Source organism: Arthrobacter sp. 01N444 (assembly GCF_056399305.1).
Window position 1 is genome coordinate 1 of the sequence record NZ_JBFTRB010000008.1, and the last position, 115,343, is coordinate 115,343.

The window sequence follows — 115,343 nt, forward strand, 5'->3', positions numbered from 1 at the left end:
TGGCGCGCCACCCTGCTCGTGCGCGAAACCGCGTGCCTGAGCGCCGCGGACCGGGCCGCCGTCGACGCCGACCTCGCCGCCGACGCCGGGACGTTCGCCGGGGCCGGTGACCGGTCCCTGGTCGCCGCGGCCCGGGCCGCCGCGTACCGGCGTGATCCCCGCTCCGTGACCGAACGCGCCGCGCACGCCGCCAGTGAGCGGCGTGTCAGCCTCCGCCCGGCCCCCGATGCGATGACCTGCCTGACCGCCCTGCTGCCCGTGACCGCCGGCGTCGCCGTCTACAAGGCGTTGAGCGGGCACGCCGACACCCTCCGTGCCGCCGGGGGTCCGAGGGGCCGCGGGCAGCTGATGGCCGATGCGCTGGTCGAACGCATCACCGGCACCCCCGGCGGGATCACCGGSGTCGARATCCAGCTCGTCATCACCGACCGCACCCTCTTCCAGGGCAACGCCGAACCCGCCGTCCTGCCCGGCTACGGCACCGTCCCCGCCGGCTGGGCCCGGGAACGCATCGGCGCCGGGACGAACGCCGAGGACCGGAACTTCAACCTCTGGCTCCGCCGGGTCTACACCCACCCCGGCGCCGGCGAGCTCRTCGCCATGGACTCCCGCGCCCGGCTCTTCCCGCCCGGGCACCGCCGCTTCATCCAGGCCCGCGACGACACCTGCCGCACCCCGTACTGCGACGCGCCCATCCGCCACCTGGACCACATCATTCCCTGGCACACCGGCGGCCCGACCACCACGGACAACGCCGCCGGCCTCTGCGAAGCCTGCAACCACACCAAAGAAAACCCCGGCTGGAAAGCACGCCCCAGCCCCGAAGCCGCACCCGGATCCGCCTTGAGCATCGGCGCGAGGCACACCCTCGAACTCACCACCCCCACCGGCCACACGTACCGTTCCACCGCGCCGCCCCTGCCCGGAACACCGCTTCGGCCATCAGCCACAGACCAGCCAGGCTCCCGCCGCCGGCGCCAGCTCCGGCACCAAGCCAAAACGCTCAGGCGTGGAAAGCCCAAAGTGGCAGCCGCAGCATAGGAATCATTGTCTGCCTGGGGATGAACTGGAGGCGCTCTGAGCAGCCTGCGCGGGCCGTCCGGCGCTCGGGCTGGCCCTTAGTGTGAAGCTGCGTCCTCGCCGTACGGTTCCGGCCCGGTGACAACATCGTTCGCGGGACCGTGGCACCACTCCGAAAAGGACCCCGGATAGAGGGCAGCGGAAAAGCCGGCAATCTCGAGGGCGGCGATTTCATGGGCCGCTGTCACTCCGGACCCGCAGTACACGGCAGTGGGAACGCCGTCCCGGTAACCGAGCTGTTCGAAGCGCTCCCGCAGCTCCGCCGGGGCAAGGAAGCGCCCGTCAGCGCGCAGGTTCCCGGTGGTAGGGGCACTGACGGCCCCCGGAATATGGCCGGCGCGGGGATCCACGGGCTCGATTTCGCCGCGGTACCGCTCCCCCGCCCGGGCGTCCAACAGCAGCCCCCGCCGGCCCCAACTGGCGGCTTGTCCGGCGTCGATCGCGGGCATGGCGCCGTCGGACAGGGTGACGTTTCCGGGTGCGGGCTGTTCGGGTCCGGCCGCCAGCTCGAACCCGGCAGCCCGCCACGCGGCCAGGCCGCCGTCGAGCAGGTACACAGAACTGAAGCCGGCGTTGCGCAGCATCCACCACAGCCGGGCCGCAGCCATGTTGCCGCTGTCGTCGTACGCTACGACCACATCGCCGTCGTTGATGCCCCAGCGGCGCGCTGACTCCTGGAACTGCTCCGACGGCGGCAACGGATGCCTGCCGCGTTCCGGTTCCGCCGGTCCGGCAAGTTCAGTGGCGAGATCCACGAAGACGGCCCCGGGGATGTGTCCGCGCAGGTAGTGATCGTGACCGTGGGGATCCCCCAGCGCCCAGCGAACGTCGAGGAGTACTGTGCGCTGGCCGGCTGCGCCGGCGTCGTCCATCCGGTCCTTGAGGGCGGCAGCATCGAGAAGGGTGTCCATTTCCCCACTCTATCTTTGGCGTCCCGCCGCCCCCGGTAGGCTGTAGCGGTGAACACAGCGCACCTGCAGGACCGGGCCTGGGCCGACGAGGCCGTCCGCCGGATCAACGCCGAAAACAACCGCTCAGCCGACACCCACCTGTACTCGGTGCCGCTCCCGGAGCACTGGGGCGTGCAGCTGTACCTGAAGGACGAATCCACCCACCGCACCGGCAGCCTCAAGCACCGGCTGGCGCGGTCCCTGTTCCTCTTCGGCCTCGTCAACGGCTGGATCCGGGAAGGCACCACGATCGTGGAGGCATCCAGCGGCAGCACCGCCGTCTCCGAAGCCTATTTTGCGCAGCTGCTGGGACTGCCCTTCATCGCCGTGATGACCCGGACCACCAGCCGCGAGAAAATCGCCCTGATCGAACAGTTCGGCGGCTCCTGCCATCTGGTGGACCACGCCTCCGAGGTCTACGAGGCCGCCGCGGATCTGGCCAGCAGCACGGGCGGGCACTACATGGACCAATTCACGTACGCCGAACGGGCCACGGACTGGCGCGGGAATAACAACATCGCCGAATCGATCTTCGGCCAGCTGGCGCTGGAGGAGCACCCGGTCCCCCGCTGGGTGGTGGTCGGGGCCGGCACCGGCGGGACCAGCGCCACGATTGGCCGGTACCTGCGCTACCACCGCTACGAGACGGGCCTCGCCGTCGTCGACCCGGAAAATTCCGCGTTCTATCCGGGCTGGCGGAACAGCCGGCCCGACGGCGGGACAGCTGGCGGCGGGACTGCAGCCGACGCACCCGCGGCGGGATTGCCCTCCCGCATCGAGGGCATCGGCCGGCCGCGGATGGAGCCGAGTTTTGTGCCCGCCGTAATCGACCACATGATCCAGGTTCCCGACGCCGCGTCGGTGGCGGCCATGCGGCATCTGAGGGACCACGCCGGTCTGCACGCGGGTCCGTCCACCGGGACCAACCTCTGGGGCGCGTGGCAGCTCATCGCCGGGATGATTGCGGAGGGCCGCCGGGGCAGTGTTGTGACCCTGATGTGCGACGCCGGGGACCGCTACGCCGGAAATTACTACAACCCGGAGTGGCTGGCGGCCCACGGCCTGGATCCCGAACCCCACGAGGCCGTGCTGGGCGAGTTCTTCCGGGCCGGCGTCTGGCCGGCCTAAACCAGCCGGCCAGCCCGTCCGTCAGCACGCCGGCCTAAGCCCGCCAAGGCGCCCGCGGAGGCTAAACCTCCGCTGTATCGCCGCTGGAGAGGTGCCGGTACTCGGTGCCGTACTTGGCGCCGATCCGGGTCACGTGCCCCTCCACCAGCCCGCGGCCCAGCTCGTTCAGCAGCGCGTCGTGGATCGGGAAGGCCTGTGGTGCGCGGACACCGATGACAAAATCCACCACTTCGCCCACCTTGTTCCACGGGGCGTGGATGGGTACAAGCAGCGTCTTGACGTCGACGCCGTCGGGGATCGCGAAGGAATCCCCCGGGTGGTAGACATTGCCATCGACGAGGTAGCCGACGTTGGCCACCACGGGGATCTGCGGATGGATGAGGGCGTGCTGGCCGCCAAAGGTCCTGATGGCGAAGCCCGACGTTTCAAATTCCTCGCCCGCGCCCGCCACATGGATGCGGCTTCCGGCGTCGGGCGCCTTGCCGCGGAGCGTCGCGGCCACGGCCTCCGGGGCGAAAAGCTCAAGGGTGGTGTTCGACTGCAACGCCGCGGCGACGGCGTCGACGTCCACATGGTCCGCGTGCTCGTGGGTAATGAGCACAGCATGTGCTCCGGCCAGGGCCTGGTCCGTCTCCGAAAAGGTGCCCGGGTCGAACACCAGCACCCGGCCGTCCTGTTCGAGGCGGACACAGGCGTGAGTAAATTTGGTCAGCTTCATCCGGCCAGCCTAGGCACCAGCCGTCACAGTGTCCACGAAGCGCCGCTGGCAATCTTGGGCGCTGGTAATCTTGGACATTGCCACACTCAGCGAGTCCCACCCGCGAATTCTTTTGACGAAGCGAGTTCCACGATGTCCCAAGGCGCTACCACCGGCAGCAGCCGGACTCCGGCCTCGGCACCCGTGCAGGGCAAGGAACAGCGCGTCACCAAGCAGCGCCTCGCCGTCAGTGCCGCCCTGGACGACCTGGCGGACTTCGTCAGCACCCAGGAACTGCACCGTATCCTCCAGGAGCGCGGCACCGCGGTGTCCCTCGCGACCTCCTACCGGATCCTGCAGTCCCTCGCCGACGACGGGCTGGTGGATGTCCTGCGCAACGCCGACGGCGAAGCGGTGTACCGGCGCTGCGCCGTCACCGGGCACCACCATCACCTGCTGTGCCGGAACTGCGGCAAGGCCGTGGAAGTGGAAGCACCGGCGGTCGAGGCCTGGGCCGCGCGGATCGCGAATGAGCACGGCTTCACCGCGGTGGAGCACACCGTGGAAATCTTCGGCCTGTGCCCAGAATGCACAGCCAGTCAGCCAGGCGAATAGCCGGAGCTGCTGAAATTCCCCACCTTTGACCTCGTGACCCCGGAAATCACCGGCGGGGCGCAGGGACCCGCCGGCGGCCGACGGCAAACCTGGGGAAATTCCGCCACTGTGGCGTGAGAGCGTTAAGCCGACGCAGCGGCGCTCCGCACCACCCGGCCGTTGAGTCCCCGTCTGGTCCGTGCGCCACCGATCATCCGGCAGGCCACGTAGATCAGGAAGGACAACGTGGTCACATAGGGGCTGATCGGCAGCCGGCCGCCGAGGGCCAGCAGGATGCCTCCGACGGTCGCCGTCATCGCAAAGACGATGCTCAGCGTGACAACCAGCCGGGGCGAGGACGTGACGCGCATGGCGGCGGCCGCGGGCGTGATCAGCAGGGCCAGCACCAGCAGCGCGCCCACAATCTGGATGGACAGCGCCACGCTGATCCCCAGCAGCACCATGAAACCAAGGGCGAGGGCCCGCACCGGCACGCCGCGGGCGGTGGCGACGTCGGGGTCGACACTGGCAAAGGTCAACGGCCGCCAGATGGCGGCCAGCGCCAGCATCACCACGACGGCGGCGACCGCCAGGACCTGCAGCTGGACGGTCCCGACCGATACGATCTGCCCGGTGAGCAGGCCGAACTTGTTGGCCGCCCGGCCCTCGTACAGGGACAGGAAGAGGATGCCCAGGCCAAGCCCGAAGGGCATGATGACGCCGATGATCGAGTTCTTGTCCCGTGCGCGGACCCCCATCACGCCCAGCACCAGGGCTGCCAGCACGGATCCTGCCAGCGAGCCGAGGATGATGTCGGCACCGATCAGCAGCGCGAACGCCGCGCCGGCAAAGGAGAGCTCCGAGATCCCGTGGACGGCGAAGGCGAGGTCGCGTTTCATCACGAAGGTGCCCATGATTCCGCCGAGCAGCCCGAGGACAGCGCCGGCCCAGATGGAGTTCTGCACCAGGACCAGCAGCTCGCCGTAGTTTTCGAAGTTGAAGATTGAGTGCAGCAGGTCGCCCAGATCCACTTAGCCCGCCTCGCCCGCGACTGAGTGCGCGTCCAGATGGTGGTGCGTCGCGGCGTCCGGCAGCCCGACGACGATCAGCCGGCCGTTGGCCTGGATGACCTCAACACGGCTGTCATACAAATCGGAGAGCACCTCGGTGGTCATGACCTCCGCGGGTGTGCCCACCCGGAACTTTCCGCCGGCCAGGTACAGGACCCGGTCCACGTAGTCCATGATCGGGTTGATCTCGTGGGTCACGAACACCACGGCACTGTCCGCGTCGCGGCATTGCCTGTTGATCAGCGCGCTGACGCCCTGCTGGTGCTGAAGGTCTAGGGAGAGCAGCGGCTCGTCGCACAGCAGCACCTTGGGATCGGTCGCGAGGGCCTGCGCCACGCGCAGGCGCTGCTGCTCACCGCCGGAAAGCTGCCCCACCGGCACCTTGGCGTAGTCGGTGGCGCCCACAAGCTCCAGGAGTTCATCGACTTTACGGTTCACCTTGGCGCCGCCGAGGCGGATGCCCCAGCGGTGGCCGTCGACGCCGAGGGCCACGAGGTCGCGGGCGCGCAGGGGCGTATCGGGGTCGAATGATTTCTGCTGGGGCACGTAGCCGATCCGGCGGCTTCCCCGTTCAACGGGGTGGCCGTCGAGCACGGCCGTTCCCGTGCTCAGTTCCTGCAATCCCAGCAGGACCTTCAGGAAGGTGGTCTTGCCGCTGCCGTTGGGCCCGAGCACGGCAAAGAATTCACCCGGGTTGATGTCCAGGTCCAGGCCCTCCCAGAGAGTCCGTTGGCCGAACGCCAGGGAGGCGCCGCGCAGGCTCACTACCGGTGTCAAAAGGGGTTTCCTCGATTTTCCGCGGAGATGGCTGCTCCCGCTGTTGCGATCATCCTAGGGCCTTGCCGATGCTCTCCACGTTTCCGGTCATCCACTGCAGGTAGGACTGGCCGTCCGGGAGGGTCTCGCTGAAGTTCACGACCGGGACGCCGGCGTTCTCGGCGGCTTTTTTCACCGCCGCCGTCTGCGGTCCCTCGGTCTGGGTATTGTAGGCCAGCAGCCTTACGCCTCGGGATGCCACGAGATCGACGGTGGTCTTGAGCACGGCGGGCGGGACGTCGGCGTCCTCCTCGATCGCCGCCGTGTACTCGGCCGGGGTCTCGTTCTCCAGTCCGGCGTCCTCGAGCAGGTACAGCGGTACAGGCTCGGTGACGGCCACGGGCGCGTGGCCCGCCGAGGACTTGATGGCGGCGAGCTTCGTTTCCAGGCCGCCGAGCGAGTCCTTGAAGGCCGCCGCGTTGCTCCGGAACGTCGGCGCCGAGGCCGGTTCCAGCGAGCCCAGCTTCTCGGCGACGGCGTCCGCGAGGCGGGACATGGCAGGCAGGCTGTACCAGACGTGTTCGTTCAGCCCCGTGGATCCGTGGGTGTGGCCGGCGGAGTCGGGGCTCGCCGCTGCCGGGCTTTCGCTGGCAGCGCTTTCGGAGACAAGGCCTGAAACATCCACGGCGCTGATGACGCTGCCGCGGTCCAGGCCGGTGTCGGTCGCCAGCGTGTCCATGAAGGCGTCGTATCCCCCGCCGTTCTCCACCACCAGCTCGGCCTTGGAGACGGCCAGCTTGTCCTGCGTGGTGGCCTCGTAGGAGTGCGGGTCCTGGCTGGTGCGGTTGATGATCGAGCTGACCCGGACCTTGTCGCCGCCGATGCTGGAGACGATGTCGCCGTACACGCTGGTGGATGCGACGACGTTGACCAGGCCGTCCCCCGCGGTCCCCCGCGGGCTGCCGGACGTCGGACTGCACGCGGTGAGCAGGAGGCCCAGGCCGGCAAGACCAGCCAGCAGGACTCGGGCAGCGGGACGACGCACGGAAAACCTCGGATCTGTTATTGAGAATCAGGAGCAATAGCAACAGCCCGAGTGTATCCCTAAATAGGAATCATTCCTATTTAGGGATACACGGCGTGCCCCCGCCGGTGCCCGGCCGCAGCGGGGCTGCCCGTTACTGGACCGGCCGTTACGGGGCCGCCCGTTATTGGGCCGCCCCCTACTGGTCCTGGCCCAGCCTGCGGTAGCCGGTGGCCTGCGTCGCGTCCCGGATTTCGCCGACGAGCTGCTCGATCACGTCTTCGAGGAACAGCACGCCCTGGGTCAGCCCGTCGGGTCCGATCACGCGCGCCAGGTGCGAGCCCGTGCGCTGCATGACGGACATGGCCTGCTCGATTTCGTCGTCCATGGCGAGGTTCGCCAGCGACCGGATGCGGCTTTCCGCAATCGGCTGGTGGTACCCGGCGTCCGGGATGGACAGCACGTCCTTGATATGGAGGTAGCCGGCCAGCATGCCGTCGTCGTCGAGCATCGGGAAGCGCGAGAACCCGGTCCGGCTCACTGCCTTTTCGAATTCGACCGGCGTGGTGGCCGCCTTGAGCATGACGAGTTTGCCCAGCGGAACCATCACACGGGACGCGGTGTGTTCGGAGAACTCGAGCGCTCCGGTGATGAGTCCGGCGTCGTCGTCCACGAGTCCGTGGCGGGTGGATTCCTGCACGATCGACTGCACTTCTTCAAGGGTGAAGGTGGAGGTCACCTCGTCCTTCGGCTCAATCCGCATCAGCTTCAGGATGTGGTTCGCGGACCAGTTAAGCGCCGCAATGACGGGCTTGACGAGCCGCCCGATGAACATCAGCGGCGGCGCCAGCAGCAGCGCCGCCTTGTCCGCGACGGATACGGAGATGTTCTTGGGCACCATTTCGCCGAATGTGACGTGCAGGAACGTCACCAACAGCAGGGCGACGGCGAAGGCCACAATGTTTGCGACCTCCTCGGGGACGCCCGCCGCTTCCAGCGGCACGGCCAGGAGGTGGTGGATCGCGGGCTCGGCCACCTGCAGGATCAGCAGCGAGCAGACGGTGATGCCGAGCTGGGCGCAGGCGAGCATGAGGGAAACGTTTTCCATCGCCCGCAGGGTGGTCTGGGCGCGCTTGGAACCTGCCTCGGCCAGCGGCTCGATCTGGCTCCGGCGGGCCGACATGACGGCGAATTCGGCGGCCACGAAGAAGGCGTTGCCCACCAGGAGGAACGCAAGCCAGAGGATTCCGGCCCAGTCGCTCATGCGGCACCTGCCTGGCTGGCGGGCTGGCCGTCGCCGGACACCCGGACGGGCCGGAAACAGATCCGGTCGATCCGGCGGCCGTCCATGCGGGTCACGCTGAGTGTCCCGCCGACGACGTCGACCGTGTCGCCGACTGCCGCGATGCGGCCGAGCTGGCTCATGACGTAGCCTCCCACCGTTTCGTAGGCAGCCTCGTCGGGCACGGTCAGGCCCGGGATCTGTTCGGAGAGTTCATCGGGCCGGAGCAGGCCCGGGAAGTACCAGTCGCCCGAGGCGCTTTGGAGCAGGCCGGGCCGGACCTTGTCATGCTCATCGGCCACTTCCCCGACGATTTCCTCCACGAGGTCCTCCAGCGTGGTGATGCCGGCGGTTCCACCGTATTCATCCAGGACCACGGCCAGTTGCAGGTTGCCCTCGCGAAGTTCGGCGAGGAGGGCGTCCAGGTGGATGGTTTCGGGGACCCGGAGCACGTCGGTCATGATGGCCCCCGCCTGCAGCTTGGCGCGGCGGTCCGCGGGCACGGCAATGGCCTTCTTGATGTGGACCACGCCGCGGATGTCATCGGAGGACTCGCCGATCACGGGGAACCGGGAGTATCCGGTGCGCTTGGCGGCCTCGACGATATCCGAGACCGGCTGGTCGGCGTCGATGGTCTCCACGCGGATGCGGGGGGTCATGACGTCCGCGGCGGTCCGCCCGGAGAACTTCAGGGTTCGGGCGATGAAGTTGGCCGTTCCGGCGTCGAGGGTGCCCATGGCCGCGGAGCGGCGCACAAGCGAGGCCAGCTCGGCCGGGGTGCGGGCGCCGGAGATTTCTTCCTTGGCCTCCAGGCCGAAAACGTTGAGGACCTTGTTGGAGAAGCCGTTGAGCACCACGATGGCGGGCTTGAAGATGGCGGTGAACACCAGCTGGGGCCGGGCCACGGCCTTGCCGATCGGGAAGGACAGCGCGATGGCCATGTTCTTGGGCACCAGTTCGCCGATCACCATGGAGAGCAGGGTGGCCACCGCCATTGCCAGGACCAGGGACAGCGAGGCAGCCGCCGCGGGCGGGACGCCGAGCGCGGTGAGCGGGCCTTCGAGCAGCTTGCCCACGGACGGTTCCATGACATAGCCGGTCAGCAGCGTGGTCATGGTGATGCCCAGCTGGCAGCTGGAAAGCTGAGTGGAGAGTGACTTGAGACATCTGAGCAACGGCTCGGCGGCGGTGTCGCCGGTGTCAACGGCGCGCTGCACGGTGGCCTGGTCCAGGGCGACCAGGGAAAATTCCACGGCGACAAAGAAGCCGGTGCCGAGGATGAGCAGGAGGCCTGCTGCGAGGAGTAGCCATTCCATGTCAGCGGCCTGCTTCCGCAGCAGCGCATGGCACGTGCCGAGTCAGGGGACGCAAATGCGGGAAGGCCCGGCCTGGCGGAGGATGGTCGGCGGCGGCCGACCCTGTTTCCTGGATAGCTCCGGAATGGCGTGCGGCCGGAGAGTGATGGGCGCGTGAACGGGGTTTGCCGGCTCTGCGGGTGGACTGGGCGGGAACGGTTTCCGTACTCCGCTGACAGCCCCCAGGCCGGCACCTAGATTTACTGTCCATAAGAATTTCAGTCTACAGGAGCAACCGCCGCCAGCCCCCGACCGCCCGCGTCACCGGCCGGGTTCACCAGCTCTGCGGGACGGGCCGGCCCTCCTCGTACCCGGCCGCGGACTGGATGCCTGCCACGGCGCGTTCCCGGAAAGCGGCGAGATCGGCAGCACCGGCGTAGCTCATGGAACTGCGCAGGCCGGCGGTGATCATGTCCAGCAGGTCCTCGACGCCGGGCCGGGCCGCGTCGACGTACATGCGGGAGGTGGAGATGCCCTCCTCGAAGAGGGCCTTGCGGTCCTTTTCGAAGGCGCCCTCGCGTTGGTTGCGGTTCTGCACCGCCCGGGCGGACGCCATGCCGAAGCTCTCCTTGTACTGCCGGCCCGAGGCGTCGAGCTGCAGGTCCCCGGGGCTCTCGTGCGTACCGGCAAACCAGGAGCCGATCATGACCTGGCTGGCCCCGGCGGCCAGGGCCAGGGCGACGTCGCGCGGGTAGCGGACCCCGCCGTCGGCCCATACCCGGCCGCCGGCTTCCCGGGCCGCGGCGGAGCATTCGAGGACGGCACTGAACTGGGGGCGGCCCACGGCCGTCATCATGCGCGTCGTGCACATGGCGCCGGGGCCCACCCCGACCTTAACGATGTCCGCCCCGGCCTCGATGAGCTCACGTGTGGCATCGCCGGTGACGACGTTGCCGGCGACCACCGGCACGCCGGGGTTGAGACCCTTCACGGCGGCGAGGGCGTCGAACATTTTCTGCTGGTGCCCGTGTGCGGTGTCGAGGACCAGCACGTTGACGCCGGCCGCCAGCAATTCGGCGGCCCGTCCGGCCACGTCACCGTTGATTCCGACGGCGGCAGCGACCTTCAGCCTGCCGTCGTCGTCCAGGGACGGCCGGTAGAGCGTGGAGCGCAGGGCGCCCTTACGGGTGAGCACGCCGGCCAGGACCCCGCCCTGCTGCACCGGTGCGTAGTCGGTTCCGGCGGCGTCCATCGCTTCAAAGGCGCGGCGGAGGGCCTGCGCAGCATCGGCCGCCGACCCGCCCCCAAACAATCCGCCGGCGAGCGGTCCGCCGTCGAGCACCAGCGGCTGGTGGCGGATGACGGAGGCCAGTGACGCGAAACGGTCCTGGCCCTCGCAGTCGGTGGCCCGGACAACACCGGTGACCGCGCCGGAGTCGTCCACCACCACAACGGCCCCGTGCGGCCGCTTGCCCATCAGGTGGAGGGCATCAATGACGGTGTCCGTGGGCGCGAGCGTGACGGGGGTTTCCAGGACCGGGTGGCGTCCCTTGATCCAGGCCGTGACGTCACGGATGACGTCGAGCGGGACGTCCTGCGGCAGGACTCCAAGGCCGCCGCGGCGGGCCATGGTCTCGGCCATCCGCTTCCCCGTGACCGCCGTCATGTTCGCCGCCACCAGCGGGATCGCGGAGCCGGTCCCGTCGTCGGCCGCGAGGTCGACGTCCAGGCGGGAGGTGACATCGGACCGGGACGGGACCAGGAAGAGGTCCGAGTAGGTCAGATCGGTGGTGGGCTCATTCAGGAAACGCACTGCTGCTCCTTTGCTGGCACCCGCAGCTGGCACCGTCGGCGACAAACGGGTTCTCACTGCATTCTAGGGCGGTTTCCGGCGGCGCCGGCACCGCGTCCGGCACCGCGTCCGGCCTCGCGCAGGGCACCGCATGTGGGCCCCATCCGGGGCCGATTCTGCAACTCTTCTTCACCGCAATTCGGCGGCTGCCGGGGCGGATCATGATTTGGGTCACGCTTATTGGCGGTTTGGCAAGAATCCTCACTAGACTGGCATGGGTCTGGGTTCACTGGACGCAGAGACTGGCTCAATCGTTGTGCCGAGGCACCGTGGAAGCCAGAGGGAATCAAACTCACGGAAGAGGCGTATTTCAAGTGCCAGAGCAGCCTAGCCACCGTCTACCAGAGGAATTTGGCGGAAACGAGTGGCTCGTTGACGAACTGTATGAGCGTTACCAGCAGGACAAGAACACGGTCGACTCCAAGTGGTGGCCCCTGTTCGAATCCTTTGAAGCTAGTGACGCCTCTCCCGCCAACGGAACGTCCGGCACCGCGACAGCTGTGCATCCTGCCACCCGTGAACTTCCCGTTGTAGCGCCCGCCGCCGCTCCGGCAGCACCTGCGCCCGCCGCCCCCGCAGCTCCCGCCGCCACGGCTGCGCCCGCACCGGCTGCGCCCGCCGCCAAGAAAGCCCCGGCCACCGTCGCCCGGGACGGCTCCAAGACTTCCGACGCCGGCCCCGGCACCGCGCCGATCCCGGCGCAGCTGCCCAAGAACCTCAAGGCCCCGACGGCTCCCGAAGAAGACGTCGTCTCGGTCCTGCGCGGCCCGGCCAAGGCGATCGCCTCGAACATGGTCACCAGCCTGGAAGTGCCGACCGCGACGAGCGTCCGCGCCATCCCGGCGAAGCTCCTGATCGACAACCGTGTGGTCATCAACTCCAACCTGGCCCGCGCCCGCGGCGGCAAGGTCTCCTTCACGCACCTGATCGGCTACGCCGTCATCCGCGCCCTGTCCCAGTTCCCGTCGATGAACGTCTACTACGACGAGATCGACGGCAAGCCGGTGGCTGTCCAGCCGGCGCACGTGAACTTCGGCATCGCGATCGACATGCCCAAGCCCGACGGCACCCGCCTGCTCATGGTCCCGAACATCAAGAAGGCGGAGACCCTCAACTTCTCCGAGTTCTGGCACACCTACGAGGACCTGATCAAGCGTGCCCGCAACGGCAAGCTGACCGCGGACGACCACTCCGGCACCACCGTGTCCCTGACCAACCCCGGCGGCATCGGCACCGTCCACTCGGTCCCGCGTCTGTCCAAGGGCCAGGCCGCCATCATCGGCGTCGGCGCACTGGACTACCCGGCCGAGTTCCAGGGTGCCAGCGAGAAGATCATCGCGCAGAACGCGATCAGCAAGGTCCTCACGCTGACCTCCACCTATGACCACCGCGTCATCCAGGGTGCCGGCAGCGGCGAGTTCCTCAAGCTCGTGCACCAGCTGCTGCTGGGCGCGCAGAACTTCTACGACGAGATCTTCGAGTCCCTGCGTATCCCCTACGAGCCCGTGCGCTGGAGCCCCGACCTGCAGGTGGACCCGGCCGACGAGATCAACAAGGTCGCCCGGATCCAGCAGCTGATCCACGCCTACCGCGTGCGCGGCCACCTCATGGCGGACACCGATCCGCTCGAGTACGTCCAGCGCAAGCACCCGGACCTCGACGTCCTGACCTACGGCCTGACCCTGTGGGACCTGGACCGCGAGTGGCCCACCGGCGGCTTCGGCGGCAGGCCGATGCTCAAGTTCCGGGACATCCTCGGCGTCCTCCGTGATGCCTACTGCCGCACCGCCGGCATCGAATACATGCACATCCAGGACCCGGCCGAGCGCAAGTGGTTCCAGGACCAGCTGGAGCACCCGTACTCGAAGCCGAGCCGCGACGAGCAGCTGCGCATCGTCTCCAAGCTCAACGCCGCCGAGGCCTTCGAGACCTTCCTGCAGACGAAGTTCGTCGGCCAGAAGCGCTTCTCGCTCGAGGGCGGCGAGTCCCTGATCCCGCTGCTGGACGCGATCATCTCCGACGCCGCCGACGACGAACTCGACGAAGTGGCGATCGGCATGGCCCACCGCGGCCGGCTCAACGTGCTGACCAACATCGCGGGCAAGACCTACGCGCAGGTCTTCCGCGAATTCGAAGGCACCCAGGACCCGCGCTCCGTGCAGGGCTCCGGTGACGTCAAGTACCACCTGGGCACCGAGGGCACCTTCACCTCGGACAACGGCAAGGAGACCAAGGTCTACCTCGCCGCGAACCCGTCCCACCTCGAGGCCGTCGATTCCGTCCTCGAAGGGATCGTCCGTGCCAAGCAGGACCGCCTGGACCAGGGCGAGGCGTTCCCCGTGCTGCCGATCATGGTGCACGGCGACGCCGCCTTCGCGGGCCAGGGCGTGGTCGCGGAAACGCTCAACCTCTCCCAGCTGCGCGGGTACCGCACCGGCGGCACCATCCACATCGTGGTCAACAACCAGGTCGGCTTCACCACCGCACCGTCGTCCTCGCGTTCCTCCACGTACTCCACGGACGTCGCCAAGATGATCCAGGCACCGGTGTTCCACGTGAACGGCGACGACCCGGAGGCCGTGGTCCGCATCGGGCAGCTTGCCTACGAGTTCCGTCAGCGTTTCCACAAGGACGTTGTCATCGACATGGTCTGCTACCGCCGTCGCGGCCACAACGAGGGCGATGACCCCTCGATGACCCAGCCGCTGATGTACAACCTGATCGAGGCCAAGCGCTCGGTCCGCAAGCTGTACACCGAATCACTGATCGGCCGCGGTGACATCACCGAGGAAGAAGCCGAGCAGCTGCTGCGGGACTACCAGGAACGCCTGGAACGCGTCTTCGCGGAAACCCACGCGGCCCAGACGTCCCCGATCCCGATCATCACGGCCGATTCGGCCGCGGTGTCGGACCTGGAACGCCCCATGGCCCAGCAGTCCGATTCCGGCGTCAGCGCGCCGGTATCCACCGCGATCTCCGCGGAGACCCTGGCCCGCATCGGCAAGGCCCACACCGATATCCCGGACGGCTTCACCGTCCACGCCAAGCTCAAGCAGCTGCTGGAGAAGCGTGAGGCGATGTCCCGTGAAGGCGGCATCGACTGGGGCTTCGGTGAACTGGCCGCGTTCGGTTCGCTCATCATGGAAGGCGTCCCCGTCCGGCTCGCCGGCCAGGACTCGCGCCGCGGCACCTTCGTGCAGCGCCACGCCGTCTTCCACGACCGCGCCAACGGCGACGAATGGCTTCCGCTGTCCCACCTCTCGGATGACCAGGCGAAGCTGTGGATCTACGATTCGCTGCTCTCGGAATACGCCGCCATGGGCTTCGAATACGGGTACTCGGTGGAACGCCCGGATGCGTTGGTGCTCTGGGAAGCGCAGTTCGGTGACTTCGTCAACGGCGCGCAGACCATCATCGATGAGTTCATCTCCTCGGCCGAGCAGAAATGGGGCCAGCGGTCCTCGCTGGTCCTCATGCTGCCGCACGGCTACGAGGGCCAGGGCCCGGACCACTCCTCCGCCCGCATCGAGCGCTTCCTGCAGATGTGCGCCGAAGAGAACATGATCGTCGCCAACCCCACGACGTCGGCCTCGCACTTCCACCTGCTGCGCCGCCAGGCGTACAGCAGGCCGCGCAAGCCGCTCATCATCTTCACGCCCAAGCAGCTGCTCCGCCTCAAGGCCGCAGCGTCCTCCGTGGAGGACTTCACCACCGGCTCGTTCCGCCCGGTCATTCCGGAACACGCGCAGCTGCAGGCCGACGCCGTCGAACGCGTGCTGCTGGTCTCCGGGCGCCTGTACTACGATCTGCTGTCCACCCGGCAGAAGACCGAGAACAAGACCACGGCGATTGTCCGCGTCGAGCAGCTGTACCCGCTGCCGGCCGACGAGATCGCCGCGGAGCTGGCCAAATACCCGAACGCCGAAGTGGTCTGGGCGCAGGACGAACCGGCCAACCAGGGTCCGTGGCCGTTCATCGGCCTGAACCTGCCGGACGCCCTGGACCGCCGGGTCCGCCTCATCTCCCGCCCCGCCTCGGCCTCCACCGCGGCAGGGTCGATGAAGCGCCACGCGGCAGAACAGGACGCCCTGCTCAAGCAGGCATTCGCTCGTAAATAGCGGCATTGCTGCCCGGCCGGAGACTGAAACAACAACACTCCGGCCGGGCGGTTCTGTTTAATGGACTATTAGTGGTCAGCTTGATGGACAGCGTTGAAGTGAAGAGGTAGTCGTGGAAGATCGGAAGCTGCGGATCGCAGCCGTTGGGGACGAGCTGTTGGCTGGGCTTGGTGATCCGCGCGCCTTGGGCTGGCTGGGCCGGGTCCTGGCCCGCACGCCGCAGGACAGCGTCGCCCTGGAGTGCTACTCCCTGCCATGCCCTGAAGAGGGCACCGAAGGCATTGCGGCCCGCTGGCTCGAGGAGGCGGGCCGACGATTCGGCAACCACCACGAAAACCGCCTGGTGATCGGCCTGTCAGGACGCGACATTGAGTTCGGCCTGTCCACGGCCCGCAGCCGCCTGAACCTGGCCAACATCCTGGACTCCGCCTCCCAGAACAAGATCGAGGTCTTCGTCGTGGGCCCGCCGCCCACGCTTGACCCCGCACAGAACCGCAGGCTCGGCGAGCTCAACACCGCCTTCGCCGACGTCACGACGCGCCGGAAGCACCTCTATGTCGACACGTTCTCGCCGCTGCTGAACCACGAGCAGTGGCGCCAGGACCTCGCGGCCAACGGCGGCACGCCCGGCCAGGCCGGCTATGGCCTCATGGCCTGGCTCGTGCTGCACCGCGGCTGGTTCCAGTGGCTGGGCCTGGACACCCCGGAATAGGCGGGCAAGCAGGCAACCGGCCGCGCCGGGACCCCACCCTCCAGGGATTTCGCGATATATCTTGACCTGCCGGCAAGCGCGATATATCGTGACTAAATAGTCGCGATATATCGTTAGTTGTCCCAGCCCTTTCGCCTTTCCGGAGGAACCATGTCAGAGAACACGTGGACCGTGACCGGCCCGCAGACCATCGACGTCGACGGCGTCCACTCCCTTAAACTCGGGATTGTCCGCGGCCGCTTCGACATCGTCACCCATGACGAGGACGTTGCCAGGATCGAGGTCTCGGAAATCGAAGGCGATCCGCTGTCGGTTTCGATCGTCAACGGCCGCTTGGAAGTCCGCCACCAGCTGCACGGCCCGCAGGGCTGGTTCAAGAACCTGATGAGCACCGTCAACAACGGCAGCAGCAACTCGGTGGTCATCAGCATCGCCCTGCCGGCCGGCGTCGAGGTCGAGGCCGGGACGGTGAGCGGCGACGGCATGGTTTCCGGGCTCAGCGGCCACACCCGGCTCAACACCGTCTCGGGGTCCGTGCTGGCCGACGGCACCGCCGGGAACCTGTCCGTCAACACGGTCAGCGGCGAGGTGATTGCCCGCAACCACCGGGGCGTCCTGACCGCCAAGAGCGTCTCCGGCGAGGTGACGGCCTCGGGCGAATTCAGCAACATCCGGGCGAACACCGTCAGCGGCGACCTGAACTTCGACCTGCACGGCTTCACCCATGACTTTGGCGCCAATTCGGTCTCCGGCGACGTCACCATCCGGCTGCCGCACGACGTCGGGGTGGACATCGTTGCCAAGTCCGCCAGCGGCGCGGTGGTCATCGATGACACGAGGTACGCCCAGCCCGGCGGCACGGTGCAGACCATCGCGGGACCGGACGCCAAGCTGATGCTGGTCCGGACCAACTCGGTCTCGGGAAAGACATCCCTCTTCCACGGCCAGCCCAGCCCGGACACCGAAACGGCCCTCTGATGCCTCCCGTCTTCGCCCACGGGGCGCTGCGGCTGTACCTGCTCGCCCTGCTCGAATCGGGCCCCAAGCACGGCTACGAGCTGATCAAGGCGCTCAGCGAGCGTTTCGGCGGAACGTACTCCCCCAGTGCCGGGACCATCTACCCGCGCCTGGGCAAGCTTGAAGAGGAAGGGCTCGTCGCCACCCGGACGGAAGGCCGCCGCACCAACTACAGCATCACTCCGGCCGGCCTCACGGAACTGAACCGCCGGCGGGACGAACTCGCCGGCGTCGAGAACGACATCTCGGCGTCGGTCCGCCGGCTCGCCGACAACCTGCGCCAGGACATCCGCGTCAACATGCGCGGCCTCCGGGCCGACCTTGCGGCCACGGCCGAGGCGGCCCGGACCTCGGCCCGCGCCGCCGGTTCTGCCGGCGGGACGGGCACTGCCGGCGCCGCGGGAAGCCCGTGGTACTCCCCGGAGGGCGAACGGCGGCTGAAGGAGGCGGAAATGCTGGTGCAGGCGTTCCGCGACGACATGCGGGTGGAACTGCGGCGTCATGCCGGGAGCCGTCCGGTCACCGCCGTCACGCTCGAAACGGTCAGGACCGTGCTGGACCAGGCCCGGATCTCGATCCGAAATTCGTTGGAGGGCTGAGGCCGGGACCGACCGGCCGCGGCGCGTAGCACGGGCCTCCGGTTCGCGGCGGGTGCCGCGATGTGGGAGACTTGAGGGCAGCTCTTTTGAGTACCAAGATTAAGGAGGCCAGCTATGAGCAAACGTGCACGTAAACGTCGTGACCGTAAGCGTGGCGGCGCGAACCACGGTAAGCGCCCCAACGCCTAAGCAAAGCTTGGAATGACAGCTTTAGACGAATGACCCCGGAATCCTCACGGATTCCGGGGTCATTCGTTTATGTCGGCTCAGGCTTCCACAGTCCGGCTCAGGCTTCCACAGTCCGGATCGAGTGAATCCGGTCCAGGATGGAGTTCTTGAGGTTTTCCGGAGCTGCTTCGGTACACGAACGCTTGACCATCACGCGGATGACACATTCGAGGTCGTACTGCTCCAGGCACTCCGGGCAACTGTCCAGGTGGTCCTTGATCTCTGCGATGTCTGCACGCGTGAGCGCACCATCCAGATATTCATAGATACGTTGCATCCGGGCGTCATCGCAATCGCCCAGTCCCTGGCAGTCGCTCATTTCCTGTTCTCCTGTTTGTTGCTGTCGGCCGCGGCGCTTGACTCGGTGGCGGCCCTGAATCCTCGTTCGGCGGCATAGTCCCCCAGCATGTCCCGCAGCATCTTCCGGCCGCGGTGCAGCCGCGACATGACGGTCCCGATGGGGGTGTTCATGATGTCCGAAATTTCCTTGTACGCGAAACCCTCGACGTCGGCGAAGTACACGGCCAGCCGGAATTCCTCCGGAATCGACTGGAGGGCGCGCTTCACATCCGAGTCGGGCAGGTGGTCCAGGGCCTCAGCCTCCGCCGAACGCAGTCCCGAGGACGTATGCGACTCGGCGCGGGCCAGCTGCCAGTCCTCAATCGTGTCCGAATTCGACTGCAGGGGCTCGCGCTGACGCTTCCGGTACAGGTTGATGTACGTGTTGGTGAGGATGCGGTACAGCCAGGCCTTCAGATTAGTTCCGGGCTTGTACTGGTGGAACGCGGAAAACGCCTTCGTATACGCCTCCTGGACCAGGTCCTCGGCGTCGGAGGGGTTCCGGGCCATCCTCATGGCCGCCGAATACAGCTGGTCCACGTACTGCATGGCGTCACGCTCAAAGCGCGCCCGGCGCTCTTCCGCGGACTCGGTGGAGACATCAAGGGGCTTCCCGTCCACCTCGGTCTCCAAAGCGGCGGGAGTGCCGGCATCAGGTGTCTTGGTGGGCGTGGCGTCGTTTCCGGCAACCTCGTGCATGGCCGCAACGGCCGGGTCCATGGTGCTCATTGCGTTCAAGTCTACTGTCACCTTCCGCCGGGCACCCGGAACCGACGGAAGCGCGAGGGTCCATGTTTGCCCGGAACCGGCTTCCGGTTCCGCCCTGTCTTTGACCAGAGTCAAATCTCCGCCTTCGTTAGCCTGCTGGGATCTGCCTTTCACAACCACGTCCTGCGGGCAAATATTCCGCAAAAGTGCAAGACTAGAACCGGTTCTCCCGCAGTGAAGCCGCTGTTCGTCCATCCAGGAGGAAATTCATGTCGTTTGTCCGCTTTCTCGCCCGGCCCATGCTCGCCTCCAGTTTCGTCCTCGCCGGCATGGACAAGCTCAAGAACGCGGATGACACTGCGGCCCAGCTGTCCCCCCTGTTGCGCCGTGCGGCCGACGCCTTGCCGTTCCAGCCAAATGAAAAAGTCGTGGCACGCGTGATCGGCGGCACCCAGATCGGCGCCGGCGTCTGCTTCGCCCTCGGCAAGTCCGCCCGGCTGGCGGCCACCCTGCTCGCCGTCATTTCGCTCCTGAACGGCTACGTCGAATGGCGCAGCGCGGACATCTCCTCGAAGGAAGCCCGCGACGCCCGCCGCAAACAGCTCCTGAAAAACGTCTCCCTCACCGGCGGCGTGCTCCTCGCCGCGGTCGATACCGCCGGCAAGCCCAGCCTGGCCTGGCGCGCCGGGCACCTGGCCGCCGATGCCAAGAAGAGCGCCGGACACCTCGCCGCCGATGCCCGCAAGACCACCAACAAGCAGCTGAAGAAGGCCGACAAAGTCGTCCGCAAGGCCGTAGACCACTCTGCCGGGGCCTAAGACGGTAATGACTGGCACCACCCCCTCTTCTGCCGCTGCCCCGTCCCACCCTGCCGGCGCCCACGCAGCCGACGCCGGCCCGCACTGGCCCGCCCCCTTCGCCGCACGGCCGGTCGATGCCACTGTCACCGTTCCCGGCTCCAAGTCTCTGACCAACCGGTACCTCGTGCTCGCCGCCCTCGCGGACGGACCTTCCCGGCTGCGGGCTCCCCTGCACTCCCGGGATTCCGCACTGATGATTGAGGCCCTGCGGCAGTTGGGGGCCACCGTCACGGAAGTGCCCGGCGACGGCGCCTTCGGCCCCGACCTGGAAATCGTCCCGATCAGCATGGATCCCGCGTCGGCTGACACGGCGATCGACTGCGGCCTGGCCGGCACGGTCATGCGCTTTGTCCCGCCGGTGGCCGCACTGCGCCGCGGTGAGTCCCTTTTCGACGGCGACCCCCACGCCCGCAAACGCCCCATGGGCACCATTATCGAGGCCCTCGCCGGCCTGGGTGTGGCAGTGACCGCACCCGACGGCGGTCCGGCGTCGTCGTTGCCGTTCACGGTGCACGCCTCGGGCGAGGTGCGCGGCGGCCACCTGGTCATCGATGCCAGCGCTTCGTCCCAGTTCGTCTCCGCCCTGCTGCTGGCCGGGGCGCGCTTCACCGAGGGACTCCACCTAGAGCACGTCGGCAAGCCCGTGCCGAGCCTGGACCACATCAACATGACCGTGGCCGTGCTGCGCGGCGTGGGCGTGGCGGTCGACGACTCGGTGCCGAACCACTGGGTTGTCTCCCCCGGCCCGATCCGCGCCTTCGACGTCCGGATCGAGCAGGACCTCTCGAACGCCGGACCCTTCCTCGCGGCGGCCCTGGCCACCGGCGGCACCGTGCGGATCCCGAACTGGCCTGCGGAAACCACCCAGGTGGGTGATCTCTGGCGCGGAATCCTGACCGCTATGGGCGCCACGGTGACGGTTGACGGCGGCACCCTGACCGTCAGCGGGGGCCCGGCGATCAAGGGCGGCGACTTCGACGAAACCAGCGAACTCGCCCCCACCGTAGCCGCGCTGTGCGCCCTCGCCACCGGCCCCTCACGGCTGGGCGGCATCGCCCACCTCCGCGGCCATGAAACGGACCGGCTCGCCGCCCTCGTCGCCGAAATCAACCGCCTCGGCGGGGACGCCGAAGAAACCCCCGACGGCCTCATCATCCGCCCGGCCGCGCTGCACGGCGGCGTCGTGCACAGCTACGCGGACCACCGCATGGCAACCGCCGGCGCCATCCTCGGCCTTGCCGTAGCCGGCGTGGAAGTCGAGGACATCGCAACCACGGCCAAGACCATGCCCGATTTCCCGCAACTCTGGGAAGCGATGCTGGCCCAGGGACCCGCCCCAGATGAGGACACCGCCGGTGGCACGCAGCACTGATTCCTGGGACGAGTCCGACGTCCGGATCCGGCCGAACAAGAAGGGCACACGGCCCCGCACCAAGGACCGGCCCAGCTACGACGATGCCGTCACCGGACGCATCATCACCGTTGACCGCGGCCGCTACACCGCCGTCGTCGGCGAGGGGACCGCGGACGAACGCAAGATCATCGCTGCCCGGGCCCGGGAACTGCGCCGCAACCCGGTGGTTGCCGGCGACTTCGTCTCCCTGGTCGGGGATGTCACCGGCGAGCCCGACACCCTGGCGCGGCTGGTCAGGATCCAGGACCGCAAGACGCTGCTGCGCCGCAGCGCCGACGACACGGACCCGATCGAACGTGCCGTCGTGGCCAACGCCGACCAGCTGGTGGTGGTGGTCGCCGCCGCCAACCCCGAGCCGCGGACCGGTTTCATCGACCGCGCGCTGGTGGCCGCATACGACGCCGGCATTGAGCCGCTGCTGCTCGTCACCAAGGCAGACGTCAAGGATCCCGCCGAGCTGCTGTCCAACTACCAGCACCTCGACTTCCCCGTCATCATCTCCAAGACCGCCGACTCCGCCGCTTCCGGCATCGACGCCCGCTCCGACGACGGGCTCTCCGCCCGGCTCGACAAGGACGCGGTATCCCAGCTGCGCGACTACCTCGACGGCAAGGTCACCGTGATGCTGGGCCATTCCGGCGTCGGCAAGTCCACCATGGTCAACGCCCTGACCGGGGCCGAGCGGGCCACGGGAGGCGTGAACGCGGTAACCGGCCGCGGCCGCCACACGTCCTCCTCGGCACTGGCGCTCAAAGTCAACGATGCCCCGGCCGGCAGCTGGATCATCGACACCCCCGGCATCCGGTCCTTCGGCCTGGCCCACGTGGACCCGGACCGGATCCTGCGTTCCTTCCCGGACCTGGAACCGGGCACCGATGATTGCGAACGCGGCTGCAAGCATGACTCCACCGCCGTCAACTGCGGCGTCGACAAATGGGTTGCGGCCGGGCACGCGGGGCCCTCGGGACCGGCCAGGCTCGCGTCCCTGCGCCGGCTGCTGGGCACGGACCCGCGGATGGAAGCGCAGGAAACCAAGGAACTGGGCACCGTCTCCTAGCCGGACCCGCAACGGGGCGGCGGCGCCGTGCCGCGGCCTCCCGCCCGGCAGCCCGGTTTGACGGTAGTTTGGAACCATGAGCCAACCCGCTTCGAGCTACAACGATGACCTGCGCCTTGCCCATGTACTGGCAGATTCGGTCGATTCCCAGACCATGAGCCGCTTCAAGGCGCTCGACCTTCGGATCGAGACGAAGCCCGACCTCACACCCGTCACCGATGCCGACAAATCCGCGGAAGAGGCCATCCGCGGCCAGCTCTCCCGGTCACGTCCGCGTGACGCGGTCCTGGGCGAAGAGTTCGGCAGCTCGGGCCACGGTTCCCGCCGGTGGATCATCGACCCGATCGACGGCACGAAGAACTTTGTCCGCGGCGTCCCGGTCTGGGCCACCCTGATCGCCCTCGTCGATGAGGGCGAGCCGGTGGTCGGCGTCGTCAGCGCGCCGGCACTGGGCAAGCGCTGGTGGGCCGCCAAGGGTGCGGGCGCCTACACGGGCCGCTCGCTCGCCGCCGCCACACGGTTGAAGGTATCCAACGTCTCCAATCTCGAGGACGCCTCGCTGTCCTACTCCAGCCTTGGCGGCTGGAAGGAACGCGGGAACCTGGATGAGTTCCTGGGCCTGACCGAGGAAGTGTGGCGGACCCGCGCCTACGGTGACTTCTGGTCGTACTGCCTCGTGGCCGAGGGCGCCGTGGACATCGCCTGCGAACCCGAGCTGAATCTCTACGACATGGCCGCCCTGGTGCCGATTGTGACCGAGGCCGGCGGCCGCTTCACCTCGCTCGAAGGCGAGGACGGCCCCTTCGGCGGCAACGCCCTGGCCACCAATTCGATCCTGCACTCGGAAGTCCTCAAGCGGCTCAACCCCGGACTCGACGACCTCTTTCAGGCCCACCCGAACAACTGATCCGCGCCCGTAATATTCCGCTTCACAATCGGCGGCCGCCTTTTCCCCGGCTGCGCCGATGTCCTACGCTCGATGCAGGTCACGAGTGCCAGCGCTAAACCCCGGTTTGCTGGCCGGCAACCCTCCAGTCGCGGTGGGGTGCCCCGGGTGACGACCTGGCCGGTCCGGAACGGACCCGGCAAGCGCGGATTCCCACGGTGTGGGGTCCTGTTCGAGTGAGGTCCCATGACAACTGCCATTTTCCCCGTTGCCCCTGAATTCCATGCACGGCTTGCCCTCGCGGCCCGCCCGCTGGCAGCCGTCACCGGGGCCGAAATCCAGGCCCCGCTGATCACCGGCGGCCACGCGCGCTACGCCAACCTCGACTACGGCGCCTCCGCACCGGCCCTCTCCGTGGTCTCGGCCTACCTGAACGAAATCCTGCCGTACTACGCAAGCGTGCACCGCGGCGCCGGCTACGCATCACAGATCAGCACCTCCGTCTACGAGAACGCCCGGGACATCGTGCGGGACTTCGTGGGCGGCCGGCCCGGCGATTCCGTGATCTTCACGCGCAACACCACCGATTCCCTGAACCTGCTGGCCGGCTGCCTGCCGCTGCGCGACGGGCGGCCCGCGGGCGAGGTCCTCTACCTCGACATCGAACACCATGCCAACCTCCTGCCTTGGCAGAATGTCCCGCACCGCAGCGTCGTGGCCGCCGCCACCCTCGCGGCCACCGTGGACCGCCTGCGCGACGAACTCGCCCGCGGCGGCGTCAGCCTGCTGGCCGTCACCGGCGCCTCCAACGTCACCGGGGAGATCCTCCCGATCCGGACCCTGGCCGCACTGGCGCACGAATACGGCGCCAGGATCGTTGTCGACGCCGCGCAGCTCGCCCCGCACCGGCGGATCAATATCGCCGCGGACGACGTCGATTACCTCGCCTTCTCGGGGCACAAGCTGTACGCCCCGTTCGGCGCCGGCGTGCTGGTGGGGCGGACGGACTGGCTCGACGCCGGCACCCCGCACCTGGCCGGCGGCGGCGCGGTCCGCGATGCCCGGCTCGACTCCGTCAGCTGGACCACGGGACCTGCCCGGCACGAGGGCGGCTCGCCGAACGTCCTCGGCGCGGCGGCCCTCGCCCGCGCCACCCAGGTCATTGCGGCCCTGGACCCGGAGCAGTGGCAGGCCCACGAGGACGCCATCCGGTCCTTCCTCGTCGAGGGCCTCCAGGGCATCGAGGGAGTAACCGTGCACCGGATCTTTGCCGATTCGGCTTCCGATTCTTCCCCTGCTTCTTCCGCTGGAGGGGATCAGCCGGACACCGGCACGATCGGCGTCGTGAACTTTTCCGTGGAGGGCTACGACGCCGGACTGGTGGCCGCCTACCTGTCGGCCGAACACGGCATTGGCCTGCGCGACGGCCGCTTCTGCGCCCACCCGCTGCTCAAGCGGCTCGGCCTGCCCGCCGGCTCCCTGCGGGCCAGCTTCGGCCTCGGCTCACGGCTTGAGGACGCCGAACGCCTGCTGGCCGGCCTGCAGCAGCTGCGGCAGAACGGACTCGGCTGGGATTACGTGGTGGATGCCGGCCGCTGGGTGCCGGCCAACGATACCCGCAGCTATCCCCACTGGGCGCCGAACACCCCGGGCACCGCCGGCGCTGCGCCCTGCACCCTCGGCTAGGCAGGATCGGGGCCCGGCGCGGGTGCGGTAAATTCGAAAGGTATCTGAAACCAGCAGGACCTTCCCGAAGGAGATCGCACGTGGCAAGCGCCGGCCCCAGGCTCCACAGCGGAGTCAAGCCGCACAGCGGACCGAAACTGCACAGCGGACCGAAGCTGCACAGCGTGCGGCGCCAGGAACTCGGACAAAGCTTCCAGGACGGCGGGGAGCACTACGAGCGCGTCCGCCCCGGCTATCCGCAGGAGTCAGCCGACTGGCTGGTCCCGGCGGGGGCCAGGGACGCCGCGGACATTGGCGCGGGCACCGGGAAGTTCACCTCCCTTTTGGCGGAACGCGGACTGGGCACGGTGGCCGTGGACCCCTCTCCCGACATGCTCGGGCAGTTGCGCCGGACCCTGCCAGACGTCACCGCCATCGAGGGCAGCGCCGAGGACACCGGTCTCGAGCCGGAGTCCTTTGACCTGGTCACGGTCGCCCAGGCGTGGCACTGGTGCGACCCCGGCCTGGCAAGCGCCGAGATTGCCCGGATCCTGCGGCCGCACGGCGTGCTGGGTCTGATCTGGAACCAGCTGGACACCAGCGTGCCCTGGGTGCACCGGCTCTCCCGGATCATGCACGCCGGGGACGTCCACAAACCACACTTCCGTCCGGCCGTGGGCCCCGAGTTCACCGGGCTTGAGCGCCACCTGACGCGCTGGGAGGATTCCATCACGACGGAGGACATCCAGGAGCTGGCCAAGTCCCGCAGCTACTATCTCGCGGCATCGGACTCCACCCGGGCCAAGGTCACCGCCAACCTCCTCTGGTACCTGCACGAGCACCTGGGACATATGCCGGGCGAGGTGCTCCGGCTGCCCTACCTGACCCAGACGTGGCGGGCCTTCCGGGCCTGATGCACGCTCACCCCGGATTCCCCCGGATTGCACGCAGCGCCCGCCGGGCTTATTGTTTCGGTATGCCTAATAAATTCTTATAGGCACACGAAACTTTGACACCGGCTGTTTTCCGGCCGGCGCCGATCATCGCGTCAACGCCGACGCGCCAATCACAGGAGCTGGCAGTGCTGGAGCTAACGGGACACGGGCAACCGGCGCAGGACGCCCCCACTTACAAACACCCGGGGGCCCGGAGGGCGCTGATCGGCCTGTTGGGACCGGCCTTCGTGGCGTCGATCGCCTACGTGGACCCCGGAAACGTGGCCGCCAACCTGACCGCCGGAGCGCAGTACGGCTATCTGCTGGTGTGGGTCCTCGTGGCCGCCAACGTCATGGCCGTCCTCGTCCAGTACCAGTCCGCCAAGCTCGGGATCGTCACGGGCAAGAGCCTTCCCGAAATCCTTGGTGAACGGCTCAAGCCGTTCTGGCGCCGCGCCTTCTGGGTGCAGGCCGAAGTTGTCGCCGCCGCCACCGATCTCGCGGAGGTGGTGGGCGGCGCAATCGCCCTGTACCTGCTTTTCGGCCTGCCCCTCCCCCTTGGCGCCGTGATTGTCGGCGCCGTGTCGATGCTCCTGCTCGCGGTCCAGGCCCGGCAGAAACAGCGGCCGTTCGAATTCATCATCATGTTCCTGCTCGGCATCATCACAGTCGGCTTCCTGGCCGGGCTGTTCATCAGCCCGCCCGATCCGGGGGCCGCCCTGGCCGGGCTGATGCCCGGTTTCCAGGGCCCGGACACCGTCCTGTTGGCCGCCAGCATGCTCGGGGCCACCGTCATGCCGCACGCCATCTACGTCCACTCGGCCCTGTCCCGGGACCGGCACCGGCCGGACGAACACCTGCATGTTCCCCCGGCGGCCATCGCGCGCCTGGTCCGGGCCACTCGGTTCGACGTCGTGGCCGCCCTCGCGATCGCCGGACTGGTCAACATCGGCATGCTGCTCCTGGCCGCCTCCACCCTCGGCGGCGAAGAAGGCACGGACACGATCGAGGGCGCGCACGCCGCCATCACCGCCAATCTCGGCCCGATCGTCGGCGTGATCTTCGCGGTCGGGCTGCTCGCCTCCGGCCTGGCATCGACCTCGGTGGGCTGCTATGCCGGCGGCACCATCATGCAGGGCCTGCTCAAGATCCGGATCCCCGTCATGGCCCGGCGCGTCGTGACCCTCATCCCCGCCGTCGTGCTGCTGGCGGTGGGCTTCGACCCCACTTGGGCGCTCGTCCTGAGCCAGGTGGTCCTCAGCTTCGGGATTCCCTTTGTCCTGGTCCCGCTGGTGGTGCTGACCAGCAACAAAGCCCTGATGGGCCGGTTCGCCGACGGCCCGGCCCTCCGAGTCGCCGCCATCATCAGCGTGGTGCTCGTAGTGGCTCTCAACCTGGTGCTGCTGTGGCTCACTTTCTCCGGAAGCAGCTGACGGTAGGCTTAGGTCTGTGAAGACCAGTACGCCCTCCTCCTCGATCGAGGACTACGTCAAGGTCATCTATTCGTTCACCGAGTGGCAGCGCAAGCCCATCACCTCCACGCAGCTGGCGCAGCGCCTGGGCGTCGCCAACTCCTCGGTTTCGGAAATGGTCCGCAAGCTCAAGGACCAGGGCCTCGTGGACCACAAGCCCTACAGCGCCGTCACGCTCACCAGCGATGGAGTCCGGCTCGCCCTGTCCATGGTCCGGCGGCACCGGCTGATCGAGACTTTCCTCGTCCGCGAGCTGGGGTACCGCTGGGACGAGGTCCATGACGAAGCCGAACTCCTGGAGCATGCCGTCTCGGACACCTTTATTGAACGCATGGCGGCCAAGCTGGGGAACCCCACCCGGGACCCGCACGGCGATCCCATTCCGGCAGCCGACGGCTCGGTGCTGATGCCCGCCGCCCACCGCCTGAGCGAACTCGACGACGGCCACACCGGCCGGATCACCCGGATCAGCGACGAGAACCCGGAGCTCCTGCGCTATCTCGCCGCAGAGGACATCGACCTCGACGCCGAAGTGGAGGTGGTGGGCCGGCGTCCCTTCGGTGGCCCCATGGTAGTGCGGATAGGCTCCGCCGCGGCACCGCGCGAATTCGATTTCGCCGACGAGGTCGCCTCGGCCCTCTGGGTCCACAGCGATGCCGGGCACGCCGGCTGCAGCGTCACGGAGAGCTGAGTGAAAGGTGTGCTGGACGAGCGCCGGGCCGTGCCGCGCCCCGGCGTGCCGGGGTGGAAGGCCTGGTCCGCCGTCGCCGTCGGCGGGCTGATCGGAACCGAGCTGCGTTTCGGCGCCGGCCTGATTTTTCCCGAAAGCGCCGGCGCGGTGCCGTGGACCACGTTGGCGATCAATGTCTCCGGGAGTTTCGTTCTGGCCACCCTGACCACCCTCTGGATCGCGCGGCCGCAGACGGCTTTCTGGCTGCGGGCCGGCATCGGCCCCGGCCTCCTGGGTTCCTTCACCACCTTTTCGGCGCTGGTGATCGCCATTGACCAGCAGATCCGCGGCGGCTTCCATGCCACGTGGCTGGCCTACCTCGGGCTCTCGCTCGCCCTGGGCCTCGGGGCGGCGGCGGCCGGCTGGAAAACCGGCAAGGCGATTGCAGACCTCCGCGGCGGTGCCCAATGATGACCGCGCTCGTGGTCGGGGCGTGCGGGGTGGCGGGAGCACTCCTGCGGTTCGCCGTCGACTCCTGGTTCGCGCACCATCAGGGCTCCCGACCGCACTGGCCCTGGGCGACGTTCACGGTCAACGTCGCCGGATCCTTCATCATCGGTTGGTCCGTCGGCCTGACCGGCCACCTGGAGCTGGGCACCGACTGGCACGCCGCGATCGCAACCGGTCTCGCCGGCGGCCTGACCACCTTCAGCTCATGGACCACCGCGACGGTCCGCCTGGTCAGCGAAGAGCGGTACCGGGCGGCGGCGCTCAACATCGGCGCGAACCTTCTCGTGGGGCTCGCCGCCGCCGCGCTTGGGCTTGCCCTCGCGGGCTGAAAACCTTAGCCCGCCGCCGGTGTGTCGAGGGTAACACCGGGGCGCCCTGGTGGCTTCGGGCCGCCGTCGTTCCCGTATCGTTGAAGGATGGTTACCCGACGTGAAGCAGCCCAGACCCTCGACATTCCCCTGGAAATGGCGCACCGTCACGGCATCCCGCCCCGGCTGTCCGAGGCCGAGCTGGGCGAGCTGCTGGACAACCCGCCGGCGTGGCTGGTCCAGTCCAAGGCAAACCGCACCGGCAAGCGGCCCGTCTGGGTCCAGCTCACCTGTGCCGTCTGCGGATTCTCCGAAGCGGCCCGGCCCAAAAAATGGTGGCCGGAGTTCACTTACGTCTGCTGCGCGCACCACGAGGCACGCGAGATCCCGGTGCTCGGGCCCGGGCTCGTGCGCAGTGTGTACGACGGCGTCGGCAGCCGTTTCGCAGGGATCGTGGACGCCGCCGTTCCCGAGGCGTAGCTTAAAAGACGGGGCTACCCCTGGCCCCTGCCGTGAGGGAGAGCACCATGCCTGACAAGACGCCGCACCAGAGCGTGTCGAAGAAGTCGGTTAAAACCATCAAGGAAAAACGGGCAGAGAAAAAGGCGAAACACATCGTTGATGCCCACACCGACCCAGTGGCACACATCAAGAAGCGCTGAATAATCGAGAGGCCGGAAGCCGTTGCTTCCGGCCTCTTGTCGTGTTGCCCTGACACGTCCCGTCGGGCTGGGGGCTCACCCGAAATGGATGATGTGACAATCTCCCGTTGGCGGTTGAGTGGTCTTGGGATCCGACCGAGAGGTCCTGTTCCGGGGCCATGTCCGCGGGGCAGTTCCAACCGTTGAGCGGCGCGGGGCCCATCGGAATCATTCGACGCGGGTGGTGACGGCCCGGCGGGGACCGCCCACACTAAGACCAGTGCGCCAGACAGCGTGCTCGACACAGACCGGAGGAATACCAGTGACAACCACACCGGAGACTGAGGCCCACGGGCCGGTCGACTTCGTACTCCTGGAGTTCCCCGTATCGGGACTGACGGGACGGGCGAGTGAGGAACTCGTTAAGCTCGTCGAGCAGGGCGTGATCCGCCTCTTCGATCTCCTCGTCGTCATGAAGAATGACGACGGATCTGTCGAGGTGCTCGAACTCACCGACCCAGGCGGTCCCGCGGCGGGGTTCTCCTACTTCGAGGGGGCCCGGACCGGGCTTTTGGGCGACGATGACATCGCCGAGGCCTCGGCCGCGCTGCTCCCCGGGACGGTGGCCGCGCTGATCGTCTACGAGAACACCTGGGCGGCACCGTTCGTGGCGGCCGTTCGGGACAGCGGGGGCGAACTCATCGCGAGCACGCGGATCCCTGCTCCGGACGTGATGGAAGCACTTGATGCACTTGACGCCGCCGCACCTCCGGTTGCCGACGCCTGAGACCTGACGCAGAACAAGAGATGTGAGAGGAAGAGAATTATGGGACTTCTTAGGGGTGTGGCACGGACGGCAGTCGTTGCCGGAACGGCTAGTGCAGTCAGCGGCCGGGTCCAGCGCCGCCAGGCCAACAAGTTTGCCGAGAAGGACGCCGCGACCGCGGCCAAGCAGCAGGAGGCCTACGATTCGCAGATGGCCCAGCAGGAACCACCGCCGCAGGCCTACCAGCAGCCGGTCTACCAGCAGCCACCACCCCCTCCCCCGGCTGCCGGCGGCATCTCAAACGAAGCCCTCGAACAGCTCAAGCAGCTCGGGGCGCTGAAGGATCAAGGGATTCTCACGGAACAAGAGTTTGGCGTCCAGAAGGCGAAGATCCTCGGCATGTAGTGCCAAACAACTGGAAGGAGGAGGGAAGTGTCGGAAGACGCTTCCCTCCTCTTTGGCCTTAAGCACAAAACTCCCCGCCGACAGAAGCCGGCGGGGAGTTTCGTGAACCCAATACGGGGTGGAGCGCCGTTGCCGGGCCCCTATGTGGAGATGGGGGGAATTGAACCCCCGTCCGATGTCGTGTTGTCAGGGCTTCTCCGGGCGCAGTTTGCGTCGGATTTTCTCGGCCCCAGCCATGCTGCAAACAGCTGGCTGATCCGGGCCCAGTCACCTAAGAGTCCCGTTTACCCCGATGACGGAGGTAAACAGCAGTGGCTATCTAAATGACGCCAGGATCCGGGGCAATAGCAACCTCGGGCTGACGGACTGTCTTACTGCTTAGGCAGCGAGAGCGAAGTCAGTGCGTTTTGATTCGGCACTTATTGGTTTGCAGACAGCGTTTACGAGATAATTCTGCATCCTCGGCCCGCTTCACCTGTCGCGACTAACATCGTCGAAACCGATCATCCCCGTATTTTTTTATCAAACCCGGACCGGATACTTTCGGATCCTTCCCGGACTACCAATCATAACGCACCGCCTCCGGGAAACATTCCCGGGGACCGTGACAGCCTGCGGCGCGCTAGCGGCGGTTGCGTTCGCGCATGACGCGCTGGGCCTCGCGCTTGTCCTGCTGTTCGCGCAGCGTCTGGCGCTTGTCGTATTCCTTCTTGCCGCGGGCGACGCCGATTTCGACCTTCGCGCGGCCGTCCACGAAGTACAGCTGCAGCGGCACGATCGTGAAGCCCGACTCGCGGATTTTGTGCGAGATCTTCGTGAGCTCTTCGCGGTGCAGCAGCAGCTTGCGGCGGCGGCGTGCGGCGTGGTTCGTCCAGCTCCCCTGGTGATACTCGGGGATGTGGATGCCCTCCATCCACAGCTCGTCGTTGTAGAACGTGCAGAAGCCGTCCACCATCGAGGCATGGCCCTCGCGCAGGGACTTTACTTCCGTGCCCATCAGCGCGATGCCGGCCTCATAGGTGTCAAGGACGTGATAGTCGTGCCGGGCCTTGCGGTTGGTGGCCACTACCTTACGGCCACTTTCTTTGGGCACGGTAGGACTCCTCGGTTTGTTGGTGGTTCACTCCGGCCAGGTGGTGCGGAGTCTTTCCAGTTTACGGCAGTGCGACCGCCTCAGCGGATGGCCCGGGCCGGACTACAGCAGGTTCATCGGGTCCACGGCCCGGCCGTTGAGCCAGGTCTCGAAGTGCGAGTGGCAGCCGGTGGAGTTGCCGGTGGTGCCTGAATAGGCGATCAGCTGTCCCTGGTTGACGTGCTGGCCGACCGAGACCGCCACGGAAGTGTTGTGGTAGTAAATCGTGGTCAGCGAGTTGCCCTGGACCACCCCGTGGGAGATCTTCACGTTGTTGCCGCCGCCGTCGTTGGCCCAGCCGGCCGAGAAGACGGTGCCGGCAGCCGCGGCGTAGACGGGCGTGCCGCAGGCGGCACCGAAATCGATGCCGGTGTGCATGTAGCCGCCCTGGCCGTAGAAGTCGATGGTGCCCGGCGGCGTCGCCCGCCAGCCGAACCCGGAGGTGATCGGAATATTGCCGGGGAACGGGTGCTGCAGCCCGAAGGCCGACGGCGAGCCCTGGGCCGGCGGGACATACGGCTGGACCGCCTGTCCCTGTGCCCGGGCGGCGGCCGCCGCGGCCTCGGCAATGCGCCGCTGCTCGGCCAGCCAGGCCTCACGCAGCTTCCGGTCGCGTTCGGCGATCTCGGCGGCGACGGCGTCCTGTTGGGCCTTGACCTGGGCGAGCTGGTTCTGGATGCCGGGCTTGGCGGCCTGGAGTTGGGCGTCGAGCCGGGTGGTGTCGGCGATCAGCTTGTCCACGGCGGCCTTCTTGGCTGCGGCCTCGTCCCGGGCGGCCTTTTCCCGGGCCAGTGCGGCGTCGGCTTTGGCCTTGAGGTCGGTGATTTCAGCCTCGACGGCGGCCAGCCGGGCCTGCGCGTTGACGTTGGTGGCGCTCTGTTGGGTGAGTTTGTCCATCGCGGAGTTCTGGCTGCGCAGGGCCTGGTCCGCGAGGTCGATGGTGTCCGTCAGGCTGCTGCCCTGGTTCGAGCCGAAGAACAGGGACAGGTTGGACGGGACGCCGCCGGACTTGTAGGCCTGCGTGGCGATCTGCCCGATCAGTTTCCGGGTGTCCGCGATCTTCTGTTTGTCGGCTTCCAGCTGCTGCGTGATTTTTGCCTTGTTCTGCTGCGCCAGGTCCACGCGGGCCGCGAGGGCCTGCACTTCCTGGACCGCTCCGGCCACCCGGCCCTGGGCGTCCGTGAGCGCCTGCTGGGCGCCGGGGAGCTGGCCCTGGTACAGGACCAGGTCTGCCGCGGCCTGGGCGATCTTGCCGTCCACGAATTCGAGGGAGTGCTGGACCCGGGCCGCCTCCTCGCGCAGCGCGGCCTGCTGGTCCTCAAGGTCGTCGGCGAATGCCGCCGGACTCGAGGCCCCCATGGTCCCGGCCAGGACCAGCGCCAGGGTGGCGCTGATCATCCGGCTGCGGCGCCCCACCAGGCGGAGCCGGAGGGATTGCCGGAGGGGGCGGCGGGCCATCGGTGTCATAAGCATTCCCTTTTCGTTGCGCAAAGCTAGACCCGCAAGTACCGGCGGAGGGTCAGCAGGGAGGAAATTCCGGCCAGGACAACGCCCAGGCCAATCAGGGCAGGTACCAGGATCAGGGTCTGCCCGGGCGAGATAAACGCGGTGTCCGGATACTGCTTGGACAGGACGCCTTCGAGGAAGAAGCGGGCCACGGCCCACAGGGTGCCGGAGGCCAGGGCGGCACCGATCACCGCGGCGATCACGCCTTCGAGGATGAACGGGAGCTGGATCACCATCTTGGACGCGCCCACCAGGCGCATGATGCCTGTTTCCCGGCGGCGGCTGAACGCGGAGAGCCGGATAGTGGTTGCGATCAGGAGGATGGCGCAGATGATCATGACGCCGGCAATGCTCACGGCCACCAGGGACGCGGCGTTCATGGCCGAGAACAGCCGCTCCAGCAGCTGCCGCTGGTCGATCACGGTCTCCACCCCAGCCTGGGAGGAGAACGTCTCGCTGATGATCTCGTATTTCTCCGGGTCCTTCATGTTGATCCGGAAGGACGCCGGCAGCTGGTCCGGGGTCACGGAGTCAACGATCGGGGAATTGGAGAACTGTTCCTTGAAGTGCTTGTAGGCGTCGTCCTTGGACTCGTACTGGAAGTCGTTGACGTACTGCGCCACAGCGGCCGATTTCAGCAGCGTGCGCAGGTTGTCCTCCTGCTCCGGCGTCGCCGGACCGGTGGCGCAGCCGGGCGCCGTCGAACCGTCACTGCAGAGGAAGATGGCCACCTGGACTTTGTCGTACCAGTAGCCCTTCATCTGGTTGATCTGCAGCTGCAGCATGCCTGCGGCGCCGACGAAGGTCAGCGACACGAAGGTCACCAGGATCACGGAGATCACCATGGACAGGTTGCGGCGCAGGCCGCTGCCGATCTCGCCCAGGACGAATGCAAGCCTCACGCCTGGCCCTCCCCTGCGGTGCGGAACTCGGCGCGGGCTTCGGCGCGCGAGCCGGCCCGGGGCGGGATAACTTGCGGCTGTTCGTCCCTTCCGCTGGCGTCGCGCAGGCGGCGCGACTGGCCCACGACGGGAATCATGGAGGTGTAGAGGGCCTTGGCCTCGTCGCGGATCACGACCCCGTTCTTCAGTTCCACCACCCGTTTGCGCATTTCGTTGACGATGTCGTCGTCGTGCGTGGCCATCACCACGGTGGTGCCGTTCTGGTTGATCTTGTCCAGCACGCCCATGATGCCCATCGAGGTAGTGGGGTCCAGGTTTCCGGTCGGCTCGTCGGCCAGCAGGATGCCGGGGCGGTTCACGACGGCGCGGGCGATCGCCACGCGCTGCTGCTCGCCGCCGGAGAGTTCGTGCGGGAGACGGTTTTCTTTGCCTTCCAGGCCGACGGTCTTCAGGACCTCGGGGACGGTGTCGCGGATGACGCTGCGGCTCTTGCCGATGACCTGCATGGCGAAGGCGACGTTGGCGAAGACGGTCTTCTGCGGCAGCAGGCGGAAGTCCTGGAAGACGACGCCGATTCCGCGGCGCAGGCGCGGCACGCGCCAGCTGGAGATGTTTGCGACGTTCTGGCCGGCCACGTAGACGGCGCCGGAGGAGGCGCGGTCCTCTTTGAGGACCAGGCGCAGGAAGGTCGATTTGCCGGAGCCGGAGGCGCCGACGAGGAAGGCGAATTCGCCACGGTCGATCTCAAGGTTGATCGAATCCAGCGCCGGCCGCGCCTTCTGGTCATAGACCTTGGTGACATTTTCGAAACGGATCATGGCCCTTAGTACCCTGCAGGACATGACCGCGAGGGCCCGGTTCTGCTGCCGGCGCAAGGGCTTTCGTTTGGGGGAAGTAGAGCTCCGGCCCCTCGACTATACGCACGGGTAACGGCGGAACCGCCGGAACGGCGGGGCGTGTCGCGCGATTGTCAGGGACCTCCCAGTGGAGGCGCCCGGCAGGGCGCCGGGCCTACTTCTCGGCGTTGCGGTTGTCCGTCCGCCAGCGGATGCCGGCGTCGATGAAGTCGTCGATTTCGCCGTCGAACACGGCCGAGGTGTTGCCCACCTCGTGCTCGGTGCGGAGGTCCTTGACCATCTGGTACGGGTTCAGGACGTAGGAGCGCATCTGGTCGCCCCATGAGGCTTTGACGTCGCCGGCGAACGCCTTCTTCTCGGCGTCCTCCTGTTCCTTCTTCAGCAGCAGGAGCCGGGACTGCAGCACGCGCAGGGCGGCGGCGCGGTTCTGCAGCTGCGATTTTTCATTCTGCATCGACACCACGGTGCCGGTGGGGATGTGGGTCAGGCGCACCGCGGAGTCGGTGGTGTTGACCGACTGGCCGCCGGGGCCGGAGGAACGGAAGACGTCCACGCGGATCTCGTTGTCCGGGATGTCGATCGAGTCCGTCTGCTCGATCAGCGGGATCACTTCCACGGCCGCGAATGAGGTCTGGCGGCGGCCCTGGTTGTCGAACGGGCTGATCCGGACCAGGCGGTGGGTGCCGGCCTCGACGCTGAGGGTGCCGAAGGCGTACGGCGCCTTGACCTCGAACGTGGCGGACTTCAGCCCGGCTTCTTCGGCATAGGAGGTATCCATGATGGTGGTCGGGTAGCCATGGCGTTCGGCCCAGCGCAGGTACATGCGCAGCAGCATTTCGGCGAAGTCCGCCGCGTCCACGCCACCGGCGCCCGCGCGGATGGTCACCACGGCTTCGCGCTCGTCGAACTCGCCGGAGAGCAGGGTGACGACTTCAAGGTCGGCCAGCGCCTTGCGGACCGATTCGAGTTCCGCGGCGGCGTCGGCCATGGAGTCGGCGTCGTCCTCGTCCTGGCCGAGCTCCACGAGGACCTCGAGGTCGTCGATCCTGGCCACGAGCTTGTTGAGCCGCTCAAGCTCGGTCTGCTTGTGCGAGAGCTTCGAGGTGATGACCTGCGCCGCGGCGGGGTCGTCCCAAAGATTGGGTTCACCGGCCCGCTCGCTGAGCTCGGCGATGTCTTCCTTGAGCGCCTCGACGTTCGAGACGTTCTCGATGGACGTGTAGGTGGCCCGCAGTGCGCGGATTTCAGCGGGAAAATCAATGTTTGCCATGGTTTTTTAAGCCTACGCTATGTGTCCTAGCCGCCCGACCCTGCCGGTTTCCCTATCACTTCGGGTTGCCCGATAGATGGTTGCCCTGTCACTTTGGGTTGCCCGACGGCCTGGTTGGCAGCATCTACTGACAGGGCAACCGGAGTGGTGGGCCAGCAACTCAGCGGCTGAGGCGGGACCGCGCCGTGGACGTCGCCTCGATCCGGATGCCGTCCGGCACCAGGAAGTTCACCACCGGCGGGTGGACGGCTGCACTCAACACCACGACGGCGGTGGCGCCGTCCGGGCTGCCCGTCGAGGACGCCACGGCCAGGGCGCTGAAGCGGTCGAACGCGCCGTTGCGGCCCAGATAGTCGACGGCGGCGCTGCGCACCCTCGCCCCGCTGAGGACGGCGGACGGTGTGCCGCCGGCGTTGCCCAGCTGGCCGAGGGTGAAACTGTCCGCGGCCGCCACCGAGGCACCGTCCGCGAGGGAGAGCAGCTTCTTGTGTTCGAGGTAGACGCTGGAGGCCGCCATCACGACGGTGGCGACCAGCAGGGCAATCAGCACGAAGCCGATGCTCAGCACCAGCACCTGCCCCTCCTGCGGGCGGGGCCCGGGCCGGCCCCTCACCGGAACCTGCCCACCAGCTGGGTTGCCGACGCGCTGAGCTGGCTCGCGTTCAGATGCAGTGCGTCGCTGAACGGCACAAACGGCAGGGGCACGGTGAGGCGGACGGTGACTGTCACCGCCGAGCCGGGAGCCAGACAGTCGGCAGGTTCGCAGCGGGTGTCGACGGTGGCGTTTTCCGCCGGCTGGCCGTAATCGGCGAGCGCCAGCAGCACGGCTTGCTCTGCCGCTGCCCGGCCGCTGGCCGCGTCCGGCTGGGCCACGTAGACCTTGGCGGCCTGGTCGGCGGCGCCCACGACTGCGAACGAGCCGCCCTGGATCTGGCCCACGGTGATGATGAAGTACACCAGGGGCACCATCAGCAGCGCGGACAGGAAGACGAACTCGACCACGGCACTGCCCTGTTCCGGTGAGGCGCCGTGCTCCGGCCGTTCACCGCTGGATGGCCGCATGGCCCTTCACCTCCAAGAGCGCCCGGGGACCGATGAAGCCGATGACCGGCAGGGGTGCCCGGACGGTCACCTCGAGTGTGCGGATGCCCTGGAACGTCGATTCGCTTGTCCCCACGTCCCGCGCGAAATCCGGGTTGAGCGCCGCGGTGATCAGCTGGACAGTCCGTTCCTTGGCGTCCCCGTCGTTGCGGTCGGCCAACGTGCCGTATCTGGCGCCCGAGGCGGCGGCGTCGATCAGCGTATTCCGGACGTGAAGTACCAGGGTGAGCTGGACGATCGCGAGGAAGAGCAAGGTGAGCAACGCACCGATCAGCACGAAGTCCACCACTGCAGCGCCCCGCTCTACGCCCTTGCGGTTTTCCCCGCTTTCGATCTGGCGCCCGGTCCCCCCGCCCTGGGCTGCCATCGCCTACTGTCCGACCTTGTCCATGGCCTGGTTGAAGAGTCCCTCAAGCGCAGGACCGGCGAGGGCGAGCAGGGCGGCCACGAGGACTGCCGACATGAGGGTGATCATGACCCAGCCGGGGACGTCCCCGCGCTGGGGATGGGCGGTTCCCACGTCAGAGTGGTCCCCCGCCCGCGCTTGCGACGGAGCAGACCACCAGGTCAACATGCTGAGCGCGCAGGCCGCCAATGCCGCCCGGGTTCCGAAGTTCTTCACCGTGTCCTCTTTCCTGGTTCTCTGGTTCTCTGGTTTTCTGTTTTCTGTTTTTCTGTTTTTCCGGAGTCCCGTTTTTGGATCTGATGGTTCGTGACGTGTCGCCGGCAGATCGTGCACCGTGTGCCCCAGGCTGGCCGGCCAGCTGCAGGGCGTCCTTCGTATCCTGTTCCCTCCTCGTATGACTTTTCTTGAGTCCTGCCCGGGCCGGCCGGTGGGCAGCCGCCGGCTGTCCGTCGTCGGCTGTCCGTCGCCGTCGTTCGCCAGGTTCCTAGAGTCCGAGACTGATCGCGGCCAGGCCGGGGAAGACGGCGAAGATGACCGTGAGCGGAAGGACACCAAAGACAAGCGGCACCATCATGCCGATTTCCTTCTTGCCGGCGGACTCCATGAGCTCCCTCTTGGCTGTGTCCCGGACATCCTGTGCCTGCGCCCGGAGGACGTCGGCGAGGGGTGTTCCACGTTCGACGGCCACGATCATCCCGTCCACGAAACGGAGCAGCGGCCCTTGATCGGTCCTGGACGAGAACTCGTGGAGGGCTTCCACGAGGGGCTTGCCGGACCGGGTCTCGGCGAGGATCCGGCCGAATTCCTGCGAGAGCTCACCCCGCGCGCTGCGGCAGACCCGGTCCAGGGCACCGGTGGCACTTTCGCCGGCGCTGACGGCCAGGGCCATGAGTTCGGCGATGCTCGGAAACTCCGCCATCATCCGCGCCTCCCTTTTCTTGATGTGCGCGCCCAACAGGTAGTCCCGGAGCAGGAACCCGCCGACGGCGCTGCCCACGACGGCCACGACGGCGACGAACGGGCTGAAGCGGCCCATCGAGCCGGCGAGCGCCACAACGCCGACGGCGAGGACGAAACCGCCGGCCGCCCAGAGGAGTTGCTCAGCCCGGAAGTCCACGGCTGTTTTGGCGCTGCCGGCGCGGGCGAGCCTGCGGTTTAACGCCGTCGCGCCAAGGTTGATCCGGCCCAGGGACCTGGCACCGTCCCGGAACGCCGGGCGGAGGATCCGTTCGAGCGGCCCAAACGGTGTGATATTCCGCGGGGCGGTGCGCAAAAGCCGGGATTCGAGGCTGTGGGTTCTCAGCTGCGGTTCGATACGTTCGACGAACGTCGTTGGGCGCATGAAGGGGAGCCGGACGAGGAACAGCCACAGGCCCGCCCCGAGCACGGCCCCGCACACCGTGGCGCCGGCCATCAGGCCGGTCATCGGAGGACCCGCTGTTCTTCCGGCAGCGCCCCGATACGCAGCATGATGGCATAGGACAGCAGGGAGACGGCAAGGCCGCCCAAAAGGACGGCAGCGCCGAGCGGGGTGTTGTACGCCATCACAGCCTCAGGACGGCTGGCCAGCAACACCAGGACAATCCAGGGCGCAGCGACGGCCAGGCGTGCGGCGTTGACGGTCCAGGATTGCCTTGCCTCCAGCTCACTCCGGGTCCTGGCACTTTCCCGCAGGAACTCCGCGAGGGTGCCCAGCAGCCTCCCGAGGTCCGAACCGCCCACCTCCCGGGTGAGCCGGAGGGCCTCGACGATCCGGTCCGCCACGGGATCGGCCAGACGGTCCTTGAGCCGGGTGAGTGAGGGATCGAATTGGCCTCCCGACCGGTAGTCGGAGCCAAAGTCCACAAACACGTGGCGAAGCTCCACGGGGCCCTTGTCGCCCAGCTGGATAAGGGCCTCCGGCAGCGACAGTCCGGCCCTGATGGCTGAGCGCAAATGATCAACGACGTCGGGCCAGAGCTGGCGGAGGACAGCCGTGCGCTTTCTGGCACGCCACCGGACCATCGCCATCGGCAGCCAGCCGCCGAACAGGCCAAAGCATCCCGAGATCGGCCAAGACCCGGTAACCGCGAAGAACGCGAGCGTTGTGAAGGCCCCGAGTCCAAGGCACGAGGCGAGCAGACCTGCCGCGCTGACCTTTTCGATGCCCGCCGACCGCAGGAGGTCCTCAAGCCGGCTGGTCCGGGGCCTGCGCCGCACGCTCTCAGGCGTCTCCCACGCGGACCACCAGATCAGCAGGAGGCCGGCGCCGCCCACCATCCCGACCAGCGGCGCCATCACCGCTGCTCCAGCAGCGCCGCGACGTCGTACCCGGAGCGGGCAAACTTTTCCGCGGCGGGCATGGAGTTGGCCTTGGGCAGAAGCTGCCCGTCCGACATCGTGAACACCATGGATGACTCGATGATCCCGTTTTCCACCCGGCGGCCCAGGGACAGGATCTCGGTGACCTGTCGGCGCCCGCTGGCGTGCCTGCTGCAATGGACCACCAGATCGATGCAGGACGCGACGGTGGGCACTACGAACGCGCTGGAGATGTTGTCGCCGGCGAGCAGCGGCAGCGTGCAGATTTTCGTCACGGCATCATGGGCGGAGTTCGCATGCACGGTGCACATCCCGGGAAGGCCGGGCTTCTTTCAAGCACAGTGCAACGAGTCACCCCATGATTGTCCTGAAAGACAGCCCGGCCCTTACAAAAACTCGGCCTACGTCCACTCAGTGGTCAGTGGAAGAAGCTGATGCGCCACTAGATCAAGTTCAGTCGGATCAATGCCGTAGAGATCATTTACAACCTCGTTTATGCGTTGATCTGTGAGCCGAATTTGTTCGGGCGTCGACCCATTGATGCGGCTTTGCCATAGTCCTGCTAGCCGCGCCTGAGTCTCGGCGCTCATTGGAATGATGGGGACCGCTTTCAGGTATGGCGCGGAGAACTTGAAGTAGGACCCTTGGTACGGCGTGCTGTGCGCGATGATGAAACTGGATATTAGTTTGCTGTTCAACAGAGCCAACATTGCAGAGGCATCAGTGTCACTCGCCAGCAGCAGGCTGGTTACACCAGCCGTTCCAGTCGGGAACATTGAGCCGTTGCCAAGCGCGAAGTTAGACCGATTACTCAAGCTCGGCGTGAGTATATGGCGGCTCGCAAAAGATGTGGCCGCGTCAAGGTGCATCAAGCCCCACCATTCGCCGGTCAGTTCCTGCGCGGATTTTCCGAACCAACGACGCTTCTTTAGGGCTTCTTCGTGCTCGTGGACGTATGCATCCAGATACGGGGCCCGTGCAAGCTGATACTTGTTCAGCACCACGTAGTCGCCATCAACCTCCCCATACGGAAATACGAGGAACTTCTGCGGTGGAGCTAAGAAGCCATTCCTAATATCCTGCCCGCGAAGAAGGGGCTTCAGGTGCTCGGACTCAATTTTGTTGGCATTGGCCTCCAGCGCAGTGATCAAGAGGACAGGATCGGCCCCCGTTTGGACGCCGTTTCCGAAGCCGCGAACGATGTCCGCCAACGGGCGGGAGATCGACCTCAACTTATCCCACAGCGCCGTCGCTTGCGGGGAATTTGTATCCCATCGCTGTTCGTTTAGCTGTTTCGGTTGTAGCAACCAATCTTGTTGTGCTTCGAACTGCTTCAGGCTGCGCGTGTACTTCACAGTCGTCCGGTTGGCCTTTGGAGGACTCAGGATCAAAACCTGCGTGTAGTTAGTGGCCTTGTCGAATATCTGCTCAGTTTGGAAGTCGATAATCTCTTCGACCCATGGCTTCTCCGACAGCACCTTTCGGATACCGCTCCCGGCCCGGGTGGTGAACATCTTGTTTGGAACCACGAGACTCACACGGCCGTCTTCAGCTACAAGATCAAGACATCTCTCCAGGAACAGGTAATAGAGATCGGCTTTACCCGTGTACGAGGCGTAGCGCGTCTTCAAATAGTTCAGCGCCAGCGGCTCGATCTCGTATCCGGCCATAAGCCAGGGCGGGTTTCCGACAATGACACGGAACCGGCTCCCGAACTCGGCTCGCCAGTCAAAGGGACGCAATTCGACGTGTCGCGAGTCAATAGAGTGGATGATCTCGAAGTCGGTCAGAGCGTCAGGAGAGATCAGGCTATTGCCGCACTTGATATTCCTATCAAGGTCCGGTAGCAGCCGATCTTTGAACACTGCGAACTGCTCTTGCAGACCCGCACCAGTTTGATCCTCCAGCACGATGACGAGCAGGCTGAGCTTCGCTATCTCGACAGCCTGAGGGTCCAAGTCCACTCCGAAAATGTGTTCCAGGAGGATTCGTTTCCGTTCGGTGAGAGAGAGAACAAGCTCACCCGTTTGGTTCTTCTCAAGCCTCGGAGGCCGCGTCTTCATCCATTTGGACTCATCCGTCAGGTAGCTGTTTAGGTACCAATCCAATAGGTACTTGTACGACGCGACGAGGAAGCTGCCCGAGCCGCAGGCGGGGTCTAGGACTCTATATTCGCCCTTGGTACGGGCGATTGAGTCTGGCGTTTTGCCTTCCAAAATGGGAGCCAGAGTGCGTTCAACAACCGCCTGAGAAAGCCACTCAGGTGTGTAGAACACCCCACCGGCCTTCCTGTATTCAGGTTTCAGTTCGAGACTGACCTGGCCCCGGTTGCGTACGATTCGCTTCGAGAGGAAGCTCTCGTACGCGCGACCCATGATTTCAATGGGCATCACGCTGAATGCGTAGGGACTGCTCGGCGGATAGAAGCGCAGGATGATGTCCGCGAGGACGTCATCCTTGATCTCCACAGATGCGGACAAATGGTCCGGAGCTGGCCTGCCGGGTTCCTCGTCAAAATGGAACAAGCCTGAGTTGTACCGGGCGTCCGCCGACTTGTAGAGGTAGTCGAGCGCCTTGCGTACGTCTGGGCTTTCTGCTGCCTGTCGAAGAGCTCCGAAGGGCTCAATGCCGCGATCCTCACAGATGCGGAAGAACACAATGCGGTCGAGAGTCAGCTGGACTACGGTCAGGAGCTCATCGTCCGTCAGACGCGGGTTAAGCTCGGCGAGGTGCGATGCCAAAGTCTCACGCGCCGTCTCAAGGTCTTTCAGGAAGACCTTGTCGATCTTGTCTTTACCGGCCCGGGAGGGCAGCGATGCCTCAAGTGCTTTCAGATTGCCAGCGGATACAGCTTCAAAGGACAGCAGCGATTCAATGAGATCCCAGTTTTCTTCGAACTGGTCATAAGTGAAGTAATGAAGACGAGCCACTCGCGGGCCATCACCCACCTTCGGGATGACCGAGGCATCATAAATCGCCAACTCACTGAAGTCTGTGAGTACAACAATTGGAAGCTTGCCGGACCAGCCGTAGCGCCGGGCCTGGAGGGCTGGACCAGCGTCAACGGCCAGTCGCACGGCAGGCTTCTTGGCCTCCACAAATATCGCGTTCTCGCCACCAACCCGCAGTGCGTAGTCAGGAGTCCGCTTTAGGCCCTCAACAGCTTGGCTCGGCTCCACCACGACCGGCTTCCAACGTTCAGCCGCGCCCGCCCTGTTCCCAACATCCCAGCCGAGGGATTCCAGGAACGGATCGATGAAGTCAATCCGAGTGCTTGCTTCTTTGTAGAGAGGGTTTAAGTACTCCATCTCGTGACGGCGGAACTGTTCGACTTTCTCGCGGAGCAACGCCGGGAAGTTCTTCTCACTCGTCATTCGTTAGATCCTTCAAGCAGTCGTTGGTGGTCGGGTTTCAGACTAAGCCGTGCCGCCGTGATTCTTAGCTCGCGACACTTGGACCAATGACGCATCGCTCGTGCGCCGTCAGCGAACGGTTTGGAACTGCAACCGGAAATGGTGTGAAAGTCCCCACAATGGTCTTCAAGAGGAACGGAGTGGAGGGCCGGGTGTCCCTTGGGACCCCGGCAGACCCGCAGTTCGACGGGCCTGACGCCCCTCCAGTCCAGTCCTGCGATTGTGGATTAAGAGCAGTGTTGTCCCGATACTGGAAGCCGCAAAGGGTTCCGAGCCAACCACAGAAGCCGGCCACGGGCCAGCCTTTAGGGCTGTCCGTCCGAGATGGGAGAACTGGGCGCTTACTAGTAATACCCGCCACCCAAACTGACGACGGCCCAGGGCCGTCCTTCGCAAGCGCGAGTAGGCGACTTCGGCGAAATCACTCTCTCCGAAAAGTGCAATAAACACCTCAACCAAAGGGAGGCGAACGACTGGCAAAGACAGCACGGCCTGGCTGCAGGACGGAAGGGTGCGGACGCGCTCACTACGCCAGCCATCTTTGCAAGATGCACTATGAACAGGTCCGCCGTTCCCGCCCGAAGTGCCAGGAACCGGGGTGCCCTACGAAAGCCGACAAGCTCGGCTACTGCCGCCGCCACGAGCGCCGGGCGCTCGAACGGCTGGACGAGGGCCACGAGGGTTCGCCGGTAATGGACGCCGAGCTGGAACGGATAGCTGGATCAATCCACGTCAACCCCGTCACTGGGTGTTGGGAGTGGACCGGTAGCAAGAACCGCAAGTACGCCGCGATAGTGGTGGGCGGACGCGAGTGGCTTGGTCATCGGCTCATGTATGTCTGGTTCATAGGGGGCCACGCCCCCAACAAGGAACTGGAGCACATCTGCGCGAACCCACCCTGCATCCGGCCAAATCATCTGCAGCCGGTTTCGCGGCGGATCAATTTGGCCCGCGAGGTCCGCCGCGCCCGCCACCCCGAAGCGGCGTTTTGGACGGATGACTACCTGTGCACAACCACGTTTCCTTTGCTTCTGTGGGCGGGCAACCACGGGCTCCCCGCCGCCCCAAGTCACTGGAGAACAAGGCCCACATCTGCAAACACCAGCGCAGTTCTTGACTAGGAAACTTCCGTCGAGAGGCTTGGGGCCTCCCGACGGCGGAAATGAGCAACAACTAACAACGAAAGGAAGTCCGAATGGCAACTGACGAATACGCCTCCAGCTGGGGACCCGAACCCTCGGAACCTAGGAGGGAGGACTACTCGCCACGCCTCCGCGGCGACGGCCTGTATCACGTCCCTGCGCTTGGCGACGGCAACGGGGCCTTCTTCCGGTCTGAAGACAACGCGAAGCGGGCCGGAAATCTTGCCTATGGTGAAGCGCTGAGGTACCACAACGCCTGGCACCGCAAGAAGGACCTGGAGACTAAGCCTACGCCGGGTCAGGAAATGGCCGAAGCACTGAGAACTGCGAAGCAGCAGGCTCTCCGCGAAGGTATTTCCGAAGCCGAATGGGACCAGTCCCCCGAACTCCGCGCTAACTACTACGCACCGAGCAAGTCGGGAGCGGAATTGTGGGAAGAGCACAAGCGTAGCCGGGGTAACGTCGGACGCTTGGAAGACCCCGACAGGAACTGACCGACTGGAGCTAACGGGCGGGAGGCGAGACCTCCCGCCCTTCCTATTCACTCACTTCCAAACCCGTACAGAAACGCAGCCGCTATCACCGCCGGGCGCGCAGGCGGGGCCGATGGGGGTCACCCCCACCCTCGGTGAAGGCCTGGGCGCCCCTCTAAGAGGCTAAGGGCGCGCTTCGGTACTTAGCGCCGCGAACAGCCCGCAGTTAACGCACAGGGCCCTGTGGGGCCGCTCGGCGGCTACTGTGCGGCAGTCTTTGCTTCGAAGGAGTTCCGTATGGTCTCAGGCAAGGTCTCGTAAAGATTCTGAATGCGGCGGGGTTGCGTGATCTTTTCGTCAGCCAAGGCATTAATGGCCAGGAAGAAGACTTCAGCGATGGCGCTGTCGTCCTCGTTGAGGTACATCACCGCCGACTCGTCTCCGTCCTTCTCGCCATGCAGAGCAGTGTTGCCCACATGACGGACTATGTTCAACGCCTGAAGTGTGGCTGTGGATACCGTCTTGCTCAGCGCCACCAAACGGCCATCCAGCTTGACCCCATTGGGCAACTCCGGGGTCAGGTGCTTGGCGAGTTGCTCCATTGCGGCGCGGCAAAGCGCCGCTGCTGCGCGGCGGGAGTGCGGCAAGACCGCGACAGCCTCGTCGTAGAGCTTTGCCGCCGGGGTCGGAAGATCCTCGCTGCGCTCTGGAACCTCGCGTTCAGTGGCCGACGAGGGATCGGGAAACACTAGCTGCGGCCCTATCCACAGAGAGGATTCCTTGCAAGCAAAGCAGAAACTTCTAGACCAAGTCGTGTCTGGCGCCCAAGGGAGGCCTTCCGGGGCGGCAGTACGATCACTTACGCCCATTTGTCCGTGTTCGGTCTCCGCGTACAGCTCGCCGAACTCTTGAGCGGCCAGTGCGCCGCATCTCGGACAGTTGAAGCTGCCTTCGCCGTGAATGGGAAACGAGTTATTAGTGGGCATGACCGCATTCTCGCATGCGCCGCTGTCTCTCAACGGATAGGTTACGAGACAGCTCGATGAGACACCTGTGGTCCCACGGAAATTAAACGGCCACACTGTCTCACTACCATGTCTCACAAGTATCTGTTAATTTGATTGTATTCAAACACCCTTGCGAGACACTTTCGGGAGGAAATCATGGGGAAACTAATCGGGTACGCCAGGGTATCCACGAAGGGGCAGGACACCGACCGCCAGGAGACAGACATCCTCGCGGCGGGTGTCCGCCGCGACGATCTGTACACGGACCGTGGCGTCAGCGGGGCCAGAGCCACCCGCGCAGGGCTGGATCAGGCTCTTACCGCGCTTCAGGAGGGTGACACCCTCGTAGTCGCCACGCTCGACCGCTTGGGGCGGTCTACGCAAAACATGCTGAACCTCGCAACCGATTTGAAGGACCGGGGAATCAATCTCCGCGTCCTGAACCTAGGCGGCGGGAACGTCGATACCGCCACGCCGATGGGGCAGATGATGTTCACAGTCATGGCGGGGCTGGCTGAGATGGAGCTTGCCATCAAACGCGAGCGCATCAACGACAGCGTGAGCAAGCGTCGGGCGAAGGGGTTGGACCTCGGGGGCCGCAAAGCGCAGTTCACCGACAGCCAGATCGAGAACGCAAAGAGCCTGATCGAAGGCGGTAAGCCAGCGGCCCAAGTTGCGCGCGACCTAGGAATGTCGCGGGCAACTCTCTACCGCCGCATCACCCAACAGATCGGAGCCTAGGAAGACGCGGCTACAGAGCCGCCGTCCTCATCCGGCCAATTCACGTCGCCAAACTCGCTCAGGATCGCTATCGCATCCTCGCGAGACCTGAAGCCAGGAACCACGTCGAACCGCATCCCTCCGTCGACGCGCACCAGCGTCAATCCGGGGATGTCGACCAACACCTCGAAATCATCACTGCTTTGAGTCATCTCTTCACCTCCCGCCCTATTCAAAGACGCCGAGGGCTCAGTCTCATTGGCCCGCGCCCTCAGCTACCGCTATCCCTGCTTCGCGCCACGCGGCCACAAGTCCAGGAATTTCTTCCTTAGCGAGCGGTCCCCTAGCGTCCCACTTGGTTTTCAGAATCACCTGAACTGTGTCCGGGTCGAAGACCCGTGGCGATCCTTTGCCATGCGGCAGCAGGATCACATTGCAGAACTGCCTTACAAAGTCGCGGCGGGTGTCAATGGAACAGTTGAACCACTCCATGGCCTCAGGAGTCGTCATGTCTGGTTGGGAGAACTGGTAGCTTTCCTGCGGTAGGTGCGCTGATAATGCCAGAAGCTCCTGGCGGCTCTCATTTTCCTGCAGCCTGGCCATTATGCGGGCAGTTGAGGCGACTAGCTGACCATTCGTTATTTTCCCGTCGGCGGCTAGGAGCGCCATCTCATTCAAGCGCTCCCGCAGGGCAGCAGCCTCAGTCTCCAACTGCTCAGTCTCCCCTGTGGGGTTGGCGTCGTTTCTATGCCGGGCCGCGATTATGCGGTAGGCAACCATATGCCGGTCAACGACACTGTCAACGAGGGAAATGCGTTTGCCCACATGACCCCTGCCCTTCTCAGGGCATCGGTAGACCGTGTACTTCTCACCGCTGCGGCCAGTAATGCTCGCGGACCGCACCAGCGCCCCACAGTGGCACTGCGCGATGCCCGACAACAAGTGCCGTGCCTTGTTGGACTGGGACCGCCGGCGCCGAGGGTCCGTGAGTATGGACACCACGGCCCTCCAGACGTCCTCAGAGACGAGGGCGGGGAATGTGGAAGGCCCCACGATTTCGCCCTTCCAGTCCGCCAGCCCGGCGTTTCGTGGTCTCAAGAGCATCTGCCGAAGCTGAGCGTGGCCCCACGGCTTGCCGACGCTCGTCATAACGCCGGATGCATTAAGCCCTGCAACAATCGAGCCGAGGCTCTGGCCCTTTAGGACGGCGTTGCAGACGTCAGCGACCACTGCAGCTTCAACGGGGTGAGGCTCGGGAACCCCGTCCACGAACTGCCAGCCAAACGGGCGGGGCCCCCCAAGCCATTCACCCTTCATGGCTTTCTGCTCCATTGCACGGCGAATACGGTCCGCCTTATGGGCGGATTCATAACGTGCTACCTGTCCGAGCAGGCCTGCTCGGAGTATGCCTTCCGGAGTGCTGAGATCAACCTCTCCGCCTTTGACTGCGTAGTTCTGGACGGAACATTCCCGGCAGATAGCAATGTATTCTTCGAGCTCTGTCGGGCTGCGATGTAGTCGGTCTGTATGCCAAAACAGAACTACGGTTGCTTCGCCGCGCCTGAGCGCGGCCAGCATCGCTGAGTAGCCGGGTCTCTTCTTTCCTGCGTACGCGCTGATGTCATTGTCAACGAACACCCGCGCGACGGTGAGCCCTCGCTCTGCCGCCAGCTTGCGGCAGTCTTCCTCCTGGCGTGCCACACCGAGCTCTGCTCCCGTGCGGTCCTGGCTGATCCTGCAGTAAATGAAGGCCACGCTCTCCATGACGGCATGTTAATCCTGGTTGTGTGTGAACGTCTATCGGGAAGCCCGGAATTCAAAGCGATGAGCATGTCCAGGCTCTCGGCCTCCCGGACTTCCCCGACCACCAGCCGGTCCGGCCGCATGCGCAGGGCCTCCTTGACCAGGCGGCGCAGCGGAATCTCCCCCTGCCCCTCCAGGTTCGGCTGACGGCACTGAAGACCGACGACGTCGCGGAGCGGCAGCTGCAGTTCAAAGATTTCCTCCACCGTGATGACCCGTTCGCGGGTGCCGATGCTGGCGGCGAGGCAGTTGAGCATGGTGGTTTTGCCCGCCTGCGTGGCGCCCGAGACCAGGATGTTGAGGCCGCTGGCGACGGCCGCGCCGAGGAACCTGGCCGCCTGCGGGGTGAGCGTTCCCAGCTCCACCAGGTGCTCGAGCCGGCTGGCTTTGACGACGAACTTGCGGATATTGATGGCCCAGTGACGCCGGGTGACGTCCGGGATCACGACGTGCAGCCTGGAGCCGTCCGGGAGCGCCGCATCCACGAACGGCGAGGACATGTCCAGGCGCCGGCCCGAGCTCTTCAACATCCGTTCCACAAGGTCCCGGACCTGCTGGTCCGTCAGCGAAACGGAGGTCAGTTCCGATTCGCCGTTGCGCGCCACATAGATTTCATTGGGCGCGTTGAGCCAGATTTCCTCGATGCCCGGATCGTCCAGGAGCGGCTGGAGCGCACCAAAGCCCGCCACAGCGTCGAAGACGAATCTCCGGGCCGACTCCAACGGGCCCAGCGGGGGCAGCGGCGCCAGGAGGGCCCGTTCGTCGTAGTCGCTGACAGCCGCTTCGACCAGGCGCCGGACTTCGCCGGACTCCCGCAGGGGGTCAAGGCCCCGCCGGCGGATCAGCTCACGGACCTCGTCCTCAACAATGCGTACAGCCTCCACCTGGACCCCCATATGACTGCCGCCCCTGTGCCGGCGCGATGGGGTTAAAACTAAGGGCGGGCAACCGGCCCGGCAAGGGGTGCCGTGGGTGCATGTGGATAACCGCCTGGTTTCAACATGACAACTTTCACTTTGGTAACACTTGAATCACTGGTCTCAGATGTCGGCCGATGTTAGGGTGAGCGCGTTAAGTCAGACATTCTCTCAGCCCGGCCAGCTCTCTTCGTAGCCCCTCGGGCGCGAGACCGTGTGGCGCGGCTCCCACAGCGTGCCATTGCCCCGGAGCGGAACATGAAGCGCACCCTATATCCCCCCACCAGCCACCGATGCCGCCGGGCAGGGGCCATTCTCCTCGCCGCCACCCTGCTGGCCATCACCGGCGTTCCGTCGCCGGCAACCGCCGTCGAACAGCCGGCCACGCCCAAGGCGTCTGCCACGCCGTCTGCCAGTCCGTCGCCGACGGTCACGAGCACCGTGCCGGCGCCATCCGCAACGGCCCGCCCGGCCGCCACGGCCGCCCCGGCACCGACCCCAACGCAGGCCGCGGCCCCGGCACCGGCACCGGCACCGACCGCAACGCAGGCAGCCGCACAGTCCGCGGCGGCGCCGGGCGGCGTCAAGGACCGGGCGGCCATGGCCGCGGCGGTCGGCCCCGGTGGCGCCGAGATGGGCCAGCGCTCCGCCCGGGTCAGCGCTCCGTCACCACTTCTGAAGGCGACCACCGAGTCCGCCGCCATTGAATCGCTCACCACGCAGGGCACGTGGTCGCCGTCGTACGGGGTCAAAGGCCTGGACGTCAGCGGCCACCAGACCAGCGTGAACTGGCAAAGCCAGTGGAACATGGGGGCCCGCTTCGCCTACGTAAAGGCCAGCGAAGGCAACTACTTCACCAATGATTCCTTCGGCGCCCAGTACGACGGCGCCCGCAGCGTCGGCATGATCCGGGGCGCCTACCACTTCGCGATCCCGAACTGGTCCTCGGGATCCGACCAGGCACGCTTCTTCGTCCAGAACGGCGGCGGCTGGAGTGCCGACGGCCGGACCATGCCCCCGGTCCTCGACTTCGAATTCAACCCCTACGCCGGCCGCACCATCAACGGCTTCTACTTCGGCAACACCTGCTACGGCATGTCCCCCTCGCAGCTGACGTCCTGGGTGCGCGACTTCGGGAACACCATGCGGGCCCTCACGGGCCGCCTTCCCGTCATCTACACCAACACGTCGTGGTGGAACCAGTGCACGGCCAACGCGGCGGGTTTCGGCGACTACCCGCTGTGGGTCGCGTCCTACCCGCTCTCCGCCACGGACAACGCCGGGCCCGTCCCCTCCAGCTGGAGCGTTTTCAGCATGTGGCAATACAGCAGCACCGGGCCGTTCGTGGGTGACTCCAATATCTGGAACGGCGACTATGCCTCACTCCAGCGCTTCGCCGGGACGCCGCTGCCCACCGGGTCCTTCGACGACCTCTCCGTAACCCGCGACGGCGCCGCGGTCTCCCTGCGCGCCCGGGGCTGGTCGGCAGACCTGGCCAGGACATCGTCCTCGATCCAGACCCACATTTACGTGACTGATCCGTCCGGGACCACCAAGGGCTACGCCTGGCAGGCCAACCAGCCCCGGCCCGATGTTGACCAGGCCCTCGGCTACGGTCCGTTGCACGGCTTCGACGGCACGGTCCGGATCACGGCTTCGGGCACCTACAAGGTCTGTGCCTACGCCATCGGGTCCTTCGGCAACACACTCCTGGACTGCAAGTCGCTCCGGGCCACCGGGGTGGAGGCACCGACGGGGTCCTTCGACAGCTTCGGCCAGGTCCGCACGGCCGACAAGGTCACGCTGCAGCTCAAGGGCTGGGCAGCCGACCTCGCCAACCCCTCGGCTTCCAGCTATGCCGACGCCTACGTCACCGACCCGGCCGGGAAAACCACCGGGTACCGGATGACGGCCAACGTCGCCCGGAAGGATGTCGCGGACGCGACCGGCCTGGGGCTGGCCCATGGCTTCGACTACCAGGTCAAAGCCACCGTTCCGGGAGCGTACCGTGCGTGCGTCTACGGGATCGGGCGCAACGCCAACGTGCTGCTGTCCTGCAAGACCACAAACGTCGAGGCCAACCCCGCACCCTTCGGCTCCTACGATTCGGTGTCCCTCACCCAGGCGCCCAACGCCGCGAACTTCCAGGTGAGCGGATGGGCACTGGATCCGGTGCAGCCAGGCAAGAGCGTGCCCGTGCACGTTTACGTCCAGTCGCCCAACGGAACCAATCCCGGCTACGCCTTCACCGCGAACCGCCCGCGTCCGGACGTCAACGCCGCGCTGCAGACGGTCGGTGACCACGGTTTCCAGGTCTCGGTCCCGCTGACTGGTGCCGGGAAGTACACCGTGTGCGCCTATGCCATCGGCATCGCCCCGGTCACGGCCGGCAACACCCTGCTGGCCTGCAAGTCCATCAGCGCGGCCCCGACCCCCGCCACCATGGGTTACCTGGATGCGGCCTCGATCCAGGTCACCAGCGGCAAAGCCTCCATCAAGGCATCCGGCTGGACCCTGGATCCGTCCTTCCCGGCCTCATCAATCCCGGACCACGTCTACGTGACCTCGCCTGACGGGATCCGGAAGGGGTACGCCTTCATGGCCGACCAGAAGCGCCCGGACGTCAACCGGGCTCTCGACACGGTCGGAAACCACGGCTTCACGTCATCGGTCCCCATCACCCAGCGCGGCCAGTACCGGGTGTGCGCCTACGGCGTCGCGGTCTCGATGCTGAGCCTGAACAATTCCCTGCTGGGGTGCCAAACGCTCACCTATTAGCGGCCTTGGCTGACGCCGGACCACGCACAACGCAGACCGGCCCCCGCACATGCGGGGGCCGGTCTGCGTTGTGGTGCCTGGGGCTGACCGTTACGGACCGTTAAATCAGGAACCGAGGTAGTCGCTCAGCCGCTCCGCCGCGGAAGGAACGGTGAACCCGGTCGCCTTGATTTTGTCCAGGTTGAGGGCGCTGTTCAGCGGCCGCGGCGAGACGGCCTTGCCCTTGAAGTACGCCTCGGTGCTCACACCGGTCACGGCCTCCCGCGGCTTGCCGGAGAGCTCGTAGACGTCCGCGGCGATGTCCGCCCAGGACTGTTGCTCGCCGTCGTTGCTGAGGTTGTAGACGCCGTATTCGGCGCCCGATTCCAGCAGGTGCCGGATGCCGGCGGCGATGTCTTCGGTGAAGCTCAGCCGCCCGATCTGGTCATCAACCACCGACGGTTCGATGCCGCGCTCGGCCAGCGAGGCCATGGTGCGGACAAAGTTGTTGCCCTCACCGATCACCCAGCTGGTGCGCACAAGGTAGTGCCGGGGCACCACACTGACGACGGCGTCGCCCGCGGCTTTGGTCTGGCCGTAGACGCCCAGCGGCGCCACCGGCTCCGATTCGTCGTGCGTGGCGCGCGTGCCGTCGAAGACATAGTCCGAGGACACGTGCACCAGGGTGAGGTCGTGTTCGACGGCGGTGCGGGCCAGCCGCGCCACGGCCGTGACGTTGACTGCCCAGGCGGCCGCGCGGCCCTCGGCCGACTCGGCGGCATCCACGGCGGTGTAGGCCGCGGCGTTGATGATCGTGGAGTAGTTCTTCCAGTTCCGTCCGGCGAAGGCGTCCTCGCTGCCGAGGTCAAAATCGTCCCGACCGGCAAACTCAACGGACGGGTCTCCGTCGTACTGCCGGCGCAGCGCCTTGCCGAGCTGGCCGTTGGCGCCGACCACGAGGACCTTCTTCGGCGGCATCGGCGTGACGTCCGCCAGGCGCGGGTGCGCCTTGTCCTTGTCCGAAAGCTCGGCCTGGCCCAGCGGCACCGGCCAGCTGATGGCCGCGGTCTCGTCGGCGAGGTTCAGGAACGTGTACTGGCCCTGGGCGTCGGCGGACCAGTGGTCGTTGACGAGGTACGTGTAGGCGGTGTTGTCCTCCAGCGTCTGGAAGGCGTTCCCCACCCCGCGGGGAATGAAGATGGCCTGGCTGGGGTCCATCTCGGCGGTGAACACGGCGCCGAAGGTCGGGCCTTCGCGCAGGTCCACCCAGGCGCCGAAAATCCTGCCGGTGGCCACGGAGATGAACTTGTCCCACGGCTCGGCATGGATGCCGCGCGTGGTGCCGGCGGATTCGTTGAACGAGATGTTGTTCTGCACCGGACGGAAGTCGGGCAGGCCAAGCGCCACCATCTTTTCCCGCTGCCAGTTCTCCTTGAACCAGCCCCGGTTGTCACCGTGGACCGGAAGGTCGTAGAGGACGACGCCGGGAATCGGGGTTTCGTGCGCTGTGAGCTTCTTCGAGAACTCGATCGACATTATCTACTGGCCCTGTTCCTTGTACTTGGCTTCGGTGGTGGCCTTCTGCGGCCGCCACCAGTCCTCGTTGTTCCGGTACCAGGCGATGGTGTCTTCGATGCCGGCCTCGAAGTTGGAGAACTGCGGCTCCCAGCCGAGTTCCTCGCGCAGCTTGGAGGAGTCAATGGCGTACCGCATGTCGTGGCCGGGCCGGTCCACCACATGCTCGTATGCGTCCGGTGCCTGGCCCATGTGCTTGAGGATCAGTTCGACGACGTCCTTGTTGTTCTTCTCGCCGTCGGCGCCGATCAGGTAGGTCTCCCCGATCCGGCCCTTGGCGATAATCGCCAGGACAGCGGACGAGTGGTCATTGGCGTGGATCCAGTCGCGGACGTTCTCGCCCTTGCCGTACAGCTTGGGACGGATGCCGTCGATCACGTTGGTGATCTGGCGCGGGATGAACTTCTCCACGTGCTGGTACGGGCCGTAGTTGTTCGAGCAGTTGCTGATGGTCGCCTGCAGGCCGAAGGACCGCACCCAGGCGCGGACCAGCAGGTCCGAGCCCGCCTTGGTGGAGGAATACGGGCTGGAGGGGTTGTAGGGCGTGCTCTCGGTGAACCGCTCCGGGTCGTCGAGCTCGAGGTCGCCGTAGACCTCGTCGGTGGAGATGTGGTGGAAGCGCTTGTTGTGCTTCCGCGCGGCCTCGATCAGGGTGTAGGTCCCGATGATGTTGGTGTCCAGGAACGGGCGCGGATCGTGCAGAGAGTTGTCGTTGTGGGATTCCGCGGCGTAGTGGACCACCACATCGGCCCCGGCAACCAGGCGCTCAACCACAGCGGCGTCGCAGATGTCGCCCTGCACCAGCGTGAAGCGGTCTGCAGGCAGGCCCGCCAGCGACTCCACATTGCCCGCGTAGGTGAGCTTGTCGAGGACCGTGACGTGGTGGTCGGTGTTCTCCAGTACGTAGTGGACGAAATTGGAGCCGATGAATCCGGCGCCGCCGGTGACGAGGAGTTTCTGCATTAGGCCAGCTTACCGAAAGGCCGTCGCCGGCTCAGACCCGCCGGCGGATCCTCCGAAGGGCTTCGACCATAAGCCGGACCAGCATCACGCGGGCCGCGACGATCTTGGGCAGTGACCGCAGGCCGGCAGGCGTCTGGTTCGATTCGTGGATCCGGCGGTAAATGGTCGACTCGTCAAGGTGGGTTATCGATCCGGCGACATTGCCGCAGATGGCCAGCCAGAGATCGTGTGATTCCCGAACGTAAGCGGGAATCGGGGTGAAGTAGCGGTCAGCCTCCCGGCGGAAGGCCATGCCGCAGCCGTAGTACGCCCGGTACCCGATCAGGATGGCGAACAAGTTTGCCACGTGCCGCCGCGAGTCCGCGGACTTCAGCCGCGGAATCCAGGGCCGGTTTCCGCCGCCCAGCATGTCGAAATTGCTGGCGACCACCATAGAACCGGACAAGGCAGCGAGCATCAGCTCCAGCCGGCCCGGAATCCAGACATCGTCCTGGTCTGACAGGAACACGTACTCGCCCCGGCTCAGCCGGATCGCTTCCTCGAAGCTGCGCACGTACCCCCGGTTGACAGGCGAGCGGACGAGCCTGATCCGCGGATCAACGATCCCCTCCACGATTGCGGCAGTCTCGTCGGGGGACGCATCATCGACCACGACGAGCTCGTCGTCGGGACCCAACTCGGCGAGGATGGACGCTATCTGCTCCCCGACAAAGGCCGCACCCTTGTAGGTGGCCATGCACACGCTGGCCCTGATCTTCGGCACATCGGGGCCATTCTCGTCGTTCATGCGAACCACTCTAGGCGACTCCCGGGCCAGGGGCCGGTGCGGGGCAATCGCGTATCATCGTTAGGTCAAGCCCCCCAGCACGAGGACCGTACCGCATGAGACCCGTTCTGTTCAGGCTTGCAGGCTTCACCCTGTTGCCCCTGCTGGCGCTGGTCCTGCCGTTCCTGCTCCTCCCGGTCGTTTCGCGCGTCGTGGGGGCCGCCGGCTGGTCCAGCATCACCTCCGGCCAGGCCATTGGCATCTTTGCGTCGACCATCATTCTCTGGAGCTGGAACATCTCCGGCCCGGTCGAGATTGCCCGTGCCGGCGCCTTCCCGCTGCGGGCGGCACTTTATTCCAGGAGCGTCCGTTCGCGGATCCTGCTCGCGGTCGTCGTGCTGCCCGTCATGAGCGTGATCGTCGCGCTCGTGGCCCGGGAGGGTTTCCGCCTCGATGCCATCACCATGGCCTGGGCCACGGCGCTGACCGGTTTCTCGCCCGCGTGGTACGGCATCGGCACCGGCCAGCCCCGGATCCTCGCCGTCTACGACACTCTCCCCCGCTTCTTCGCGGCCACCATCAGCGCCCCGGTCATCCTGCTCACCGGACAAGTCTGGACCTACGGGCTGGTCTCGCTCCTTACGACGCTCGTGGCTTTGATCGCATTCCACCGCCGGTTCGGCGAACCCCGGACCTGGCTGCCCCGGAGCCCGCGGAACGTCGTGCGGGAGATCGTGCCCACCGCGGGTACAGCCGGCATCAACTTCACGGGAAGCGCCTACGGCTCGTCCCCGGTTCCGATCGCCACCGCTACGGTGCCGTCGGCCGCTGCCACGGCCGGTTTCGCCTCGGCGGACGCTATCTACCGCCTGGGGCTCTTCACGATCGTGGCGCTCGGCAACACGTTCCAGGGCTGGACCCTGGAGCACGATGCCGCCGACCCGCGCCGCCGCCACTTCGCGGCCATGGCTGCCCACGCGGCCCTGGGGCTCGCGGGCGGGATCTTCCTCACACTGTTCGGCCCGTGGGTCTCCGGCGTGATGTTCGGCGAAGCTGTCCGCGCGGACACCCTGACCTGCCTGTTCTACGGGGTGTCCTTCTTCTTCATCTCCTCATCGACGCCCCTAATCCGGAATGTGCTGATCCCCGCCCAGCGCCAGAAGTCGGTGCTGATGTGGACCGCGGTTTCCGCCGTCGTCGGCGTGCTGCTCATGGTGGCGGCCGGGCTGGCGGCCAACGTCCCCGGCATCGCCCTGGGCATGGCAGTGAGCGAGGCCCTCCTGTTCCTGGGCCTGCTGCGCCCTTCCCTCCGGATCCTGCCAGCGGGCGCCCGCGGCCGGGGCCGGAAGGTAGGATCAGCAGCGTGATCGCCAGATGCCCGCGGCCGGTCGCCGCCGTCAACACCGCATTCCCCCGGGTGATCACGAATCCCGAGCCGGACGCCGCCCACTCCGTCAGCCGCCTCCGGGCCGTTGATATATTGGAGAACTATGAAAATTCTTGACTCGACCCGTGTGCTGGTCATAATGCCGGCGTGGAACGAAGCCGAGTCCGTGGGGAATACCGTCCGGGAAGTGCTCAGCGTCGGCCGGCCCTACGATGTCCTGGTGGTCAATGATGGCTCTGCGGATGCCACCGCGACGGTCGCGAAAAACGCTGGCGCCACCGTCCTGACGCTGCCGTTCAACCTGGGGGTCGGCGGTGCCATGAGGGCCGGTTTTAAGTACGCCCAGCGCCTCGGTTACCAGCGCGTGATCCAGGTGGACGCCGACGGACAGCACGATCCCCGCAATATCCACGAGGTCCTTGCAGGCCTGGAGCACGCGGACATCTCCATCGGTGCCCGCTTTGCCGACCGCGGCGACTATTCGGTCAGCGGACCCCGCAAGTGGGCCATGCAGCTCCTCGCCAAGGTCATCTCAGGACTGGCCAAGACCCGGCTCACGGATGTGACCAGCGGCTTCCGGGCCGCGAACGGGCGCGCCATCAACCAGTACCTGGACCACTACCCTGCGGAGTATCTGGGTGACACCATCGACTCCCTGGTGGTGGCGATCCGCTCCGGCTGCCGGGTGACCCAGGTCCCGGTGGAAATGCGCCCGCGCCAAGGCGGGACTCCCAGTCACAACCCCGTCAAGTCCGCCGTCTACCTCGGCCGGTCCGTCTTCGCCCTCATGTTCGCGCTGACCCGCAAGCGGTCCACCATTTCCGACCCCGCACTGGCCGCCAAAGGAGCCGTCTAATGGGCAACTGGCCCGCCTTTTTCCTTGCCCTGGCGATCGTAGGCGTCGTCTTCGAGATGCTGCGCCGAAAGAAGCTTCGCGAGAAATACGCAGCACTCTGGCTCTTCGTGGGCATCGGCACGCTGGTTCTGGCCGCGTTTCCGAGCCTGCTGACGATCGTGGCCGAACGCGTCGGCGTCCAGCTGCCGTCCAATCTGCTGTTCATCATCAGCATCCTGCTGCTGCTCGGTGTCTGCCTGCACTTGTCCTGGGAGCTGTCCGTGGTCGAGGACGAGACCCGCACCCTCGCGGAGGAAGTGGCCATACTCCGGACCATGGTCGAGGACATGTCCTCCCGGGACGGCGACGCTCCGGCGACGCCGACGACGAAGTAGGAGGCCCCGGTGGCACTGGACATCTTTATCCCCTATTGGGGCGACGTTAACTACATGAAACTGGCCGTGGACAGCGTCCTGGCCCAGACCAGCCCGGACTGGCGCCTGACGGTGGTTGACGACGCGTACCCGGGCGACGACGTCAGACGCTACGTCGAGGCCGCGGACGATCCCCGGATCACGTATATCCGCAAGGACAAGAACGAGGGCATCACCGAGAACTTCAGGACCTGCGTCTCGCTGGCCAGCCAGGACGTCCTGGTGGTCATGGGATGCGACGACCTTCTGCTGCCGAACTTCGTGGACGTCGTGCTGCGCGCCCACGCCGAATTCCCCGACGCCTGGATTATCCAGCCCGGCGTCCAGATCATCGACGAGGACGGCAAACCCTCCGTTCCCCTGGTGGACATCGTCAAGCAGCGGCTGGTCAAACCGCGCGGTACCGGGTCCCGGCTCGTGGGCGGCGAGCGGCTGGCGGTCAGCCTCCTGCACGGCGACTGGCTCTACTGGCCCTCCCTGGCCTTCCGCCGCGACCGCATCCGGGACTACGACTTCCGTGACGGTTTCCCCGTCATCCAGGATCTCGCCCTCATCATGGACATGGTGCTTGGCGGGGCCGAGCTGCTGATCGTCCCGGATATCTGCTTCGAATACCGCCGGCACACTCACAGCGCGTCGTCCGCGAAACTCGTCGACGGGTCCCGGTTCGTCGGTGAGCGCGACTTCTTCGACCTGGCCGCGGCGCTGTGCACGGCGAAGGGCTGGCGCAAGGCGGCCCGCGCCGCCAGGCTGCGGCTCACGTCCCGGGCACACGCACTCCTGATCCTCGCCGGCACGCTCCGGCAAAGTGCCTCCGGGACGCTCGGCATCCTCCTGCGGCATTCCTTCGGAAAGTGAGCGAACCCCACGTGAGCGGCGAGTCCCCCGTCCCTGCCACGGGCGTCACCGGCGTCGTCACCGCGTTCCGGCCGACGGCGGCCCTGATCGGCAACGTCGAATCGCTGCGGGAGCAGGTGGACGCCGTCGTGGTGGTTGACGACGGCGGCGGCCCCGGCTTCGAGCCGATCTTCGCCGCGCTGGCCGCGGCCGGCGCCGAAGTCGTGCGCCTCCCGGAGAACGCCGGCATCGGCGCCGCCTTAAACGCCGGCATCCGCACGGCACGCCGGCACGGCAACCCGGACTACATCCTGACCGTGGACCAGGACTCCCTGCTGCCCGCGGGTTATGTGCAGGCGCTGCGCCGTGCCGCCGCGGACGCCCGGGGCGCCGGCGTCGAGCCCGGCCTCATCTCCCCATCCAGGATCCACGGAAACCCGGTGCTGCGCGCCGGGACCCGGAACGGCGTCGCCCTGGGCCGGGAGCCGATCCAGTCGGGCCTCCTGATCCCGGCCGGCACGCTCGACGTCCTTGGCGGGTTCTGGGAAGAGCTCTTCATCGACCTGGTCGACACCGAGTACTACTACCGCGCACTCGCCGCGGGCCTGCCCACCGTCCTCGCGGCGGCGGAGTTCGACCACTCCCTGGGAACGATGGTGGAGGCCAAGGTGTTTGGCCGGCCCGTCCCGTCGGGCGGCCGCCCGCTGCAGGTGCGCACCGCCGCGACCTGGCGCTACTACTACATCTTCAGGAACCGCCTGGTCACGGGCCGCCGGTATGCGGTCCGGTATCCCGCCTGGGTGGCTGGCGGGATGTGGGGCGATCTGCGGCATCTGCTGATCGTGACCCTGTTGGCGCCCGGCCGCACCGCCCGGCTCGGCTCGGCACTCCGCGGCACGGCCGACGGCCTCCGCGGTCGCACCGGGCGCCGTCATTCGGCCTGACACCACCGGGCACGCGGGCCAGCAGGGCCTCACGGGTTTGGCCGAGTGCAGACCCGTAGGAGAGGATGTATACCATGCGCGGAATAATTCTTGCCGGCGGGACCGGCTCTCGTCTCCATCCCATCACCCACGGCATCAGCAAGCAGCTCGTCCCGGTATACGACAAGCCGATGATTTACTACCCACTGTCGACGCTGATCCTGGCCGGCATCCGGGACATCCTGATCATCACCACCCCGCATGACGCCGAGCAGTTCAAGCGCCTCCTCGGCGACGGTTCGCAGTTCGGCATCAACCTCAGCTACGTCCAGCAGGCCTCCCCCGACGGACTGGCCCAGGCCTTTATCCTCGGCGAAGAGCACATCGGCAACGAGACTGTTGCCCTGGTGCTGGGTGACAACATCTTCTACGGCCAGGGGATGGGAACCCAGCTGCGCAAGCATGAAGACATCGACGGCGGTGCTGTTTTCGGCTACTGGGTCAAGAACCCCAAGGCCTACGGTGTCGTGGAATTCGATGACGCCGGCCAGGCCGTCTCGCTGGAGGAAAAGCCGGAGCGGCCCAAGTCCCACTACGCCGTGCCCGGACTGTACTTCTACGACAACGACGTCGTCGGGATCGCCAAGGACCTGAAGCCCTCGCCCCGCGGCGAGCTGGAAATCACCGACGTCAACCGGACCTACCTCGAGATGGGCAAGCTCCGCGTCGAAATCCTGCCCCGCGGCACGGCCTGGCTGGACACCGGAACCTTCGATGACCTCAACGACGCGTCGAACTTCATCCGGACGGTCGAGAACCGGCAGGGCCTGAAGATCGGCGCCCCGGAGGAGATCGCCTGGCGCCAGGGCTTCCTGAACGACGATGAACTCCGCCAGCGCGCCGAGCCGCTGGTCAAGAGCGGGTACGGTGCCTACCTCCTCGGACTCCTGGAGCCGTAATCCTTCATGTGGATGTCTGTCTTACCGCAGGTCCTGATCGCCTGCGCTGTCCTGGTCCTGCCCGGGCTGATCATCTCCGTTGCCCTGCGATTCAGGGGATTCAGCGCCTTGGCGCTTGCCCCCGCACTGACCGTGGGTGTTGTGGTCATCACCTCCACGTTGGCCCCGTTCCTGAAGGTGCGGTTCGGGCTGCTCCCCGTGGCCGTGGTGGCGGTGGCTCTGTCCCTGCCCGGTTTGTGGGCGGCGCGGTTCCGTCCCTCCGGCCCGGCCGCAACCGGCCTGAATCCGTTGAGGGTGCCGGACGTCCGCGGCGACCTCGCGGCGCTGGCCGGAGCCGTCATCGCCGGCGGGCTCCTCGCCGTCCACACCGTCCATCTCATCGGCAGCCCTCAGGCCATTTCCCAGACGTATGACGCCGTCTTCCACCTGAATTCGGTCAGGTTTGCCCTGGATACCGGCCAGGCATCGTCGTTGACCCTGGGTGCGATGACCGGCGGCGGCGCCTACCCGGCCGGCTGGAACGCTGTAGCCACCCTCGTCGCCATGGCAACGGGCGCGAGCGTCCCGCTCGCCGTCAATATCACCACCATCGTCCTTGCGGCCGTGTTCTGGCCGTTGGGATGTCTTCTGTTGGCGCGGTCCGTGGTGGGGGGACGCCCGGCCGCGCTGGTCGCCGCAGGCATTGCGGCGGCGTCGCTGGGTGCCTTCCCGCTGCTCATGATGGACTTTGGGGTCCTGTATCCGAACCTGCTGGCCATTAGCGTGTTGCCCTCCAGCGTCGCCCTGGCGGCGGCGTGTGCCGGGTTGACGCCCGGACTTGTCCGCCGCGATCTCGCCTCGATACTTGCCCTGCTGCTGGCGCTCACCGGCCTGATCGTCGCCCATCCCACGACGTTCATGGCCTGGCTGACGTGGACACTGCCCATGGTGGTGACGCTGGTGTGGCGCTCAGCGGCTGCCCTTCGGCGGAAGCAGGCCCGCGCCCGCTCGTACGTCTTGAGGCTGGCGTTGCCGGTCGCCGGGTACGCCGTCGCGTTCGACCTGCTGTGGACCAATCTGCGCCCGCCCTTGGAGGCTTCGTTCTGGGGCCCTTACCAGAGCATTCCGAAGGCCATCGGCGAAGCCGTCACCATCTCCCCCGATGGCCTGGCACTGGCCTGGCTCGTGGCCCCGCTGGTATTCCTCGGCCTCTGGGCGTGCTTCCAGGACCGCTGGCAGCGCGTGTGGATCGCCGCCGTCTTCGCCTTGTTCACCTATCTGTTCGTTGTGGTCTCCGGCTTCACCAGGTCGGAAACCCGGGACTTCCTCACCGGCGTCTGGTACAACGACAGCTACCGGATTGCCGCCTTGCTGCCGCTGGTTGCGGTCCTGCTGGTCGCCGTCGGCATTGACTGGGCAGGGCGCCGCATCCTGACGGTGCGCGGCCGGTCCAAGGCCCTCGCGGTGGCCCTTGACGGCTCTCCGCGCTGGGGGCGCGCCGGAACCGCGGCCTACCGGAGCGTAGGCATCGCCGCCGTCGTGCTGGCCGCCATCGCCCTGGGACAGCAGGGCGGCCTGGAGCTGGAGGTTGAGCAGGGCTCGAGGAACTACAGGCTCGCCGCCGATTCGCCGCTGGTCTCCACCGACGAGCTCCAGCTCATGAAGCGCCTGCCCCAGACTGTCCCCGAAAATGCCCTGCTGATCGATAATCCCTACACCGGTGCGGCGCTGTCCTACGCGCTGGGCGAGCGGAAGTCGGCCCAGCTGCATGTCATGAGCTACGTCTCTCCGGATGTGAAGCGGATCTACGATTCGATGGGCAACGTGACGACGGACGCCAGCGTCTGCCAGGCAGTCCGCGCGGCGAATGCCTACTACATCCTGGACTTCGGCCCGGTCGAAGTCCACGGCGGAGACCACACTCCCGCCGGGCTGCGGAATCTCGCAGCGAACCCCGGCGTGCAGCTCATTGACAGCCAGGGCGAGGCGAAGCTCTACAAGGTCACGGCCTGCGGGAACTGAACCCGGCGTGCTGCAGGCTGCGGGGCAGGTTCCGCAGCCTGCAGCGGCACCTTGCCCGCAGCCTGCCCGCAGGCTGCGCCGGTCCCTGGCCCGCGGGGCAGGCTCCAGGGGCACCTCCGCGGCCGCTGCCTAGAAACTGAGTTGCCGGGCCAGTGCCGGTGCCAGCGTCTTGGCAAAGGTGTTGGTCATGTGGTTGTCCCGGTACACGAGCACGTTGCCGATCACGGCCGGGCAGATCCCCTGCCGGCAAAAATAGGCGGACATATCCAGAACCTCGACGCCGGGCACGCGTGCTCCGGCCAGCTGCAGGGGGTCTGCGGCGGTGCCGGCGTCGGATGCGCTGAACTGGCACGCGGGCGAGCCTGGTCCATTGGCCTGGACGCAGTCCGGTGCCGAAAATTCCGGATACGGCGTGTCGGGCACGACGGCCACGCGGATCCCGGCTTCCCGGAGCGGCTTCAGGAGCTGGACATAGCCGTTGACGAGTTCTTCCGGGCTGGCCCACGTCCAGTTGAGGGCTTCGCGGTAGCCGGCCGGCGCCATTCCCGATACCACCACCAACTGTGGACGCAGCGTCAGGATGCGCTGCAATGTGGCCTTGTTCTGTTCCGAGCAACTGCGGTACACCGTGGTGCCATTGGCCGCCGGCGCTGCCGTGAAGGGGCATCCGTTCCGGACCATGGCCTGTACCTTCCAGCCCCCGTCTGCGCCGGCAATCACGAGCGGATCCACGTACTGCGCGGCGTGTGAGTCCCCGACGACGACCACCGTCTGGGTGGCCTCCGGCGCGCCGAAAACGCATTGGTCAACCCCGGTGACGGCCGGGTTGAACTTCCCGCACGTCTCCGTCCAGGTCAGTGGCACATCCTTCATGGCGACGGCGGGATCGGGCCGGACGGGCACGCCGTCGGGGACGGCGGCGGGCCGGACGGGATCAAATGCCGTGGCGCCGGGATAGTCGCGCAGGTTCATGGCCGCGTTCAGCTGCTGCGACTTGGCTTCCACGACGCCCCACGGCACCGCCGCTGCCACCGTCGACGCCACGATCAGTCCTGCTGCCAGGACGAAGGCATTCCGGCGCAGCAATCCCCACCGTCCGGGCGTCGATCCTTGGGCGGCTGGGCTTCCGTGCCGGAACTTCTGCTCGACGAGGTGGTAGGAGGCGACCGCCAGGGCCAGGCTGATGGCCACCATGGCGGTTCCCTGGATGACGCCCGGAGCCCGCCCGAGGTGGAAGACGTAGATCACGACGACGGGCCAATGCCACAGGTAGAGGGAATATGAGAGATCGCCGATGTAGGTCACTGGCCGCAGGCTGAGGACCCGGCTTGCCGAGTAACCGGCAGGGCTGCCCGGAGTGGCCGGCAGGGCCGCCGGTGAACCGGCGGTGAGCAGCAGCAATGTCCCCGCGACGGGCAGGAGGGCGATGCTGCCCGGGAAGTCCATCGCAACGGAGAGTGCCATCGCGGAATAGACGATCACGCCCAGGCCGATCCAGCCCGAAAGCCAGGCCCGCACCGGGCCCAGGCGCAATTTGGGAATCAGCAGGGCGCCGATGCCCCCGGCGCCCAGCTCCCAGATCCGCGTGGTGGTCGCAAAGTAGGCCATGTCGTGCTGGGAGGACGAGAAGGCGACGCTGTGGACGAACGACGCCAGTGACACCACCGCCAGGATCCATAAGGAGACGGTTTCGATCCGGAGGCGCCGTTTCACGGTGACGGCCACTCCCGCCAGCAGGATGACGGGAATGATCAGGTAGAACTGCTCTTCCACGGCCAGGGACCAGAAGTGCTGCACCGGGGACACCAGGGCGGTCGCCGCGGCGTAACTGTCCACGCTGAAGGCCTGGTTCCAGTTCTGCACTTGCAGGGCGGACATGATGACGTCCAGGGAAATGGATTGCCAGCGGTTCTGCGGCAGCAGGACCACGGCGCCCAGCATGGTCGCCAGCAGAACCGTGGTGGCAGCCGGCAGCAGGCGCCTGATCCGTTTCGCGTAGAAGGTAGAGAGCCGGATGTGTCCGGTACGCGCCAGTTCCTGGACGAGCGATCCCACGATCAGGAAGCCGGAGATGACGAAAAAGACGTCGACCCCGACAAAACCGCCGGGGAGAATGCCGGGCCAGACGTGATAGATGATCACCATGCCCACGGCCAGGGTGCGCAGCCCCTGGATGTCCAGTCGCCGGCCGTTCCTTCCCGCCCTGGAAGTGCCCGTGTTGCTGGCGGCCCTGGCCCGCTCGGGGGAGCCCTGGGGCTGGGTCAGGACAGCCGCCGACGGCACAGAGGTCACAGTTCTCTTTCGGTTTTCAAACAACGTCATCGGTATTTTGCGCTGTGTGCGCTTGCCTGGAACCTGTTGGGACCATGTCCAGTGGACATGGTCCCAACAGATGCGCTGCCGTTACCGGCTGCGGCACTGCCTAGGCCCGGAGGCGGGCAACGGCCTCATGAATAGGTCCGTCGAATAATACGTTGCCATGCTCGAGATAGACACCCCGGGAACAGATCCGCGACACCAGGTCAAGGTCGTGGCTGACAACCACCAGAGTCTTGCCCTGCTGGGCCAGTTCCTGAATCTTGGCTATGCACTTGCGCTGGAACGGCTCATCTCCGACGGCGAGGATTTCGTCGATCAGGAAGACCTCGGGGTCGGTGTGGACTGCCACGGAAAACGCCAGGCGCAGGTACATGCCGGACGAATAGAACTTGACTTCCGTGTCGATGAATTCGCCGATCTCGGAGAATTCGATGATCGCGTCGAAGCGTTCGTTGATTTGCTTTTCTGTCATCCCCAGGATCGCTCCATTGAGGTAAACGTTGTCGCGGCCGGACAGGTCAGGATGGAAACCCGCCCCGACCTCGATCAGCCCGGCCACGCGGCCGCGTGTATAGACACTGCCGGAATCCGGGAGCATCACGCCGGAGATGTGCTTGAGCAGCGTGGACTTGCCGGAGCCGTTGAGGCCGAGCAGCGCCACGGTCTCCCCCGTTTCCACCATCAGGGAGACGTCCTTCAGGGCGTGGAACTTCTTGGAAAGATCCCCCTTGCGGCCCTTCACGAGCCAGACAACCGCCTCTTTGATGGAACGCGTGTGGCGGAGCACGAACTCCTTGCTGACATTGGAAACTTCAATCGCGTTTGCCATCTAGAGCTCCTGGGCAAAGCGGCCTTCAAGCCGCCGGAAAGTTAGCTGTCCCAGTGCCAGGACCACCAGCGAAATGATCATGCCGACCGGCAGCCACAGGCTGAACAGGTTCGGCGGCATCGCGGCAGAACCGTCAGTTGTGGGGTACCAGAAGGCATAGTGGAACAACTCGACGCCGACCGTGATGGGGTTTGCCTGGTAGAGGGCGAAAAGCCCGGGTCCCAGCTTTGATTCCACCATGGTCCAGGAGTACATGACGGGCGATGCCCAGGTCGCCACCATCAGGAGCATGTCAACGAGGTTTTCCGAATCACGGAAATACACGTTGGCGGCCCCGAACAACAGCCCGAGCCCGGTGGCCAGGAAGCCCACAATGGCGAATCCGCCTACCGCCGCCAGGAGCTGGAACGCGTCCGGGTGCCACCCGGCGACGACGCATCCGATTACCAGGACAACGAGTTGGGGGAAGAAATGCACGGCCGATACCCAGACCGACGCCACCGGAAACAGTTCCCGGGGAAGATAGATCTTCTTAATCAGGTTGCCGTTGTTCACGATCGATCGCGCGGAGTTCCCGAGGGCTTCGGAGAAGAAGTTGATCAGCACGATTCCGGAGAAGAGATACACGGCATAGTTCGAGAGGCCGTCCGGGTTCCGTGCACTGCGTTCCAGGCCCAGGAAGACGCCCAGTGCCACATAGAACACGAGAAACTGCACAGCGGGCTTCACATAGGACCAAAGGAGACCCAGAACGGAGCCGCGGTAGCGGACTTTCAGTTCCTTGCGGACCAGCAGTTTCAGCAGAAAACTGGACTGGCGAAGATCCCGAAATCCACCACCGAGACCCGGGCGGGTCAATTCCCCGGAAATCGTGGTTGTCACGCTATTTCACTTCGCTCTGGGTGTGTTCTTCGAAGATTTTCTTCCAGGAATCCAGGGACGTAAGTTCCGGCATCGCCGCCTTGTACTGCTTGCTCAGCGACTGCCAGTCCTTGAGCAGGGCAGCGTGCAGGCGGCTGCTCTCGGTGAGCATTTCCCGCACGCGCTTGGGGTCCCGCTTGTACCAGGAAGCGCCGGTTCCTTCAGCGTTGGAGACGATGGCGCTGTCGAACTGCGCGATCCGCCACCAGCGGTTGTCCTGGTGCGCAATGTTGGTCTGCGGACGTTCCGCACTCGTCTTGGTGACCGGTCGGAACAACTGGCGTGCGACAGTCTTGGCAGCCCAGGGAAGGAGGGTGACCCTGGACGGCTGCGACACGCCGTGCCCGCGGCGCGGCGGCTTGTCCATCTTGGGCGTCGGGAAATCGTCCGCGTCGGCCTGGAAAATCGAGTCCGAGTAGCCGGCCATCATCTTCCGGATCTCGGGCAGCTTCGAGGGCAGCAGGTCCGGCAGGTCGGTCGGGCCCTTGAGAACATCCTCAAGCGCCCAGCCACGGCCGTGCGCGGTCGCGTACTGCATCGACACGAGGTGCTTGATGTCCGCATACTGCGATTCGCGCACCACGCGGCCGCCGTGCTCGTAGGGGCTGTGGAGCAGCGCCGCCACGATCCGGTTGCGGGCGTGGAAGTAGGCCTGCCAGCCCACGAGATCGTCTTTGTCGATCCAGGACACATGCCATACGGCCGAACCCGGCAGGGAAACTGTTGGGAAGCCGTGCGCCTTGGCGCGCAGCCCGTATTCCGAGTCGTCCCACTTGATGAAGAGCGGAAGGGAGAGGCCGATTTCCCGGATAACCGAGGTCGGGATCAGACACATCCACCAGCCGTTGTAGTCCACATCGCAGCGGCGATGCAGCCAGGAGGTCTGGCGCAGGTTCGAGGACAGGAAATCATGCCCAAGGACCATGTCCTCGCTCGGCAATGATGGCTGGAAGCGGTAGGGGTTGACAACCTCGCCGAACGTGTGGAGAACCGTCCGGTTGTAGAGGTCGAACATGTGGCCGCCGACGATCGTCGGCGTCTTGCAGCGGTCCGCGAACGTGAGCAGGCGGATGATGCTTTCAGGCTCAACCACGATGTCGTCGTCCATGAGCAGGACGTAGTCACTGCCGTTTTCGACGGCCTCGAACATGCCCCGGGCAAAGCCGCCGGAGCCGCCGAGGTTCGACTGGTTGATGATCCGCAGCTTGCCGCCAAGAGATTCACGGACTTCGGCGAAGCCGTCCGCGTCCTCGACCTTCTGCGTGCCCTGGTCAACCAGCAGGATCTCCTGGACATGCTTGAGGGCATCGGGGTTCTCGGCCAGCAGCCGAAGATTGTTGAGGCAGAAGTCCGTCTTGTTCAGCGTCGTGATCTGCAGAGTGACAGACCCGGGCGTGCTCTCAACAGCGGGGCCCTGCCATTCGGCGTCGACCATGACAAGCGGTTCGGAGCCCGCCACGAGGTCGAACCAGTACCAGCCGCCGTCGCCGAAGGGCGCAAGGGACAGCTCAAAGGTGTTCTCCGCCGAACCCTCGACGCGCCGCGTGTCGACGCGCTGCAGGGATCCGCGGGCGTTGGACTTGTAGACGATGACGGATCCGGCGCCCTGGGTGCGGACCTGAAGGCGGACCTTGTCCACCGACGTCCAGCGCCGCCAGTAGCTCGCCGGGAAGGCGTTGAAGTAGCTGCCGAACGATACCCGCTCCCCCGAACGGACCTTGGTGGAGCTGCGGGACAGGAAGTCTTCAACGTGGGCTTCCTTGGTGGAGCTGCTGAAGGACTGTGCCCGGGCCTTCTTGCCGTCGCCGCTGCCGACCGTAGGAAGCTGGATGCCGGTCGCGGTACCCATGTCCATGTACAGGGGAACCGTGTCCATCTGGCTGGCGTTGGGCAGGATGACCCGCTGCAGGGTGTCCCACTGCTGGGCGGAATCTACCTGGGTGTCGGTTGCGGCGCTCATGCGTCCACTCCTCCGCTTTCAATCTTTGCGCCGCCTTCGAAGTGCGGGCGGATCTTGTTGTCGAACATGGTCAGGGCCGAGCCGATCGCCATGTGCATGTCCAGGTACTTATAGGTACCGAGGCGGCCGCCGAAGAGGACATCCTGCTCGGCCGCGGCCAGGTCGCGGTACTTCAGGAGCCGGTCGCGGTCCGTGGGCGTGTTGATCGGGTAGTAGGGCTCGTCGCCCTTCTCCGCGGCACGGGAGAACTCGCGCATAACGACCGTCTTCTCCGTCTGGTAGTCGCGCTCCGGGTGGAAGTGGCGCGGCTCGATAATGCGGGTGTACGCAACGTCTTCGTCGTTGTAGTTCACTACCGACGTGCCCTGGAAGTCCCCGACGTCGAGCACTTCTTCTTCGAAGTCGATGGTGCGCCAGGACAGATCGCCTTCGGCGTAGTCGAAGTAGCGGTCAACAGGTCCGGTGTAGACGACCGGGATGTTGCCGACCACCTTGCCCTTGCTGTACTCGTGGGACTCATCGAAGAAGTCCGTGTTGAGCCGCACCTCGATGTTGGGGTGTTCGGCCATCTTCTCGATCCAGGCCGTGTAGCCGTTGGTCGGAAGGCCCTCGTACTTGTCGTTGAAGTACCGGTTGTCGTAGTTGTAGCGCACCGGAAGGCGGGAGATGATGCCCGCGGGCAGGTCCTTCGGATCCGTCTGCCACTGCTTGCCGGTGTAGTGCTTGATGAACGCCTCGTAGAGCGGGCGGCCGATCAGCTGGATGCCCTTGTCGTTCAGGTTCTGCGGATCGGTGCCGGCCAGTTCGCCGGCCTGCTCCTTGATCAGTTCCTGGGCCTGCCCGGGGGTGAGGTTGGCCCGGAAGAACTGGTTGATCGTGGCCAGGTTGATGGGCAGGGAGTAGACCTCGCCCTTGTGCACGCCGTAGACCTTGTGGACGTAGTTCGTGAACGTCGTGAAGCGGTTTACGTACTCCCACACGCGGTCGTTGGACGTATGGAAGAGGTGGGCACCGTAGCGGTGCACCTCAATGCCGGTCTGCTCTTCCTTTTCGCTGTAGGCGTTGCCGCCAATGTGGTGCCGGCGGTCGATGACGACTACCTTCAAGCCCAGCTCAGTGGCGGCCTGTTCTGCGATTGTCAGGCCGAAAAAGCCCGACCCTACGATGACGAGGTCAGCGGTCACAAACTCTCCTGGTTCGAATGCGGGCAGCGCAATGTTGTGCATTGTCTGCTGGTCTAGCCTACCTGAGACCCTGCGGGTACCGGCGAATCGCGGCTGGCCCCGCGATCAGATGCCACCCCCGTCACGGGTCCGGGAGCCTCGCATGGCGGGGGCAGCGGCGCCGCTCCGAAGCGTTTTCCACATGGATCATTTTCCCCGGCGCTGCCGGGCCGGAGCCTCCCTACTGTGGAACAGGACCCGTGGAACAGGACGGCCGCTCGGAAAGGATGCCGCGGATGATTTACCACTGCACTCTCGCGCCCAGCAGCCTGATGCAGAGCGCCCCCGCAGCAGGTACGACGCCGGACGGGCAGCTCATTGAGCTGTCCGTCGAGGTCCCCGACCCGTGCCCGGGCGCGGACCTGGAGGCTGCCGTCGCCCGGTGCTACGGGACCGGTGAGCTGTCGGTCCGCGGAGCGCCGGTCGCCGCCATGACCGTTGGCGTGCCTCCCCTGGTCCAGGGTGCTGTGCTGGTTGAGGGTGCTGGGCTCGTGCCGGGATCGGGGGCGGGATTCAGCTCCGGGCCGGGCCGACGGCACACTGCCACGTTGCTGCTCGCCGTGGACAGCGGTCCCGGCGCGGGCACGCTGGTCGCCCTGCGGCGGGGAAGCTTCCGGATCGGACGCGGGGGCACCGAGGTCGTGATCCCTGATGCCGCGCTCTCCCGGGAGCACGCGCGCCTGGACGTCGGGGACTCGGACGTCACGATCATGGACCTCGGCAGTGCGAACGGCACCAGCGTCGATGGCCGGAGCGTGCGAACGGCCCCGGTGACCACGGCGTCCTCGATCCGCTGCGGCGATTCCACTATCTCGCTCCGGCTCGGGCCATCGGGCGTGCCCCGTGCTGCCCCGGACGCCGTGACGGTGCTGGCAGGCTCCAGCGTTGCCGCGCCGCTGGTTGTCCGCGGCACCGCCGCCCAAGGCCACCGGGCCGCCATGGCGCTGGCCGCGGTGCTGCCGCTCCTGGTCGGCGTCGGCATGGCATTTCTCACCGGCATGTGGATGTTCCTGGCCTTCACCGCAGTCTCTGGCGTGTCCGTCCTGGTCCCGTTCCTCTCGGGCCGCCGCCAGCGTCGCGAGTTCCAGGCCGCTGTGGCGGAGGCCGCCCTGCAGGACAGGGAACGACGCCGGCACGCCGCACCTCCCGCGGCTGACCTGACCATTGGTTGCGCGGCTGCGGTGCCCCCGGCAGCCCGTGCGCCTGGCGGGGAGCCGCCGGAAATCTGCCTGCGGCTCGGGCTGGCGGAACAGAGCGCGAATATCCGGCCCGAACCACCCGACGCCGGCTTTCGGCCACCGTCGCTCGGCCAGGTGCCCCTGACCTTGGACCCGGTCCCGGCGGTGGTGACCGTCCACGGCCCCGCGCCCGCGACGGCCGGACTGATGCGCTCGTTCATCCTGCAATTGGCCGCCTATCCCCTGGCGGACAGCACCCGACTGCTGCTGCATGGCCCTGCGGACACGGTGCCGTTGCCGGCGCGCTTCCTGCCCGGCGTCACACTGTCCGCGAATGACGCCACCACTGCGGCCGTGCTGGCCGCCGGTTCCGCCGCTCCCGACGGTCCAGGCGCTCCCGACGGTCCAGGCGGTCCAGGCGGTCCCGGCCGCCCCGGCGGCCCCGGCGATCCCGGCGGTCCCGGCGGTCCTCCGGGTCATGGCGGGGGATTTGACCGCGGCGTCCTCATTCTTTGGGACACTCCGGCGCAGTCAGGCGCCGCGCCCGGTCCGGGCGCTGCTGGCGCCGGCCCGGCATTCAGGGCAATGGCGGCGGCGCATGGGTGGAGGGTGATCGAGTGCTCGCCGGAGCCCGGTCCCGGCGTACACCCCGGCATTGTCCTCGGCCGGCGCGGCGCCCTGATCAAGGTTGGGTCCCCGCCCGTGGACTTCGTGCCGGATCTGGTCCCGGCCGAGGTCTTTGACCGCTTTTGCCGTGGGTTCAGCGCCGCACGGCGTACGCCGCCGGCTCCCCCGCCGGCTATCCCCCAGCATTGCAGCCTGGCCGACGTCCTTCCCCTCGCGGCACAGGACATCTCCCGGCGCTGGTCCCGGAGCGGCGCGGAGGCCGGGCTGGGTACGCCCGTCGGCGTGGCGGCCCGGGGTGCCGTGCGGATCGACCTGAAGGCTGACGGTCCGCACTTCCTGGTCGCGGGGACCACGGGTTCCGGAAAGTCGGAGTTGTTGCGGACTCTTGCTGCCGGCCTCGCGGCCAGCCATCCGCCGGACCGGGTCAACTTGCTCTTCATAGATTTCAAGGGCGGCTCCGGCTTGGGTCCGCTCACCGGCCTCCCGCACTGCGTCGGCATGCTGACCGATCTGGGCGCTGCGCAGGTGGAGCGCACATTGGTTTCTCTGCGGGCCGAGGTCCGCCGGAGGGAGGAACTGCTCGCCCGGGCCAATGCCCCGGATCTCGCGGCCTACGAGGCGTCACCGGCCGCCGGACCGCCCGTCCCCTCTCTGGTCATCATCGTTGACGAGTTCAGGATCCTGGTGGACGAAGCGCCCGGCGCCCTCACCGAACTTATGAGGATTGCCGCCATCGGCCGGTCACTGGGGATCCACCTCATCATGGCCACCCAGCGCCCGCAGGGAGCCCTGAACGCCGACATCAGGGCCAATGTCACCACCTGCATCGCGCTCCGGGTCCAGTCCGGCCCCGAATCCTTCGACGTTATGGGCTCCGGGCTCGCGGCCGCGATTCCCATCGCACGCCCCGGGCGGGCGTTCCTGGTCCGCGGAGCACAAGCTCCGGAGAAATTCCAGACAGCCACCCTGACGCCCCGGGCCGACCCGCGGTCAGACGGGACGGTCGCGGTTCGCACGGCCACGGACGAGCTGACCCGGCCACCGGCAGCCGCCGGTTTCCGGGCCGACGGCTCCGCCGGACGCGAAGCAGACGACGGCGCGGCCCTGGCACCGGTTCCGGCTCCGGCGCTGGCTCCGGCCTTGACTCCGGTGCAGGGGGCGGCGGCGTTGATCGACGCCGCTGCGGCCGTGTGGCAGGGTCTCGGCACACGAAGGCCCCGCCGGCCGGTGGCAGATCCGCTGCCGGCCCTGCTGCCGCACCCAGGTTCCGGGCACGCCGGGCGGGACATGGTCCGGCTGGGGCGGGTGGACCTGCCGGAGCTCCAACGCGTCACGGAGCTGGGCTGGAGTCCCGCCGGGCATGGGCATCTGGGCCTTGTCGGCGCTGAAGCAGGTGCCGGGGACCGAGTATTGGCCCTCGCGGTTGATCAGCTTCTGGCCGGCAGGGTGGAGTCGCACCTGTACATACTTGACGCCGCCGGCGCTTTCAGCGGCGCCGCAGCGGAATCCCGGGTCGGCGCCGTAGCCGGCCTGCACGAAGTGCGCCGGGCTGCCAGGGTGCTGCGGCGGATTGCCGAAGAAGCCACGTCACGGCTCGGTGCGCCTGCGGGCCGGCCGCGGCCCGGGCTGGTCCTGGTGGTCAGCGGCTGGGGCGCCTGGGTTTCGGCATTCCGGTCCGGGCCGCTGGCCTGGGCAGAAGACCTCGTTCATGACATCGTGCGGGACGGTTCCCGGGCAGGGATCACTGTCCTCGTCTCCGGCGGGCGTGAGCTCGTGACCGCGAGGTTCTTCGCTGGCCTGCCCAACCGGATTTTCTTCCCTTTAGGCTCTACCGACGAAGGCCGCCTTGCATGGCCGCGGCTTCCCGCCCTGGAGCCTCTCCCCGGCCGCGTGGCCGTGTTCGGCGCTTTTGTTCCCGCGCCTGTGGCGACCGGGCATGCGGCCCAGCTGTTCGAACCAGCGGCCGCGGACGGGCTGCGTCCCACGAGTGGGGCCGTTTCAACGAGGCCCTTCCGGGTGGACGCGCTGCCCGGGTCGGTGACCGTGGACGAGGTGCTGGCCCGGTGCGGCTCCGGTCCAGGGCAGAGGATTCCGGCGCCTGCTGCCGCGCCCGGCCCGGCGGATGTCCCAGTCCCGGCGGTTGCTTTGGTCCTCGGGGTCGGCGGGGACGAACTGCGGCCGCAGGGGATCCAGTTGCCCTCCGGCGGCGTTCTCGCGGTCCTCGGCGGCCCCGGCTCGGGGAAAAGCACGCTGCTGGCTGCGCTGCCGGGGATGAACCCTGCTTGCGCCTGGCTCGCGCCGCGGCCGGGAACCGCTTCCGGCCAGTACTGGTCCGGGCTCCACGCCAGCGCGCTCGCGGGCACCTTGGACCGGACAGCGATTGCGCTCGCAGATGACGCCGATCTGCTCTCACCCGAGGCCAACAGGGCCTTGGCGTCCCTGAACAGCCTGGGCTGGAGGGTGATCCTCACCGCGGGATTTGGCCCGGGCTTTGGGCAACGGGTGGATCTCGCTGCCATCGCGCGCGGCCAGGGGCGGGCGGTCCTGATACGTCCGCGCGGGCTCATGGACAGTGAGCCGTTCGGGGTCCGGTTCGAACCGGAGCACAGTCCTCCGCCGGGACGCGCCGTCGTCATTTCCGACGGCCGCGCGACGCCCGTCCAGCTGGCTGCGCTCCGCCCGGCCGGCCGGGCGGCACTCCTCCGCGCCGCCGGCGGCCCGGACCACATCTCCCCCGGGCGGCACGCCGCACGGGACGGACCTCTACAGGGCGGGAGGGGCTCCGGCAGCCCGTGAGGCGAACGCTATGACCCGCTTGTCGAACAGAAGCACGATCGCCGTCACAGCGGGGATCAGCATGGCCAGTCCGGCCAACGGATAGCCGCCGGTCAGGGTGGGGAAGCCAATGGTCAGCACAAAGATTTGGGCCACCAGGGCACCGGCCCGCGGCCAGCGGAACCCCCGCAGCAGGAAGCGTGCGACGGCAAAGAGCCACACGGAGAAGGCCAGCAGCAGGCAGAGCGTAAAGACGGCACCCCAAAAAGAGAGTACCGGCGCCCCGGTCAGAAGCTGGGTCCCGTACCAGACGGCAGCCACGAGCAGCGCCGTGGCTTCCAGTGCCACGACCACAGCGATGACAACAATTCCCCGAGGCCGCACAAGGCCACTGCCAGGGGCTTCGCCCGGATTCGGCAGTGAATTTGCTTCGGGAGGCCCGCCGGCATTTTCAGGGAGACTCTCACCGGGGTTTTCGCGGGGATTCTCACCGGGGTTTTCGCCGGCATTTTCACGGGGATCTTCAGGGTTCACAGGGGGCCTTGACACACTGGCACACTACCGGACATAGTCGTCTAGATGTGAGGACGCCGCCACTGAATGTGATGCATCGCTCACGGTCTCGAGGCATCTTGGCCTCTATTACCCCTTGTTTACACAGCGTTAACATGACACGCTTAATCCAGATGACCGAGGGGGCCCCAATGGGCCCTTTTCTTATGAAGCCTCTAGTGAATAATTTCACAAAGGCATTTAACGAGTTCCCAGGAATGGAGTGACTGATCAGCATGGATTGGCGTAACCGCGCAGCCTGCCTTGACAAGGACCCGGAGCTGTTCTTCCCCGTAGGAAACACCGGCCCTGCCCTCCTGCAGATCGAGGAAGCGAAAAGTGTTTGCCGGCGCTGCCCGGTCGTGGACACCTGCCTGCAGTGGGCATTGGAGTCCGGCCAGGATGCCGGAGTGTGGGGCGGGATGAGCGAGGACGAGCGCCGCGCCCTCAAGCGCCGCGCAGCACGGGCACGGCGCGCCTCCTAATTCTGCTGCCCAAGCACCGATAGCTACGGTGCCGGCAACGATCGCACGACCCTGCAGCAATGGCCGCGGACCCACAGGTCCGCGGCCATTGTCCGTTTAAGCCGGTGCACCCGGAGCCGGTGGTGCGCCCGGCATCAGCGCGGCGTCAGGATGTCAGCGCGGCGTCAGGCTCAGGACAATCTGGACTGCGGTTCCCCCGCCGTCCCTTCCCTGCCAGTGGATAGTGCCACCGAGTTCACTCATGACCAGCGTGCGGACAATCTGCAGGCCCAAGCCCTCGACGTAAGGCGTGTCCGGCAGTCCGACGCCGTCGTCCTCCACCGTCACGGTGAGAAGTTCATCCCCGTCCTCGCTCTCCGACCGGTCGGCGATAAGCCAGACAGTACCGGTGCGCCCCTCCAGCCCGTGCTCGACCGCGTTCGTGACCAGCTCGTTGATGACCAGGGCCAACGGGGTGGCGAAGTCGCTCGGCAGGTCGCCGAAGAGGCCGGAACGCTGTGTCTTGACCTGCTGCGAGGGCGAGGCGACCTCGGCAGAGAGCCGGAACTGGCGGCCGATGAGCTCGTCAAAATCAACGCTCTGGGTCAGGCCCTGCGAGAGCGTCTCATGCACGAGGGCAATGGTCGCCACCCGCCGCATGGCCTGCTCGAGCCCCTGTTTGGCCTCGTCGCTGACCATGCGCCGCGACTGCATCCGCAAGAGGGCGGCGACAGTCTGCAGGTTGTTTTTCACCCGGTGATGGATCTCGCGGATCGTGGCGTCCTTGGTGACCAGCTCCATCTCCCGGCGGCGCAGCTCCGAGACGTCCCGGCACAGGACCAAGGCGCCGAACCGCTGCTGCTCGTCGCGCAGCGGGATCGCGCGCAGCGAAAGACTCACGCCGCGCGACTCGATTTCGCTGCGCCACGGCATCCGGCCCGTGACGACGAGCGGCAGGGTTTCATCGACCATGCGCCGGTCCCGCAGAAGCCCGGCAGTGACCTCGGCGAGGGACCGGCCCTCGAGGGACTCGCCGTCGCCGAGGCGGCGGAACGCGGAGACCCCGTTGGGGCTGGCATACTGCACGATCCCCTCGGCGTCGAGCCTGATCAGACCGTCCCCCACACGCGGCGCGCCGCGGCGCGAGCCTGTGGGCGACGCGAAGTCCGGCCACAGGCCCAGGGTTCCCATGCGCAGCAAATCGTAGGCGCATTGCCGGTACGTTAGCTCGAGCCGCGAGGGCATCCGCGAACTCGACAGGTCCATATGGGAGGTCACGATCGCCAGGGTGCGGCCGTTGCGGACCATCGGGACCGCCTCGACCCGCAGGGCCATGTCGCTGCTCCAGTTGGTCTCGTTGGAGCGTTCGATCGCGCGGCTCTCCCACGCCTTGTCGACCAGCGGCTGCAGGTCCGACCGGATCCCCTCCCCCACGAAGTCGGCGTGGAACACCGTGTGCGTGGTGGAGGGGCGGACGTGGGCCAGTGCCACATAACCGAACTCCGGGTGCGGAAACCACAGGGCCAGGTCGGCGAACGCGAGGTCGGCGACCATCTGCCAGTCGCCGACCAGGAGATGCAGCCATTCGGCATCCCCCGGGCCAAAATCAGCATGTTCCCTGATTGGGTCCGTAAAGATTGCCACAGCACCTCCATTTGCGACGCCAGGGACGGCAGCCCCTTAGCGTCGGACGATTGACCTCAAGAGCCTCAATGCTACCGACAGTGAGGCCATGTCATCGGCCTCGAGCGCATTGACCTCATCAAACATTGACTTCGCCCGGCCCAGCTGCTCCGCGTTCTGGCCCTCCCAGACCGCAAGACGCTCCTCGGCGGGAGTCCCGGCCGGCGTGCGCTCGAGCACCGCCGTCGTCATGTCCGAGACGGTGGAGTAGAGGTCATCGCGCAGGGCTGCGCGGGCCAGGGCCTGCCAGCGGTCCTCCCTCGGCAGCTTGGTGATGCGTTCGAGCAGGGAATCTGCATGGAAGCGGTTGAAGACCGTGTAGTACACGTGGGCAATATCGGCCACGGATTCCTTGCTGCCGTGGACGATCTTGGCGATGTCCAGGAGCACGAAGCTCTCGAACAGTTCCGCCCAGCGGTGTGCCAGGTCTTCCGGAAGGTCCCAGCTGCGCGCCTTCTCCAGCCATTCGGCCACGCGGGCGCGGTCGTCACCCCGGAGGTAGTCGAGCAGCCGGGCCCGCATGGGATCCATCAGCGGCTTGAATTCGGCCACGATCTCGGCGATCGGACGGGACGCCGAGCCTTGGCCGAGGAGCCACCGGACGGCGCGGTCCAGCAGCCGCCGGATGTCCAGGTGGACGGTGCTCCAGTGTTCGGTCGGGAACGACGCCGGCAGTTCGTTGAGTTCCTTGACCATGATGTCGAGCTCGTAGACCTCGCGGAGGGCCACGAACGCCTTGGCGACGGCGGCCTCCGTGGCCGAGGTTTCCTCGATGGCACGGAACGCGAAGGTGATGCCGCCGAGGTTGATCATGTCGTTGGCAACCACGGTCGCGATGATCTCCCGGCGCAGCGGGTGGGTGTCCAGTTCGGCGTCGAACCTCTCCCGCAGCTGCTCCGGGAAGTAGGCCCGCAGCGTCATGCGGAACCACGGGTCATCGGCGAGGTCGCTGTCGCGCAAAGCGGTGGCAAGTTCGATCTTGGCGTAGGCGGCCAGGACCGACAGCTCCGGGGAGGTCAGCCCCTGGCCCTGTTCCAGGCGCTCGCGCAGCGTGTCCGTGGTGGGCAGGGCCTCGAGGTCCCGCTTGAGGTCCGCCGACTTTTCCAGCCAGTCCATCAGCCGTTCGTAGCTCGGGCTCCATTCGGAAACCCGCATCCGGTCGTTGAGGAGCAGGATGTTCTGGTCGATGTTGTCCTCGAGCACCAGCCGGCCGACCTCGTCGGTCATCGAGGCCAGGAAGTCCGCACGCTCGGCGGGCTCAAGCTTGCCTGCCGCCACCATCCGGTCCACGAAGATCTTGATGTTGACCTCGTGGTCCGAGCAGTCGACGCCGGCCGAGTTGTCGATCGCGTCCGTGTTGAGGATGACGCCCTGCAGCGCGGCCTCGATGCGTCCGCGCTGGGTCATCCCCAGGTTTCCGCCTTCCCCAACCACCTTGACCCGCAGTTCGCGGCCGTCAACGCGGATGGCGTCATTGGCCTTGTCGCCGACCTCGGCATTCGTTTCGGTGCTGGCCTTGACGTAGGTGCCGATGCCGCCGTTGTAGAGCAGGTCGGCCGGGGCGAGGAGGATGGCGCGCAGGAGCTCCGGCGGGCTGAGTTCCGTGGTGCCCTCCGGGAGGCCGAGGGCGGTCCGGATCTGCGCGGACACGGGGATCGACTTGGCCTGCCGGGCAAAGACGCCGCCGCCTTCGCTGATGAGCGATTTGTCGTAGTCATCCCAGGAGGACCGGGGCAGTTCGAAGAGCCTCTGGCGTTCCGCGTAGGACGTTGCCTCGTTAGGGGTGGGGTCGAGGAAGATGTGCCGGTGGTCGAAGGCAGCCAGCAAGCGGATGTGCTTGGAGAGCAGCATGCCGTTGCCGAACACGTCGCCGGACATGTCACCGACGCCCACCACGGTGAAGGGCTCGGCCTGGGTGTCGAGGTCCAGTTCGCTGAAGTGGCGCTTGACCGACTCCCACGCGCCGCGGGCGGTGATGCCCATGGCCTTGTGGTCGTAGCCGACGGAGCCGCCGGAGGCGAAGGCGTCGCCGAGCCAGAACCCGTATTCGCCGGCCAGTCCGTTGGCGATGTCGGAGAATGACGCCGTACCCTTGTCGGCCGCGACCACAAGGTAGGAATCGTCGTCGTCATGGCGCACGACGTCGGCCGGGGGCCGGACGGTTTCGCCCTCGGGCGTCACGATCAGGTTGTCCGTGATGTCCAGGAGTCCGCGGATGAACGTTTTGTAGCTCTCAACACCTTCGGCCATCCAGGCGCTGCGGTCTGCCGCGGGGTCCGGGAGCTGCTTGGCGTAGAAGCCGCCCTTGGCGCCCGTCGGAACAATGACGGCGTTCTTGACGGTCTGCGCCTTCACCAGGCCCAGGATTTCAGTGCGGAAGTCCTCGCGCCGGTCCGACCAGCGCAGGCCGCCGCGGGCCACCTTGCCGAAGCGCAGGTGCACGCCCTCGACCCGGGGCGAGTAGACCCAGATCTCGAACATCGGCCGCGGGAAGGGCAGGCCCTCGATCAGGGACGGATCCAGTTTGAAGCTCAGGTGGGGCTTGTTCTGGAAGTAGTTCGTGCGGAGCGTGGCCTGGATCAGGTTCTTGAACGTGCGCAGCAGGCGGTCGGCATCGAGGGTCGCGACCTGCTCAATCGCTGCATCCAGTCCGGCGAGGACCTCTACCTCCCTGAGCACGCGGTCGGAGTCGCTGAGCGCCGGGTCGAACCGCGCTGTGAACAGGGCGCTGAGTCCCCGGGTGACGTCCGGGTTCGCCAGCAGGGTGTCAGCCAGGAATCCGAAGGAGTTGGTGTTGCCCATTTGCCGCATGTACTTGGCGTAAGCGCGCAGTACGACAACCTGGCGCCAGTGCATGCCCTCCCGCAGTACCAGCCGGTCGAAGCTGTCGGATTCCACGGCGCCGGTCACGGCGGCGCCGAAGAACTCGCCCAGCAGCTGGCCGGTGGCCTGGGGATCCACGCCGGCGGGGTACTTGAGGCCGAGGTCGTAGAGGAAGAAGTCCCGGTGATCCGCGGTCTCGATCTCGAACGGGCGTTCGTCCAGGACCTCGAGGCCGAGGTTGTGGAAGTACGGCAGGATCTGGCTCAGGCTCTTCGGCTCCAGCATGTAGAGCTTGACCCGGGCGTCCTCTTCCAGTGTGGCTCCGGCGCCGTCGGGGAGGTACACGTGGACGCCCGGGTGCTCCTTGACGGCTTCGCCGGCCCGTTCGGCCGCGGCACCGTACTTTTCGAAGCGGTCGATGTCCTGCAGCGCGTCTTCGATCTCGTAGTCCACCCGGTATCCGGCCGGGAACGCCTCGGCCCAGACCGCTGCCAGTTCCTTGGCGCCGTCCTCCTTGGTGCCGCCGTCGCCGCGGGCGCGCAGAACTTCGGAAATGCCTTCGCCCCAGGAACGGGCGGCCCGGACCAGCCGCTTCTCCAGTTCGTCGCTGTTGACGTTGCTGACGTCGGCGTCCTTGGGCAGCCGGATCCGGAAGAAGAGGCGGGCCAGAGCGGACTCTGTCATGCGCGCCTCATAGTCGATGGAGACGGCGTTGAAGGTCTCCCGCAGTTCCTGCTCAATGCGCAGGCGGACGTTGGTGGTGTAGCGGTCGCGGGGCAGGTAGACGACGGCGGACATGAAGCGGCCGTAGATGTCGGGGCGGAGGAAGAGCCGCGTCCGGCGGCGTTCCTGCAGCCGCTGGATGCCGGTGGCGATGGCGGCGAGGTCCGGGATTTCGATCTGGAAGAGCTCATCGCGCGGATAGGTTTCAAGGATGCCGAGGAGGTCCTTGCCCGAGTGCGAGTCCGGCGGGAAGCCGGCGTCGCTGAGAACAGCGGCGACTTTCTCCCGGACTACGGGGATATCGCGGACGGAACCGGCGTAGGCGGTTGTGGCGAACAGGCCGATGAAGCGGCGTTCGCCGTTGACGTTGCCGGCCGCGTCGAAGCTTTTAACGCCGATGTAGTCCAGGTACGCCGGGCGGTGCACGGTGGAGCGGGAGTTCGCCTTCGTGATCACGAGTGCGCGCTTCTCGCGGGCCTTCTTCCGGCCGGCCTCGGTGAGGTGCTGGACCTGGCGGGTGTCCGCACCGGCGCGGAGCAGGCCGAGGCCGCTTTCCTCGCGAAGTTCAAGGACATCCTCGCCGGATTCGTTCACGAGGTCGTATTCGCGGTAGCCGAGGAAGGTGAAGTTCCCGTCATCGAGCCAGCGGAGCAGGTCCTGGGCCTGGCGCAGCTCGGCAATCTGCGCCCGGTTGGCTACCCTGTCCAGATCCGCGGAAATTTCAAGGGCTTTCGTGCGCATCTTCGGCCAGTCTTCGACTGCGGCGCGGACGTCGCCAAGCACGCGGGAGATTCCCTTGACCAGCTCCGCGCGCTTCTCCTCGCCGACGAGGTCGATCTCGACGGCGATCCAGGATTCCATGTGCGAGGCGTTGTCGCCCTCGGCGATCAGGTGGGAGAGGTTCGGCATGGCCGCCGTGTCACCGCTGGAGATGCCCAAGTGGGAGGGGACGCGGGCCACCTTGACGAGGTTGCCCGTCTCCCGGTTGCGGGTCACCACGAAAAGCGGGTGCAGCACGAGGTGGATGGGCGCGTTCTGGCGGACCAGCTCGGCGTTGACGGAGTCCACGAGGAAGGGCATATCGTCGGTGACGATGTACAGGACGCTGCAGTCTGCCTCGTCACGAAGGTCGATGTTCGCGATGCCCGGCTTCCGCGTCGCCGCGATCTGGCGGTGGGTTTCGGTCCTTGCCGTCAGGACTTCCTGGGGATAGGCCCGGAAATCCTCCTCCGCGAGGTGCTCGTAGTAATCCCCGAGGTAGCTTTCGCTGCTACCGATCGAAACGGGCTGATCCTCCACGCTGGACCCAGACGACATCGAAACGCCTCCATAAAAGAAGTTCACAGCCGCCTCTTTGCGGCCCCTACGTTGACCCTAACCCTTTGCCCGGCGTCGTGCTGTGGAAGAAAAGACAAAGGATTTCTTATTTCGCTGGGCAGGTGCACAAACCAAAATGGCGATCGCGTGCCTCAACTCGGATTCAGGGGCGGATTCGAGCAAAAGTGCCCCGGACAGGAGGGCGGCGTCGCTCGCCGCGGGGTCGGACGGCAGGAACGCCGACAACGGCGCCGAGGGGCCGTACCGCTCCCAGGCGGCCCGCAGCTGGCGTTCGGGCGAGCGCCCAACGGCGGAGGTCCTGACTTTGTTCAGGACCACTTGCGGCGCCGCCTGCGGGACGGCCGCCCGAAGCTCGGCGAGGCCGCGGACGAGCCTCGGCACCCCGATGGAGTCCGCCGCCCCGACGGCAAAGACCGTGTCGGCCAGCTCCAGGCTTCGCAGGGTCGCGGCGTTGCGGCGCGGCGCGCCACTGTCAAAGCCAAGCTCGTCATCGGCTTCGAGGCAGAAGCCGGTGTCCACCACAGTGACATCCGCAATCTCCCGGGCCCGCTCCAGCACCAGTGTGAGGGCCGCGGCGCGCAGTTCCGTCCAGCGGTCCGCCCGCGTAATCCCGGTGAGCACCCGCAGCGCGCCGGCCTTGGTCGGCACGGTCGTGGCGATCCTGAGCAGGGCATCGGCGTCAAGCAGGCCCTGGTCTGCCAGCCGGCAGGCCTGAGCCAGCCCGGCGGCCTCGTCAAGCAGACCCAGGAGGGCGGCCACGCTGGCACCGTAGCTGTCGGCGTCGACCAGCAGCACGGAATGGCCTTCCGCGGCCAGCTCCCCCGCGATGTTGGCGGCCACCAGGGTCCGGCCCGGCGCGCCGGCCGGACCCCAGACCGCAATGATCCGGCCCTTCGCGCCTGGGCTTGCGGTGACGGTGTGCGCCCCGGAAGACCGCGGCACCTGCCCTGCGGCGGCGACGAGCGCGGCGCCGTCCCCCGCGGCCGGTCCCGGGCCCTCTCCGGTGCCACTGAGCTGCGCCACCGCTGCGGAAATCCGGGCCGCCAGGGCCGCGGCGTCAACGGCCCGGGCTTCCGCTGCCACGCCAATGGTCCGCAGGCGGACAGTTTCCTCCGGATTGTCGGTCAAGGCGATGACGACGACGCCGACGGCGGACAGCCGGTCCACCAGCGAGGCCGTCAGCTCTTCGCTGCCGGCCGCTACGACGGCGGCGCGGGCCAACCCGCTCTGGCAGGCGGCCAGCAGTTCCGCCAGCTCGCTGCACCGCCGGACAACGGACACGGGCCCGTGCAGCCGCTCCAGTCCGCCGACCAGGTCATCGCGGGAGTCCCCCACAGTCACCACGGGAATGCTCATCGCGAGGTACCGCCCGGGTTCCACACGACCGCGATCTTTGCTTTGTTGGCCTGGGCCCCCAGCAACTTGGGCATCTGGGCGTCGGGAACGAGCACCATGACCACCGTGGAACGTGAGGAGCCCAGGGCCGTGCTGCCCGGGGTGATCTGGGCAATTTCGGCGCCGGAGAGGAGCAGGGAGGGCTCGCTGAAGCCGTTGCGGGTATCCGGCAACGCCACCCAGACATCCACGCGCGAGCCCGCCACGGCTTGGGCGGGAAGGGCCTCCTCGACGGTGACGGCCACGGGCTTGCGGTCCAGCCCGTCGAGCTGCCCGACACTCTCACGCGGCAGCAGTTGGTCCTTGCCGATCCGCTGCACGGCCACAAGTCCGGCATCCAGGCCGGCCTCCGGGGTCAGGTAGTGCTGTTCCACTTCGCCGAGCCGCACCTTGACCCGGTGCAGCTTGTCGGTTGTCAGCGTCTCGCCGACGGCGATCGGCTCCCGCGCCGCGTACGCTTCCGTGGTCTGGTCCGCGGCGCCGACCAGCGAGACCACGCCAACGACGGATGCCAGGACCAGCAGGATTCCGACGAGGAGCCGGGGGTCTTTCCAGGACGGCCTTTTCAAACGGGCCCCTTCGGCTGCCGCGCTTCCACTCATGCGTCCGCTCCCCCTGTCGTCGCCGTCCATTCCCGGATGCCGGGCACCCCTATTGTTGCGCCCGGGCCGCCCGGGTGGAAGATCCGGGGCCAAACAGGCGCAAACTGTGGATAACGGCGCCAGTAGGCCTCAACGGTGGCAAAATGGGTTCATGCCCCGATTCCTGACTCTCGCTGACGTTGCCGAGCAGCTCCAGATCAACTCTCCGGCCGCCTACGCGCTCGTTCGCAGCGGCGAGCTGAAGGCAATCCAGGTGGGCGGACGCGGCCAGTGGCGCGTCGAGGAGAAGATGCTCGAGCAGTACATCCAGGAGCGCTATGCCGAGGCCAGCCGCATGATCGAAGAGGCCAAGGCGAAGTCCGCCGGAAGTTGAACCTGGCGGGCTGACTAGCCGCCCACGGTACCTACGGACCTGATGCCAGCGAGGGCGCCGAAGGGGATGGCAATCACCTTCCGGGCGTTCGCCGGAGGCCGTTCCCCGCCGTCCCGTGTCACGGCCAGGTCCAGGAAGTCCCTGCCGACCGTGTCGATGATGCCGTGGAGCCCCGCATCTGCCCTCCCGTGACCGGCAAAGATCGTCACCCGTGCACGGTTCCTGGCGAGTCCCCGGAGGGCGCTGCCCAAACCGAGCCGCCGGCGGACGATTGACGGTTCGGAGACCGCCACCCGCGACAGGCCCCCATAGTGCGCGGCCGCGGCGTAGGGAATGAGCACTTGGTGTTGGGGCTCATCAAGGACCAGGGCCTCGCTGCCCGCGTGGCTCAGCACTCCCTCGAACACCCGCCCCAAGGACAAATGCACGCGGATACTGAGCCCGAGGGACCCGCGGAGCCGGTCCGCGAGCTGCACTCCCGCAGAGTCCACGAGTGCACGCTCGGCTATTTCAGCCTCTAATTCCAGCCGCTGGCGCGCGGCCAGCTGTGCCTCCATGTCCTCAAACAAGGCGTCCCACCGCATGGCGCCAGCGTAGGCGGCCCTCCCGCACTGGTCAATCCGAGGCCTCCACTATCCACAGACTCGGACTGCGTCTAGACAAACGGAGCACAACAGGATCAGACTCAATTAAACAGGCTTAAAAGTTATCAAATGGCATTAAACACCATCAAACGGTACACATTTCGACTGGAGGAACAGCCCATGGACCGGACAGCGACGCCGCAACCCGGGGACCGGCCCCTGCCCGTCCCCATGCCCAGACAAACAGTCCGGGCCGACGCCGCCATGGCCGCCGCCATCCTGTTGCTCGGGATCTTCCTCGCAGCTACGGGAAGTTTCCTGATTCAGCGCTGGCAGTCCGGCTCGGCACGCCGGCAGTCGCTGTCCTTCGAGGACCAGCTCGGGATCGTGGCAAATACGGCCGGGCTGATTGTCATCACCTGGTGGGTGATGTCGCTCGCTTTCGCCGTCGCGGCGGCACTGCTGGACCGCCTCGGCCGGACCCGCGCGGCGGCCGCCACGGGCCGGTTCAGCCCGGCGTTCATGCGGCGGCTGGTGCTCGCCGCCGTCGGACTGCAGCTGCTGACGGCGCCGCTGGCCAGCGCGGCCACTGCGCCTGGCGGGCCCGGACCGGAAAGACCCGGTCCGGCAGCGGTAGCGGTAGCGGCATCCTGGACTCCGTCACCCGGGGAGGCCTTGGCACCGGAGCCACACGGACCGGGAGCCGGTTCCGCGCTGGATCCGCGGTGGAAGCCGCTGAGCCCGATCGTGGATGCCGGACCGCTGGCTGCACGCCATGTGCGCACACAGGACTTCCCCGGCGCCCGCAGGGAGGTCACGGTCCGGTCCGGCGATTCGCTGTGGAGCATCGCCGCGGCCGCTCTGGGGCCGTTGGCTTCCGACGCCGACATCGCCAGAGAGTGGCCCCGGCTCTATGCGGGCAACCGCGACGCTATCGGAGCCGACCCGCACTTCCTGCGGCCCGGACAGGTCCTGGTCCTCCCGCCGCCGCGCTAGGGGCCGCCGCACCACAGGCCGGGGCCAGCGCCGGCCCCGGCCCTGGCCCCGGCCCCGGCCCACCGAAGACCACAGGACAAGCCGGTCGGAAGATTCGCCCGGTTCCAGCCACCCGCACCAGCCGCAAAGCCACCCGCACCAGCCATCAGCAAAGGAACCGTCATGAACGCAGTCACCGGGATCCGCTCAGCCGCGGCGACCCCCGTCCCGCATGCCCCCGCTCTCAGGGTTGTGTCCGGTACGGCTACACCACCGGCCAACCACGCCACTGCGGCCCCGCCGCCGCTGCGCGTTGTTGACGAGGCCCGCGAGATTTGTGCGATTTCCCGGAGCACCGTGCAGGCGGCGATCGAGGTGCTGGCCGGGACGCGGCCCGCACAGCAGCTCTCCCGGCGCCTGGACCCGCGCTGTCTGGCGGCCCTGCAGCACCGAGCCGCATTGACCCGCCGGGTTGCCTCCGGCAGCTCGCCGACGGCGGGCAGGCTGCACCGCAACCCGTCCGTCAGGTCCGTCCGGGCCTGCCGCGTGTCGGATGACGTCTACGAGGCCAGCGCCGTGGTGGTCGAGGAATCACGGGTTCGCGCGGTCGCGCTGCGGCTGGAGCGCGGCACGGCGGCCTGGCGCGTCACAGTGCTGGAGATCGGCTGAACGGCAGGGCCGGAGGAACAAAACAGGCAGAGAGTCCGCAGAAAACAGGCAGAAAGCCGGCAACAGACAGGCCGAGAACCGGCAGAAGCCAGTAGCCGGCCGAGGGCAGCAACGGGCAGGAGCCTGCGGAACCGGGCCCGGTCTGCAAGGGAATGCCCGGCATGTGAGGGAAAGGAGGCGCAAACACGGAAGGACCGGAGCAAATGCTCCGGTCCTCCCGTGTTTGCGTCGTGCCTAGCGCCGCTTCTTCTTCGCAGCGCGGCGGCCGATGTCCTGCGCCGCGGCCTTGGCCGGGTTTCCCGAACGTCCGGAGACCTTCGCCTCGATCCGGGTCTGGGCGGCACCGTCCTCGCCAGGGGCGGTGTACTGCAGCTGCGCGGGTTTCTCCGGGGCTTCGAGCCCGGCGGCATGGATCTGCGGCTCGTGGTGTTCGGTGTGCTGGCCCTCGGCGTCCGCCACCACAACGTCTTCGGCCGGCGTCACTTCGACGTCGAGGTTGAACAGGAAGCCGACGCTCTCTTCGCGGATGGCCTCCATCATGGCCTGGAACATGATGAAGCCCTCGCGCTGGTACTCCACCAGGGGGTCACGCTGGGCCATGGCGCGCAGCCCGATGCCCTCCTTGAGATAGTCCATCTCGTAGAGGTGTTCCTGCCACTTGCGCCCGATAACGGAAAGGACCACCCGGCGCTCCAGTTCGCGCATGCTCTCGGAGCCAATCGCCTGCTCCCTGGCCTGGTAGACCAGACGGGCATCGGAAAGGATCTCTTCCCGGAGGAACTCGGTCGTGATCCGGGACTTGCCGCCGGCCTCGTCAATGACGTCGCGCGGGGTGAAGCTCACGGGGTACAGGGTCTTGAGGTTGGACCACAGGAGGTTGAAGTCCCAGTCGTCGCCGGTGCCCTCGGCTGTGGCTTCGTCGATGAAAGCGTTGATGGTGTCTTCCAGGAAGTACTGGACCTTCTCGTGGAGGTCATCGCCTTCGAGGATGCGGCGCCGGTCGCCGTAGATTGCCTCGCGCTGGCGGTTCAGGACGTCGTCGTACTTCAGCACGTTCTTGCGCTGTTCGGCGTTGCGGCCTTCCACCTGGCCCTGGGCCGAGGCGATGGCGCGCGAGACGAGCTTGGATTCGAGTGCGACGTCGTCGGGCACCGAGCTGTTCATGAGCCGTTCGGCTGCGCCGGAGTTGAACAGGCGCATCAGATCATCGGTCAGCGAGAGGTAGAACCGGGACTCGCCGGGGTCGCCCTGGCGTCCGGAACGGCCGCGGAGCTGGTTGTCGATGCGGCGGGACTCGTGCCGTTCGGTGCCGAGCACGTAGAGTCCGCCCAGGTTCAGGACTTCCTCGTGTTCGTCCTTGACGGACTGCTTGGCGGATTCGAACACCTCGGGCCACGCGGCCTCGTATTCCTCGGAGTTCTCCTCCGGGTCCAGGCCGCGCTTGGCCATTTCGGCGACGGCGGTGAATTCCGCGTTGCCGCCGAGCATGATGTCGGTACCGCGGCCGGCCATGTTGGTCGCGACTGTGACGGCGGCCTTGCGGCCGGCCTGGGCCACGATGGACGCTTCACGGGCATGGTTCTTGGCGTTCAGGACCTCGTGCCGGACGCCTTCCTTGGCCAGCAGCCGGGAGAGGTATTCGCTCTTCTCAACGCTGGTGGTGCCGACGAGGACAGGCTGGCCGTTTTCGTGGCGTTCGGCGATGTCCTTGACGACTGCGTCGAATTTGACGGTCTCGTTCTTGTAGACGAGGTCGGCCTGGTCGATCCGTGTCATGTCGCGGTTGGTCGGGATGGCAACGACGCCGAGCTTGTAGGTGCTCATGAACTCGGCGGCCTCGGTCTCGGCCGTGCCGGTCATGCCCGCGAGCTTGTCGTACATGCGGAAGTAGTTCTGCAGCGTGACGGTGGCGAGCGTCTGGTTCTCGGCCTTGATCTCGACGCCTTCCTTGGCTTCGATGGCCTGGTGCATGCCTTCGTTGTAGCGGCGGCCGGCGAGAATGCGGCCGGTGTGCTCATCGACGATCAGCACCTCGCCGTCGAGGATGACGTAGTCCTTGTCGCGCTTGAACAGCTCCTTGGCCTTGATGGCGTTGTTCAGGAAGCCGATCAGGGGCGTGTTGGCGGACTCGTAGAGGTTGTGGATGCCGAGGTAGTCCTCGACCTTTTCAATGCCGGCCTCGAGGACACCGACGGTGCGCTTCTTCTCATCGACCTCGTAGTCGGTCTCGGCCTGCAGGCGTGTGACCACCTTGGCGAATTCGCTGTACCAGCGGTTGGTGTCCCCCTGGGCCGGACCGGAGATGATGAGCGGGGTGCGTGCCTCGTCGATGAGGATCGAGTCCACTTCGTCGACGATGGCGAAATGGTGGCCGCGCTGGACCAGTTCCGAGCTGTCCCACGCCATGTTGTCGCGCAGGTAGTCGAAGCCGAATTCGTTGTTCGTTCCGTACGTGATGTCCGCGGCGTACTGTTCGCGGCGCAGCGCAGGGTCCTGGTTGGAGAGGATGCAGCCGCTGGTGAGGCCGAGGAAGCGGTAGACGCGGCCCATGAGGTCGGACTGGTATTCGGCGAGGTAGTCGTTCACGGTGACGACGTGGACGCCCTTGCCGGTGAGGGCGTTGAGGTAGGCCGGAGCGGTGGCCACCAGGGTCTTGCCTTCACCGGTCTTCATTTCCGCGATGTTGCCCAGGTGCAGGGCGGCGCCGCCCATGAGCTGGACATCGAAGTGGCGCATGCCGAGGGTACGGGACGAGGCCTCGCGTACGGCCGCGAACGCTTCGGGCAGCAGATCGTCGAGCTTCTCGCCGGCCTGGTGGCGTTCGCGCAGCCGGTCAGTTTCTTCACGGAGCTCGGCGTCCGTGAAGGTCTGGAAGGAGCTCTCCAGGGCATTGATGGAATCGGCATAGTTCCGCAGTTGCCGCAGGGTTTTTTTGTCACCCGTGCGGAGAAGTTTTTCGATAAGTGATGCCACGTGAAGTTGCTCCCAGTCTCAAGCTGCCGAATTCTGGCGTGTTTAGTCTACGGGAGAGACGCAAGGCCGGTGGCGCCTGTTCCCTCACAGCGGATAGTGCGGTTTACCGGGCAGCCACGGCTTCGGCGAGCGCCGGCGCAAGGTTCCCCATTGGCGAGACAACTACGTCGTCCAGTCCCAGCCACTCTGCCATGAGCTGCAGTTCCGCGGCGAGTTCGACGGCGGTGTCCTCCGGCGCGCCGGGTTCGGCGTGGGCGGCCCTGGCCAGGAGCCGCCCGCCGGCCCGGTCCGCTTTGAGGTCGACCCGTGCGACGATCGCGTCGCGGAGCAGGAACGGCAGGACGTAGTAGCCGTACTTCCGCTTCGGCTCGGGCGTGTAGATCTCGATCCGGTAGTGGAATCCGAAGAGCTCCTCGAGCCGCCGGCGTTCGAACACGAGGGAGTCGAAGGGGCTCAGGAGCGCCCGGCCGGTGGCCGAGCGCGGCAGTTTCGCCTCCACGTGGCGGTACAGGGGCCGGTCCCAGCCGGATACCGTGACCGGCTGCAGCCGGCCGCTGTCCACGAGGTTCCGGACGGCGACGGCGGCGTCCTTCTGCGGTGTCCGGAAGTAGTCGGCGAAGCATCGCACCGTCCCGATACCGTGGGCCTGGGCCGTGGCGTCGATCAGCCGGTCCATGGCCGCGGCCGCATCCGGTTCGGGTGCCACCGCTTCCTTGCCCGGTCCGGGGAGCACCCGGGCGGTGAGGGTGTAGCGCCGTTCGAAGGAGTCGGTCCGCGAGGATGCGGAGACAAGGCCCTCTTCGAAGAGATGTTCCAGCACCCTTTTGACGGCGTTCCAGTTCCAGCCCCAGTTGTCCCGCTGCTGGTCTTCCACGTGGCCTAGCCGGGCTGTCAGTTCGGCGGCGGTCAGCGGCTTCCCGCCGGCCAGGGTTTCCAGGACCTTGGCCGCCACCCCGTTGCGCAGTTCGGGGTCCATCGCGTGCGCGCCCACCCATTTGCGGCTCTGCCACTGCACGAGATCGTGGAAATGGTCCGGGCGGATGAAGCAGGCTTCGTGGGCCCAGTACTCCATCATCCGGCGCGGGTGGATCCCCGCCATGCGCGCCAGGATGGTGCGGTCGTAGTTGCCGAGCCGCGAGAAGAAGGGCAGGAAGTGGCTGCGGGACACCACATTGACGGAGTCGATCTGAACCAGGTGCAGCCGGGCAAAGGTACGGCCCACCGCCCGTGCACTCACGGGTCCGGCGGGCCGTTCCTTCTCCAGTCCCTGGGCTGCCAACGCGATCCGCCGTGCCTGTGCCAGGCTCAGCGATGCTTGCACGTTAGTCCCTTCGTCGGAAAAGTCTGCACCAGCTTATGCGCTGGCGGGCTCATCCTCTGAACGGTAGGCCAGGATTTTGTCTTCCAGACTCGAATGTCCGGGCTCGCACGTCTGGTCCAGGGAGATGACCCCGTAGGTCCAGCCGTCACGGCGGTAGACGACCGACGGCGCCTTGGTCTCCTTGTCCACGAAAAGATAGAAGTCGTGACCAACAAGTTCCATGTTGTCGACGGCGTCATCGAGGGTGAGCTGGGACGCGGCGAACACCTTCCGGCGGATCAGTACAGGCGAGTCGCCGGCCGGAATATCGTTCTCGACCTCATACGGCGACTTCTCTGCCGCCGTCGCCTGGGTCTCCTGCTGCTGCGCCGCCTCCACATAGAGGGGTTCGCTGGGGCTGGCCGGCTCCAGGGCTGCCGTCGCCTCGGTGACGGACTTCGGGGTATGCCGGCCGTGGTGGACCTTTCTGCGGTCCCTGGCCCTGCGCAGGCGTTCAAGAAGCTTGTTGTAAGCGAGATCGAACGCAGCGAACTTGTCGGCGGCACTCGCTTCTGCGCGGATTACTGGGCCGCGTCCCAGGACTGTCAGCTCAACCGTGAGCGATTCGGCGGTCTGGCGGGCTTTGGTCTCTTTGGTGACCTTCGCGTCTACCCTCTGGACCTTGTCTCCCAACGACGCGATCTTTGAGATCTTGTCGTCGGCATATTCGCGGAACCGGTCTGAGACCGTCAAGTTGCGTCCGCTGATCATGAACTCCATGGTGCCCTCCAAATGACTTCGGTGACACGACGGCGGTACTTCCCGGGGGCCGATCTGACTGACAGTCGAGCCCCTTTCCGAGCCGCTATCGACAGGTACATCTGTTCTTGGTACCCATCTTCGACGTTAGTTCATAGACACCTGTTATTCATCCTTTTACGGTTTATTTTTTTAGCTCCCACCGATCATCCGCGCCGCCGCGGGGATGGCGGCGCCGACATCGGCGGCGGCCGGCGGGCGTGTCGCGGCCAGCACGACGGCGCCGCTGACAATGGCCCCCGCGGCCCGGAGCGCACGGGCCGCCTCCGCCAGGGTGGCGCCGGTGGTCAGCACGTCATCGACGATGATGCAGACACGTCCTTCGACTCGCGCAGGCCACGGACCGGACCTGGCCCGCATGGATCCGCGCACGCGCCGGGCGCGCTCACCCCGGCCCAATCCCTTCTGTCCGCCGGACAGGGAGCCGGCCCCTGTGGGGCCGTCCCGCAACCGGCCCCACAGGGGCAAAGCCGGCGGTTTCGTGTTCCGCGCGGGCGGCACGGATTTCCGCAGCGCGTCCGCGACGGTGAACCCTGGGATTTCGTCCCCGCGGACGAGCCGGCGGAGCAGGATATGGACGGGGCTGAAGCCCCGCCTGCGGTAAGCGGCGGCGCTCGTGGGCACGGGGACGAGGACGAGTCCCTGCCCGGGCCCGGACGCGGCGTGGAGGGCGCGCGCCAGTCCCCGGGCCAGCTCGGCGCCCAGCCGGGCCTGCCCGTGGCTTTTGAAGGACAGCAGGCACTGCGCCAGCTCGGCCCGGTATGCCCCGGCCGCCACCACGGGCAGCAGCACGGAGCCGTCCATGTCCATCAGGGCCGGAGCCTGGGCCTCTGCCCGGAACGGCCGGAGCGTCAGCAGGCGCAGGTTACGGGAGCACGCGCCGCAGAGTGCCGAGTCCTCCGCCCCGCAGCAGACGCAGTCCACTGGAATGGCCAGGGCGAGCACCTCAGCCGCCGCTTCGGCTGTCCGGTCGCCCAGCCTCGCCAGCGGCCACGCGTAGCTCCCGCGGTGTCGCGCCGCCCTGGCCGCGGCCGGGGCAAGGTCAGGGTCCGCTGCCGGGACCCGGGTGGTGTGGCTGCCCATCCTCCGATCCTGGACCGGGTGCGCCCCCGGTAGTAGCCCGGCGGGCCGCTATGTGGACAACACCCCCGCCGGAACCTTCGCGGAACCTTCACCGGATCCGGGTGACGGCGGCACCGCCGTCGTCGTCGCCGTCGTCCGAGGGGGCCTCGGTCAGCCGGGGAACGAAGGGACGCCGGTCAGCCGTCGTCCGAGGGGACGCCGGTCAGCCGGGGAACGAGGGGTCGATGGGGCCCTTGAGCTGCGGTGACCAGCCGTTGCCCAGCCGCTGGAAGATCCCTTCCGCGGACTGGCCGTAGATCTCGGCCGGTCCGTTGCCCGCGCTGAGGGCGGTCAGCCCGGGCCACGGCGCCAGCTGCTGCGGCTGTGCCGATGTCAGCGACAACAGCTCGGGGGTGACGGCATCGCTGGCGGATGCCTTCATGACCGCGACGGTGGTGTCATCCACCCAGACCCCTTGGTCCGGGTCCCGGGGGGTCAGGAGCGTCAGGGGCACGGTCAGGTCCCTCGGGGTGCCGTCCGCGTTCCGGATGATCCCGGTGATCTGGACCTTGCTCTTGCCGTTCTGCTGCGAAATGACGAGGGCCCGCGTGCCGTCCCGGGAAATCCGGAACTCCTTCACCGTCCGGCCCGCGAGCCATCCGGGCGACAGGGTCACAGTGGGTACGCTGGCGTTCTCCGCCGCACCGACCGGCCGGTAGGCCACCACCTCGGTGGCGCCGCCGGCACCCGGCCCGGCAGTCCAGACCCAGTCATAGCGGCCGAACGAAGGCCGGGACAGCGCGGCCCGCGTGGTCAGCGCCCTGGCGGGCTGGCCCGGAACGATCGAGTACAGCGTGGTGCGGGCGGCGTTGAGGAACGCGGCCGCCTGCGACTCGGTGGACTCCGCAGGCGCCCGGGGTGAGAGGGCTGCGACGGACCGGACGTCCGGGAGCGGTGAAATCCTGTTGTTTTCGTACCGGACCAGGTCATTGTTGCTGACGGCGATCTGGTAAGCGGGGACGCTTTCGTCCTGGACCGGAGGCAGGACCGTGCCGTTGTCCTCGACGCGCACCAGGTCCTGGTTGGCCCGGAGCTCAACGTTGATCACATCCGGTTGGCTGCGGAACGTCAGGGCAAGCTGCGTCTGCATCCGCAGCCGGTCCTCGTTGGAGGCCTCGACCAGGTCCTTGGCGGTGAGATCCACCTGCGCGGCGCCGGACACCACGGGCACTGATTCGCGGGCCAGCTTGATGCCTGAAGGGAACGCGCTGACGACGGCGCCCTTGAGGTAGGGGGCGGGTCCGCCCAGGAGCGCGCTCGTCATGGCTTTGACGGTCTTCTTGCGGATGAACCACCGGACGTCGGGCACTGCGTAGGTGAACGTGGGGTCGTAGAAGTAGATCGGGAACGCGCCGTAAATGACCTTGAAGGTTTCTTCCGGAATGGCCGTGCCGTCAGGAAGATCGGAGATTCGCCATTCGCCGTCCACCTGGGTCACGGTGACGGGTATGTTTTCGGTGGTGCCCTCGGGAAGCTGCGTGGCCACGCCGTCGGCGTCCACCGAATAGGCGAGGTCGAGCTGGTAGTTGAAGACATTTTCGACGCCGGTGGCCACCACCGTGGCCTTGCGGAACACGAGCGCCCGCTGGTCCGGCTTCCACGTCACCGACGAACCCTGGGTGAGGTACTGCCGGGCCACGGCGTAGTCGTCCTCGTAGCCGCTGCCGGCGAGGTAGAAGTCTTCGATCACCGCTTCGGGTCCGGCGCCGGGACGCGGCGCGGCCGGAAAGAAGACCGGGGCGTTCGGGTTTCCCGCACTCTCGTCCGTGCTCTTGCCCACCGGCCCCGAGCGCGGAATCTGGGCGCACGAGGTCAACAGAAGCAGGATGAGCGCCAGCAGCGCAGCCCCCACGCGGGTAAACCTGCCCGAAACCCCACTCATGCCCTGCCCTCCGTCCCGGTCCCCCGGGGGCCGGCCGGGCCGCCGTCCGGGATGGCCCCGCCGGCGGCACCGCTGCCGCCGTCGTCAGAAAAGTCGTCATCGAAGCCGTCTGCGAATCCGTCCGAGGATCCCTCAACACCGGTCCCGCCCGCGGTCCGGAGCGGGTCCAGCAACACCACGGTGCGCTGGCGGCCTGCCTCGGGGAGCCCGACGTTGACCGGTTCGAGCTGGAGCGGGGACCTGGTGATCGGCTCGTCGCGGCGCAGGGGAAGGGTCAGGCGGAAGTTCGACCCTTCTCCCTTGCTCCCCCAGGCCTGCAGCCAGCCGTCGTGGAGCTTGGTGTCCTCGGCGGCAATGGACAGTCCCAGCCCGCTGCCGCCCGTGGTGCGGGCCCGGGCCGGATCGGCGCGCCAGAAGCGGTCGAAGACGCGCGCCGCCTCAGCCGGGGTCATGCCGATTCCGTGATCCCGTACGGCCACAGCCACGGCGGTGCCGCTGGCGGCCACGGAAACGTTGACCGGCCGGCCCTCGCCGTGTTCGAGGGCGTTCAGGATCAGGTTGCGCAGGATCCGGTCGATCCTGCGGTCGTCCATGTCGACAATGACGCTGCCGGCCGGAGCGTTGAGGGTGACGGCGGACCCGTATTCGGCGGCGACGGGCGCCACCCCCTCGATGACATGCGCGACAAGCTGGACGATGTCGGTGGGCTCGGCGTCCAGGGTAGCGGCGCCGGCGTCAAAGCGGGAGATTTCCAGCAGGTCCGCCAGGAGCGACTGGAAGCGTTCCACCTGGTTGTAGAGCAGCTCCGCGGAGCGCTTGTTGATGGGGTCGAAGTCCTCGCGGGCGTCATAAAGGACTTCGGCGGCCATGCGCACCGTGGTGAGCGGGGTGCGGAGCTCGTGGGAGACATCGGAGACGAACCGCTGCTGCATCTGGGACAGCGTGGCCAGCTGGGTGATTTGTTCCTGGAGGCTGGCGGCCATGTGGTTGAACGAGGCGCCCAGGCGGGCAACCTCGTCCTCGCCTTTGACCACCATGCGCTCCTGCAGCTGGCCGGCGGCGAGCTTCTCGGAGACGACGGCGGCATGGCTGACCGGGCTGACCACGTTGCGGGTCACATACCAGGCGACGCCGCCGATCATGAGCACCAGCAGCGCGCCGCCGGCCAGCAGGACATTCTGGATCTCGTCGAGGGTCTTCTGCGCCGTGTTGAGGTCATAGATGAGGTAGAGCTCGTAGACGGTGCCGTTGAAGGTCACCTTGTTGCCGACGGCGATGCCGGGCCGGTCTTCGGTCCCTACCGGGAACTGGGTGGACGCCCAGTACTGGTCCTTGCCCGAGTCCTGCACAGCCTTGCGCAGGTCCGGGGGGATGACGCCGATGGTGAGTTGGTCCGAGGCCCGGGATTCAACCCAACGGTTGCGCGGCTTGGTCTGCTCCGGCATGGCCTCGAAGACGTAGCGCCGCTGGATCACGGATCCGCGGCCTTCGACCGCGTTCAGGGTGTCATAGACCAGGGTGATGACGCTGGACTGGTCGGTGACCTGGGCGCCGTCGAACGTGTCCTGGACCTGCTTGACGTTGTAGCGCGTCTCCGATTCGGCCTGGGCGAGCCGTTCCTGGAACAGGTTGTTGGCGATCTGGTTGGACAGGTAGGCGCCCACCACCGCGAACGAGCCCATGGCCAGCATCAGCGTGGTCAGGACCGTCCGGAACTGCAGCGAACGCCGCCACTTCCGCTGTACCGCCCGGAGCAGGTACAGGATGCCGGGCCACAGGCGCTGCATCCCGGTGCGGACCAGCCGCGCGACCCGGACGCCAACGATCCTCGCGCGTTTGGCCCACAAACGGGTCCGGAAGGCCAGACGCCGCCACGGGCCTGGCCCGCCGCGGGGCGTTTCGGGCGCGCGGGGCATGGACGTCTCCGGCGATGAGGCCGCAGATGACTCAGCCGGCGCCGCGGACGACTCGGCCGGCGGCGCGGATAACTCGGCCGACGGCGGCGCGGATAACTCGGCCGACGGCGGCGCGGCTGACTCAGCCGGCGACGCCGTATCCGTTGCTATGGACTGCCGGACACTGCGGTCCGCAGGCTCAGGAACCTGCTTTATAGCCGACACCACGGACCGTCAATACAACTTCGGGGGCTTCCGGGTCGCGTTCGATCTTGGACCTCAACCGCTGGACATGGACATTGACCAGCCGGGTGTCGGCGGCGTGCCGGTAGCCCCAGACCTGCTCCAGGAGCAGTTCGCGCGTGAACACCTGCCACGGCTTGCGGGCCAGGGCGACGAGGAGGTCGAATTCCAGCGGCGTCAAGGAGATCCGGTCGTTGCCGCGGCTGACCAGGTGGCCGGCCACGTCGATCGTGACATCGGCGATCCGCAGGGTTTCCGGTGCCTTCTGGTCACCCGGGCGGAGCCTGGCCCGGACCCGGGCGACGAGCTCGGCGGGTTTGAACGGCTTGGGCACATAGTCATCGGCACCGGACTCGAGGCCGCGGACCACATCCGAGGTATCCGCCTTGGCCGTGAGCATCACGATCGGGACGTCGGACTCGGCTCGGACCTGGCGGCAGACTTCAATGCCGTCCATCCCCGGCAGCATGAGGTCGAGCAGGACGAGGTCCGGCTTGGAGGAGCGGAACACGTCCAGCGCCTGTGCGCCGTCCGCGCAGAAGACGGGTTCGAAGCCGTCATTGCGCAGCACAATACCGATCATCTCGGCCAGAGCCTCGTCATCATCCACTACCAGAATGCGTGCCTTCATAGTTATATATTCCCCCATTGAATTGGCTTTGTCGTATCGGGCGGCCCGCCGGCATGGTGCAACCGGGCCTGCCACCGCCGCCGGAACCCCGCCGGAACCGGCCCGGAACCGCGCCGATGCACGGGACGCTGTGACAATTGCCGCGTTGTCCTGCATGCTGTGGACAGGCCCAGTGAACCGGCCCGGACCGCAGGAGGAACCCGTGAACACCCCGATCTACCAGCGCGCCCTGGGCAGCGACTTTGCCCGACTGCAGCCGGAGCTTCAAGAATACTTTGCTTTGGCACCGGGATCCGGCCACTACGGCGTCGGCGAGGGGGTGTTCGACGTCGTCGGCTGCCGGCAGGCCTGGCTGCGTCCCCTGCTGCGGCTCACCACCGGCGAGCAGGCCTTCTTCCCCGAGTACGGCGAGGGCGTCCGCTTCCGGATCGAGAACCACGCCCACCTGGACCCGTTCGGCAGGTCCAGCCTGACGGCCCGCAGGGAAATCTTCTTCCCGGGCACCACCCGGCTGTTCCAGGACACCACCAGCTTTGATGACGGCGGGCTCGGGCCCGGGCTCGTGGACTACGTGGGCCGGTACCGGCGGCTCGTCACCGACCTCAATCTCAGCGTCACGCCGGAGGGCCGGCTGCGCGGCGTGTCCGAGGCGTCGCGGCTGTTCGTGGGACCGCTCCGGATTCCGCTGCCGGCGGCCCTCGACGCCAAGGCCTACGCCGAGCAGTGGTGGGAGCCGCAGGACGGCGGCAGGCACCGGATCCAGGTCAAGGTGATCCAGCCCCAGCTCGGGCTGGTGCTGGTCTACGCCGGCCATTTCGACTACCGGCTCGAGCCCTACCCCGGCGGTATTGCGGCGCCGGGCTACCTGCCAGGGCACGCCCGACCGGACGCCTGGGAAAGCAGGGTCTGACCAGGGCCAGCAGGGCACAGCGGAGGCACCGCGGGCACGGTTGCGCCCCGGGCCGCCGGCGGCCGAAGGTGCCGCGCTAGCCGAGGGCAAGCTGGTTGAGCCCGTCCGCCACCTGGGTCAGCCGGGTCAGGACCGCCGCCGCAGTGGCGGGTGAGTGCCGCGCCAGGCCCTCCGACGGCGTGACCCGGAGCGCACCCAGCGTGGACGCCGGCAGACCCAGCTGCCGCCATGGGCGCCATACGTTTTCCACGACGTCGCGGACCCGTGGCAGTGACGCGGCAGGATCAGCCACGTCCAGCGCGCCGGCCCAGAGCCGCTTGCCGGCCTCCACCGCGCCCGCGAGTTGTTCCCACTGGCGCGAGGTCAGGGCCCGAAGCGGCACAGCGATTCCATCCGCGCCTGCCGCCAGGATCCGCTCGAACGGCGCCTCTACCTCGGAGACGGCCACAACGGTTTCGACGGCGCCCGCGGCCCGGAGCGCGTCGATCACCAATTGCCAGGACTCGGTCACTTCCCGGCCCGGCACCGAACGCAGGGTCCGGTAACCGCTGGCGGTGGGAATGGTGCCGGCCAGCACCGACGCAATTTCAGGTTCGTCGATCTGGACGACGATCCGGGCACCGGGGGCAGCCGCCGCCACCCGCTTGAGGTAGCCTTCCACGCCCGCTGCGAGCGAGTCCGCGATGTCCCGGCGGGCACCGTAGTCGATCAGGGCCCGCTCGCCGTTGTGCAGGTGCAGCCCGGCGGCAAGGCTGAGCGGCCCGCGCAGCTGGATCTTGATATCGTCCGACGGCACTTCCTCGACGCCGATCACGTCCGCCATGATGTTGATGTCGGTGGACAGGGCCGACTTGGCCCGCTGCAGGTCCTTGCCGGGCCGGTCCACGAACCGCCATCCATGCGGCTGGACGTCGACGGCGAGTTCCACGAGCAAAGAGGCGGTCCGGCCCAGGGCATCGGAGCCGACGCCGCGATCGGGAAGCTCGGGGAGGAACGGCAGGTGCGGGCTGCCCAGTTCACCGCGGATGATGCGGGCGGCCTCGGCCGGGTCCTCGCCCGGCCAGGGGCCAAGGGCGGTCGCGGTCACTTGGCCCGATGCGGGCGCGTCTGGTGCTGCCATGGCTAGGCGTCTGCGGCGCGGGCGGCGTCCGCGGAGCCGGAGGCCTGGGCGGCCTGGTGGTCCTCGGCGATGGCCTCGTGGTGGCGGATGACCTCGCCGATGATGAAGTTCAGGAATTTCTCCGCGAAGGCCGGGTCCAGGTGGGCTTCGGCGGCGAGGTGCCGCAGCCGGGCGATCTGCGCCGTTTCACGGCCCGGGTCCCCGGCGGGAAGTTGGTGCGCGGCCTTGAGGAAGCCGACCTTCTGGGTGGCTTTGAAGCGTTCGGCGAGGAGGAAGACGAGGGTGGCATCGATGTTGTCGATGCTGGAGCGGATCGACAGCAGCTCCGCCATGACCGCGGGATCCACGGAACCGGCCAGGGAGCTTGCCGCCGGGTCGTAGGAGTCGGTTTCGGGAAGAGTGGGGTTCTGCTCGGTCATTGACCCAGTCTAGGGGTTCGGCGGCCAATGCCTCCCGCTGTTAAGTACCGTTGCAGGCGCCCGCGGAGACACCAAGGGGGCATGCCCACCGTTCGTGGCGAACGGTGGGCATGCCCCTTGGCTGTGGCCCTGCCGGAGCCCTGGCCGGCGCAGGATCGGGCCGCGCCGGATCGGGCAGGTGCCCGGTTCCGGCAGTTAGCTGTGGAGCACGGCCTTGAACGCCTCGCGGCGCCTGGCCTGTTCGTCGGGGTCCGGAACAGGCAGGGAGGCGATGAGTTTCTTCGTGTAGTCGTGCTGCGGGTTGCCCATCACCTGGTTGCCGAGGCCCTGCTCCACCATCTTGCCCTTGTAGAGCACGCCGACCCAGTGGGCGAGCATGTCCACCACGGCGAGGTCGTGGCTGATGAACAGGCACGCGAAGCCGAACTCCTGCTGGATCTCCTTGAACAGCTCCAGCACGACGGCCTGCACGGACACGTCCAGGGCCGAGGTCGGCTCGTCGGCGATGAGCAGCTTCGGGTTCAGGATGAGCGCCCGCGCCAGGGAGGCGCGCTGGCGCTGCCCGCCGGAGAGTTCGTGCGGGAACCGGTCAGCGTACGACGCCGGCAGCTGCACGGACTCGAGCAGCTCCCCGACCTTCTTGCGTGCCTCGGCCGCGGTCGGGTTGGAGTGGATGATCAGCGGTTCCGCCACGCAATCGCCGATGGTCAGCTGCGGGTTGAACGAGGCCGCCGGGTCTTGGAAAACGAAGCCGATCTCCTTGCGGAGCGGCTTGAAGGTGCGCTCCTTGAAGTTCAGCATCTCGTAGCCCAGCACATTCAGGCTGCCGCCCGTGGTGCGGTTCAGGCCGGCGATCGCCCGGCCGATGGTGGTTTTGCCGGAGCCGGACTCCCCCACGAGGCCGAAGACTTCGCCTTCGGACACGGTGAAGCTGACGCCGTCGACGGCCTTGAACGCCGGGCTGCCGAGCCGCCCCGGGTACTCGATGGTCAGGTTCTTTGCCTCAACCAGCACTTTGCCGCCCTGGTGGGCGCGTTCCACCATGCCTTCCGAGGCGGAGTTGCGGCCCAGGTGCGGGACGGCGGCGAGGAGCTTCTTGGTGTAGTCCTCCCTGGGCTCGGCGAACAGCACCCGTGAGGATGCCTCCTCCACGACGTCGCCCTGGTACATGACCACGACGCGGTCGGCGAGGTCGGCGACGACGCCCATGTTGTGCGTAATCAGCACGATGGAGGTCCCGTAGTTGTCGCGCAGGTCCCGCAGCAGTTCAAGGATCTCGGCCTGCACGGTGACATCCAGGGCGGTCGTGGGCTCGTCGGCCACGATGAGGCCAGGGTTCAGGGCCAGCGCGGCGGCAATCACGACGCGCTGTTTCTGGCCGCCCGAGAACTGGTGCGGATAGTAGTTGACCCGAGTTTCCGGGTCCGGGATGCCAACTTTGCGGAGGGCGTCAATTGCCCGCGCCTTGGCCTCCTTGGCCGAGACCTTGCTGCGGCCGCCACTGCCGGCGTGTGCGCGGATGCCCTCGGCAATCTGCCACCCCACGGTGAAGACCGGGTTGAGGGCGGTGGATGGCTCCTGGAACACCATGGCCACGTCGCGGCCCCGGATCTCCCGCAGCTTGGCTTCGCTGACGCTGATGACGTTGTTGCCGTTGATCAGGACGGCGCCCTGGCTGATGGCCGTCTCCGGCAGCAATCCCAGGATGGTCTTGGCCGTCACGGTCTTGCCGGATCCCGACTCGCCAACAATGGCGACCACTTCGCCGGGGTTGACCTGGAGGCTCACGTCCTTGACGGCATACACATCCCCGGCGTCGGTGGCGAAGGTGACTTTGAGCCGGTCGATGTCAAGGACCGGGCCTGCGCCTGCGCCGGGCTTGTCGATGTTGGTGGTCATAGAACTCTCGATTCTGCTTCGAGTGCAGCCTGGGTGCCGGCGGTGGAGTCGGGTCCGCCCTTGCCTGCCACAGCCTTCTTGCGGCCCCGCAGGCGGGGATCGTTGAGGTCGTTGATGCTCTCACCGACGAGGGTCAGCCCAAGCACGGTCAGGACGATCGCCGTACCGGGGTAGACACCGGTCCACCAGATGCCCGAGGAGGCATCTGCAATGGCCTTGTTCAGGTCATAGCCCCACTCGGCGGCGGAGGTCGGTTCGATGCCGAACCCCAGGAAGCCGAGGCCCGCCAGGGTCAGGATGGCCTCGGACGCGTTCAGCGTAAAAATCAGCGGCAGCGTGCGGGTTGCGTTCTTGAAGATGTGCCGGCCCATGATGCGGATGCTGGAGGCACCCACCACCTTGGCCGACTCGACGTACGGCTCCGCCTTTAGCCGGATGGTCTCGGCCCGGATGACGCGGAAGTACTGCGGGACGAACACCACCGAGATGGAGATGGAGCAGGCAACAATGCCTCCCCAGAAACTGGACTGCCCGTGGCTGATGACGATTGACATCACGATGGCCAGGAGCAGTGACGGGAAAGCGTAGATCGCATCGGCGATCACCACGAACACCCGGTCCAGCCAGCCGCCGAAGTAGCCGCTGACGAGGCCGAGGGCTACGCCGAGGAAGATCGACATCGCGACGGCCACGATGATCACCACGGCGGCCGTCTGGGCACCCCAGAGCACCCGGGAATAGACGTCATAGCCACCCACCGTGGTGCCCCAGATGTGGGCCGGGCTGGGGGGCTGCTGTGTCGGGAAGGGACCGGCGGCGTCGCTGAGCTGGGCAAACCCGTAGGGCGCGATCCACGGCGCAAACACGGCGACGAGCAGGAAGACGGCGGCCAGCACCATGCCCGTGACGAGCATGCCGCGTTGCAGCCCGACGCTCGAGCGGAAATGCGAGATCACCGGCAGCCGGTAGATGAGGGGCTGCTTGCGCCCGCTTACTTTGGTTGCATTCATGGCTAGTACCTCACTCGCGGGTCGATCAGGGCTGCGACGACGTCCACGATGAAGTTCGTGACGGCAACGATGACCGCCAGCATCACGACGATTCCCTGGACGGCGACGAAGTCGCGGGCGTTCAGGTATTGCACCAGCTGGTAGCCGAGGCCCTTCCACTCGAAGGTGGACTCCGTGAGGACGGCGCCGCCGAGCAGGAGGGCAATCTGGAGCCCCATGACAGTGATGATCGGGATGAGGGCAGGCTTGTAGGCATGCTTGGTCACGAGCCGGTAATTACTGACGCCACGGGACCTGCCGGCCTCGACGTAATCCTTGCCGAGCGTGCCGATGACGTTGGTGCGGACCAGCCGCAGGAAGACCCCTGCCGTCAAGAGCCCCAGGGTGAGTGCGGGGAGGACTGAATGGGCCGCGACATCGCCGAACGCGGCCATGTTGCCGCTGCGCAAGGCATCCAGCCAGTAGATCCCGGTCGGTGCGGCCAGGCTTCCCATGGCCAGCTCGGTCCTGGTGGAGGCCCGTCCTGCGACGGGCAGCCAGCCCAGCCAGACGGAGAAGGCCAGCTTCATCAGCAGGCCGGCGAAGAACACCGGGGTCGCGTAGCAGAGGATGGCGAAGAACCGCAGAAATGCGTCCGGGGCCTTGTCGCGCCGGTAGGCGGCGATCAGGCCGAGCGGGATGCCGACCAACAGCGCCACGATGAGGGCATTGATGGCCAGTTCCAGGGTTGCCGTGCCAAACGTGATGATCATTTCGACCACAGGGCGGCGGTCGGTGATGGTGGTGCCGAAGTTGCCGGTCGCCACCTGGCCAACGTATTCGAGGTACTGCACGAGGATCGGGCGGTCGTAGCCGGCGTCGTGGATGCGCTGCGCGAGCGCCTCCGGCGGAAGCCTGCCGCCCTGGGCTGCGGTGATGGGGTCGCCGATGACCCGCATCAGGAAGAAGACCAAAGTCACCAGAATGAAAATGGTCGGAATGATCAGGAAGAACCGGATCAGGATGTAGGTCCCCAAGCCCCCACCCGAGGATTTTTTCTTGGACGGAAGAAGTCCGTCGGCGTCGTTTAGCGGCGCCTCAGTCAATGTTGTCATTGGTACCTAAGATTGTGCTGTCGCGGCCTTGGGCGGGCCGGCGTGAACTGCAGGATGCGGCAATGACCAGCAAAGGCGGGGCGCCTCGAGGGGCGCCCCGCCTCGCAGGCTGGTCAGGACAGCAGGGCTGCAGCCTTACTTGGAAAGAGTTCCCAAACGGAACTTGAAGGAGGCATCGAGGGTGGAATCGACACCCTTGACACCGCTGCCGGAAATGGCAACCTGCGCGCCCTGGAGCAACGGAAGCGTGGAGATGTCCTTGGCGAGGGCATTCTGCGCATCCTTGATCGTGGACTCGCGTTCAGTCTTATCGACGGTGGTGAGCTGCTTGCTGATCAGGTCGTTGACGGTGGGGTTGTTGTAGTGGTTCTTCAGGAAGCCGCCCTCCGGGAAGAACGGGGTCAGGTAGTTGTCGGCGTCACTGAAGTCGGGGAACCAGCCAAACTGGAACAGCGGGTATTCGTCGGCGCGGCTGGCCTTGCTGTAGGTGACCCATTCCGTGGACTGCAGGTTGACCTTGAACAAACCGGACTTCTCCAGCTGGTCCTTGATCATGGCGTACTCATCGCCGGAGGACTTGCCGTAGTGGTCCGGGTTGTACTGAAGGTTCATCGAGACGGGGGTCGTCACACCGGCGTCGGCGAGGACCTTCTTGGCCTTGTCCAGGCTCGGCTTGCCGGCGTCGCCGTAGGCGTCCTTGAACGATTCGTTGGCGCCCAGGAAGCCGTTGGGAACGTTGGAGTACAGCGGCAGGTAGGTGCCCTTGTAGACCTGGTCCGCGATGGACTGGCGGTCAACGAGGTTCGCGATGGCCTGGCGGACGGCGAGCGCCTTGGCCGGATCGGCGTCGGCAGCCTTGGCACCGAACGGCATCGTGTCGAAGTTGAACGTGATGTAGCGGATTTCGCCGCCGGGGCCAACGTTGACCTTGACCTTGGAGTCCTTCTTGAGGTCATCGACGTCGGTGGCGCTCAGGCTGCGGTTCGCGACGTCGATGTTCCCCTGCTGGATGTCCAGCTTCATGTTGGTGGGGTCGGCGTAGTACTTGATCGTGGCGGCGTCGTTGGCCGGCTTGCCGAGGACCCCCTGGTAGTCCGGGAATGCCTTGAAGCTGACCAGCTCGTTCTTCTTGTACGTGTCGATCACGTACTGGCCGTAGAACGCCTTGGCCTTGACGATCGAGTCGTCGTCAAGCAGTTTGTCGGCCGGGAAGACTTCATCGTCTACGATCGGCGCGGCGGGGCTGCTGAGGATCTGGGCGAAGGTCTGGTCGTTCGCCTGCTTCAGCTTGAAGACCACGGTGTTGGCATCTGGGGCGGTGATGCTTTCGATGTTGGTCAGCAGGCTTGCGGGACCGGCAGGATCGTTGATCTTGGTCTGCCGGTCGAAGGAGAACTTGACGTCCTTGGAGTCGAGCGTGTGGCCGTTGGCCCACTTGAGGCCCGGCTTGAGCTTGACCGTGTACTCGTTCGGCGAGGTGAAGGACGCGGACTCGGCCAGATCCGGCACGGGATCTGCGCTGCCGGGCTTCGAGTTGAGGAGGAAGGAGTAGATCTGGTTCATCACCATGAACGAACCGTTGTCATACGCGCCCGCCGGATCCAAGGCAGTGACCTTGTCCGTGGTGCCGTAGGCGATCGGACCGCTAGCTGCGGCTGATGACCCGCCAGCGCCCCCGGTCGGCCCTGTGCAGGCCGTCAGTGCAAAGGCGGAAACCCCGGCCAGCGCGATGACGCTGTGCCAGGCCTTTTTGTTCATTGCCATCTGTGAACTTTCTGTTCGATGCGTTCTAGCGCAGCCCGAAGTGAAACGACTGACTCGTCGGGCGGCACGCTTTGCTGATTCCTAGATTCAACCAGACGATCATTCGGTGAAACGTTGCATTTTGTGAGTTGAGACACAAAATTTACACGATTCGAAGGTTTCTCTCATTTTCTGCAGGATTCCGCCCGGATCTTCGGCAGGGTCCTGCGCATCCGGGCGCCGTGGACGGCCGGGTAGTCTGACGACGACGGAGGGTACAGACGACGAAGGGCCCCGCCAACGGGCGGGACCCTTCGCTGGAGTCGGTGGGGCGGGCAGCTAGAGCGCGGCCCGCTGCAGCGAGCGCGCGGCATCGATCGTGGCCTGGCCGAGCACGCGGCTGCCCTGGTAGAGCACCACCGTCTGGCCGGGGGCCACGCCGCGCAGCGGCTCGGTGAGCGTGACCAAAAGCTCGTCGTCCGCCATATGCGCGCGGGCAGGGACGGGGTCGCCGTGGGCGCGGACCTGGGCGTAGCAGTCAAACTCTTCGCGGCTCGCCACCTCGGCGATGGGCAGCCCCGCCCAGGAGACCTTGATGCCTCGGATTTCGTCGATGGCGAGCAGGGCCTCCGGGCCCACCACCACCTTGTTCTCCTTGGGCCGGATCTCCAGCACGAACCTCGGCTTGCCGTCCGCGGCCGGGGTGCCGAGCTTCAGCCCGCGGCGCTGGCCCACGGTGAAAGCGTTGGCGCCCGGGTGCTCGCCGACCTTGGCGCCGGATTCGTCCACGATGTCCCCCGTGGTCATTTCAATCTTCTCGGCGAGCCAGCCGGCGGTGTCGCCGTCGGGAATGAAACAGATGTCGTGGCTGTCCGGCTTGTTCGCCACGGAGAGGCCGCGGCGCTCCGCCTCCGCGCGGACCTCGGCCTTGGACGGCGTCTCGGCCAGCGGGAACATCGAGTGCTTGAGCTGTTCGTGGGTCAGCACCCCCAGCACATAGCTCTGGTCCTTGGCCCAGTCCGCAGCGCGGTGCAGTTCGGGGTTGCCGTCGGCGTCCGTGATGACCTTCGCGTAGTGGCCGGTGCATACGGCATCGAAGCCCAGGGCGATGGCCTTCTCCAGCAGGGCGGCGAATTTGATCCGCTCGTTGCAGCGCATGCAGGGATTGGGGGTGCGGCCTGCGGCGTACTCATCGATGAAGTCCTGGACGACATCTTCCTTAAACCGTTCGGAAAAGTCCCAGACGTAGTACGGGATCCCGAGGATGTCGCACGCACGCCAGGCGTCGCGGGAGTCCTCGATGGTGCAGCAGCCGCGGCTGCCGGTTCGCAGGGTGCCCGGCATCCGGGACAGCGCGAGGTGGACGCCGACGACGTCGTGCCCCGCCTCGACGGCGCGGGCGGCGGCAACGGCGGAATCGACGCCGCCACTCATGGCTGCAAGAACTCGCATACTGGCTTTCTCTAGGGTTCGGGGGTCACAGGCCCCGGGGCTGCTGTTCGCAGCTGCGGTGCTGCTGGGCTTTTAGTGCTGGGCTACTGCCGGGCTTTCACTGCTGGGTTGAACCGCAGTGCTACTGCTGGCCCCCGGAAATAGCACAATGCCTGCCCCGCCATTCTATCGCCACGCCGAATCCTCCCCAAAAGGCCTTGACGGGACCGCCTCCCCCTTCTAGCGTCAGGACAAGCGGTTTTAGAAAACGGAAGCGCACCGACGCGGGAATCGAGCGGACATGGCTGTCGGGAACATCGTGATCGTGGGCGGCGGGCTGGCCGGCGCCACCGCCGCCAAAACATTGCGGGCGGAGGGCTTCAGCGGTCCGGTGGTGCTGGTGGCCGCCGAGTCCCACCAGCCGTACCTGCGCCCGCCGCTGTCCAAGGAGTACCTGCTGGGCAAGGCCGGCGACGACGCCCTGCCTGTGGTGCCCGAGGACTGGTACGACGCGAACGACGTCGACCTCCGGCTCGGCGTCCAGGTCACGGCGGTGGACCCGGCTGCCCGGGCTGTGGTTCTGGATGACGGGCGGCGGCTGGAGTACGGCTCGCTCCTGCTTGCCACGGGAGCGCGGCCCAGGACCATCCCGCTGCCCGGCAGCGGTCTCGAGGGCGTCAGCACGTTCCGGACGGTCGAGGACAGCCGGCGCCTGCACGCCCGCCTTGCCGGCGGCGGTTTGCACGTGGTCATGGTCGGGTCCGGCTGGATCGGGATGGAACTGGCCGCTGCCGCCAGCACCTTTGGAAACACCGTCACCCTGATGGGGCTGGAGGACGTGCCGCTGGGCGCGGCGATTGGCCCGGACCTGGGCGGTTTCTTCCGCGGGCTGCACGAGGCCCACGGGGTACGGTTCAGGCTTCCGGCGTCCGCTGCCGAGATTCAGGGGTGGTTTGGTCGGGCGACGGCAGTGGTCACCGACTCGGGCGAAGTCCTGCCCGCCGACCTCGTGGTCATCGCCGTCGGCGTTGTGCCGGAGGTCGGGTTGGCCGAGGCGGCCGGGCTCGGGATCCGCAACGGCATCCTCACCGACGCGTCGCTGCGGACCTCGGCGCCCGGGATCTTCGCCGCAGGCGACGTGGCCAACGCCCTGCACCCGTTCACCGGGGAACACCACCGCAGCGAGCACTGGTCCAATGCCCTGAATGGCGGCAAGGTGGCAGCCAAGGCGATGCTCGGCCTCGACGCCACGCTGGAGACCATCCCGTACTTCTACACGGACCAGTACGACGTCAGCATGGAGTACTCGGGCTTCCCGACGCTCGTTGCCGGCCCGCCGGTCATCCGCGGCTCGCTTGCGGACAAGGAGTTCATTGCCTTCTGGCAGCGCGAAGGCCAGGTGATCGCCGGAATGAATGTCAACTGGCCCCGCGCCGCCAAGCCGCAGAAGGCGATCAAGGCGCTCATCAACGCCCGCACCGCCGTGAGCCCGGACCTGCTTGCCGATTCCTCGGTACCCCTGGATCAGCTCCTGCCGGAAGCCTGACGGGCGGCCTCGCGCGCGACCGTTCCGGCGGTCTGGATGCTGGACTCATGCCCGGCCATGCCGGCCTGGCGGCCCCGCGCGTAGGCGCCCGGCAACGCCGCGAGCAGGGCATCGACGTCGGCGTCGGTTGAGGAATGCCCGAGCGTAAATCGCTGCGCCCCCCTCGCCGTGTCCTCGTCCAGGCCCATCGCCAGCAGCACATGGGAGGGCCTCGGAACACCGGCGGTGCAGGCGGAGCCCGTGGAGGATTCGACGCCGGCGAGGTCCAGCAGGAACAGCAGCGAGTCCCCTTCGCAGCCGGGGAACGTGAAATGCGCATTGCCCGGCAACCGCCCGGGGCCCGGGGCGCCCCGCAGGACGGCTTCGGGGACGGCCGCACAGACCCCCTCAATCAGCCGGTCCCGAAGGGCCGCGATCCTGACGGCTTCCTCGGGGAGTTTCGCGGCAACGGCCTCGGCGGCCGCGGCAAACGCGGCGATCGAGGCGGTGTCCAGCGTCCCGGAGCGGACGTCGCGTTCCTGCCCGCCGCCGTGCTGGACCGGGGTCAGCTTCACCGCCCGGCCCAGGATCAGCGCGCCCACGCCGACCGGTCCGCCGATCTTGTGCCCGGAGACGGACATGGCGTCCAGGCCCGTCCCGCGGAAGTCAACGGGCAGGGAGCCGAAGGCCTGGACGGCGTCGGAGTGGACGGGTACGCCGGCGGCGTGTGCCAGTTCCACAACCCGGGCGACGGGCTGGATGGTGCCGACCTCGTTGTTGGCCCACATGACGCTCACCAGTGCGATCGAGCCCGGATCCCGGGACAGCTCGGCTTCGAGCACGGCCAGGTCCACGACGCCCGCGTCATCCACGGGGAGCCAGCACACGTCGGCGCCTTCATGCCGTTCGAGCCATTCGACGGTGTCCAGCACCGCGTGGTGTTCGACGGCGGAACAGAGGATGCGGGTCCGCGCCGGGTCCTCGGCACGGCGGGCCCAGTACAGGCCCTTGACCGCCAGGTTGTCCGCCTCGGTCCCGCCGGAGGTGAAGATGACCTCCGAGGGATGGGCGCCGGCGGCCGCCGCGAGTACTTCCCGCGCGTCCTCCACGGAGCGCCGGGCACGGCGGCCCGATCCATGCAGCGAGGACGGGTTGCCGGTCCGGGCCAGTTCGCGCGTCAGCGCGGCCAGCGCTTCCGGGGCGAGGGTGGTGGTGGCGGCGTGATCGAGGTAGACAGGCACAGCCCAATTCTACCTGCGCGCGCCCGGGCCGCCGCGGTGCCAGGGCGAAGGCACAGTCTCAGGGCAGAGGCACAGTGTCAGGGCGAAGGCACCGGCGTGAGGCACAGTGAAGGGCACAGTGAAGCACCCGGGGCTGGTGTACATTCAAGCGGTGAAAGCGCCACTCTGCCTTGTGCTGGCCACCTTGTTCTGGTCCGGCAATTTCGTCGTCGGACAGACCGCCAGAGCCTCAATGACACCGCTGGACCTGACCTTCTGGCGCTGGAGCCTGGCCGCCGTGCCGCTGCTGATCCTGGCCCACCTCATTGAACGGCCCGACTGGGGCGCGGTGCTGCGCCGCTGGCCCGTGCTTCTGCTGCTGAGTGTCCTGGGCATGAGCGGCTACACACTGCTGCTCTACGGCGCGCTCGGATTCACGTCCGCGATGAACGCCTCGCTGGTGACGGCCGCAAACCCGGCCCTCATTGTGGTCATGGCGATCGTCCTGCTCGGTGAGAAGACCACGCGGCTGGGCTGGCTCGGCATCTGCCTTGGCCTGCTGGGTGTGCTGCTGGTCCTGACCCAGGGCGAGCTGGCCCGCGTGGTCAGCCTCGCCATCAACACCGGTGAGCTCATGATGATTGGCGCGATCATCGTCTGGGGCTTGTACACCATCGTTGCCCGCCGGCTGGATGTGCCGCCCGTCGCGGCCACAGCGGTGCAGGTGGTGATCGCAACCGTGACGCTGGCGCCGTTTGCTCTCGCCATGAACGTGCGGTTTCCCGATACCGCGGCCGAAGGCTGGTCGATGGCGTATATCGCCCTGTTCCCGTCCCTTGGTTCCTATCTCCTCTGGAACCTGGCGCTGAAAACCACCCCGTCCGGGACCGCCGGAAACTACCTCAACCTGATGGTGGTCTTCACCGCGATCATCACCGTGCTGTTCGGGACCCCGCTCACCCTCGTGCAGATCGCAGGCGGCCTCCTGGTGATCGCCGGCGTGCTGCTGACCGGAATCAAGGGCCAGGCCCGCAACGCCGGCCACCCCGCCGGCAGGGCCCAAGCCGGGCCGCCCGCCGCCGCTTCAGGCAGGCAGGCTCACGCAGGCAGTCCGGTCACGATGGAAGAATACGGGCACAGCACTGCCCGGGCCGCGCGCCGCCCTGCTCCCTGAGATCTTCGATGGCGAGGGCTTCGATCCGGCCCGGTTCGATCCCCAGGGCCATTGAGGCCCCGCCGAGAAAGGCTCCGTTCATGGCACACACCAGGTCTGCGTGCCCGGCGGCGAGGCGATGGAACGGGCAGTTCAGCAGCACCAGTCCCCCGCCGCCGTCGTCCGCCGGGCAATAGCCCTGCCCCGCCAGGAAGTCCTCGAACGGGCCGGCGCCATCGGGGCTGCCGGCGGAGTCCGCAGGCTCCGCCCCGGTGGCCCCCGCCGGCTCGCGGCCGGCTGCGCGGGCTGCCGACTCACCCGCCGACTGCCCCCTCGCGCGGGCAGCCCGAAGCAGGGCCTCCCGCGGCGAACCGCCGCCGCTGGTTGCGTCCTCGATCGCGGACACCAGCAGCTCGGCGGCGAGATCATAGTGGCGATCGGGCACCGAGGCCGCGACCTCATCCACGGCGGCCCGGTACAGCTTGGCGGGCCGGCCGGACCCCGGGCCCTCCCGCCCTCCGAGCTTGCGGAACTCCACGGCCAGCAGCCCGTCTTTCACGAGCCGGTCCAGATGGAACGAGGCAGTGCTCCGCGCCAGGCCCACGGCCTGCGCGGCATCGTCCCGGCCAACGGCATCTGCCGCTGAGGCGACGAAGTCAAACAGCCTCCTGCGGCTCTCGTCTCCCAGCGACGCGACCGCCGCCAGCCTGTGGTTCCACGGAAGCTTGGTCATGACACAAGAATATCTCTAAAAACAAGAATCATTGCTTAATTGCTGCGGGGCCCTCTAAAATCGAGATATCTATTTTTAGAAGGAACAATGCCATGAAAGTTTCCCCAGCCCTCGCCAATCCCGCACAGCAGCTCACGGCGGACCGTCAGGCCTTCCTGCTGCTGCGGACCGTCTTTACGGTTGCGCCGATCCTGTTCGGCCTGGACAAGTTCACGAACCTCTTGACCGACTGGACGATGTACCTGGCGCCCGTGGTGACCCAGGTGGTCCCGCTGCCGGCCCAGACGATCATGTACATCGTTGGCGTGGTGGAAATCGTCGCCGGCGTGGCGGTGGCGCTGCGCCCGCGCTTCGGATCGGTGCTCGTGGCCGCCTGGCTGCTGGGCATCATCATCAACCTGATCGTCCTCGGCGGCTTCTACGATGTCGCTCTGCGTGACTTCGGGCTGCTCGTGGGTGCCCTGGCGCTGAACAGGCTGTCCCCGCGCAAGGCCGTGCCGGCCGCGACGCCAGGCAGCTAGGCCAGACGGCGGGTCCCGGCAACTGGTCCCGGCAGCTGGGCGAAGACGCCGGGCCACGCCACTACGCCAGGACGCAGACGGCCCGCGGAACGACCTCAATGGTCATCGGGAGCGCCCCGATCCGCTCGCCGTCGGCGTAGGCCACGATATTGCCGGCAGACAGTTCCACGGTGCGGACCCGGCGAAGCTGCACGGCGGGGTGGCCCACGTGCTTGCCGGCAAAGACCTTGGGAAACACGGCCAGCAGCCGGGTCCGGGACAGCCGGTTGACAATGAAGAGGTCCAGGTAGCCGTCATCAAGGGCGGCTCCCGGGACGATCCTCATCCCGCCGCCGATCGACTGGCCGTTGGCGACGGAAATCAGCATGGCGCCCTGCTGCCACTTCTCGCCGTCGGCAGTCACCGTGTAATCGATGGCCCGGAACGACGCCAGTTCCCGCAGCATGGCGAGCTGGTAGCGGATCTTGCCGCGCGGCCAGCGCCAGTCATTGGCCCGCTCATTGACTGCGGCATCGAACCCGGCCGAGACCACGCCCGCAAACAAGCGGGAGGATCCTCCGGCGGTGATCCTGCCGGCGTCAATCATCCGGCCGCCGCAGGCCAAAGACTCCAGGGCCCGTTCACAGGCCGCCGGGAGGTCGTGCAGCGGCAGGCCCAGCGAACGGGCCGTGTCGTTGCCCGTCCCGGCGGGAATGATGCCCAGTGGAACCCGACGGCGGGCACCGGCACCTGCTCCGGCACCTTCACCTGCTATCGCGTTAAGCCCGAGGTGGACCATGCCGTCGCCGCCCACCACCACGAGGGCATCCACGCCCGACTCCAGCGCAGCCTCAACTGCCTGCGCGAGCCCGGCATAACTGTCCGCGCACAGCAGCAGGACCTCCGCCCCGGCTGCACGGAAGTACGCCGCCGCGTCCTTGCCGGCGTGCCGCGCCCGGCCAAAGGATGCGCGCGGGTTGACGGCGACGGCGATCAGCATGCGCTGAATTATGCCAGCCGCCGGGAACCATCCCTGTGCACGCAGTCGTTATTCCTCCAGCCGGTTAAACTGGGCACGCCGGACGCCCACGAACGGTCCGGCATTCCCACCGCCGGCACCATCAACGAAAAGGATCTCTGTTTGACGCAGGGCAGCAGCTCGCATTACCAGGTCCTCGGGATCCCCGTGACGGCGACGGAGAAGGACATCAAAGTCGCGTACCGCAAGGCCGCCCGGACCGCCCACCCGGACCATGGCGGCGACCCTGCAGCGTTTCGGCGCGTCACGCTCGCGTACGAGACCCTCATCGACACCAAGCGCCGCGCGGACTACGACCGCTCCTACGGCAGCGCATCCGGCGGCGCGTATTCGTCTCCCGCCGGCGATGAGGGCGCCCACTTCGACGCGCCCGCCGCGGGCAGCCGGGCCTCCGCCAACGTGCGCCGGCCGAACACGCCGCGGAATACGGCCGCAGATCCACCCGTCTATGTTCCACCGTTCGAGCAGTTTGACGGCGGGTCGGCGGTGCCGCTGATTCCCGCCAGCGTGGCCCGGCAGCAGGTCCACGGCATGCCCCGCAAACGCGGCATCTTCGGCGCCGAAGCCCGGATCCAACGCGAGATGCGCACCGTGCAGCTCATCAGCAGGCAGATCCTGACCACCATCCCGGCGGCGCGCCTTGTCAACGGGCTGCAGTCCCCGGCGGACAACAGCCACATCGACCACGCGGTCCTTGCCGGGTACCGTCTCGCGATCGTCGGATCCATGCTGCTGCCGCCGGGTGCCTATGCATGGAACGGCAGCACGTTGACCCACGGCGGACGCTCCGTCGCCCCGCCCCAGCTGGGCCACATCGTGCGCCGGATGCAGGACATATTCCCCGAGCTCAATGTCACCGGCTGGATTGTCGTCCACAGCACGGACGGCAATCTGCATCAACCGGTCATCGACCGGCACCGCCGCGCCCCCGGCGGCCAGGGAAGCGGGTACGGGGAAGGCTCGGGCCTTGTCGAGGTGGTCAACGCCGCGGGCCTGGCCCGCGGCCTGAAGTTGTTCCTCGGCTCGGGACCGGCGCCCAACACCGTCAACGTTCCCGTGCTGGCCCGCCTGCTGCGCGGAATGCACTAGATTCCGCCCAGGCGCTCCCCTGCGCCCAGGGGAAGGGAAGGCCCGAGGCGCGTTCGACGCCGGCGGCTCGCTAGGATGGGACGGTGTTCCGCATCCTCTTCCACACCCCAGAAATCCCCGGCAATACGGGAAACGCCATCAGGCTGGCTGCCATT

99 protein-coding genes, 1 other RNA gene, 2 pseudogenes and 1 riboswitch (1 of these 103 running past the window's edge) are annotated in these 115,343 nt (G+C 66.9%); of the genes and pseudogenes, 43 read left to right on the top strand and 59 right to left on the bottom strand.

What is annotated here, in order from left to right; translation table 11 throughout:
* A partial coding sequence (locus tag AC1DKN_RS11195) for an HNH endonuclease (protein WP_476871294.1) occupies window positions 1–1,041 on the top strand: 1,041 nt, incomplete at its 5' end.
* A gap of 77 nt (window positions 1,042–1,118) precedes the next feature.
* On the opposite strand, the gene AC1DKN_RS11200 is transcribed toward AC1DKN_RS11195, so the two are convergent.
* A complete protein-coding gene (locus AC1DKN_RS11200; protein ID WP_476871295.1) occupies window positions 1,119–1,991 on the bottom strand; it encodes a sulfurtransferase in 873 nt (290 codons plus the stop codon).
* Window positions 1,992–2,039: 48 nt separating this feature from the next.
* On the opposite strand from AC1DKN_RS11200, the gene AC1DKN_RS11205 reads away from it, so the two are divergent.
* A complete protein-coding gene (locus tag AC1DKN_RS11205) occupies window positions 2,040–3,158 on the top strand; it encodes a PLP-dependent cysteine synthase family protein (protein WP_476871296.1) in 1,119 nt (372 codons plus the stop codon).
* Window positions 3,159–3,219: 61 nt separating this feature from the next.
* Here AC1DKN_RS11205 and AC1DKN_RS11210 read toward each other — a convergent pair whose 3' ends face one another.
* A complete protein-coding gene (locus tag AC1DKN_RS11210) occupies window positions 3,220–3,876 on the bottom strand; it encodes an MBL fold metallo-hydrolase (protein WP_028277504.1) in 657 nt (218 codons plus the stop codon).
* Between the two features lie 132 nt (window positions 3,877–4,008).
* Here AC1DKN_RS11210 and AC1DKN_RS11215 point away from each other — a divergent pair, with 132 nt between their 5' ends.
* Window positions 4,009–4,470 (top strand): Fur family transcriptional regulator, encoded by a 462-nt coding sequence (locus AC1DKN_RS11215; RefSeq protein WP_028277503.1) that lies wholly within the window; start codon window positions 4,009–4,011, stop codon window positions 4,468–4,470.
* A 122-nt stretch (window positions 4,471–4,592) separates the two neighbouring features.
* Here the strand turns inward: AC1DKN_RS11215 and AC1DKN_RS11220 are convergent, their stop codons facing one another.
* From AC1DKN_RS11220 to AC1DKN_RS11245, 6 genes are all read right to left on the bottom strand, one after another.
* Window positions 4,593–5,480 (bottom strand): metal ABC transporter permease, encoded by an 888-nt coding sequence (locus tag AC1DKN_RS11220; protein ID WP_476858850.1) that lies wholly within the window; start codon window positions 5,478–5,480, stop codon window positions 4,593–4,595.
* Window positions 5,481–6,296, bottom strand: a complete 816-nt coding sequence (locus tag AC1DKN_RS11225; RefSeq protein ID WP_476858851.1) for a metal ABC transporter ATP-binding protein — start codon at window positions 6,294–6,296, stop codon at window positions 5,481–5,483.
* Between the two features lie 49 nt (window positions 6,297–6,345).
* Window positions 6,346–7,320: a metal ABC transporter solute-binding protein, Zn/Mn family gene (locus AC1DKN_RS11230; RefSeq protein ID WP_476871297.1), complete on the bottom strand. Its 975-nt coding sequence runs from the start codon at window positions 7,318–7,320 to the stop codon at window positions 6,346–6,348.
* Window positions 7,321–7,498: 178 nt separating this feature from the next.
* Entirely contained in the window at window positions 7,499–8,563 is a 1,065-nt protein-coding gene (locus AC1DKN_RS11235; RefSeq protein WP_459385219.1) for a hemolysin family protein, read from the bottom strand.
* Window positions 8,560–9,897 (bottom strand): hemolysin family protein, encoded by a 1,338-nt coding sequence (locus AC1DKN_RS11240; RefSeq protein ID WP_476848824.1) that lies wholly within the window; start codon window positions 9,895–9,897, stop codon window positions 8,560–8,562. Before AC1DKN_RS11240 ends, AC1DKN_RS11235 begins: the two co-directional genes overlap by 4 nt.
* 313 nt (window positions 9,898–10,210) lie before the next feature.
* Window positions 10,211–11,689 carry a GuaB1 family IMP dehydrogenase-related protein gene (locus AC1DKN_RS11245; protein ID WP_476871298.1) on the bottom strand — a complete coding sequence of 493 codons (1,479 nt, stop codon included), beginning with the start codon at window positions 11,687–11,689 and terminating at the stop codon, window positions 10,211–10,213.
* A gap of 353 nt (window positions 11,690–12,042) precedes the next feature.
* On the opposite strand from AC1DKN_RS11245, the gene AC1DKN_RS11250 reads away from it, so the two are divergent.
* The 5 genes from AC1DKN_RS11250 (at window position 12,043) to AC1DKN_RS11270 (ending at window position 18,363) form a co-directional block, all read left to right on the top strand.
* Window positions 12,043–15,846 (top strand): multifunctional oxoglutarate decarboxylase/oxoglutarate dehydrogenase thiamine pyrophosphate-binding subunit/dihydrolipoyllysine-residue succinyltransferase subunit, encoded by a 3,804-nt coding sequence (locus tag AC1DKN_RS11250; protein ID WP_476848822.1) that lies wholly within the window; start codon window positions 12,043–12,045, stop codon window positions 15,844–15,846.
* 112 nt (window positions 15,847–15,958) lie between these two features.
* Window positions 15,959–16,558, top strand: coding sequence for a GDSL-type esterase/lipase family protein (locus AC1DKN_RS11255; protein ID WP_079553040.1), 600 nt, complete (start codon window positions 15,959–15,961; stop codon window positions 16,556–16,558).
* 150 nt (window positions 16,559–16,708) lie between these two features.
* A complete protein-coding gene (locus AC1DKN_RS11260; RefSeq protein WP_476848821.1) occupies window positions 16,709–17,536 on the top strand; it encodes a DUF4097 family beta strand repeat-containing protein in 828 nt (275 codons plus the stop codon).
* Complete coding sequence (locus tag AC1DKN_RS11265; RefSeq protein WP_476848820.1) at window positions 17,536–18,174, top strand: PadR family transcriptional regulator; 639 nt, start codon at window positions 17,536–17,538, stop codon at window positions 18,172–18,174. Before AC1DKN_RS11260 ends, AC1DKN_RS11265 begins: the two co-directional genes overlap by 1 nt.
* 114 nt (window positions 18,175–18,288) lie before the next feature.
* Window positions 18,289–18,363, top strand: coding sequence for a 50S ribosomal protein bL37 (locus tag AC1DKN_RS11270; RefSeq protein WP_104061284.1), 75 nt, complete (start codon window positions 18,289–18,291; stop codon window positions 18,361–18,363).
* A 97-nt stretch (window positions 18,364–18,460) separates the two neighbouring features.
* Here the strand turns inward: AC1DKN_RS11270 and rsrA are convergent, their stop codons facing one another.
* A complete protein-coding gene (rsrA, locus tag AC1DKN_RS11275) occupies window positions 18,461–18,721 on the bottom strand; it encodes a mycothiol system anti-sigma-R factor (RefSeq protein ID WP_018775287.1) in 261 nt (86 codons plus the stop codon).
* Window positions 18,718–19,470: a sigma-70 family RNA polymerase sigma factor gene (locus tag AC1DKN_RS11280; RefSeq protein WP_476871299.1), complete on the bottom strand. Its 753-nt coding sequence runs from the start codon at window positions 19,468–19,470 to the stop codon at window positions 18,718–18,720. Before AC1DKN_RS11280 ends, rsrA begins: the two co-directional genes overlap by 4 nt.
* A 248-nt stretch (window positions 19,471–19,718) precedes the next feature.
* Here AC1DKN_RS11280 and AC1DKN_RS11285 point away from each other — a divergent pair, with 248 nt between their 5' ends.
* The 14 genes from AC1DKN_RS11285 to AC1DKN_RS11350 all read left to right on the top strand — a co-directional run bounded on the left by AC1DKN_RS11285 (window position 19,719) and on the right by AC1DKN_RS11350 (window position 31,038).
* Window positions 19,719–20,267: a DoxX family protein gene (locus AC1DKN_RS11285; RefSeq protein ID WP_028277492.1), complete on the top strand. Its 549-nt coding sequence runs from the start codon at window positions 19,719–19,721 to the stop codon at window positions 20,265–20,267.
* 7 nt (window positions 20,268–20,274) lie between these two features.
* A complete protein-coding gene (aroA, locus tag AC1DKN_RS11290) occupies window positions 20,275–21,681 on the top strand; it encodes a 3-phosphoshikimate 1-carboxyvinyltransferase (protein WP_476871300.1) in 1,407 nt (468 codons plus the stop codon).
* A complete protein-coding gene (rsgA, locus tag AC1DKN_RS11295; protein ID WP_223916089.1) occupies window positions 21,665–22,780 on the top strand; it encodes a ribosome small subunit-dependent GTPase A in 1,116 nt (371 codons plus the stop codon). The genes aroA and rsgA overlap by 17 nt, the downstream gene beginning before the upstream one ends.
* 76 nt (window positions 22,781–22,856) lie before the next feature.
* On the top strand, window positions 22,857–23,687 hold the full coding sequence (gene hisN, locus AC1DKN_RS11300) for a histidinol-phosphatase (protein WP_028277489.1): 831 nt from the start codon (window positions 22,857–22,859) through the stop codon (window positions 23,685–23,687).
* A gap of 77 nt (window positions 23,688–23,764) precedes the next feature.
* A riboswitch (SAM riboswitch) is annotated at window positions 23,765–23,878 on the top strand.
* Window positions 23,879–23,912: 34 nt separating this feature from the next.
* Window positions 23,913–25,352, top strand: coding sequence for an aminotransferase class V-fold PLP-dependent enzyme (locus tag AC1DKN_RS11305; RefSeq protein WP_476871301.1), 1,440 nt, complete (start codon window positions 23,913–23,915; stop codon window positions 25,350–25,352).
* Window positions 25,353–25,489: 137 nt separating this feature from the next.
* On the top strand, window positions 25,490–26,245 hold the full coding sequence (locus AC1DKN_RS11310; protein ID WP_476871354.1) for a class I SAM-dependent methyltransferase: 756 nt from the start codon (window positions 25,490–25,492) through the stop codon (window positions 26,243–26,245).
* Window positions 26,246–26,412: 167 nt separating this feature from the next.
* Window positions 26,413–27,699: an Nramp family divalent metal transporter gene (locus AC1DKN_RS11315; RefSeq protein WP_476848814.1), complete on the top strand. Its 1,287-nt coding sequence runs from the start codon at window positions 26,413–26,415 to the stop codon at window positions 27,697–27,699.
* A 16-nt stretch (window positions 27,700–27,715) separates the two neighbouring features.
* Window positions 27,716–28,429, top strand: coding sequence for a metal-dependent transcriptional regulator (locus AC1DKN_RS11320; protein ID WP_079553023.1), 714 nt, complete (start codon window positions 27,716–27,718; stop codon window positions 28,427–28,429).
* Window positions 28,430–28,879 carry a fluoride efflux transporter FluC gene (locus AC1DKN_RS11325; protein WP_476871302.1) on the top strand — a complete coding sequence of 150 codons (450 nt, stop codon included), beginning with the start codon at window positions 28,430–28,432 and terminating at the stop codon, window positions 28,877–28,879.
* Window positions 28,879–29,247 carry a fluoride efflux transporter FluC gene (locus AC1DKN_RS11330; RefSeq protein WP_223916176.1) on the top strand — a complete coding sequence of 123 codons (369 nt, stop codon included), beginning with the start codon at window positions 28,879–28,881 and terminating at the stop codon, window positions 29,245–29,247. The genes AC1DKN_RS11325 and AC1DKN_RS11330 overlap by 1 nt, the downstream gene beginning before the upstream one ends.
* 87 nt (window positions 29,248–29,334) lie before the next feature.
* Window positions 29,335–29,706: a hypothetical protein gene (locus AC1DKN_RS11335; RefSeq protein WP_223916096.1), complete on the top strand. Its 372-nt coding sequence runs from the start codon at window positions 29,335–29,337 to the stop codon at window positions 29,704–29,706.
* 47 nt (window positions 29,707–29,753) lie between these two features.
* Window positions 29,754–29,888: a hypothetical protein gene (locus AC1DKN_RS11340; RefSeq protein WP_018775274.1), complete on the top strand. Its 135-nt coding sequence runs from the start codon at window positions 29,754–29,756 to the stop codon at window positions 29,886–29,888.
* Between the two features lie 301 nt (window positions 29,889–30,189).
* Window positions 30,190–30,654 carry a DUF6325 family protein gene (locus tag AC1DKN_RS11345; RefSeq protein WP_223916098.1) on the top strand — a complete coding sequence of 155 codons (465 nt, stop codon included), beginning with the start codon at window positions 30,190–30,192 and terminating at the stop codon, window positions 30,652–30,654.
* A 39-nt stretch (window positions 30,655–30,693) separates the two neighbouring features.
* On the top strand, window positions 30,694–31,038 hold the full coding sequence (locus AC1DKN_RS11350) for an SHOCT domain-containing protein (RefSeq protein ID WP_230007703.1): 345 nt from the start codon (window positions 30,694–30,696) through the stop codon (window positions 31,036–31,038).
* Window positions 31,039–31,180: 142 nt separating this feature from the next.
* Here the strand turns inward: AC1DKN_RS11350 and ssrA are convergent.
* The 14 genes and pseudogenes from ssrA to AC1DKN_RS11420 all read right to left on the bottom strand — a co-directional run bounded on the left by ssrA (window position 31,181) and on the right by AC1DKN_RS11420 (window position 43,887).
* Window positions 31,181–31,549, bottom strand: a transfer-messenger RNA (tmRNA) gene (gene ssrA, locus AC1DKN_RS11355).
* Window positions 31,550–31,660: 111 nt separating this feature from the next.
* A complete protein-coding gene (smpB, locus tag AC1DKN_RS11360) occupies window positions 31,661–32,131 on the bottom strand; it encodes an SsrA-binding protein SmpB (protein WP_026266743.1) in 471 nt (156 codons plus the stop codon).
* A gap of 102 nt (window positions 32,132–32,233) precedes the next feature.
* On the bottom strand, window positions 32,234–33,637 hold the full coding sequence (locus AC1DKN_RS11365) for a M23 family metallopeptidase (RefSeq protein WP_243181320.1): 1,404 nt from the start codon (window positions 33,635–33,637) through the stop codon (window positions 32,234–32,236).
* A 26-nt stretch (window positions 33,638–33,663) separates the two neighbouring features.
* A complete protein-coding gene (ftsX, locus tag AC1DKN_RS11370) occupies window positions 33,664–34,578 on the bottom strand; it encodes a permease-like cell division protein FtsX (protein WP_476871303.1) in 915 nt (304 codons plus the stop codon).
* The gene (gene ftsE / locus AC1DKN_RS11375) at window positions 34,575–35,396 is read right to left on the bottom strand and encodes a cell division ATP-binding protein FtsE (RefSeq protein WP_043435207.1); all 822 of its coding nucleotides are present in this window, start codon (window positions 35,394–35,396) and stop codon (window positions 34,575–34,577) included. The genes ftsX and ftsE overlap by 4 nt, the downstream gene beginning before the upstream one ends.
* 193 nt (window positions 35,397–35,589) lie before the next feature.
* Window positions 35,590–36,705, bottom strand: a complete 1,116-nt coding sequence (gene prfB / locus AC1DKN_RS11380) for a peptide chain release factor 2 (RefSeq protein WP_223916104.1) — start codon at window positions 36,703–36,705, stop codon at window positions 35,590–35,592.
* 160 nt (window positions 36,706–36,865) lie between these two features.
* Window positions 36,866–37,279 (bottom strand): pilus assembly protein TadG-related protein, encoded by a 414-nt coding sequence (locus AC1DKN_RS11385; RefSeq protein ID WP_476856708.1) that lies wholly within the window; start codon window positions 37,277–37,279, stop codon window positions 36,866–36,868.
* Window positions 37,280–37,314: 35 nt separating this feature from the next.
* Window positions 37,315–37,767 carry a hypothetical protein gene (locus tag AC1DKN_RS11390; protein WP_476856707.1) on the bottom strand — a complete coding sequence of 151 codons (453 nt, stop codon included), beginning with the start codon at window positions 37,765–37,767 and terminating at the stop codon, window positions 37,315–37,317.
* On the bottom strand, window positions 37,748–38,173 hold the full coding sequence (locus tag AC1DKN_RS11395; RefSeq protein WP_476856706.1) for a TadE family protein: 426 nt from the start codon (window positions 38,171–38,173) through the stop codon (window positions 37,748–37,750). Before AC1DKN_RS11395 ends, AC1DKN_RS11390 begins: the two co-directional genes overlap by 20 nt.
* Window positions 38,174–38,176: 3 nt before the next feature.
* A complete protein-coding gene (locus AC1DKN_RS11400; RefSeq protein WP_476849007.1) occupies window positions 38,177–38,380 on the bottom strand; it encodes a hypothetical protein in 204 nt (67 codons plus the stop codon).
* Window positions 38,381–38,696: 316 nt separating this feature from the next.
* On the bottom strand, window positions 38,697–39,638 hold the full coding sequence (locus AC1DKN_RS11405; RefSeq protein WP_476871304.1) for a type II secretion system F family protein: 942 nt from the start codon (window positions 39,636–39,638) through the stop codon (window positions 38,697–38,699).
* Window positions 39,635–40,489: a type II secretion system F family protein gene (locus AC1DKN_RS11410; protein WP_476871305.1), complete on the bottom strand. Its 855-nt coding sequence runs from the start codon at window positions 40,487–40,489 to the stop codon at window positions 39,635–39,637. Before AC1DKN_RS11410 ends, AC1DKN_RS11405 begins: the two co-directional genes overlap by 4 nt.
* Window positions 40,489–40,836: pseudogene (locus AC1DKN_RS11415) on the bottom strand (CpaF family protein); the annotation flags it as partial. The gene AC1DKN_RS11410 and the pseudogene AC1DKN_RS11415, both read right to left, overlap by 1 nt.
* Window positions 40,837–40,914: 78 nt before the next feature.
* Entirely contained in the window at window positions 40,915–43,887 is a 2,973-nt protein-coding gene (locus tag AC1DKN_RS11420) for an Eco57I restriction-modification methylase domain-containing protein (RefSeq protein ID WP_476871306.1), read from the bottom strand.
* 1,234 nt (window positions 43,888–45,121) lie between these two features.
* On the opposite strand from AC1DKN_RS11420, the gene AC1DKN_RS11425 reads away from it, so the two are divergent.
* Window positions 45,122–45,562 (top strand): hypothetical protein, encoded by a 441-nt coding sequence (locus tag AC1DKN_RS11425; protein WP_476871307.1) that lies wholly within the window; start codon window positions 45,122–45,124, stop codon window positions 45,560–45,562.
* Between the two features lie 239 nt (window positions 45,563–45,801).
* On the opposite strand, the gene AC1DKN_RS11430 is transcribed toward AC1DKN_RS11425, so the two are convergent.
* Complete coding sequence (locus tag AC1DKN_RS11430; RefSeq protein WP_476871308.1) at window positions 45,802–46,527, bottom strand: DUF4145 domain-containing protein; 726 nt, start codon at window positions 46,525–46,527, stop codon at window positions 45,802–45,804.
* Window positions 46,528–46,704: 177 nt separating this feature from the next.
* On the opposite strand from AC1DKN_RS11430, the gene AC1DKN_RS11435 reads away from it, so the two are divergent.
* Window positions 46,705–47,289, top strand: a complete 585-nt coding sequence (locus tag AC1DKN_RS11435; protein ID WP_476871309.1) for a recombinase family protein — start codon at window positions 46,705–46,707, stop codon at window positions 47,287–47,289.
* On the opposite strand, the gene AC1DKN_RS11440 is transcribed toward AC1DKN_RS11435, so the two are convergent.
* The 3 genes and pseudogenes from AC1DKN_RS11440 to AC1DKN_RS11450 all read right to left on the bottom strand — a co-directional run.
* Window positions 47,286–47,480 (bottom strand): hypothetical protein, encoded by a 195-nt coding sequence (locus tag AC1DKN_RS11440; protein WP_476871310.1) that lies wholly within the window; start codon window positions 47,478–47,480, stop codon window positions 47,286–47,288. The genes AC1DKN_RS11435 and AC1DKN_RS11440 overlap by 4 nt on opposite strands.
* A gap of 43 nt (window positions 47,481–47,523) precedes the next feature.
* Entirely contained in the window at window positions 47,524–49,032 is a 1,509-nt protein-coding gene (locus tag AC1DKN_RS11445) for a recombinase family protein (protein ID WP_476871311.1), read from the bottom strand.
* Window positions 49,033–49,070: 38 nt separating this feature from the next.
* A pseudogene (locus tag AC1DKN_RS11450) lies at window positions 49,071–49,955 on the bottom strand (CpaF family protein); the annotation flags it as partial.
* Between the two features lie 291 nt (window positions 49,956–50,246).
* Here AC1DKN_RS11450 and AC1DKN_RS11455 point away from each other — a divergent pair.
* On the top strand, window positions 50,247–52,766 hold the full coding sequence (locus AC1DKN_RS11455; RefSeq protein WP_476871312.1) for a lysozyme: 2,520 nt from the start codon (window positions 50,247–50,249) through the stop codon (window positions 52,764–52,766).
* A 105-nt stretch (window positions 52,767–52,871) separates the two neighbouring features.
* On the opposite strand, the gene AC1DKN_RS11460 is transcribed toward AC1DKN_RS11455, so the two are convergent.
* From AC1DKN_RS11460 to AC1DKN_RS11470, 3 genes are read right to left on the bottom strand one after another with little or no spacing between them, the layout of a single operon-like run.
* Complete coding sequence (locus AC1DKN_RS11460) at window positions 52,872–54,281, bottom strand: sugar nucleotide-binding protein (protein ID WP_476871313.1); 1,410 nt, start codon at window positions 54,279–54,281, stop codon at window positions 52,872–52,874.
* Window positions 54,282–54,284: 3 nt separating this feature from the next.
* Window positions 54,285–55,283, bottom strand: a complete 999-nt coding sequence (gene rfbB, locus AC1DKN_RS11465) for a dTDP-glucose 4,6-dehydratase (RefSeq protein WP_476871314.1) — start codon at window positions 55,281–55,283, stop codon at window positions 54,285–54,287.
* A 31-nt stretch (window positions 55,284–55,314) separates the two neighbouring features.
* Window positions 55,315–56,070, bottom strand: a complete 756-nt coding sequence (locus tag AC1DKN_RS11470) for a glycosyltransferase (protein WP_476871315.1) — start codon at window positions 56,068–56,070, stop codon at window positions 55,315–55,317.
* A gap of 95 nt (window positions 56,071–56,165) precedes the next feature.
* Here AC1DKN_RS11470 and AC1DKN_RS11475 point away from each other — a divergent pair, with 95 nt between their 5' ends.
* From AC1DKN_RS11475 to AC1DKN_RS11505, 7 genes are all read left to right on the top strand, one after another.
* Window positions 56,166–57,416: a polysaccharide biosynthesis protein gene (locus AC1DKN_RS11475; protein WP_476871316.1), complete on the top strand. Its 1,251-nt coding sequence runs from the start codon at window positions 56,166–56,168 to the stop codon at window positions 57,414–57,416.
* 123 nt (window positions 57,417–57,539) lie between these two features.
* Window positions 57,540–58,292 (top strand): glycosyltransferase family 2 protein, encoded by a 753-nt coding sequence (locus AC1DKN_RS11480; RefSeq protein ID WP_476871317.1) that lies wholly within the window; start codon window positions 57,540–57,542, stop codon window positions 58,290–58,292.
* Complete coding sequence (locus tag AC1DKN_RS11485) at window positions 58,292–58,666, top strand: DUF2304 domain-containing protein (RefSeq protein WP_043435190.1); 375 nt, start codon at window positions 58,292–58,294, stop codon at window positions 58,664–58,666. Before AC1DKN_RS11480 ends, AC1DKN_RS11485 begins: the two co-directional genes overlap by 1 nt.
* 9 nt (window positions 58,667–58,675) lie before the next feature.
* Entirely contained in the window at window positions 58,676–59,563 is an 888-nt protein-coding gene (locus tag AC1DKN_RS11490; RefSeq protein ID WP_476871318.1) for a glycosyltransferase, read from the top strand.
* Window positions 59,560–60,486: a glycosyltransferase gene (locus tag AC1DKN_RS11495; protein ID WP_476871319.1), complete on the top strand. Its 927-nt coding sequence runs from the start codon at window positions 59,560–59,562 to the stop codon at window positions 60,484–60,486. Before AC1DKN_RS11490 ends, AC1DKN_RS11495 begins: the two co-directional genes overlap by 4 nt.
* 74 nt (window positions 60,487–60,560) lie before the next feature.
* Window positions 60,561–61,424: a glucose-1-phosphate thymidylyltransferase RfbA gene (gene rfbA / locus AC1DKN_RS11500; RefSeq protein ID WP_476871320.1), complete on the top strand. Its 864-nt coding sequence runs from the start codon at window positions 60,561–60,563 to the stop codon at window positions 61,422–61,424.
* 12 nt (window positions 61,425–61,436) lie between these two features.
* Window positions 61,437–63,425: a DUF6541 family protein gene (locus AC1DKN_RS11505; RefSeq protein WP_476871321.1), complete on the top strand. Its 1,989-nt coding sequence runs from the start codon at window positions 61,437–61,439 to the stop codon at window positions 63,423–63,425.
* Between the two features lie 129 nt (window positions 63,426–63,554).
* On the opposite strand, the gene AC1DKN_RS11510 is transcribed toward AC1DKN_RS11505, so the two are convergent.
* From AC1DKN_RS11510 to glf, 5 genes are all read right to left on the bottom strand, one after another.
* Window positions 63,555–65,717: an acyltransferase family protein gene (locus AC1DKN_RS11510; protein WP_476871322.1), complete on the bottom strand. Its 2,163-nt coding sequence runs from the start codon at window positions 65,715–65,717 to the stop codon at window positions 63,555–63,557.
* A gap of 130 nt (window positions 65,718–65,847) precedes the next feature.
* The gene (locus tag AC1DKN_RS11515) at window positions 65,848–66,573 is read right to left on the bottom strand and encodes an ABC transporter ATP-binding protein (protein ID WP_243181203.1); all 726 of its coding nucleotides are present in this window, start codon (window positions 66,571–66,573) and stop codon (window positions 65,848–65,850) included.
* Window positions 66,574–67,455, bottom strand: a complete 882-nt coding sequence (locus tag AC1DKN_RS11520) for an ABC transporter permease (RefSeq protein ID WP_476848794.1) — start codon at window positions 67,453–67,455, stop codon at window positions 66,574–66,576. It abuts the gene before it with no gap.
* A gap of 1 nt (window position 67,456) precedes the next feature.
* Entirely contained in the window at window positions 67,457–69,454 is a 1,998-nt protein-coding gene (locus AC1DKN_RS11525) for a glycosyltransferase (RefSeq protein WP_476848793.1), read from the bottom strand.
* On the bottom strand, window positions 69,451–70,638 hold the full coding sequence (gene glf, locus AC1DKN_RS11530; protein WP_223916143.1) for a UDP-galactopyranose mutase: 1,188 nt from the start codon (window positions 70,636–70,638) through the stop codon (window positions 69,451–69,453). Before glf ends, AC1DKN_RS11525 begins: the two co-directional genes overlap by 4 nt.
* Before the next feature lie 275 nt (window positions 70,639–70,913).
* Between glf and AC1DKN_RS11535 the strand changes: the two genes are divergently transcribed.
* Window positions 70,914–75,278: an FtsK/SpoIIIE domain-containing protein gene (locus AC1DKN_RS11535; RefSeq protein ID WP_476871323.1), complete on the top strand. Its 4,365-nt coding sequence runs from the start codon at window positions 70,914–70,916 to the stop codon at window positions 75,276–75,278.
* Here the strand turns inward: AC1DKN_RS11535 and AC1DKN_RS11540 are convergent.
* Window positions 75,246–75,605 (bottom strand): hypothetical protein, encoded by a 360-nt coding sequence (locus AC1DKN_RS11540; RefSeq protein WP_476856692.1) that lies wholly within the window; start codon window positions 75,603–75,605, stop codon window positions 75,246–75,248. The two genes, AC1DKN_RS11535 and AC1DKN_RS11540, sit on opposite strands and share 33 nt — an antisense overlap.
* A gap of 440 nt (window positions 75,606–76,045) precedes the next feature.
* On the opposite strand from AC1DKN_RS11540, the gene AC1DKN_RS11545 reads away from it, so the two are divergent.
* Window positions 76,046–76,294, top strand: a complete 249-nt coding sequence (locus tag AC1DKN_RS11545; RefSeq protein WP_003804966.1) for a WhiB family transcriptional regulator — start codon at window positions 76,046–76,048, stop codon at window positions 76,292–76,294.
* 153 nt (window positions 76,295–76,447) lie between these two features.
* Here AC1DKN_RS11545 and AC1DKN_RS11550 read toward each other — a convergent pair whose 3' ends face one another.
* The 4 genes from AC1DKN_RS11550 to AC1DKN_RS11565 are packed head-to-tail and all read right to left on the bottom strand — an operon-like array spanning window position 76,448 to window position 84,837.
* Window positions 76,448–77,917 carry a sensor histidine kinase gene (locus AC1DKN_RS11550; RefSeq protein WP_223916150.1) on the bottom strand — a complete coding sequence of 490 codons (1,470 nt, stop codon included), beginning with the start codon at window positions 77,915–77,917 and terminating at the stop codon, window positions 76,448–76,450.
* 36 nt (window positions 77,918–77,953) lie between these two features.
* Entirely contained in the window at window positions 77,954–82,819 is a 4,866-nt protein-coding gene (locus tag AC1DKN_RS11555; protein WP_476871324.1) for an NAD-glutamate dehydrogenase, read from the bottom strand.
* 57 nt (window positions 82,820–82,876) lie between these two features.
* Complete coding sequence (locus AC1DKN_RS11560; RefSeq protein ID WP_476856728.1) at window positions 82,877–84,196, bottom strand: CpaE/TadZ family protein; 1,320 nt, start codon at window positions 84,194–84,196, stop codon at window positions 82,877–82,879.
* On the bottom strand, window positions 84,193–84,837 hold the full coding sequence (locus tag AC1DKN_RS11565; protein WP_476856690.1) for a CpaB family protein: 645 nt from the start codon (window positions 84,835–84,837) through the stop codon (window positions 84,193–84,195). The genes AC1DKN_RS11560 and AC1DKN_RS11565 overlap by 4 nt, the downstream gene beginning before the upstream one ends.
* Before the next feature lie 151 nt (window positions 84,838–84,988).
* Between AC1DKN_RS11565 and AC1DKN_RS11570 the strand changes: the two genes are divergently transcribed.
* Complete coding sequence (locus AC1DKN_RS11570; protein ID WP_018775212.1) at window positions 84,989–85,210, top strand: helix-turn-helix domain-containing protein; 222 nt, start codon at window positions 84,989–84,991, stop codon at window positions 85,208–85,210.
* Between the two features lie 14 nt (window positions 85,211–85,224).
* Here the strand turns inward: AC1DKN_RS11570 and AC1DKN_RS11575 are convergent, their stop codons facing one another.
* A complete protein-coding gene (locus tag AC1DKN_RS11575) occupies window positions 85,225–85,794 on the bottom strand; it encodes a hypothetical protein (protein ID WP_476871325.1) in 570 nt (189 codons plus the stop codon).
* Between the two features lie 129 nt (window positions 85,795–85,923).
* Between AC1DKN_RS11575 and AC1DKN_RS11580 the strand changes: the two genes are divergently transcribed.
* Window positions 85,924–86,790 carry a LysM peptidoglycan-binding domain-containing protein gene (locus tag AC1DKN_RS11580; RefSeq protein WP_476871326.1) on the top strand — a complete coding sequence of 289 codons (867 nt, stop codon included), beginning with the start codon at window positions 85,924–85,926 and terminating at the stop codon, window positions 86,788–86,790.
* Window positions 86,791–86,952: 162 nt separating this feature from the next.
* On the top strand, window positions 86,953–87,438 hold the full coding sequence (locus AC1DKN_RS11585) for an Rv3235 family protein (protein ID WP_230008799.1): 486 nt from the start codon (window positions 86,953–86,955) through the stop codon (window positions 87,436–87,438).
* 234 nt (window positions 87,439–87,672) lie between these two features.
* Here AC1DKN_RS11585 and secA read toward each other — a convergent pair whose 3' ends face one another.
* From secA to mtrA, 7 genes are all read right to left on the bottom strand, one after another.
* Entirely contained in the window at window positions 87,673–90,411 is a 2,739-nt protein-coding gene (secA, locus tag AC1DKN_RS11590; RefSeq protein ID WP_028276005.1) for a preprotein translocase subunit SecA, read from the bottom strand.
* 103 nt (window positions 90,412–90,514) lie between these two features.
* A complete protein-coding gene (locus tag AC1DKN_RS11595; protein ID WP_476871327.1) occupies window positions 90,515–91,732 on the bottom strand; it encodes a winged helix-turn-helix domain-containing protein in 1,218 nt (405 codons plus the stop codon).
* Between the two features lie 33 nt (window positions 91,733–91,765).
* Entirely contained in the window at window positions 91,766–92,491 is a 726-nt protein-coding gene (gene hpf, locus AC1DKN_RS11600) for a ribosome hibernation-promoting factor, HPF/YfiA family (RefSeq protein ID WP_028276003.1), read from the bottom strand.
* A gap of 171 nt (window positions 92,492–92,662) precedes the next feature.
* Window positions 92,663–93,613 (bottom strand): ComF family protein, encoded by a 951-nt coding sequence (locus tag AC1DKN_RS11605; protein WP_476871328.1) that lies wholly within the window; start codon window positions 93,611–93,613, stop codon window positions 92,663–92,665.
* Between the two features lie 202 nt (window positions 93,614–93,815).
* The gene (locus tag AC1DKN_RS11610; protein ID WP_476848783.1) at window positions 93,816–95,534 is read right to left on the bottom strand and encodes an LpqB family beta-propeller domain-containing protein; all 1,719 of its coding nucleotides are present in this window, start codon (window positions 95,532–95,534) and stop codon (window positions 93,816–93,818) included.
* On the bottom strand, window positions 95,531–97,450 hold the full coding sequence (gene mtrB, locus AC1DKN_RS11615; RefSeq protein ID WP_476848782.1) for an MtrAB system histidine kinase MtrB: 1,920 nt from the start codon (window positions 97,448–97,450) through the stop codon (window positions 95,531–95,533). The genes AC1DKN_RS11610 and mtrB overlap by 4 nt, the downstream gene beginning before the upstream one ends.
* Before the next feature lie 178 nt (window positions 97,451–97,628).
* Window positions 97,629–98,303, bottom strand: a complete 675-nt coding sequence (gene mtrA, locus AC1DKN_RS11620; RefSeq protein WP_026538469.1) for an MtrAB system response regulator MtrA — start codon at window positions 98,301–98,303, stop codon at window positions 97,629–97,631.
* A gap of 202 nt (window positions 98,304–98,505) precedes the next feature.
* Between mtrA and AC1DKN_RS11625 the strand changes: the two genes are divergently transcribed.
* Window positions 98,506–99,213, top strand: a complete 708-nt coding sequence (locus tag AC1DKN_RS11625; protein ID WP_476848781.1) for a DUF4166 domain-containing protein — start codon at window positions 98,506–98,508, stop codon at window positions 99,211–99,213.
* 76 nt (window positions 99,214–99,289) lie between these two features.
* On the opposite strand, the gene AC1DKN_RS11630 is transcribed toward AC1DKN_RS11625, so the two are convergent.
* The 7 genes from AC1DKN_RS11630 to mnmA form a co-directional block, all read right to left on the bottom strand.
* On the bottom strand, window positions 99,290–100,333 hold the full coding sequence (locus AC1DKN_RS11630; RefSeq protein ID WP_476871329.1) for a uroporphyrinogen decarboxylase/cobalamine-independent methonine synthase family protein: 1,044 nt from the start codon (window positions 100,331–100,333) through the stop codon (window positions 99,290–99,292).
* 2 nt (window positions 100,334–100,335) lie between these two features.
* Window positions 100,336–100,752: a chorismate mutase gene (locus tag AC1DKN_RS11635; RefSeq protein WP_230011813.1), complete on the bottom strand. Its 417-nt coding sequence runs from the start codon at window positions 100,750–100,752 to the stop codon at window positions 100,336–100,338.
* Window positions 100,753–100,947: 195 nt separating this feature from the next.
* Window positions 100,948–102,651, bottom strand: a complete 1,704-nt coding sequence (locus AC1DKN_RS11640; RefSeq protein ID WP_028275997.1) for an ABC transporter ATP-binding protein — start codon at window positions 102,649–102,651, stop codon at window positions 100,948–100,950.
* Window positions 102,648–103,661 (bottom strand): ABC transporter permease, encoded by a 1,014-nt coding sequence (locus AC1DKN_RS11645; RefSeq protein ID WP_476848779.1) that lies wholly within the window; start codon window positions 103,659–103,661, stop codon window positions 102,648–102,650. Before AC1DKN_RS11645 ends, AC1DKN_RS11640 begins: the two co-directional genes overlap by 4 nt.
* 2 nt (window positions 103,662–103,663) lie before the next feature.
* Complete coding sequence (locus AC1DKN_RS11650; protein ID WP_028275995.1) at window positions 103,664–104,755, bottom strand: ABC transporter permease; 1,092 nt, start codon at window positions 104,753–104,755, stop codon at window positions 103,664–103,666.
* Between the two features lie 135 nt (window positions 104,756–104,890).
* Complete coding sequence (locus AC1DKN_RS11655) at window positions 104,891–106,519, bottom strand: ABC transporter substrate-binding protein (RefSeq protein ID WP_476856679.1); 1,629 nt, start codon at window positions 106,517–106,519, stop codon at window positions 104,891–104,893.
* A gap of 318 nt (window positions 106,520–106,837) precedes the next feature.
* On the bottom strand, window positions 106,838–107,950 hold the full coding sequence (mnmA, locus tag AC1DKN_RS11660; RefSeq protein WP_476871330.1) for a tRNA 2-thiouridine(34) synthase MnmA: 1,113 nt from the start codon (window positions 107,948–107,950) through the stop codon (window positions 106,838–106,840).
* A 280-nt stretch (window positions 107,951–108,230) separates the two neighbouring features.
* Here mnmA and AC1DKN_RS11665 point away from each other — a divergent pair, with 280 nt between their 5' ends.
* Window positions 108,231–109,475 (top strand): NAD(P)/FAD-dependent oxidoreductase, encoded by a 1,245-nt coding sequence (locus AC1DKN_RS11665; protein ID WP_476871331.1) that lies wholly within the window; start codon window positions 108,231–108,233, stop codon window positions 109,473–109,475.
* Here AC1DKN_RS11665 and AC1DKN_RS11670 read toward each other — a convergent pair.
* Window positions 109,454–110,695, bottom strand: coding sequence for a cysteine desulfurase family protein (locus AC1DKN_RS11670; RefSeq protein ID WP_476871332.1), 1,242 nt, complete (start codon window positions 110,693–110,695; stop codon window positions 109,454–109,456). The genes AC1DKN_RS11665 and AC1DKN_RS11670 overlap by 22 nt on opposite strands.
* Before the next feature lie 151 nt (window positions 110,696–110,846).
* On the opposite strand from AC1DKN_RS11670, the gene AC1DKN_RS11675 reads away from it, so the two are divergent.
* Complete coding sequence (locus AC1DKN_RS11675; protein ID WP_476871333.1) at window positions 110,847–111,848, top strand: DMT family transporter; 1,002 nt, start codon at window positions 110,847–110,849, stop codon at window positions 111,846–111,848.
* Here the strand turns inward: AC1DKN_RS11675 and AC1DKN_RS11680 are convergent.
* On the bottom strand, window positions 111,790–112,560 hold the full coding sequence (locus tag AC1DKN_RS11680) for a helix-turn-helix transcriptional regulator (RefSeq protein ID WP_476871334.1): 771 nt from the start codon (window positions 112,558–112,560) through the stop codon (window positions 111,790–111,792). The genes AC1DKN_RS11675 and AC1DKN_RS11680 overlap by 59 nt on opposite strands.
* Window positions 112,561–112,652: 92 nt before the next feature.
* Between AC1DKN_RS11680 and AC1DKN_RS11685 the strand changes: the two genes are divergently transcribed.
* Window positions 112,653–113,081: a hypothetical protein gene (locus AC1DKN_RS11685; RefSeq protein WP_476856673.1), complete on the top strand. Its 429-nt coding sequence runs from the start codon at window positions 112,653–112,655 to the stop codon at window positions 113,079–113,081.
* Window positions 113,082–113,142: 61 nt separating this feature from the next.
* Here AC1DKN_RS11685 and AC1DKN_RS11690 read toward each other — a convergent pair whose 3' ends face one another.
* Window positions 113,143–114,060, bottom strand: a complete 918-nt coding sequence (locus AC1DKN_RS11690) for a diacylglycerol/lipid kinase family protein (protein WP_476871335.1) — start codon at window positions 114,058–114,060, stop codon at window positions 113,143–113,145.
* Window positions 114,061–114,201: 141 nt separating this feature from the next.
* Between AC1DKN_RS11690 and AC1DKN_RS11695 the strand changes: the two genes are divergently transcribed.
* Both AC1DKN_RS11695 and AC1DKN_RS11700 read left to right on the top strand, forming a co-directional pair.
* Entirely contained in the window at window positions 114,202–115,188 is a 987-nt protein-coding gene (locus AC1DKN_RS11695; RefSeq protein WP_476848771.1) for a J domain-containing protein, read from the top strand.
* Between the two features lie 83 nt (window positions 115,189–115,271).
* Window positions 115,272–115,343, top strand: partial view of a tRNA (cytidine(34)-2'-O)-methyltransferase gene (locus tag AC1DKN_RS11700; protein WP_026538402.1) — the beginning only. It continues 396 nt past the right edge of the window; 72 of the gene's 468 nt are visible here — the first part of the coding sequence; its start codon is at window positions 115,272–115,274; its stop codon lies off the right edge, out of view.

Bases quoted from the DNA above. Each gene is read 5' to 3' on its own strand.
- AC1DKN_RS11640 (WP_028275997.1), bottom strand. From the start codon at position 102,651: ATGACCACCAACATCGACAAGCCCGGCGCAGGCGCAGGCCCGGTCCTT.
- AC1DKN_RS11525 (WP_476848793.1), bottom strand. From the start codon at position 69,454: ATGAGCGCCGCAACCGACACCCAGGTAGATTCCGCCCAGCAGTGGGAC.
- AC1DKN_RS11485 (WP_043435190.1), top strand. From the start codon at position 58,292: ATGGGCAACTGGCCCGCCTTTTTCCTTGCCCTGGCGATCGTAGGCGTC.
- AC1DKN_RS11265 (WP_476848820.1), top strand. From the start codon at position 17,536: ATGCCTCCCGTCTTCGCCCACGGGGCGCTGCGGCTGTACCTGCTCGCC.
- AC1DKN_RS11685 (WP_476856673.1), top strand. From the start codon at position 112,653: ATGAAAGTTTCCCCAGCCCTCGCCAATCCCGCACAGCAGCTCACGGCG.
- AC1DKN_RS11365 (WP_243181320.1), bottom strand. From the start codon at position 33,637: ATGACACCGATGGCCCGCCGCCCCCTCCGGCAATCCCTCCGGCTCCGC.
- AC1DKN_RS11280 (WP_476871299.1), bottom strand. From the start codon at position 19,470: ATGAGCACCATGGACCCGGCCGTTGCGGCCATGCACGAGGTTGCCGGA.
- AC1DKN_RS11395 (WP_476856706.1), bottom strand. From the start codon at position 38,173: ATGGCAGCCCAGGGCGGGGGGACCGGGCGCCAGATCGAAAGCGGGGAA.
- AC1DKN_RS11475 (WP_476871316.1), top strand. From the start codon at position 56,166: ATGAGACCCGTTCTGTTCAGGCTTGCAGGCTTCACCCTGTTGCCCCTG.
- AC1DKN_RS11425 (WP_476871307.1), top strand. From the start codon at position 45,122: ATGGCAACTGACGAATACGCCTCCAGCTGGGGACCCGAACCCTCGGAA.
- AC1DKN_RS11460 (WP_476871313.1), bottom strand. From the start codon at position 54,281: ATGTCGATCGAGTTCTCGAAGAAGCTCACAGCGCACGAAACCCCGATT.
- AC1DKN_RS11680 (WP_476871334.1), bottom strand. From the start codon at position 112,560: ATGACCAAGCTTCCGTGGAACCACAGGCTGGCGGCGGTCGCGTCGCTG.
- AC1DKN_RS11455 (WP_476871312.1), top strand. From the start codon at position 50,247: ATGAAGCGCACCCTATATCCCCCCACCAGCCACCGATGCCGCCGGGCA.
- AC1DKN_RS11350 (WP_230007703.1), top strand. From the start codon at position 30,694: ATGGGACTTCTTAGGGGTGTGGCACGGACGGCAGTCGTTGCCGGAACG.
- mtrB (WP_476848782.1), bottom strand. From the start codon at position 97,450: ATGCCCCGCGCGCCCGAAACGCCCCGCGGCGGGCCAGGCCCGTGGCGG.
- AC1DKN_RS11210 (WP_028277504.1), bottom strand. From the start codon at position 3,876: ATGAAGCTGACCAAATTTACTCACGCCTGTGTCCGCCTCGAACAGGAC.
- rsrA (WP_018775287.1), bottom strand. From the start codon at position 18,721: ATGAGCGACTGCCAGGGACTGGGCGATTGCGATGACGCCCGGATGCAA.
- AC1DKN_RS11580 (WP_476871326.1), top strand. From the start codon at position 85,924: ATGGCATTAAACACCATCAAACGGTACACATTTCGACTGGAGGAACAG.
- AC1DKN_RS11400 (WP_476849007.1), bottom strand. From the start codon at position 38,380: ATGTTGACCTGGTGGTCTGCTCCGTCGCAAGCGCGGGCGGGGGACCAC.
- mtrA (WP_026538469.1), bottom strand. From the start codon at position 98,303: ATGAAGGCACGCATTCTGGTAGTGGATGATGACGAGGCTCTGGCCGAG.
- AC1DKN_RS11630 (WP_476871329.1), bottom strand. From the start codon at position 100,333: ATGGCAGCACCAGACGCGCCCGCATCGGGCCAAGTGACCGCGACCGCC.
- AC1DKN_RS11405 (WP_476871304.1), bottom strand. From the start codon at position 39,638: ATGACCGGCCTGATGGCCGGCGCCACGGTGTGCGGGGCCGTGCTCGGG.
- hpf (WP_028276003.1), bottom strand. From the start codon at position 92,491: ATGGAGTTCATGATCAGCGGACGCAACTTGACGGTCTCAGACCGGTTC.
- AC1DKN_RS11555 (WP_476871324.1), bottom strand. From the start codon at position 82,819: ATGTCGTCTGGGTCCAGCGTGGAGGATCAGCCCGTTTCGATCGGTAGC.
- AC1DKN_RS11285 (WP_028277492.1), top strand. From the start codon at position 19,719: ATGTCGTTTGTCCGCTTTCTCGCCCGGCCCATGCTCGCCTCCAGTTTC.
- AC1DKN_RS11440 (WP_476871310.1), bottom strand. From the start codon at position 47,480: ATGACTCAAAGCAGTGATGATTTCGAGGTGTTGGTCGACATCCCCGGA.
- rfbA (WP_476871320.1), top strand. From the start codon at position 60,561: ATGCGCGGAATAATTCTTGCCGGCGGGACCGGCTCTCGTCTCCATCCC.
- AC1DKN_RS11560 (WP_476856728.1), bottom strand. From the start codon at position 84,196: ATGAGCATTCCCGTGGTGACTGTGGGGGACTCCCGCGATGACCTGGTC.
- AC1DKN_RS11240 (WP_476848824.1), bottom strand. From the start codon at position 9,897: ATGGAATGGCTACTCCTCGCAGCAGGCCTCCTGCTCATCCTCGGCACC.
- AC1DKN_RS11480 (WP_476871317.1), top strand. From the start codon at position 57,540: ATGAAAATTCTTGACTCGACCCGTGTGCTGGTCATAATGCCGGCGTGG.
- AC1DKN_RS11690 (WP_476871335.1), bottom strand. From the start codon at position 114,060: ATGCTGATCGCCGTCGCCGTCAACCCGCGCGCATCCTTTGGCCGGGCG.
- AC1DKN_RS11330 (WP_223916176.1), top strand. From the start codon at position 28,879: ATGACCGCGCTCGTGGTCGGGGCGTGCGGGGTGGCGGGAGCACTCCTG.
- AC1DKN_RS11585 (WP_230008799.1), top strand. From the start codon at position 86,953: ATGAACGCAGTCACCGGGATCCGCTCAGCCGCGGCGACCCCCGTCCCG.
- AC1DKN_RS11635 (WP_230011813.1), bottom strand. From the start codon at position 100,752: ATGACCGAGCAGAACCCCACTCTTCCCGAAACCGACTCCTACGACCCG.
- rfbB (WP_476871314.1), bottom strand. From the start codon at position 55,283: ATGCAGAAACTCCTCGTCACCGGCGGCGCCGGATTCATCGGCTCCAAT.
- AC1DKN_RS11570 (WP_018775212.1), top strand. From the start codon at position 84,989: ATGCCCCGATTCCTGACTCTCGCTGACGTTGCCGAGCAGCTCCAGATC.
- AC1DKN_RS11565 (WP_476856690.1), bottom strand. From the start codon at position 84,837: ATGAGTGGAAGCGCGGCAGCCGAAGGGGCCCGTTTGAAAAGGCCGTCC.
- AC1DKN_RS11605 (WP_476871328.1), bottom strand. From the start codon at position 93,613: ATGGGCAGCCACACCACCCGGGTCCCGGCAGCGGACCCTGACCTTGCC.
- AC1DKN_RS11505 (WP_476871321.1), top strand. From the start codon at position 61,437: ATGTCTGTCTTACCGCAGGTCCTGATCGCCTGCGCTGTCCTGGTCCTG.
- AC1DKN_RS11340 (WP_018775274.1), top strand. From the start codon at position 29,754: ATGCCTGACAAGACGCCGCACCAGAGCGTGTCGAAGAAGTCGGTTAAA.
- AC1DKN_RS11390 (WP_476856707.1), bottom strand. From the start codon at position 37,767: ATGCGGCCATCCAGCGGTGAACGGCCGGAGCACGGCGCCTCACCGGAA.
- AC1DKN_RS11665 (WP_476871331.1), top strand. From the start codon at position 108,231: ATGGCTGTCGGGAACATCGTGATCGTGGGCGGCGGGCTGGCCGGCGCC.
- AC1DKN_RS11200 (WP_476871295.1), bottom strand. From the start codon at position 1,991: ATGGACACCCTTCTCGATGCTGCCGCCCTCAAGGACCGGATGGACGAC.
- AC1DKN_RS11655 (WP_476856679.1), bottom strand. From the start codon at position 106,519: ATGGCAATGAACAAAAAGGCCTGGCACAGCGTCATCGCGCTGGCCGGG.
- hisN (WP_028277489.1), top strand. From the start codon at position 22,857: ATGAGCCAACCCGCTTCGAGCTACAACGATGACCTGCGCCTTGCCCAT.
- AC1DKN_RS11420 (WP_476871306.1), bottom strand. From the start codon at position 43,887: ATGACGAGTGAGAAGAACTTCCCGGCGTTGCTCCGCGAGAAAGTCGAA.
- AC1DKN_RS11260 (WP_476848821.1), top strand. From the start codon at position 16,709: ATGTCAGAGAACACGTGGACCGTGACCGGCCCGCAGACCATCGACGTC.
- AC1DKN_RS11305 (WP_476871301.1), top strand. From the start codon at position 23,913: ATGACAACTGCCATTTTCCCCGTTGCCCCTGAATTCCATGCACGGCTT.
- AC1DKN_RS11610 (WP_476848783.1), bottom strand. From the start codon at position 95,534: ATGAGTGGGGTTTCGGGCAGGTTTACCCGCGTGGGGGCTGCGCTGCTG.
- prfB (WP_223916104.1), bottom strand. From the start codon at position 36,705: ATGGCAAACATTGATTTTCCCGCTGAAATCCGCGCACTGCGGGCCACC.
- AC1DKN_RS11515 (WP_243181203.1), bottom strand. From the start codon at position 66,573: ATGGCAAACGCGATTGAAGTTTCCAATGTCAGCAAGGAGTTCGTGCTC.
- AC1DKN_RS11575 (WP_476871325.1), bottom strand. From the start codon at position 85,794: ATGCGGTGGGACGCCTTGTTTGAGGACATGGAGGCACAGCTGGCCGCG.
- AC1DKN_RS11535 (WP_476871323.1), top strand. From the start codon at position 70,914: ATGATTTACCACTGCACTCTCGCGCCCAGCAGCCTGATGCAGAGCGCC.
- mnmA (WP_476871330.1), bottom strand. From the start codon at position 107,950: ATGCGAGTTCTTGCAGCCATGAGTGGCGGCGTCGATTCCGCCGTTGCC.
- AC1DKN_RS11650 (WP_028275995.1), bottom strand. From the start codon at position 104,755: ATGACAACATTGACTGAGGCGCCGCTAAACGACGCCGACGGACTTCTT.
- AC1DKN_RS11445 (WP_476871311.1), bottom strand. From the start codon at position 49,032: ATGGAGAGCGTGGCCTTCATTTACTGCAGGATCAGCCAGGACCGCACG.
- AC1DKN_RS11545 (WP_003804966.1), top strand. From the start codon at position 76,046: ATGGATTGGCGTAACCGCGCAGCCTGCCTTGACAAGGACCCGGAGCTG.
- AC1DKN_RS11430 (WP_476871308.1), bottom strand. From the start codon at position 46,527: ATGCCCACTAATAACTCGTTTCCCATTCACGGCGAAGGCAGCTTCAAC.
- AC1DKN_RS11215 (WP_028277503.1), top strand. From the start codon at position 4,009: ATGTCCCAAGGCGCTACCACCGGCAGCAGCCGGACTCCGGCCTCGGCA.
- AC1DKN_RS11435 (WP_476871309.1), top strand. From the start codon at position 46,705: ATGGGGAAACTAATCGGGTACGCCAGGGTATCCACGAAGGGGCAGGAC.
- AC1DKN_RS11235 (WP_459385219.1), bottom strand. From the start codon at position 8,563: ATGAGCGACTGGGCCGGAATCCTCTGGCTTGCGTTCCTCCTGGTGGGC.
- ftsE (WP_043435207.1), bottom strand. From the start codon at position 35,396: ATGATCCGTTTCGAAAATGTCACCAAGGTCTATGACCAGAAGGCGCGG.
- AC1DKN_RS11645 (WP_476848779.1), bottom strand. From the start codon at position 103,661: ATGAATGCAACCAAAGTAAGCGGGCGCAAGCAGCCCCTCATCTACCGG.
- AC1DKN_RS11410 (WP_476871305.1), bottom strand. From the start codon at position 40,489: ATGGCGCCGCTGGTCGGGATGGTGGGCGGCGCCGGCCTCCTGCTGATC.
- aroA (WP_476871300.1), top strand. From the start codon at position 20,275: ATGACTGGCACCACCCCCTCTTCTGCCGCTGCCCCGTCCCACCCTGCC.
- AC1DKN_RS11335 (WP_223916096.1), top strand. From the start codon at position 29,335: ATGGTTACCCGACGTGAAGCAGCCCAGACCCTCGACATTCCCCTGGAA.
- AC1DKN_RS11470 (WP_476871315.1), bottom strand. From the start codon at position 56,070: ATGAACGACGAGAATGGCCCCGATGTGCCGAAGATCAGGGCCAGCGTG.